Consider the following 115343-nt stretch of genomic DNA (forward strand, 5'->3'; position numbering starts at 1 on the left):
TGACCGCCTGCCGCGGCCACTTCCAATGCGCGCTTGGCATGCGCCTGACCTTTAACCTCGGCAAAGTCAGCATAGGCCTGGGTGAATGATGGCATTTCCGGCTGCTGCAATGCCAGCGGAGACTGACCAAGCAGATGGGCACATACCGCGAGCAAACTACTTGCGGGCCGTATTTGCGCATCCGTCACCAGCGCGGCCTCCGCCGCACTGGCCTCAGGCAAAATAAAAGCCCGGCCATCGCGCCAGGCTTTGTAGGTCATGGCCAGCGCCCCCTTGACTGGGCGCAGCTCTCCGGTGAGGGCAAGCTCTCCAGCCATTTCATATTGCGCCAGGCCTTCTATCGGCAATTGGCCAGAGGCCGCCAGAATCCCAATAGCGATGGGCAAATCATAGCGGCCACTTTCCTTGGGCAAATCGGCGGGCGCCAAGTTGACCGTAATACGGCGAGCAGGAAATTCGAACTGCGCCGTCTGCAAGGCAGCCCGCACTCTATCCTTGCTCTCTTTCACTTCAGCCTCGGGTAAACCGACGATAGTGAAGCTGGGTAATCCATTGGCGAGGTGCACTTCCACCTCCACAGGTGGTGCATCCATGCCACACAATGCACGACTTTTGATGACCGCAAGTGCCATAACCCGGGCCTAACTGTTGGTTTTTTGCAACAAAACTTCAAGTTCTGTCAGTTTTTGTTCCATTTTTTCCAATTTCTGCTGCGCCTCCCCTAGCTGTTGCCTTGCAACCCGCAACAAATCGGCCTGCACGTCAAATTCCTCGCGCGAAACCAGCTCCAACTTGGTGAATGCGCCCTGTAATAGTGCATTCAAGTTCTTTTCCAGATCACCCAATGGGGATGATTTTGAAATTTCCTTTATTTTCAATGACAAGTCATTCAAAAAAGTCGTATTCATGGTTCATTTACCTCCATCCGTTACGCCATATCGGCTGTTATTCAGTGCGCGTATACATATGTAAACGCACCATAGGGGTGCCGCAAATTATTGTAAACAAGGAAATACTCACATTGTTTCACCCTGCTCATTACTTTAGCATTGTAACTCAATGTTTTTCCGTGCTTTGTCTTTTTGGCACGAGTGTTGCTTTATGTTTGTTGCTCGTTTTATGTTGTTTTTTTACTCTGAAAGGAAATTCAATGCGTAAATCGCTTTTACTGGTAGCCGTCCTTGGTACCTTCGCAGCCCCTGCTGCAGTTATGGCCGCCGACGCTGCCGCCGAAGAAGCTACTTCGCCACACACTTTCTCTTACAACATTGGCCTTTACAGCCAATACATTTTCCGTGGTTTGACACAAACCGGCCGCGAGCCAGCTCTGCAAGGTGGTGTTGACTACTCTCACTCCAGCGGCTTCTACCTGGGCTCTTGGGGTTCTAACGTTAGCTGGGTAAAGGATGGCGGCTACAAGCAAGATTCCAGCCTTGAAGTTGACGTTTACGGTGGTTACAAGAATACCATTGGCGACACTGGTATTACTTATGACATCGGTGCCCTGCAATATCTGTACCCAGGTTCCAAGGAAAGCGGCTTGGGCGCTGCTGGCCTGACCGACCCTAACACCACTGAAATCTACGGTGCTTTGGGCTGGAATTGGATCACTGTAAAGAACTCTTATGTTGTTTCCAAGGGTGCTTTCGGTGTTGAAGATGGCCGTGGTTCCAACTATGTTGAAGCTAACGTTCTGTACCCATTTGCTGACACTGGCTACTCGCTGATCGCTCACGTTGGTTATCAGTACTTTGATGGCACATCCACTGCTGGTGCAACTCGCATCGACAATGACAAGGTATACACCTACACCGATTGGAAACTGGGTGCAGTTAAGACCTGGGCTAACGGCGTAAACGTTGGTGGCTACTACACTGGTACCGATGCTGGTGATGACGGCTGGAAAAACGCTGGCACCAACAACCGTAACCTGGGCCGTGATGCATTCACGTTCTTCGTTCAAAAAACCTTCTAAATTCATTTAACCCTCAAGGTTAAATTGTTTAGTTAAACTGGGATGAGGCGGCTGAGCAACCCGCCTCATCACTTTCAACACTCATCAGGAGACACGCATGAAATTCGTATCCGCGATCATCAAGCCATTCAAGCTTGACGAGGTACGGGAGGCTCTTTCCGCCATCGGCGTACAGGGGATCACCGTTACTGAAGTCAAGGGTTTTGGACGTCAAAAGGGCCACACCGAGCTGTATCGTGGTGCCGAATATGTCGTCGATTTTCTGCCAAAAGTAAAACTCGAAGTCGCCATTAAAGACGACATGCTCGATCAGGTGATTGAAGTGATTGAGAAGTCTGCCACCACCGGCAAAATCGGCGATGGCAAAATTTTCATTTTTGATCTTGAGCAGGTTTATCGCATCCGCACCGGTGAAACCGGTCCTGACGCGCTCTAATAGGGGACAGCCATGAAACGATTTTTATCTCTGATTACATTAGTTGGTATGTTGGGCCTGGGCACACTGGGCGCCAGCACCATTGGTTTTGCCGAAGACGAAGCTCCGGCAGCCACCACCACCGAGGTAGCGCCTGCGGCTGCCCCAGCTGAAGCAGCACCTGCCGCTGAAGCCGCAGCTCCTGCAGAAGCCGCACCCGCTGCTGCAGAAGAAGAACCAAAACTGGATACCGGCAGCACTGCCTGGATGATCACTGCCACTGTGCTGGTCGTGATGATGGCGGTACCTGGCCTGGCCCTGTTTTACGGCGGCCTGGTTCGCACCAAGAACATGCTGTCCGTGGGCATGCAGGTATTCGTTGCGTTCTCACTCATTTCCGTCCTGTGGGCCGTGTATGGCTACAGCATGGCCTTCTCTGAAGGAAACGCGATTGTCGGCGGCTTGAGCAAAGCCTTCCTGGCAGGTGTGACGCCTGACAGCCTCAGCGGTGTTATCCCTGAGTATGTCTTCATCACCTTCCAGCTGACCTTTGCTGCCATTACGCCAGCCCTGATCATCGGTGGTTTCTCCGAGCGTACCAAGTTCCCAGCTGTGCTGTTGTTCCTGGCACTGTGGGTGACCTTCGTTTACATCCCAATCGCCCACATGGTTTGGGGCGGTGGTCTGCTGAGCGATGCTGGCCCACTGTTTAATGGCCACGGCGCCAAGGACTTTGCTGGAGGTACTGTTGTTCACATCAACGCTGGTATTGCAGCGCTGGTAGGTGCACTGGTTATCGGCAAGCGCATTGGTTACGGCAAAGAAGCCATGCCTCCACACAATCTGGTGATGACGCTGATTGGCGCCTCCCTGCTGTGGGTGGGTTGGTTCGGTTTCAACGTAGGTAGCGAACTGGCTGTTGATGGTGTTGCTGGTCTGGTTCTGATCAACACTCAATTGGCTACTGGCGCTGCTGTTGTTGGCTGGGTATTTGCTGAATGGCTGTTCAAGGGCAAACCAAGCATGCTGGGTGCCGCTTCTGGCGCGATTGCTGGTCTGGTTGCCATCACCCCTGCTTGCGGCTTCATCGGCCCTATGGGTTCCATCATCCTCGGCTTCCTGGCCAGCTTCATCAGCCTCTGGGCCGTTACCAAGCTGAAGAATGCGCTGGGTTATGATGACTCTCTGGATGTATTCGGCGTACACGGTATTGCCGGTATCCTGGGTGCCATTGCAACGGGTGCTCTGATGTCTGCAGACTTTGGCGGTGTTGGTTATGCTGAAGGCGTGACCATGGGCCAGCAAGTGACGACCCAAGCCATCGCCGTAGGCATCACCGTGGTATGGACTGGCGTGATCAGCTACATCCTGTTCAAGATTGTTGACATCGTCATCGGCCTGCGCGCTAGCGAAGAGTCCGAGCGCGAAGGTCTGGACACCACTGAACATGGTGAACGTGCTTACCACTACTAAGCCTTGACGCTTAAGTAGCAGTTAGTCAAACGGGCGCAGTAATGCGCCCGTTTTTTTATTGCCCCTCTCACATGCCCGCTCTTATTTCCGCCCAGCATCTGATCCAGTTCCGGCTAGCGGGATGGGCAGTTGCTCGGTTTTGCACATCCATGGTGCACAAATGCACATTTTTAGCTTTCGCCATCCCTGCCACCCCTCCAAATACATGAAAAATACCGGGTTAAAAGCTGGCACAGCGTTTGCTTATGTATGACTAGGCATAAATTGCTCCACACTTCGGTGTTTCGAACATTTTATTGCTCGGTTTCCATGCATTATCTCCTCCTCTTCGGGCGCAATCTGCGCCCGTTTTTTTTAGTCAGATGGATGCAACTAAGCTAGAATCCTACGGACTTATACAATTTGATTGAATATGGTCCCTCATCTTACAACCGCCTTGACTGGCCCCTTGTTATCCCTAGAGCAACGCATGCTGGCAGCCATGCCGCAAATCGAACATTGGTTCCGCAGCCAATGGGCGGAATACAGCGTTCCTTTTTACGCTTCCGTTGATTTGCGCAATGCAGGTTTCAAACTGGCGCCCGTGGATACCAATCTTTTCCCTGGCGGATTCAATAACCTGAATCCTGAGTTTCTGTCGCTGTGTGTGCAGGCCGCCATGGGCGCGGTGGAGAAAATCTGCCCGGATGCAAGGCGCTTGCTGGTTATTCCTGAAAACCACACGCGCAATACCTTCTATCTGCGCAATGTGGCAGCGCTGACGAATATCCTGCGGCATGCCGGCCTGGAAGTGCGCATTGGAAGTATTTCGCCCGAGATTACCGAGCCCACTTACCTGGAAACGCATGATGGCGGCAGCATCCTGCTCGAGCCTGTGCAACGCAAGGGCAACCGCCTGGTGCTGGATAATTTCGACAGCTGCGCCATTCTGCTCAATAACGATTTATCGGGTGGCGTACCGGACATCCTGCAAGGACTGGAACAGAACCTGATCCCCCCTTTGCACGCTGGCTGGGCAACGCGACGCAAATCCCAGCACTTCAGCGCTTACAATGGCGTGGTTAAAGACTTCGCCAATCTGCTTGGCATTGATGAATGGTTGCTGAACCCGTATTTCGATACTTGCAGTGGCCTGGATTTTCATGCGCGCGTAGGGGAAGCCGAGCTGGCGGAAAAAGTGGATCAGTTGCTCGCCAAAATTCGCATCAAGTACGCCGAGTATGGCGTTGAGCAAGAGCCTTTTGTCATCGTAAAAGCAGATGCAGGGACTTATGGCATGGGCATCATGACGGTGAAAAGTCCGGAGGATGTCAAAGACCTCAATCGCAAGCAGCGCAATAAAATGGCCGTGGTCAAAGAAGGCATGCAGGTGTCAGAAGTGATCCTGCAAGAGGGCGTATACACGTTTGAATGTATCCATGACGCGGTGGCCGAACCCGTGGTCTACATGATGGATCACTTTGTGGTGGGCGGTTTTTACCGTGTGCATACCGGACGTGGGGTGGATGAAAACCTGAATGCCCCTGGCATGCACTTCGAACCCCTCGCCTTCGAAAAACCATGCTCCTTGCCCGATTGTGCGGGCGCGCCCGATGCGCCACCCAATCGCTTCTATGCCTACGGCGTCGTCGCCCGACTAGCCTTGCTGGCAGCAGCCATTGAGCTGCAAGAACACGACCCAGACCAATAATATGCGGCTACTCTTCATCCTGGACCCGCTGGACAAGCTGGTCAGCTACAAGGACACCAGCCTCGCCATCATGCGCGAGGCGGCGCGGCGCGGCCACGCATTGGCCGTCTGTGAGCAACAGCAAGTGCTGCTGCGCCATGACAACGTCACCGTGCAATATCGCGACTTTGCCTTTGGCGAGCATGGCTATGTGCTGGGGGATTTGCAGGAGACTGCACCTGAGAAGTTTGACGCCGTGCTTATGCGCAAAGACCCGCCCTTTGATAACGAATTTCTCTACAGCACCTATCTGCTGGAAATGGCCGAACGCCAAGGCGCGCGTATTCTGAATGCACCCCAAGCAGTAAGAGGCTGGAACGAGAAACTCTCCATCACCCGCTTCCCGCAGTTTGCACCGCCTTTTCTGGTAACACGGCAGCGTGGGCTGATCCGTGAGTTTCTGGCGGCGCATGGCGATATCGTGGTCAAGCCGCTGGATGGTATGGGCGGCAGCAGCGTGTTTCGCCTGACGCAGCAAGATCCGAATATCGGCGTGATCCTGGAAACCATCACCGACTTTGAGAAGCGCACCGTCATGGCCCAGCGCTACCTGCCAGAGATCGTCAAAGGCGATAAACGTATCCTGATTATTGACGGTGAGCCAGTGCCTTACGCTCTAGCGCGCATTCCGCAAAATGGCGAAACCCGTGGCAACCTGGCGGCTGGCGGCAAAGGCGTGGCACAACCGTTAACGGAACGTGATCGCGAAATTGCCACTACCGTCGGCAAAGTATTGAAAGCGAATGGCCTCTTCCTGGTTGGCCTGGATGTAATCGGTGACAGCCTGACCGAAGTAAATGTCACCAGCCCGACCGGCATGGTGGAGATAGCCGCGCAGACTGACTGCAATCCGGCGGCCATCATGGTGGATGCGCTGGAGAAACTCTCAGACCAGCTAGTTTGATGCTGGCGGCGGCTCTAGCGTACCAGCTGAGAAACCGCCGTCCAAACTAGCTTACTCCGTTGTAATTTCACGCCAGCTGGAGCGCGTTGGATACTCGGAGCTTGATCCGCTGATAGCCTCACCATTGCTGTTCCCGTCACCCGTCACCTTGGTGGTATCCCCACCCACGGTTGCTGTGGTGTACCGCAATGTTCCATTGGGCAGTGTGTATAGCGACAAGCCCGTTATCAACCCACCTGATGAATTATAGGTGCCCTGTGTACTTGTGCCTGCGGTAGTAAAGCGGCCAGTTTTGTAATCAAAGAAATATATCCAGCTATCGCCACCAGGGCTGCATGCATCCCCACTGGGAATACCACTGGCCACCACCAGCGTGCCCAAACCTAACTGCGGATTAACGAAGACGCGCTCCCCCGTTGTCGGCAAATCAGCATACCAGCTGCCATTGACGCCGGTGCCACTGACGGTGGCGGTATTGCCGGATTTTGAAATTGTGATGGGGTTGGTACGTGCATTACTAATGGAGGATCCCGTATCCCGCAGGGCATAAATGGTTTGCACGCCTGTCGTACTGAGATCGGTCAGCCCCAGGTAAGCCCCTGTAGCCACATATACGATATGCGCAGTACTGCCAGATATAGCTGCCAGCTCAGGCTTGGTGGTTATTGGCTGTGCCGTATTGCCATATTTGAGCTGAGCCAGGGTGGTGACATTGTAATCGCTCATATTAAAGCGCCATACATTGCCCAGAAGATCGCCGCCATAAACCTGGGTGATGGTAGCATCCGCGTTGCCATTATCCGCCCACCCATTGATTCTCGACAGCCCGCTAGGGGTAGTGGTGTCACCGACCCCGGTGGAGACTTTTTTGATCAACGCTCCGGTCAAGGCATTCAGCACATACAAATAGCCCTTGCCATCGCCTGGTGAGACATTGTTGTAGCCTGAGGTCACCATGACCACCCACGTACCATTGGGCAATTTGCCTATCACCGGATTGCCAAAGGTATACCCCAGATTTTCATCAGCAACATCGCAATAGGTACTGTCACTACAGAATTCCCACAAGCCTTTGGGTGCAGTGGGGTCTGTGACATCCAGCGCATAATAGCCACGACCGCCGCCATTCAGGCCACCGACCAGTATGGTTTTCCAGCCGCCACCGGCAAAAATATCCATGACGATCGGGGAACCATCAACATAATATTTGTGCTTCGAAGAGTAATTTTTATCTGCCAGCGCGTACATATTGGACATGACAGTACGCGGCACAAACGCCCAGCGTTCGGCACCCGTGTCCGCATTGAATGCATGCAGCATGCCATCATTGCCGCCGACATAAAGCGTAGCTGGACGATTGGTATTAGCGATCTTGAATGCGCCATAACTAGGCGATACATAGTCGCCAAAATTGTATCGTGGCGCTTTGACATAGGCCGGAATCGAGTTGGCCAGATCACCCAGCACATGTTCGCGATCACGGAAGGCCTTGCTGGCTTGTGGATTGCTGCCGACATTTTCGTGCTGGCTTTGGCCGCGCAAGAAATTAATGAGGTTGTTCGCATTGTTGGCAATCGTTTGGGTGGTCGAATTAAGTACCGGACATTGCGATAACTTGCTGCACTGGTTGGTAAACAGCAGCACCTCGGTAGAGCTCAGGTTAGCGGTATTAAACGGCACCAACGCACGGCTGGTATTCATTTTGTAGATAGTGCGCGTGTCTGCGTCAATACCACCTTTCGCATCTAGCTGAGCTTGGGCTGACCAGAGGTTAGTCGAGGTAGCGAGTCCCGTCGTCAGGTCGATAGTGCCCGCGACTATTTCGCCATCCCACTTCACCGTGCGGTAGGTAGCATTAAACGCGTAGTTATCCCCGGAGGTCAGATTAGGGCTACTGGTCGTGGCCGCCGAGGCATCCGTGGATTTGGTATTCACCGCAGCCAAGGCCGTTTGCAGCCCGGAAGTGACCGCAGAGGGGTCCGACGCACTGAAATACTGACCCCGACCATTAACGGCGGCATGCCACAGATCGTCAACCGCTGTGAGGGTATCAGCTACTGGCACAGGCCAATTTTTGACCCCATCGATAATGTCCTTGAAGTCCCCTTGCGGCGTCTGGTAATAGGGGTCATATTCCAGTTCACCATTCAGGCCCAGGCCCAAGGTGAAAGTCACCATGTGCTGCTGGTTATTATCGTCAGTGGGCGACTTCAACAGATCACTGGCCGGCATGGAAGGCCGAAGATCGGTCTGGTAATAGTACAGGGCAACATCGGCCAGGGTGTTGCTAGCATTAGCGAGACTGCCATCGTATACGCCATCGGAGCGCTTGGCATAGCCGGTGTTACTGCTGTCAGGACTGCCGATGGCACTCGTACCATCCAGCTGAACGCCGGCGTTACCGTTCCAGTACCCATCCGTCGTCAGTATCGTGAAATTCTGCTGGCAGGAATACTGCATCGGGTCATCCGTGGTCATGGAGTTGATGCCATTGGTTTTACCCCCATAGTAGCGCCCCACACGTGAAAGCGCTTCGCGCAGGGGCGTACCACCACTCGGGTCCATGCCATACAGGCGCTGGTACCAGGTTTTCTTGTTGGTAGCGTTAAAGGTATCCAGCTTGAGGAATTTGCTGGAAGCCGTATTCAGGGTGATAAACCCTACCCGATAGGCATCATCCAGTGAACTGAAAGCGCGCCCGGCCGAGCTTTTCATGTTCATCATGCGCGTGCGGTAATACGCATACCAGTTGGCAAAATTATTCATTTCTTCGGTATAGCTGCACGTGCTGCCACTGCAATCCGTGCGGTTTTCACCCTTGGTAAAAGTGGCCCCGGAAACAATATTCACACGCTTGAATTTGCCATAGCGCGCATAGCGAAAACCAGCACTCCGATTAAATGCAGCCTGGCAGCTACCATCGGCGGGATTGGCCGTCGTTCCAGCATTCGCGTTGCTGTTGCAATACCGCACGTAAGCAGGAAAACTATAGGTCGTCGTGGCGGCAGACTGCACATTGCAGGTTTTCAAATCTGCTTTTATGCAATATTCAGTAGGGGTAATCAGGTAATAATGCGGATAGGAGCTGACCGTTGAAGGATAACGGTAAGTCCCTGACGTCGAGGTGTAAGGCGTGGTTCTGTCATTATCCGGAAAGTCATAATCATCATACGAACCACTGCTGCGATAGTCGATCCCGTTGCGTTTGCAGGTCGTACCGTTGGAGTTGCAGTACACCCGCTCCGGGAACGCCGTTTGAATATTGACGGTACCTGAGGTCTGCCCGCAGCTGGTATTCATCGTATGTCCATTGGTACGCACCGCTGTCCAGGTGGTTTGGCTGGGCAGGTTGGAGGTCGGATCACACGGGTTGACCGGAGGGGTATATGTAATATTCGGGTTGTAATAGGTAGCGTTATGGTAAAAGCTGTAAAAAGGCGGATCGCCGCCTTCGGTCATGGCCGCCCCGTCATCGCGCCCACCTGCACATTCCGTGGAACCGCTGCTCATGCGGCGGCAGTTGTAGATAGTCCCCGCCGAGTTACTATTGGCCACGTTATCTGGCAGATAGTTAAAATCCATACTGCCCGAGTCATCCAGAACAAACATGACATTGGGCTTTACCACGGTCCCTGAATTGTTAGAGATGGGCGCATTAGCGATATCCGTCAGTGCGGCGCCAGCAGGTAAGGCCATGGACAAGACAAGCAAACCCAGGAAAACCGACAAGCGCATTTCTAGTTTTCTATTCAGCATTTTTCCTGGCTCCTAAGAATTCACCGTAACTGTGCTCTGGGTAATACTCACCGCATTACGAGGGCCCTTTACCCGTGAGGTAACACGGTAATACACCATATATTGCCCTTTATACGCAGAGGACCCTCCCCCTTCCAGTCCACCCGCGCCTTGAGAATTATTGGCTATCTGGCGTTTGATGCAGGATTGTCCATCTGCATCAAACGCTGTGCCTGCCACTTTGCACATCCGCTGGATAACATACTGCGTCGTGTTGCCTGCGCCATCGGCAGCCAAGGTAACGGCATTGCTCCATGCTGACTCAGCCACCCAGCTGCGGTCATTCCATACATCGGCAGTTGAGCCTGGCGAGCCCCCATTAGCAGGCAAGGATGAGAAATAGCCACTCCCGGGACTATCCGAGTTGAGTGAGCTCTGATTGGCAGAAAGCCACTGATAGGCTATCTGGATGCCACGGTCTGAGGACATCAGAGCGGATTTCTTGAATGCCACATTACCGGCGATGATATTGCCAGTATCCACTGACCGCACCAGGGCGACCCCGGCAAGCGTCATCGCCACCAGAAAAATCAGCGCGAGAAACAGCACTACGCCACGTTGGGAGTTAGGCATTGTGTTCATTTACTTGGGCATCCATATCATGTTACGCAACACATTCGTCGTCTCAAACACACGATAGCGGTAGCATTGCCAGTCGCTATTGGTGGAGACATTACTGAAGGGTTTCGTTGTCGTTCCATCAGGCCGCCAGACGGGTAACGTTGTCGTGACATTGCATGCAGACTCGCGCTTGATGCTGCGGGCCACCAGTCCATACCGAATGGCGATTACCTGCTTCCATGCCTCATTCAATGAAGAGACATTGGCACCGGTAGGGGTCACCGTATCCCAGAGGTCAACCGAGCCATCCTCATTCGTATCTTTGCCATACTCCGCCTGCAAGTCGACGATATCGGTTGCGATAATGCTTTGCGAACCGACCATATTGTTAGTTTGGACCAAATTGCTACGGCCTGAATTATCCTGAACGATGCTGTAAATATTGTTGACCGGGGCCTGGCCGAGGTTAAACAACAGACTTTGGGGGGGGTAAAGCGGGAGAGTACCGTCGTTGTATCGAAAAGACTGGGTCACGGGGCCAAGCTGGTAAGAACCCGTCTCATGCTTGATACGCGGAGTTGCCGAATCACTCCCACTGTATCCGCTATACTGGACCACATCCCCCGTACCTGTCGTGGTGTTTGCTACAACCATGACATCCCCCAACCCGAATCCAAAAAGAGTCTTCACATTGAAATCGTTTGTCCCGTTTTCAGTGGTGGTTTGCAAATATTCCGGCACACTGGTGTTTGAGGCATTGCCATAACTGATAATGATGGTATCGGGAGCATTTGCAGCCCCTTGAACAATCAATATCGGAGCAAACACAAATGGGGTAGCTGCAACCGTACGCGCGCCTGAATCGGTAATAGTAACTGTCCCCCCCATAAAACCAGACACATCGCATACTACCGAGCACGCCGTCACATTCATGCCATACCCCGCCTGCCGCAAATCCTTGTCCATCAGCAACATCGCCAACGCGCCATTTTGCTGGGCATCGCTGCCACTGGTCGTGGTCTGTTTGCTTTGCTCGGTAATGGAAAATACCTGCTCGATTACCAGGCTGCCAAGTAGGGCGATGACGATGCCGACCATCAGTTCGACTAGGCTGAAGCCCTTGGAAAAATGCCGGCTGCTCATGTCTGTGAATCCCGCGAGCTGATGTAGGACACCGAACGGAAGGTGTGCCGGCCTTCGTTCGCCGTGGCACCGGGTGCCTGCCAGAAAATGTTCACCGTCACCGTCCAGCCATTGGCAATACTGCCGGCCACGGTAATCGTTGGCGCATTGACGTTGCCCTGTACATTTACTCCGGGCAGGGTGCTGATATTGGCCAGCCAGGGTGTGAGTGCCGTTGCCGAGCCACCGGGGTAGGTATATGTCGAAATATTGGGCACGTCAGCCCACATCTGGGAAACAATACGCTCGGCATACAGACTGGCCTCAAGGCGATATTGGGCGTCGGCCACGGTTTTGATGGCCGAGGCATGCAGCCCCACAATTGCCAGTATCCCGATTGAAAAGATCAGGATGGCAATAAGCCCTTCCAGCAGAATGGAGCCTTGCTGGGCAGATCGTTGTCCATAAGAGGCGGGTATCAGCATTTACGGCCATCTCCACTCAAGGTGACATTCGGATCACAGCTGCGCACCGTGGAGCCACGGATCTGAATGCGCAATTCCTTGCTTTGCTCTGCAGTGATGTTGTCGTTATCAATCGTGATGTCGCTGATCGAGCTCGCCAATGACACCCCACCGACATCCGGATCCGGAATACGGCCAAGCCCATTAAACGTAACAGTGGCAGCGCCGCCTGGCGTGACGGTTGTCTTCACCGCGCTGGCACTTTCTGACGCATCGCGGCTCTGGATAATCGCTGGGCAATCCTGCAAGCCATCCCCATCGTTATCCGCCACCACGGTCAGGCAGCCCACACGCCAGCCTGTCTGACCTATCAGGGTAAACCGCACCTGAGCATTGCGGCGCACAGCCTCGGCGCGCGCCAGCTGCAAGCCATTCAAGATGGCTTCGGACGCTGACTTGATTTGTACATTCGCCATGAAAATGCGAAAACTGGGAATAGCCACTGCCGCCAATATGCCAACGATGCTGATCACAATCAGCATCTCAATCAGCGTAAAGCCTGCCGCCGGACGGGCTGACATCAGCAACTGCTCCCTGCCTTGGTCAACCAGCAGGTCGTCGACGTCTGGGTCGTACTTCCGAACTTGGTCTGTGAGGTTTTCGCATTGTTCTGATCTATGGTGTAGATAAAATTGGCCATGGGACCATTACCAGTGGCGGTAATCGTGTAACCCTGCCCACCATTGCTGGTGACGCACGCCACAGCGAAATGATCCACCGTCGATGCCGCGGCGCCACACCCAGCGCCATTGGCATAGGTACGGTTATCCTGGTAATAGCGCTCCATGCGATTACGCATTTGCGACAACTCACCGGTGGCCGACGGAATCTGGGCGCGTTTCACATAATCGGTATAGCTGGGATAGGCAATAGACGCCAGGATGCCGACAATGGCAACCGTGATCATCAGTTCTATCAATGTAAAGCCAGCTTGCTGGCATGATCTGAATACTTGACGCATGGCGTACCCTTTCTAGGTAACTGAATCATGCTTATCTTAGCGCGCAAACGCCAGTCTCGCCCGACGTATGGTCAAATTTGGGCGATAAGCGGCGTGCAAGCCCTCCGTCATTCGATAAAGAGGCTTTGTGCTAAAATACGCAGGCTTTTCACTTGCCCAGGCATATACCTCATGCGCATTGTTCTCATCGGCCTTTTATTCTCCATCAGCCTCGCTGCCTGCGGCACCAAGGGGCCGCTTTATATCCCTGAAAAGCAATATCCGCTGGACCCTGCCGAGCGCAAGGCAGAACAAAAATCGCCCAAACAAGATAACGATCAGGTGCCCTGAGTCCGCGTTAAACATGAGCCACAACACCGCCCCTATCCCAACATTTAATAGATCAATACCCACGTGAACGCATTTCAACTCAAGAACGGCCAACTGCACGCCGAACAAGTGCCTCTGAAGCAGTTGGCAGAGGAGTTCTCCACCCCTTGCTATGTCTACTCCCGGCAAGCCCTGGAAACCGCCTACCGCGATTTTCAGCAAGGCTTTGCAGGCGTAGACCATCTGGTGTGCTTTGCCGTCAAAGCCAACCCCAGCCTGGGCGTATTAAGTGTTTTTGCCAAACTGGGCGCCGGGTTTGATATTGTGTCTGGTGGTGAGTTGGCTCGCGTGCTGGCAGCGGGTGGCGATGCCTCCAAAGTAGTGTTTTCAGGCGTAGGTAAAACCGCCGATGAAATGCGAGCAGCCCTATCAGCAGGGATTTTCTGCTTCAATGTGGAGTCCGCAGCCGAGCTGGAACGCCTGAATGATGTGGCTGGCAGCATGGGCAAAATCGCCCCGGTATCGCTGCGCGTCAATCCTAACGTGGACGCCAAAACCCACCCTTATATTTCCACCGGCCTCAAGAACAACAAGTTCGGCGTGGCCTACGAGCAATCGCTGGCGCTTTATCAGCAAGCGGCTGCCATGCCCAACATTGACGTGCACGGTGTCGATTGCCATATCGGTTCGCAGCTGACTGAGCTGTCGCCGTTTCTGGATGCGTTTGACCGCGTATTGGCGCTGGTTGATCAGCTTGAGGCAGCAGGCATTGCGATCCGCCACATCGATGCAGGCGGTGGCATTGGCATTTGCTACAACGAAGAAACACCGCCGGATTTTGCAGCCTATGCCGCGGCCATGCTGAAGAAGCTAGGCGACCGCAAGGTCAAGCTGGTATTTGAGCCTGGCCGTGCGCTGGTGGGGAATGCCGGTGCATTGCTGACGCGTGTGGAATACCTCAAGCACACCGAGGCCAAGAATTTTGCGATTGTGGATGCTGCCATGAATGACCTCATGCGGCCTGCGCTATACGATGCCTATCACCAGATTGCCGAAGTCAGCCCAGCTGCCACGCCCAAACAGGTATATGAAATTGTGGGTCCGGTATGTGAGAGCGGCGATTTCCTCGGGCATGATCGTGAGTTGGGTCTGAAACAGGGTGATCTGCTGGCGATCTTGTCAGCAGGTGCTTATGGCATGAGCATGAGCTCCAATTACAACACTCGTCCCCGCGCAGCGGAAGTCATGGTGGATGGTGAAACCTATCAGCTCATCCGCAAGCGCGAAACCATCGCCGAGCTGTTTGCACTGGAAAATGTCGTGAAAGACTGATCTCATCCATCTGCAGACAACAAAAAAGCGAACGGTTGCGCGTTCGCTTTTTTTATTTGGCTTTACTAATGCAGCCCGCTTGGGGACATCCGCCTAATCAAAAATCACCGTCTTGTTTGCGTAGAGCAAAATACGGTTTTCAATGTGCCAGCGCACGGCGCGTGACAGCACTACGCGCTCCAGATCCCGCCCCTTCTGGATCAGGTCTTCCACCTGATCGCGATGGGAAATACGCGCAATGTCCTGCTCAATAATCGGGCCTTCATCCAGCACTTCCGTCACATAATGACTGGTCGCCCCGATCAGCTTCACGCCGCGCTCAAATGCCCGGTGATAGGGACGCGCACCAATAAAGGCCGGCAGGAAGGAATGGTGAATATTGATGATGCGCTGCGGGTAACGCTGCACAAAGGCGGGCGACAATATCTGCATGTAACGCGCCAGTACAATCAGGTCTACGCCGTATTGATCAAACAGGGCAAACTGCTGGGCCTCTGCCTCAGCCTTATTGTCGCGATTCACCTCCACATAATGGAAGGGGATGCCATGGTACTCAGCCAGCCGCTCGGTATGGCGATGATTGCTGACAATCAGCGGAATCTCGCAAGCCAGTTCGCCACTTTGATGACGGTGCAGCAAATCGACCAGGCAATGATCGTATTGCGACACCATGATCGCCATGCGGGTACGCTTCTGACCCAGCTTTAATTGCCAGGTCATGCTGAAACGCTCGGCAATCGGCGTGAAATGCTCGGAAAAGTTATCCGCATTGATGGCGGAATCACTCAGATCCCACTCAACTCGCATTAAAAACAAGCCGTTTTCCGCATCCTGATGCTGGTCAGCATGCAGGATATTGGCATTGTGGCGGTACAAAAAATCCGCAATACCCGCAACGATCCCTTTCTGGTCCGGGCAGGTCACCAGCAATGTGGCGGTATTCTTCATCATGGTCAGGTCGGCGATGCCGTCTTTTTTCGAAAAAACAGGATTATAGCAACTAAGGCCAGCACAAACGAATAGGCGCAAGCTGAATCAGTGCAAGCCGGGCAGGGTTGTGGTATCTTTTACCTTGATTATTGCTTCCCATGCCGCCACCCGCCTCAAGCACCGATACCCGTGAAAAAACAGCTACCCATTATCTTTATCGCCTTCATCCTGCCCATTACCGCCATGTTGTGGTGGTGGGGGCTGTTCAGCACGCCCAAGCTGCAAATCGAGCAGGCGGGCGATTATCACTATGCCTACCTTGAAGCGCAGGGGGTTTACTCGAAGCTGGGAGAAACGCTGGCCGAGGTCAAGCAGGAGCTGGACAGGCAAGGCATCCCCCGCGGTGCCGAGGTTACGCTGGTCATGACCGACCCCCGCAAAACCAAGCCTGCCGACCTGCTGGCGCGTACCGGCTACATGATTCCGGCAGAGGCAAAACTGCAGTCCCCACTCAAAAGCGCGACCATTCCCAAGCGTGAAGTCGTCGCTGTCAGCATCAAGGCACATCCTTTGCTGGCCTACGGCAAAACCTACGGTGCCCTATTGGACTATACGAATCAGCACCACTCTTCATTACAATTACCCACGCTGGAAATTTTCGACAACAGCGTATTACGGGTAGAAATGCCGTTATCGCATGAACCGCAGGATGCATCTCCATGAATTTCATTGTTCTGGTCAGCGCTCTCGCTCTCAGTTACTACCGCCCGCATAAAAGCCTGGATTGGCTTTTTCATGCATGCACCCCTTATGCGCAATTGCTGGAGCGCAATTTTAATGGCGGCAAGAACCGGCACGGCGTTGTCGCCTGGACACTGGGGGCACTGCTGCCATCCATCGTCATCGGCTTTCTCTATTACGGTCTGATGGAACTTAACGTCATCATTGGCATGCTGTTTGGCATTGCCGTGCTCTACCTCATACTACGCTTCAGCCGCTTCAGCCAGCGCGCCGAACGCATTGCTGCCGCCCTTGCCGACAAAAACATAGACGAAGCGCGCACCCTGCTCAGCCAATGGGAGCCCCCTTTGGAAACCAGCCACTACAATGCCGCCGAAGTCGCGCGCGTCAGCATTGAAACCACCTTGCGCCGGGCCCACCAGGGGCTCTTCGGGCCCATATTCTGGTTTGTGCTACTGGGGCCGGGTGGCGCTTTGCTTTATCGTCTATCGCATCTCCTCATGCAAAGCTGGGAGCCTCATCTGGATAACCACTTCCATCGTTTCGCCCATCGCGCCTTCGAATGGCTGGACTGGCTGCCCATTCGTATTTCGGGCGCATGTTTTGCGATTGTGGGTGACTTTGAAGATGCCGTGTATTGCTGGCGCACCCAAGCTGCAGGTTGGCCTGAGCAGTCCCTGGGTATCATACTGGCAAGTGGCGCTGGGGCCTTGGGCGTCAGGCTGGGTGAGCCCCTGCCATATCGCGGCGTGTTGCAGTTCCGTCCCGAGCTAGGCCTGGGTGATGAGGCTGATGCTGATTATCTGAAAAGCGCCGTCGGCCTGGTCTGGCGTGTACTGGTTTTACTGGTCGGCCTGTTGCTGCTGTTAACCTTTGCCCACTGGCTGGGCAACTAGGGCGGCCTTTCGCTGCCTGCCATTAAGCTGAATCGAAGACATTTATGGATATCGTACTTGCCAACCCCCGCGGCTTCTGTGCTGGCGTAGATCGCGCCATCATCATTGTGGAGCAGGCGCTGGAAAAATTTGGGGCTCCCATCTACGTGCGTCACGAAGTCGTTCACAACAAATTTGTCGTGGATGAACTCAAGCGCAAGGGCGCCGTGTTTATTGAGGAACTGGAAGAAGTCCCGCCAGGCAATACAGTAATTTTCAGCGCACACGGGGTATCGCGCGAAGTTCGTAGCGACGCCGAGGCTCGTGGCCTGCGCGTGTTCGATGCTACTTGCCCTCTGGTTACCAAGGTACACAACGAAGTCGCCAAAATGCGTCAGGATGGCAAAGAGATCGTGATGATAGGCCACAAGGGGCATCCTGAAGTAGAAGGCACCATGGGCCAGTCCGATGGCGGCATGTATCTGGTGGAAAGCCCCGAAGACGTGGATAGCCTTCAGGTGAAAGACCCGGCCAGACTCGCTTATGTGACACAGACTACGCTTTCCATTGATGATGCCGCGTCTATCGTCACCGCTCTCAAGAATAAATTCCCACTCATTAGCCCACCGAAAAGCGACTCCATCTGCTATGCCACGCAAAACCGTCAGGATGCGGTCAAGGCGATGGCCAAAGATTGCGACCTGGTGATCGTGGTAGGTTCCCCCAATAGCTCGAACTCAAACCGCTTGCGTGAAGTGGCGCAGAACCAGGGCATAGAATCCTACATGGTGGATAACGCCAGCTATCTGAATGCCGAGTGGCTGACAGGCAAAAAACGCATCGGTGTTTCCGCTGGCGCCTCCGCACCCGAGGTGTTGGTGAAAGAAGTCATTCAGCGCCTGCAGGAGATGGGGGCTGCCGACGTCACCGAGTTGCAGGGCGTCGTGGAGAATGTCGTATTCCAACTCCCGAAAAACCTCAAATCCGCCTGAAATAAATGCATAAAAAAGCCCCGCAATGCGGGGCTTTTTTATTCATGCAGACCGTTCAATCGCCAATCACTTTTTGAGATTATCCAGGCTGAACGCCGTTTTGGGATTAACTGCCAGAATGATCATGCCCCCCGCAATCGCCATGTACTGCATAAAGACGATGGGCTCATTGAACTTGAGTATGACCGCCACAAACACGGAATAAATGGCCAGGGTAATTGCCGCACCGCGGGTTTTGAATCCCAGGAATAGCAGGCTACCCGCCACGAGTTGAACCAGTATCATGATGGGAGCGAAGATGGTGCCCAGTCCGTGTTGTGCCAGAAAATCCTGATAGGCAGAATAACCATCCGGATTCTTGAAAATCAGCATCAATTGGATAATGATGGAAACCAGATAAATTTGCGCCAGCAGCAGACGACCGATCAGACTGAAAAATTTGTTCATACACACTTTCCTGAGTTGGTAACATGGCAAAACGGCATGATGCCTGCAAGCCTGACTGGCCGCAAGCCCGCAACACGGAGGAGCAAGCATGAGAATCGCCATTATCGCTGGAGCTTTATTGTTGGTCGCATGCACCCCGGAGCCCGACCACAGCACGCCCAAAGTCGCCGAGGAAGCACGGGCGACGCTGGATCAAGCCAAACAGGTGGAACAAACCCTGCAGCAATCAGAGCAGGCACAGCGCAAGCAGATTGAGCATGCCACCGAGTAATACCTGCCCAGGCTACGTCATCAAGCCAGTATGCTGGCAACAGGCAGGCGCATCCCTGATGCATGTGCGCCGTACGGTGTTCATGCAGGAACAACTGGTGCCAGAATCGCTGGAGTGGGATGGACTGGACGAAGACGCGCACCACCTATTGGCCTGCACCTTTGGGCATGAGGTGATCGGTTGCGCACGCATACTGCCGGATGGGCATATTGGCCGGATGGCGGTGATGCCGGGGTGGCGCGGCCATGGGGTCGGCCGGGCATTGCTCGACAAAGCCATCATGCATTGCAGCCATCTAGGATTGCACGAAGTAAAGCTTTCCGCGCAAACCCATGCCATTGCGTTTTATCAGAAAGCCGGCTTTGTGGTGTGCAGCGCGGTCTACATGGATGCCGGCATCCCGCATTGCGACATGATCCTCACCCTGTAACCCCCGCAACGACTGTTTGCCCCACCCTGCCCGCTTGGGTAAAATGCAGGATCAAGATTTTCTTCAACCCCCTCTTTTTCTTATCCCACAAAAGGAATTCCGCATGTCAAAAATTATCATGAAAGCTGGTGAAGCTACCGTATTCAGCGAAGGCAAAGACGTTACTGCAGCGATGCCAGAAATCGTCATTGGCGCTGTAGACGGCCCAGTGGGTACCGCATTTGCCAACATGATGGCGCAGAGCAAGGGCCACACTGCCATGTTCGCCGTACGCGACATCAACCAGCTGGTACGCCCTGCCACCATGATGGTGCCTAAAGTCACGCTGAAGGATTCCACCAACATCGAACTGTTCGGTGGCCTGGTACAAGCCGCCACCGCCGACGCGATTCTGGACTGTGTGATCGAAGGCATTATCCCCAAGGATCAGGTCAATGACCTGTGCATCATCAGCCTGGTGTGGATTGATCCGGGCTGTGCCGCACTGGCCAAGGAAGGCACACTGGACAAGGCTGACATGTACAAGAACAACTATGATGCCACCAAGCTCGCCATCAAGCGTGCACTGAACGATGAGCCAACCATTGATGAACTGATCGCCAATCGTCACAAGATCAAGCATTGCATGTGGGAAGACAGCTGGGATCAGAAGTAATCAGCCCCGCTGAGCTTTAAGAAGGGAGCCTCGGCATTATCCGCGGAGACTCCCAGCATCAAAAAACCCCGGAAGTCTATCTTTCCGGGGTTTTTTATTGGCGTTGTAGCCTGAATCCAGCAGGGCCGATTCAGGTCTTAGCCGTCAGCGCTTAATACTTCTTCACCAGCTCGGGGGAGAATGGCTCCAGCACGCAACGCAACTCCAGCACTTTTGCCTTGTTAGGGGCTTTGTCTGTCGTCGCGTCAAATTCAATCACGCTCTGGTCACGGTTGGTCCAGATGAACCCACCGCCCTTGTTCACGTTACCTGCCATGTATTGGACAGCTTCGGAGCATGCACTCACATCATCGTAAACGCCTGTTTTGATGAGGTAGTGGTTATCCAGATGGTCAAGTATTGCGACCATACTGCTCCATTGGCCCGCACGCGGTTGGGGAACACTCACATCCGCGGCCATGGCATTGCCCGCCAACATCAGAATAGCGGCGGCAGTCAGGGTTTTCATAGCTTGCATCGTCTTCTCCTTTTTTTATATCAACATTATCAATCAAGCATAGGTACGACCATGCCAGGCTTGAAAAGTTGAGATATTTATCGGGAGACCTGCCAGACGGCCTGCTGAAAAGCGTTGCCGGAGGTTATGTCAGTTGCGCCAGATCATCAATGACATTAGCGGCGCCCAGCTGCCCCAACAGCCCGGCACGTTGCAGTTTGTACCGCACATTGGCACGCATTCCGCACAACACCAGGCGCGTATCGTGTTTATTGCAGGTATCGCGCAAATCCCACAGGGCCTGCATGCCCGTCGCATCCACAAACGGCACATGCTCCAATCGCAATACCAGCACCCGCGCATGGGCATGCACATGCTCAAGCGTAGTTTCCAGCCGCTCGGCAGCAGCAAAGAAAAAAGGCCCTTCCATATCGAACACCACGGTTTGCGGCGGCAACACATAACCATGGTGAGCGGCGTGTTGCTGCACGTGCTCATCCGTCTGCTGGGTAAGCACCACGGCATCGGACATACGCTTCATGAACAGCAGAGCCGCCAGCAATACGCCAATATTGACGGCGATCACCAGATCACCAAAGACCGTCAGCAAAAAAGTAATCAGCAGCACGGCCACATCCGCACGCGGTGCTGTCGTGAGCATGTGGCGAAAGCGCCCTATTTCGCTCATGTTCCACGCCACCACAAACAGAATGGCCGACAGCGCACACAAGGGAATATGCGCGGCCAGCGGCGCCAGTATCAACACAATCAACACCAGGGTGAATGCATGCACCAGCCCGGAAAGCGGGCTGGTAGCCCCATTGCGAATATTGGTCGCCGTGCGGGCAATGGCCCCGGTAGAGGCAAAGCCGCCAAACAGTGGGGAGAAGATATTGGCAATGCCTTGGCCCACCAGCTCCTGATTCGAATTATGACGGGTTCCCGCCATGCCATCGGCCACCACGGCGGATAGCAGGGATTCAATCGCCCCCAGCAGGGCAATGGTAAAGGCGGGACCAATCAGGTGCAGGACTTCAGACAGGCTGGTCTCCGGCCAGGCAAATTGCGGCAATTGTTGCGGTATCCCGCCGAACGCACTGCCTATGGTGGCCACGCCATCCAGTCCCAGGGCGGCATGCAGCAGAGTTGCTGCCAGCATGGCAACCAAGGGGGCTGGAATACGCTTCAGCACCCGCGGCGAATACAGCAGGACGATCAGGGTGAATGCGGCCAAAAGCAACGTGGGGATATGGGTATGCGGAACGGACTGCACCAGATGCCATAGCTTCTGGTGAAAGTGCTCGGCACCCGGCTGCACAGGCAGACCGAGAAAGTCTTTCCACTGCCCGACGAAGATGATGACGGCGATGCCGCTGGTAAACCCAATGATGACGGGATCCGGGATATAGCGAATAACACCGCCCATACGCGCCAGCCCCATGCCGATGAGCATGAATCCAGCCATCAGCGTGGCAATCTGCAAGCCGGAGATGCCGTACTGCGCGGTAATCCCCGAGAGAATAACAATAAAGGCACCGGTAGGCCCGGCAATCTGCAGGCGGCTGCCACCAAAAAGTGAGGTCAATGCTCCGGCGATGATCGCGGTGTACAAGCCTTGCTCGGGTTTGGCGCCAGAAGCAATGGCAAAGGCCATGGCCAATGGCAACGCAACCACACCTACAATGACACCAGACACAATATTTGCCACCCAATGCTCCCGGGTAAGCAATCCTGCGCGTTTGGCTTCAAGTATGGCAATCATGGTAGTGCTGTCATTCTTGCACACAATACCCGTTAACTTCAAACGGGTATTACGGTGCCGGGAAAGATGTTACTCATTCGGGAGGAACGGCGCAAAAGCATCAGGACATTGCGCAGGAATGAAGACTTATAGCAGTGCGGTTTGCTGCCAGCGCAATTGCTCCAGCAGTACGCGCACAGGTGCGGGTATGCCCGCCTGTACTGCGGCTTCCAGCGTCAACCACTGGATATCGGGGGTTTGGGTTGCCATCCGCGTCGTCTCAACGGCCAGAGGCTGCGGCAGTATATGCAGCCTGAAATGGCTGAATACATGGGTCAGCGTGCCAAACGGCGGTAACTTCTGCGTCTGGAAGCCATAGCGCTCGACGGCGGCCTGCTGTGCATCCAGGTCACTATCGACTTCCGGCAGGCTCCATAAGCCGCCCCAGATGCCTGAACCGGGTCGTTTTTCCAGCATGACCTGATTGTCATGCAGCAATATCAGCATGGTGGTGGATTTTTCCGGAATCGCCTTGCGCGGTTTGGAAGCGGGCAGTTCGCGCGTGCGTCCTTCACGATACGCCAGGCAAGTTGCCTGCAAGGGACAGGCATCGCAACGTGGACGGCTGCGGGTGCACAAAGTGGCGCCCATATCCATTAGCGCCTGGGCATAGGGGCCGTGCTCTTGTGCTGGTTGCAGGCGCTCGGCCAGCGCCCACATCGTCTGCTCTACACGCGGCAAACCCGGCCAACCCTCAATCGCAAAATGCCTGGCGAACACCCGCTTTACATTACCATCCAGTATCGGATGCGGCGCCTCGAACGCGAATGAGGCGATGGCCGATGCTGTTGAGCGGCCTATGCCCGGCAAGGCCTGTATCGCCTCCAGCGTTTGCGGGAATACACCGCCATGCACTTCCATGACCTGCTGTGCTGCCTTGTGCAGATTGCGCGCCCGGGAGTAATACCCCAACCCGCTCCAGTGCTGCATGACATCATCCTGTGCCGCTGTCGCCAGGCTGGCAATGGTGGGAAAGCGCAGCATGAAGCGCTGGTAATAGCCGATCACCGCCGCCACCTGGGTTTGCTGCAACATGATTTCCGACACCCAGATCGCATAAGGATCACGCGTCTGCTGCCAGGGCAGATCGTGGCGACCATAGCGTTTCTGCCAGGCAATCAGTCGCTGAGAAAAATCGGCATCGCTTTCTGGCGCAGGCTTCTCATGAAGAGTATGCGCTAACTCAAGCATGACCCGCTCCGTGTATCGTTTGCAACCGCATCAAGACCGCAATTCCGCCTTGGCTGGCACCAGCACCAAGGCGATGTATACGCCCTGGCAGATGAGCACTGCCATTCAGGAGGATGAGCAAGTTGGCAGGCAATTGCGTCAGCACAGACTTCAAGAATTAAAACCCCAGCAACTTGTTCAGTTTTTTCTTAGCCTTGTCTTCCGCAGTCTCTTTGGACGTGGAATCCGTACTGGATGACTTCTCATCCGCAGGTGGCGTAGTGGTGGTGGCGTCTTTCTTGCCACCAAGCAAAGATTTCAGGGCATCTTCCTTGTTGCCGCCCATCAGGTTTTTGACGGTATCGCCCTTGGCACCTCCCACCCCATCCAGCAGCTTGTTCTTGGCAATGGCGGCACCCAGGCCAGCAAAGTCGATCGCATAGGCTGGCTGGGCAAAGGTGCCGCTAAGCTTGATGGGAATGGTCAGGCCATTCATCTCCGACAAATCCGCACCGCCCTGGCCCTTGAGGGTATTCACTACCGTCGGCTTGGCTACGTAATCCAGCGTTTCATTGGCGATATCAATATCGCCACTACCGGTAATGCGAAACAAGGGGGCTTTCATACTGAGGTCTTCGTTATGCGCCACGCCATTTTTGATCGTGAAGCTGGCCGACATTTCGCTGAAATCGGTCTTCTTGCTTTTGTCGCCAGTCACACTGCTCTGCCCCTTGAGCACATTGAGCTTGTCCTTCACACCGCGCAGGGTGCCCGCGACATCGATCCCCTTGACGGCACCATCGGCAAGGTTAAGCGCGGCCTTGCCGTTCAGAGCCTTTTTTAGGGCACTGACGGTCCCTCCCTGCGTCGTGATATCGAGATTAAGCGTGCCCTTGCCGCTCAGCATATCGTTATTGATGGCATCGGTGAGCAAAGGGCCAATGGCGATGCCTTTCATGTCCTGCTTGACCGCGATGCTGGGGGTAGCGCGGGCATCCACCTTCAGACTGCCATTCATGCTGCCTTCGTAGAGATTGGCCGACAGCGGCGCCAGCTCGGCCACGCCATCATCCGCCTTGAGCTTGAGGCGTACATTGGTGGATTTGATATTCGCCACCTTGAGCCAGCCTATGCGCAGCTCGCCGTTGGCATTGAACTGCTTGAGCGCGCTCAGATCGATAGGCGCATCCGTCTGTGGCTTTTTGCCCGCATCGCCAGGTTTGGCGGGGGGGGCATCTGACTTGGTGATGTATTTGTCGGCGTCCAGCTTGTCGATATCAATATCAAAGCGGTAGATGGGGTTGGCAAAGCGGCTGATACCAAGGCTGCCGGCAATCTGGCTGTCATCCAGCTTGACGCTCAGCGGCTTGATATCCAGCGTCTGTCCATCGGCTTTGACGCCAAGCTTAAGATTACTCAGCTGGTATTTGTCATACACAATACGGCCCATCTGCACATTGCCTTGCAAGCGCAAATTCGCCAGTGCAGAAAGATCTGCGGGTTTAGCGGGGGCGGCTTTATCGACGGCTACAGGCTTGCTGCTGGCTTTGCTGGCGGGGCTACCCAGCAGGGCGTTCAGGTCCAGCGCGTCGCCAATCAGATTAAAGCGAATGTCCGGCTGATCAAACTTGCTGAGAACGACATCCCCTTTGAGCCGGGTGGCATCAAGAGTCAGCGTGAAGTCACTATTCACCAACTGCTGCTTGGCATCGGCATGTAGCTTGAAAGCAAACTCGCCCTGCATTTCGCGCTTGGGCAAGGCGGGGTCATTCACGCTGATCTTGCCCACCAGCTTGGGCAGATCAAACACCTGAGTTTCAAGGTTGCCAGTGAAAGGCGAGTTGAAGGTGCTCTGCAGCTGATGTTCGCCCTGCTTCACATTCACTTCACCACTGATACCGCTACTTTGCACCGCCTTGGGCGAGCCTTTGAGATCGGCCAGCACCAGCTTGGCGCTGAGGGTGTCGCTGCCTTTTTCCTGGCTGACATGGATGCTGGCCTGCTTGCCGCTGACCGTGTCCTGCTGCACGCGGATTTGCGGGGCATCCAGCGCCACTTTCAGCTTGGCGCCATCCTGCGTGGCAGCCAAAGCAAGCTTGAGGCTATCCACCAGCAGTTCCATGTGCTCCAGACGCGCATCCACATCGCCACTCAGCGCCAAATTCGCGTCCCTCAGGGTGGCAATATCCCCCTTGATGCCTGCATCCAGACCCTTGACGGCAAAATGCTGTTGCTCGGGGTCGGCCAGCACATTGCCCTTGATGCTCACGTTTGCCTTAACGGCAGGATTATTCGCCTCCAGCTCAAAATCGCTTGCCAGGTCAAACGGCGTACCCAGCGCCACATGCCCGGTCTTCAGGTTGAATTTGCGCAATGCCAGCTGCTTGTCCGTCATCTCGTCGCGCACGTTCAAGGCGGCATTGGTAACGTTGATACCATCAATATCAAACTTGATCTGCTCGGACTCTTCCTCATCCTTGCTCATCAGATCGTCAAAGTTGGTAGTGCCATCCTTGTAGCGCACGATATTGGCACGCACGCCGTCCACATACACCGTATCCACCACCAGCTGTTTTTTCAGCAACGGCAGCAAGGCCAGCGAGACCTTGAGGCCTTCCACAGCAGCAAATTCCTTGTCACTGGCATGCTCTGATATGGAAATACGGCCGAGATCAGCCCCTATGCTGGGCCAGAAGGCCAGCTTGATATCGCCATCCAGATGCAGCGTGCGCTGCTTTTTTTCTTTCACAAGATGGATGACAGTCTGCTTGTAATCGTTAGGGTTGAATGTGGCGGCCACAATGCCCACCACCCCCAGCAAGATGACGACAATGCCTGCCAGGCCAATCAGGCCGAATTTGAGTAGTTTATTCATGCACAACGCCTCCTCGTAATTGCAGCCTGCCAAGCCGGGCGGCTACTTATTGGTCATTTGTAAATCCTGATCATGCCGTGACAACAAGCGGGTGTCTCAGCCACCCCAACCAAATCTGGACATGGCCTCCACTCCCAGATAGTACATACCAAAAAAGAAGAATCCAAAATACACCGTGGTGAATATCAGCCAGAAAAAGGCAATCATCACCATCAGGCCATCCTGCTCCAGTTGGCCTATGCAATAAAACAGTACGGCCAAGCCAGGCAACACATTATTGAGCGGCAGCACGCCAAAGGGTATTGCCATCAGCAACCCGGAAGCCATCAGGATAAAGCCTCCAGTCTTGCGACCGCGCTCACCTTCCACCAATCGGGGATACCGTTGCGGACGGCTGAAACGGCGACAGAACCCGACCACCTTGATACTGATTTTGGCCAGCATGCGCCAGCTTTTTTCGCTCATGGTCACGCCACGGATTTTTTGTGGCAGCACCGGGGATTCTGCCCCGCGCCACAGCTGCCAACCCAGCGCGGCAAAGGTCAAGCCGCCCAGCACGGTCAGCGGGCCAAGCGGCACCGGCTGCAACAGTGGCAGCACCAATATCAGCGCGATCAGCCCAAACGCAGCATGGTCCAGGCTATCCAGCGCCTCACCCAGGGCGAGCGGGCGCTGACTAGCCGTATCGGCAAAGCCACTTAGTATTTCGACAACCCGCTCGTAACTATGCATGCCTTAAGCAAACTGGAGAAAGTAAATCAGCACCACCGTACCGAACACAATGCGGTAATAGGCAAATGCGCGGAAATCATGGTTAGCCACATAGCGAATCAAGGTTTTCACTGCGATCAACGCAGCAATGAATGCCATGATAAAACCCACGGCAAACATGGGAATGTCATCGGCGCTGAATAAAGCGCGGTTTTTGAAGACATCGTAGCCACTGGCCGCCAGCATGACCGGAATCGCCAGAAAGAATGAAAACTCGGTGGCTGCCTTGCGCGACAAACCAAACAACATGCCGCCAAGGATGGTGGCACCCGAACGCGAGGTGCCTGGAATCATCGCCAGCGATTGGGCAAATCCAACCTTGAGCGCTTGCAAGGGGGTGATGTCATCCAGCGTGGCAGCCTTGTGCACGACATCCTTGCCATCAAAATGACGTTCAATCCACAAGATGAGAAAGCCGCCGACAATCAGCGCCACCGCGACATTGATGGGTGAAAACAGATGGGTTTTGATAAAGCTGTGAAAGACCAGTCCCAGCACCGCTGCTGGCAGAAAACCGATGAATACATTCAGTACAAAGCGTTGTGATTTGGCATTGCTGGTGAGACCTTGTGCCACATTGATCAGGCGGCTACGGTATTCCCAGCATACGGCCAGGATGGCACCCAGCTGGATCACGATCTCGAATACCTTGCCTTTGTCATCGTTGAAATTGAGCAGATCACCTGCCACGATCAAGTGGCCGGTACTGCTGATGGGGAGAAACTCGGTGGCGCCTTCGAGGATGCCGAGAACGGCGGCTTTGAGGAGTAACAGCAAATCCATGGATATTATTTCTCTTGTTCAGTGTGGTAATGAAAGGCACAGCGTAAGCCTGCAACATGACTCCCATATTGCGTTTAAGACCCAAGCAACTTATGGGCCTGCGTATTGAGCTGCAGATTTACATGCGTCGCCAGGCCGACAAGGCCTGCGCCATCAGATCGGACTGGGTTTGTGGCACCTTGCCATCGGGGCTGAGCCTGTCCACGACCTTGGGCAGGTAATTTGCCAATGTTTGCGCGACTTCATCCAGCGACATATGAAATTTTTGCGCGATATCGGTCAATACCGGTGTGCCAAGAGCCGCCTCTATCTGATCAGGCGCCAGCGGCAGGTTTTCACCTTTGGCCAGCCAGGAATCGACTTCCTCGGCCATGCCGGCGTCGCGGAATTTCTGCAGCACGCCAGGCGCACCACCATTGCGTTCGATAATTTCCAGGGCAACCTGGAACATGCGGCCTTGTTCGCCACCCATTTTTGCGGCCACGGAGCCCGCAATGCTACTAAATAAACCCATGATTCAGCTCCTTACTGTTCAGTCTGGCATCAACGGTGTTGACTTCGCATGCGCTTTTTCCAGTGAAAGATAAAGCCTGGTCAGCATTAAAACCGTTCGCCGGGACGCAGGTAACGCCATTGTCCGGGAGGCAACTTGCCCAAGGCCACACTGCCGATACGCACGCGCTTCAAGCCAACCACATGCAAGCCTACCAGCTCGCACATGCGGCGGATCTGACGCTTGCGACCTTCGCGCAGCACGAAGCGCAATTGGTCTTCATTCTGCCAGGAGACTTTGGCTGGCTTGAGTTGAACACCATCCAGACTCAAGCCGTGGTTAAGCTTGCGCAAGCCTTCATCTGACAAGGTACCCTCTACACGCACCAGGTATTCTTTTTCGGTTTGTGAATCCTCGCCAATCAGCTGGCGCGCCACGCGGCCATCCTGCGTCAGCACCAGCAAACCGGTAGAATCAATATCCAGGCGACCAGCCGGAGCCAGCCCTTTCAGGAATCCACGTCTAAACTCTTTTTGTACCGGGTCTTCTGCCCAGTGATTATCGGGATGTACCAGGACGACGGCGGGTTCATACCCGTCTTCTGCCTGACCCGAAACATAGCCCACCGGCTTGTGCAGCAAAATAGTGACAATCTCGGACTGATGTTTCTCGGCTTCTTTACTGACTTCGATGTTGGCGTCGGGTTCCACGCGGGAGCCCAATTCATCGACCACCTTGCCATTCACGCGCACCCAGCCATTCACAATCCACTCATCCGCTTCGCGCCGCGAGCACAGGCCCAACTCGGCCATGCGCTTTGAAAGGCGCGGTAAATCTGGCTGCGACGCCACGGGCTTGGGCGTGAACATCGGGTTCTGGGTACGATCGCGATTGAAATCGCCCGCCACAAAACCATCCCGTGCCTTGCCACCCCGGCGCGGGGTATCACGATCACTGGCAAGCCGATCAGCACGATCGGCTGCAGGACGGCGTGGGCGCTCGCTACGCTCAGCCGGACGCTCGTCACGGCTGCGGCTATCAGGTCGGGCCGTTTCCGCACGGGGGCGCGATTCGCTGGTCCGGGCAGGACGATCCGAAGCAGAGCGCTCTGGTCTTGTCCCATCTTGCCTGGCACTGGCGGATCTTGCACCAGCAGGCCGTGGACTATCCGATCTGGCAGGACCTGACGGGGAACGATCTGCTGCTACCCGGCGCGGACGATCTGTATCAGCGGGGCTATCGATCACCTGATGTTCATGCAGGGTGCCATCGTGCCGATGATTACGCTGACGTTTGGGGGCAGCACGATCAGCAGAAGGGCGCGCACTGACCGCACGTGCCGGCTTGTTGGCAGGAACACGTGCTTCTGCCTCCTTTGCGGGCACATGGGCCACCGGTTTGGACGCCGCATCGCGTGGGCGCTTGGCCGGGTCTGCGCGCCGCACCGGTTTACGACCAGAAGGTGCATTGGAATCATCGGGTGTTGCTTTGGGGGGGAGTTTTAGAGTGGTCACAGCTAGGGTCTCGTAAGACAAGGCTAGATTTTACCTTGATCGTGGGATGCATGCGCAGGGGAATCGCAAGAAATAAAAAAGCAGGCGCGAACGCCTGCTTTCCAATTCAAGGGCTTAAGCTTATCCGAAGGGTATTAAACCTTCTGATATACCTCGGAACCCTTCTTCACGAACTCAATCGCTTTTTCCTGCATGCCCTTGCTCAGCGCTTCTTTTTCATCCACGCCCAGCTTGTCGGCGTAATCGCGCACATCCTGCGTGATCTTCATCGAGCAGAAGTGCGGACCGCACATGGAGCAGAAGTGCGCCTGCTTGGCGCCTTCCTGCGGCAAGGTTTCATCGTGGAATTCCTTGGCTTTTTCCGGATCCAGACCAAGATTGAACTGGTCTTCCCAGCGGAATTCGAAACGTGCCTTGGACAAGGCGTTGTCACGAATCTGCGCGCCGGGGTGGCCTTTGGCCAGGTCGGCAGCGTGAGCGGCAATCTTGTAAGTGATGATGCCCACACGCACGTCTTCCTTGTCTGGCAGACCCAAGTGCTCCTTGGGCGTCACGTAACACAGCATGGCACAGCCGTACCAGCCTATCATGGCAGCGCCAATGCCGGAGGTGATATGGTCGTAACCAGGAGCGATATCGGTGGTCAATGGCCCCAGTGTGTAGAACGGAGCTTCACCACAGTGCTCCAGTTGCAGGTCCATGTTTTCCTTGATGAGGTGCATCGGCACGTGCCCTGGACCTTCGATCATGCACTGCACATCATGCTTCCAGGCGATCTGGGTCAACTCACCCAGGGTCTTCAGTTCAGCAAACTGGGCTTCGTCATTGGCATCGTAGATTGAACCAGGACGCAGCCCATCGCCCAGGCTGAAGGACACATCGTACTGCTTCATGATCTGGCAGATGTCTTCGAAATGCTCGTACAGGAAGCTTTCCTTGTGGTGGGCCAGACACCATTTCGCCATGATGGAGCCGCCGCGCGACACAATACCGGTCATGCGCTTGGCCGTCATCGGGATGTAAGCCAGACGAACACCCGCGTGGATGGTGAAATAGTCCACGCCTTGCTCGGCCTGCTCGATCAGCGTGTCACGGAAGATTTCCCAGGTCAGGTCTTCAGCCTTGCCGTCCACTTTTTCCAGCGCCTGGTAAATCGGCACAGTACCAATCGGCACCGGGCTGTTTCGGATGATCCACTCGCGGGTTTCGTGGATGTTTTTACCGGTGGACAGATCCATCACGGTATCGCCACCCCAACGGGTACCCCAGACCATTTTCTCGACTTCTTCCGAGATGGAAGAACCCAGCGCGGAGTTGCCGATGTTGGCATTGATCTTCACCAGGAAATTGCGGCCAATGATCATGGGCTCGATTTCAGGGTGATTGATATTGGCAGGGATAATCGCACGGCCGCGAGCCACTTCATCGCGCACAAACTCCGGCGTAATCACCTTGGGAATGCTGGCGCCAAAGTGCTGACCAGCGTGCTGGGTTTGCAGCAGCTCGCTCATGTTTTCGCGGCGCTGGTTTTCACGGATGGCGATGTATTCCATTTCCGGGGTGATGATGCCGCGACGGGCATAATGCATCTGGCTCACGTTCATGCCGGGCTTGGCACGCAAAGGCTTGCGCGTCAGGTTGAAGCGCATCTCGGCCAGCTTGGGGTCTTCCTTGCGTTGCTTGCCAAAGTCCGATGTCGGGCCATCCAGCTGCTCGGTGTCGTTACGCTCGGCAATCCAGCCAGCGCGCAGGGCTGGCAAGCCATTGCGGATGTCGATTTTCACATCAGGATCCGTGTAGGGACCGGAAGTGTCGTAGACCACGACGGGTGGATTCTTTTCTGCACCAAACGCCGATGGCGTGTCGGACAACGAGATTTCGCGGAAAGGCACGCGAATATCAGGACGGGAGCCTTCCACATAGATTTTGCGCGATTTGGCAAATGGCTGCGTTGCGCCAGCGTCTACTTCGGCGGTCTCGTTCAGGAATTTGTTCAGGTTTTTATCAGTGGCGTTCATGTGATGCTCCAAAAGATGCAGGGAGCACGAACAGGCTTCACGGGGAGATGTACAGGAGGGTACGGTGTGAGGCTTATCAGTGGCTTCCCTACGGCGGGATTATCCGCGTCAGGTTCAAAGGGTAACTCTCACTCTATAACCCTGATTAGATAAAGGATTAAGAGACCCCCAGCAATAGGCGAAACTTACGCGAAACCAGCAATAAAAGCAAGTTTGCAGGACTGGCAGTTCAAGCAGGCGAACTCCATAAAAAAGGGTAATGGCATGCAGAATTGCCTACCATTACCCAAAGACGCAAGGCGCTAAGGGGCCAGCGCTAGCGTTTCTTTTCTGCGACCTTCAACCCCTCTTCCACATCCTGGCGACGACCGGCATCGGCATCTTCACGACCGGGGCGGGCAGGCGCAGCCAGGGCTTTTTTGTAATATTCCACGGCCTTGGCATAGTCGCCCTGGCCACTCAGGAAATCAGCATAAAAATAGTTGGGGTCTATCCCCGTGGGGTTGAGTTGCAGCGCTTTTTCCAGATACTCGCGGGCTTTTTTCTTGTCGCCAAAACCAATGGGCCAGCCCGGCACCTTGTAATAGAGCGAACCCAGCGAGGTATAAATCGAGCCATTCAGCGCGTTCGGATTGATTTTCTCGGCGGCAAGCAACAAGTCGCGAGACTTTTCAGCGAGCTTGAGCGCGCCCAGACCGCCTTTGGCCTTGGCGTAAGTACTCAGAATAATGGCTTCCCAGATCATGGGTTCAGGCGCGGCAGGATTGGCTGCGCTTACCTGATGTGCTTCTTCCGAGAGCGTTTTCAACGCCGCTTCCTGCTGGGCATCGGGTATCTGGTAATTCGCATGTGCCCAGTCATGCTGCAGCTTGACGATGGCGGGATCCACCTTGTCATCCGCATATACCGGGGTGGCAAGCAGCGCTGTGCCAAGCAGGCAAAGCGCATATAAAGTACGTTTCATCGAATTTCTCCTAGGGGATGGGGTTTACGCGTCACAAATGGGGCGGCCAGGCGTGCCTGTTTTTTCATGCCGATATTGACCAGTTTGGGCAGGGCGCTATTGAGCCAGGCAAAAAAAGACTCTGGCTGACCGATGTAATACTCCTCGCACTCGCGGGCAATGGCACACACGATCTGGCGCGCGACATCTTCCGGCGCATCCAGCGCGATATTGGCGGCGCGCAGCATATGCGTGGTGGTGGCATCGTTGAGCGGAGTATCCACAGCACGTGGGGCAATGTAGGTCACCCGCACTGGCGTATCGACCAGCTCGCGCCGTAGCGATTGCGAAAATCCGCGCATGGCAAACTTGCTGGCGCAATAACTCGCGTAATGCGGAAAACCAATACTGCCGAAAATGGAACCGATGTTCACCAGCTGCCCTTGCTGCTTGGTCAAAAAGTGCGGCAGCACGGCCCGCGCCAGCAAGAGGGGGGCCGTGACATTGGTCTGGATAATCTGCGCAATGCGCTCGGGGCTCTGGTCTTCAAACTGGACAAAGTCCATCACCCCGGCATTGTTGATCAGGATATCCAAGCCGCCCAGCTGCTGAATGGCAGCATCCACTACGCCCTGTGCGGCATTGGGGTTCTCCAGATCGGCCACGATGGAAATACGTTCGCCGGGCATACCGCTCAAGGTATGCAACAGCTCCTGCAATTTACCGGAGTGGCGGCCCACCAGCGCGAGATGGGCACCCTGCGATGCCAGCTCAATGGCCAAGGCCTGGCCGATACCACCGGTGGCCCCCGTCAGCAGGATACGGGCATTCTGGATATTCATGCAGCCTCCTGATAAGCCGCGGGCAGGAAACGCTCCCCCAGCTCGCGGAAAATATTGCCATACAGCAGATAAAACACACGGGCACTGTGTATCAGTTGCGCCTTGTCATCCGCATCGTCAATGCGGTTGACCAGGCCTTCGTAAAAAGCGGTATGCCCGACATCCAGCGCGCCATGGGAAGTCAGGTAGGTAAAGCTATCCTTGCCAAGGCCCAAGCTGGACCTGATGGATTCACCCGCCTGTGTGGCCAGTGCGGTACTGGTACCTTCCAGCACCAGCACCATGCCAAAAAAGCCAATCGGGTTGACGCGCTGTATGGTGTCGTGGGCATACGCCACCATGATCTCGGTGGCAAGCCCGGGCTTGCCATGACGCACGGCTTCAGCATCGCCACCGCAGGCCTTGATGTCATTCAGAATCCACTCCTGATGCCCCAGCTCTTCTTCAATATATTCGGCCACGGCTTCACGCAGCCATTCATAACGCTCCGGCAGGCGGGCACCGCAGGCCATGAGCAGCGGCACGGTATGCTTGACGTGGTGATAAGCCTCAGTCAAAAACGCGATATACGCATCCAGGCTCACCTGACCACTGGCACCTGCCCGAATCAGGGGCAGGCTGAACAGGGCATTTCGTTGCGACTCGGTCGCAGCAAGCAATTCATCATAAAACTTCATGGTGTTCTCTTTCATACAAAGGGTTTATACGCGCAGCATATTGCTGCCAGATGGCATCGCGCCGCAGCCTGCCATTCGGGGTGAGCTGCTGGTTTTGCGGGGTAAAAGGATGTTCGGCCAGAATCCACTGCTGCACGCGGGCATAGTCCGGCAGGGTCTGGTTGGCCTGTTGCACGGCAGCTTCAATCTGCCCCGCTATATCGCCGGATACACGTGGCACAATCACGGCCACACTCCACGGACGCGCCTCGCCAAACACGGCTACCTGAGCGATTACCGGCGACAGGGCCAGTTCGCTTTCCACCCATTCCGGCGACACATTGCGTCCATAGGAGGTGATGTAGATATTCTTTTTGCGGCCCGTGATATGCAAATAGCCATCCTCATCCAGATACCCAATATCGCCGGTCGGCCAGTACGTGACATGCATGGCTGGCTGCGCGGCATAACCAAGCAGGGTGCTACCTGCCACCAGCAGTTCGCCATCACTGGCAAACGCCAGTTGCACATGCGGCAGTAACTTGCCTACGCTGCCAGGACGCTGCTGACCAGGCGGATTGAACGCCACCACGGAAGCGCATTCCGACAAGCCATAGCCCTCGCACACCGGCAGGCCCAACGCTTCTGCACGTTGCAGCAGACGGGGCGCCACGCGAGCGCCACCTACGGCAATCAGGCGCAAGCTCGCAGGGGGAACCCAGCCAGACTCGGCAGCCATGACCAGTGCACGCAATAGCTCGGGAATCAGCAGCAGGGTCGTTGGATGGGTTTCCTGTATGGTGTGCAATAACTGCGGCACATTGAGACCGGATGCACCACTCAGTCCCACGCGTGAGGATGAATACAAGGTCGTGGTCGCGCCCACCAGCAAAGGCAGGTAAAGGCCGGCGATGTTTTCCAGCAAGGTCGACAAAGGCAGGATGCTGAGATGGCTATCCTCGGCTGCGGCAGCCGTGGCATCGGCGAGGGAACGGCTGACCTGCTCCATGGCCTGCGCACTGAGGCAGACTCCCTTGGGCTGACCGGTGGTGCCGGAGGTATACGTCACCTTTGCCGTGCCCGCCGGCAAGGCTCTTGGTTCGGGGTTTTCAAACTGCAAGCGGCTGACCAGTTGCCCGCCCACCAGCTGGTGATGCTTGCGGACGATGCGATACCCCTGCGCCAGCAGCAGTTGCTCCATGACCATGGGCTGCTGGCAGAACAAGGTATCGATGCCCGCATCGTGAATGGCATGCATGATTTGCTGCGGTGAGAAAAAACCAGGCAAGGGCACGACCGGCACCTGCAGTTCAAGGCACGCCAAATCAAGCACTGCCCAAGCAGGGTCATTCTCCATGGCAATCGCTACCGCCTGCGGCCGGTCTTGTGGCAGACCGGACTGTTGAATGAACGCCGCTGCTGCATGGATTTCTGCCGGGAGCGCTTTATAGGCGATGCTGACATCGCTGCCACGCAAGGCAGGATGGTCTGGCCTGGTCTCGGCATGCTGTTGAATGGTGTTAAGAATAGACATGCCAGCTCCTACTGCATACGACGCACGGCAAGCACTTGCGGGGCATTGTCATAATAACGCCCCCAGTCAGGGCGCTCTTCGGCAGGCAAGCACTGAATATCAGCCGCGCCCAGATGCACCATCTGCATGTTCAGTTTGAGCAGGGCATTGCGCAAGGCAGGCGTTGCAGTAAATACCGCCCACTCGGCCTGGCTGCCATGCAGATACAGGCTGACACTGGCGAGCAAATGCCGAATATGCACAGGCTGGAATACCGCCAGATTGCCCACCTCAAGAATCTGGTCGCGCGTTACCTGCTTGCCGGTGGCGGCACTCAGGATCAAATCCACCGGCTGATCAAGATAGGTTTCCAGAAAGAGAGGTTGCTCGGCAGCATGTCGCACGCCACACACCGCATGCAGATTGCCCTCGTCATCGCGCAGGCTCATCAGTGTCGGCATGAAGTGACGTATGCGCGCGCCATGCACCAGGCGGAACACACTGCGCACAAACTGCTCCAGATCAACACGATCATGGGCATCCGGCCCGGCCAGCGTGGTTTGCAAGCCACCTGCCATATGCAGCGGTACAATCGCTTGCTGGCGCTTGGTCGTATATGACTGATGCGCTTGTGTTATTTTTTGAGGATCAAAGCTCGGTGCCGGCAACATGACGACTCTCCTGTAAGTGATAGTCATCTTGTTGCAATCGGCATGCCACTCCGAAAAATGATATTTAATTATTTAAAATCAATAGTTTAATAAATTTCACGGGATACGCCTAAGCGCATAAATTGTGATGACAACACCGAAGTCATACAAAAATTGCAGGGATGGCATGGCATGCGCAGGGCGAAAGCATAGTGGTTAATCGAGAAAACCGCTATGAGGCAAGCACTTAGGGAGAGCAATTCAGGGGCGGCGGGCTGGTCGTGAATGACCCATCCCCCAGTAGCCAAGCCACCGCTTTGACCCGGGCATCCACCTTGCAGGCATCCACATAGCCTATCCCTCCCGGCGTATCCGCCACGTAGCGCAATACCGCCTCCTGCGAGGAAACCACATGCGGTGGCGTGGTGCCGTGGTAATACACTTCGTTCCAGTATTCGGCTTGCGCTTCAGGCAGACTGCCAAGCACACGCTGCGAAAACTGTCGGCGCTGTGGACTATCGGTCGGCAGGTTAACTGGTTGCATGCGCACGCCTTCTGACCAGTAGAGCTTTTTGCGCCAGTAAATCAGCGAGAGATCGACCAGACTGCCAATCTTGCCGCCCTGCGTTTTGGGCACCACCACGGCCAGGGTATCGGCGGGGGCGGCCAACGGCTGGCCCATGCACAGCAGCAATGCGCAGCTGAGCGCGAACACCCCCATACGCTGACGGAGCACTCGCATCGTCAGGCGGTCTCGATATTGCAGCTTGGCAGAACGGGAGAGCATCAGAACAAAATGGCAAACGAAGTAAAGAAGCCTTTGGGAGCATCGGCGCGCTCCTCGTCGCCGCCTACATACTCAAGCTTCAATACCCGGTTAGGCTGCATCCGCCAGGCGGCCCCCACGACCCAACGTTCAGCCGAGCCTTCTGCCGGGCGCTTGAAATTTTCCAGCCGACCGACCGCAAACCAGCGGTTACCCAAGGGCGCCACCGCCTGCACATAAGCGCCGCTGCCGCCGTCGCGGTTATTGCTGTAATAGCGCTGATAGCCTTCGCCACTGAACTCCCAGTCATTGTGTTTCACCATGAAGTCAGCCCCCGCCATCCGGAATTGCGGTGTACCGGGAATATCCTCGGTAAATTCCATCAGGGTCAGCCCCAGATTCAGTTTTCCGGTAAAGGCAAAGCGCGCGCCATGGCTGTCGCGATACTGGATTTCGTCGCCGTCCAGATGCTGGTCTTCCAGCGCCTCCATGAAAAACGTGTACTCAAATGCACGGTTGTCAAAAGGCTTGGCGCCATAAAGCATGACGCCGTTGATGGACTGAGGGAACAGGCGGCTGGTCGCCAGCGGGCGGGTGGTGGTCCACACCAGCGGGGCCGCATGGATGAGGTTCCAGCGGCCAGCCGGGGTCAGGAAGCGGCCGGCGCGCAGATTGTATTGCTCGGAGATGTTGTAATCGAAGTAGAAACGTTCCAGGTCTATTTTTGCGCCATCGTTGGTCATGCCCTGGCCCGACTTCCAACTGACGGGCTTTTCCTGCTCAAGCTCGGCGAAAAACCGCCAGCGGCCTTCCCCTTCCCAGCGCAGCAAAAAGCTCAACTCCTCCAGACTGGCTTCTGATTTTCCACCAGGATGCACATTCAAATACGCACTGGAGTAGCCGCCCAGCTTGAAGCCGTCGAGAAAACCACCTGCCGTATCGTCCGCAGCAGCAGACTTGCAGAGGCTGAGGGCGACGACTACACTCAACACCCCATAGCAGCTTAATGCACGCATACATTCCCCAGCGTATGAATCATCCAAATGGCACCACCCTTTGCATCAAGTGCACCGCATGTTGCGGAGAACACCTGATGCCAATGTGCGGATTCTCGCATTGAAACCATGCTGAGCAAAGCGCTACCGATCCGCTTTATCCTGTTAGGCGCGTTTCTGCTGGCAGGTTTGCTGCCGACGCTGCTGATTACCGGCATGGCGTTTTACGAGGCCCGCAGCGCCCTCAAAACCGAAATCAAGCGCGACATGACTACGCGCGCGATCGCCACTGCCGATGAAGTGGATCGCATGATGTTTGAACGTTTGCAGAACGTGGCGTCCTGGAGCCAGCTCGAGATCATGCAGGAAATCCGCATTGATGACGTCGACAAACGCCTGTCCAAATTCCTGAGCGACCTCAAGCAAAGCTACCGCGATATTTATGTCGAACTCTATGTCGTGAATAACGAAGGTCTGATTGTCGCGTCCAGTAATATTCAGCATATCGGCCAGCGCCAAGCGCCTATCCCGGCGTGGCAGAAAGCCAGACTGCCACAAACACAGATCAGCCTGGGCGCCATTGCACATGACCAGTTGCCGATACTCGCCACCATCTACAGCACGTCTACCGAGGCCCCTGTCGGCCAGCTGGTGGCGGTATTTGACTGGCTGCAGATACAGCATGTGCTGGAAAGTGCCGTTACTGGCCGTAGTGCAGCGGCACTGTATGATGATCAGCATCAGCTCCTTAGCAGCACCAGCCGCTGGCATGCCATTCACCTGGCTAAAAAGCTGAGCAGCCACGCCAAAACCAATGGCTATCAGAATTTTGCCGGCTTTGACTGGCGCGTGGACATTCTGCAAAACCGCGCACAGGCCATGACACCCGTACGTCAGATGGCGTTTATCTTCCTGGCCCTGCTGCTGGTGACCGTGGCGCTTGCCACCTTGATTGCCGTGCCAGTCGCACGGGCCATTACCCGGCCTATCGCCAAGCTGACGGATTTTGCACTCGGTTTCATGCGAGCACCGAGCAATATGGCGCCGCCGCGTGGTGGCCCGGCAGAGATTGATGCCATGTCGCACGCCTTTGCCCGCATGATCGAAGATCTGGAGCGATCCAAGGAAAACCTGACGCGAGCTGCCAAACTCGCCGTCGTCGGCGAAATGGCGGCAGCCATGAGTCATGAAGTACGCACACCCCTGGGCATTTTGCGCTCCTCAGCCCAGGTATTGCTGCGCGAACCCACTCTCAGCGAAGAAGGCCGCGAAGTCTGCGGTTTCATCATCAGCGAAACCGAACGCCTGAACAAACTGGTCTCCACCCTCATCGACTCGGCCCGACCACGGCTGCCCAACTTCACGCCGGTAGACCTCAGCCAGCTGTGCGCACAGTCAGCTTCCATGCTGCGCATGCAGGCCGAGAAAAAACACATCGTGCTGGAGACCCAACTGGATGCAAGCCTCATTGCCACCTGTGACCCGGAACAAATGACCCAGGTGTTGCTCAACCTGTTGCTGAATGCCATTCAGGTATTGCCGGATGGCGGTCATATCGTGCTGGGCAGCAATAAGGTGGATGAGCATGCCTGCATTACCGTATCCGATAATGGCCCAGGTATACCCGAAGAGCACCGCGAGCAAGTATTTGACCCGTTCTTTACCAAGCGTAGCGGCGGCATCGGCCTGGGCTTGTCCGTCGTGCGGCAAATTGTGCAGGCGCATCATGGCAGCATACGCGCCGGCACCAGCGCGCTGGGCGGCGCTGAATTTCGTATTTTGTTACCTCTTTCCGGAGTAGAAAACTAATGTCCCCACTCAAACGCATCCTGGCACTGGACGATGAACCCAATATGCGTCGCCTGCTGGAGATCAGCTTGCGACAAGCCGGTTACCAGCCGGTGGTGGCCGAAAATGGTCGGGAGGCGCTGGATATCCTGCGTGCAGGCGGCGCCGATCTGGTGGTAAGTGATTTGCACATGCCAGTGATGGATGGCCTGCAACTGCTGCAAGCCATGCAGAAGGAAGGACTGGAAGTGCCGGTGATCATCGTGACGGCGCAGGGCGAGATCAGCACCGCCGTGGCGGCCATGAAGCTGGGCGCGTCTGATTATATTTTGCGGCCGTTTGATCTGGAAACCCTGGAAATTGCCATTGAACGCGCGCTTTCGCTCAGCCGCCTCAAGCTCGAAAACCAGTTTTTGCGCGAAGAAGCACATGGTGATGACGGCATGGTTGGCCAAAGCCCTTCCATGCAGCGCGTGCAGCAAGCCATACGGCAAGTAGCCCCGGAAAAAGCCACCACCCTGATTGTCGGCGAAACCGGCACCGGCAAGGAACTGGTGGCGCGTGGTGTGCACCAGCTGTCGCCGCGCAAGGATGCGCTGTTTGTCGCGGTAAATTGTGCGGCCATCCCCTCCGACATGCTGGAGTCGGAACTGTTTGGTCATGAGCGCGGCGCCTTTACTGGCGCCATCAAGGAGCGCATAGGCAAATTCGAACTGGCCGATGGCGGCACCTTGTTTCTGGACGAAGTGACGGAAATGCCGGTCAACCTGCAGGCCAAGTTGCTGCGCGCGTTGCAGGAAGGCGTGATCGAGCGCCTGGGCAGCAACCGCGCCACCGCGGTCGATATCCGGGTGATTGCCGCGACCAACCGCGACCCCATGCAAGCCGTCAAGGAGGGCAAGTTGCGTGAGGATCTGTATTACCGGCTCAATGTGTTCCGCATTGACTTGCCGCCATTGCGGGATCGCAGCGGCGACATCCCGCTGCTAGTGTCGCATTTTCTGCAAAAGCGCCAGGCCAGCATCAGTGAGGCCGCCTTGTTTGCGCTGCAATCGTATGCGTGGCCGGGCAATGTGCGCGAGCTGGAAAACGTGCTGGAACGCGCGTGCATCGTTTGCGGAAAATCGCCCATTGAACCGCAGCATCTGCCTGCGGACATACTGCAGTCCAGTCCGCTACCCGCCACCGCAGCAGGGGAAAATGCAGCGGCTGTGCTGTCGCTACCACTAGCCACCGAAGCACTGGAGAAAAAGCTGATTGAAGCCGCCCTGCGCCAGAGCAAAGGCAATAAAAGCCGGGCCGCCAAGCTGCTGGATATCAGCGAGCGTTCGCTGTGGTACAAGCTCAGCCGTTACAAGCTGGATGATGAGCCAGCATCTGATTCAAGTCATTGAAATCAGCCAGAGAAAACGGATTGAACCGTATTGATTGAAACTCGGAGTGCAGGCGCTATAATCAAGCACTCACTGACCATGCGACGGAAGCAAGATGATGCATAAGGATGTAGAACAAGCACGTTTTAACATGATTGAGCAGCAGATCCGCACATGGGAAGTGCTGGACGCGCGGGTACTGGACCTGTTAAGTCAGGTGCCACGCGAAGATTTTGTGCCGGAACAATATCGTGGCCTGGCGTTTGCTGATCTGGAAATTCCCATAGGTGCTGGTCAGCAGATGCTTTCACCCAAGATGGAAGGCCGCATCGTGCAGGCGCTGGAGATCAGCAAAACCGACCGCGTGCTCGAAATCGGCACGGGCAGTGGCTATCTCACGGCCTTGCTGGCAACGCTCGCCAAGGAAGTCGTCAGCCTGGAAATTCATGCTGACCTCAGCGTCGCTGCTCAACGCAAACTGCAACAGCACGGCATACACAATGTAAGTCTGGAAATTGCCGATGGTAGCCAGGGTTGGGCCACTGGTGCTCCGTATGATGTCATCGTATTCACTGGCTCGCTGCCTTTGCTACCCGTGGTTGCCGAACAGCAACTCGCCATCAATGGCCGCCTGTTTGCCGTGGTAGGCGAAGGCCCCGCCATGGAAGCCACCATGATACGTCGCGTCAGCGCTGACAGTTTTCGCCACGATGTATTGTTTGAAACCTCGTTGCCACCCCTGGAAAACGCGCCTCACCCAGCCCGTTTCGAATTCTAAGCTCTATCATGCGCTTCTCATGGTATGTACTGGTGCTGGCAGCGTGCAGCCTGTCGGCACAGGCCGCCCCCATCCAGCAGAATCTGGTGGACCTTTACCAGCTCGCCCTCAGCAGTGACCCCACCTGGGCCGCCGCCAAAAACGCCCACCTGGCCGCGCAGGAAAAACTGGAGCAAGGCAAATCCCTCTACCTGCCCACCGTTTCGGCCAGCAGCAATGCCAGCCATTCGGAAACCAACATCCGCTACATGGGCAGCGACACAGTATTTCGCAATGGCGGGCGCGAATCGTTTGATACCTTTGGTTACGGCGTCAGTGTCAGCCAGCCGATTTATCGCAAGCAGATCAGCGCTCAGTTTGCTCAGGCGAAAAGCCAGGTAACCCAGGCAGACAAAGAGCTGGTACTTGCCAGACAAACCTTGATGTTGCGAATTTCGCAGGCTTATTTCGACACCCTGCAGGCGCAAGACAGGCTGGACCTGATCAATGCCCAGAAGTCCGCCATCAGCGGCCAGCTGGAGCAGGCCCGCGCCAACTTTGAAGCAGGCACGGCCACCATTACCGATGTCAATGAAGCCCAGGCCCGCTACGATTTGCTGCAGGCACAGGAAATTGCCAGCCTGAATGACATGGAAGTGAAACGCCGCACGCTGCAAGCCATCACAGGGCAGCCGCCCGCCAAGCGACTGGCCGCTGCCATGGCCGATTTTCATCCTACATCACCCGAACCCGCCGATATGGAAGGCTGGGTCACCATGGCTGAACAGAGCAACCTGAATGTACTTATTCAGCAGCAGACGCTGGACATTGCCACGCAAGAGATTGAGCGTCAGCAGGCCGGGCATTTACCCACGCTGGATGCGGTAGGCAACTACACCGACACCCGTGCCAGCGGCGGTATTAACGGCTTTGGCACCGATCTGCAAAACGCCACCATCGGCGTGCAGCTGCAAATTCCCTTGTATCAGGGCGGGCTGGTAAATTCGCGTGTGCGGGAAGCCGTCGCCAACAAAAACAAGGCTCTCGACGACCTGGAAGCCGCACGCAGGCAGGCAGAGCTCGATACGCGCCAGGCTTATCTCACGCTGGTCAGCAGCATCGCCCAGGTGCGTGCGTACGAGCAGGCGCTAAGCTCCAGCCAAAGCCAGCTGGACTCCACCAATCTCGGCTACGAAGTCGGTGTGCGCAATAGCGTGGATGTGCTCAACGCCCAGCAACAGCTTTTCAGCGCCAAGCGGGATTTGCTGCAGGCGCGCTATAACTACCTGCTGGGCATGCTCAAACTCAAATCCGCCACAGGCCAACTTTCGGATGCCGACATGATCACCGTCAATCAGCATCTGGCATCCGGGGCATCGGTAACTCCGTGACCCAACCATCTTATCTTTCCCAGCGCCACTTGAGCCAAGTGGTCGTGATCGATGTGCAGCAAAAGCTTTGCGCCGCCATGCCTGCCGAGGAAGCAGAAAGAGTGGTTCGCAATATTGGCATATTGCTGCAGGCCGCTGCCTTGCTGGAAATCCCACGACTATATACCGAGCAATACCCGCAAGGCCTTGGGCCTACCCTGCAAGCATTGCAGCCCTGGCTGGGCGATGTGCCGCGCATTGAGAAAACCGTGTTTTCGTGCTGGCAGGCACCGGGCTTTCGCCAACACCTGACGAGTGACCGGCCACAAGTCATATTGACCGGCATGGAAGCGCATATCTGCGTGTTGCAAACCGCGCTTGACCTGCAAGCCCATGGGCATCAGGTGATTGTCGCGGCTGATGCCGTACTTTCCCGCCTGGGCTTGCACCGCGACAATGCCCTGCAACGTTTATTGCAGGCAGGCGTGATCGTCAGCAATACCGAATCCATCGTATTTGAATGGCTGGGTGCCGCTGGCAGCGATGCCTTCAAGCAGATCAGCAAGCTGATCCGTTAACTGATCATGACGTTTGCAGGCCTTTCCTGGCGACGTCTTGCATTTATCCTGCTGATTGCCTGGGGCGCATATCACCACTGGCAGCAACGTACCGAGCAACATGGGCCGGGCGTCATCGCGGCCGACAGCCCGCAGCAACAGCGCATCTCCCACGCCACCTCATTTTCGCTTAATAACTACACCATTACCCCGCTGGCAGAGTTCAGCCTGCAGGCCCGCGTACTCTCCACCCAGCGCTACCAGCTGGACCGTGCGGCGCAACTGGCGCCGGTGGATCTGGCGCTTGGCTGGGGCCGCATGTCCGATGAGACAATATTATCCAGGATCAGCATCAGCCAGAGTGGCCGCTTTTATTTCTGGCGCGTCGAGCAGTTTCCCATTCCGCGCGAAGAAATCGAAAGCCACAGCGCGAATATGCATATGGTGCCTGCCGACAACACCATTGCGCAGCAACTGAAAGCCATACGTGTGGGGCAGCGCGTCAATATTCAGGGCCAGCTGATTGAGGCCAAAGGTGCTGATGGCTGGACCTGGCGCAGCTCGCTCACGCGCACCGATACTGGCAATGGCGCATGCGAACTGGTGCTGGTGAAAGCACTCACCGTGGAGTGAGCATAAGGCCAGGCATGGAACCTATGTATAGAGAGAACTCAGGTGGGGATAGAGTCCAAAGTTGGATGGAAGCCTACACCAGAGAGTCGCCGGAGAAAGCGGATGGTCGGGATTGAATCTACCTTGATCGGCAGTAGTAAAACTGAACAGCTGGCGGTTTACATCCTCCGGAATAACTAATGGGCTTGCGGCACAAGGTAGCGCGCCACCAGATCGCACACCTTGTGTACGGCCCCACCGGCACTGCGGCTGAATTCAATCGCCGCCCACCCCATGGCCTGCCTGGCCTCAGCATCACCTAGCAAGCGCTGCATAGCCTTGGCCAGTTCGCCGGAGTCGCGCACGCGCCAAGCGGCACGGTCCGCAATGGCAAACTCGGCGGCGGCTTCAAAATTAAACGTATGTGGCCCGACCAGCACCGGCTTGCCCATGGCGCAGGCCTCAATCAGATTCTGCCCACCGTAGGGCAACAAACTGCCACCGATAAACGCCAGGTCACACGCGGCATAGTAGGTAAACATTTCCCCCATGCTGTCGCCGAGGATGACTTCAACATTCATGGCTGCGGCCTCTTCCACGGTGACATGCGCCAGCCGCGAGCGCTGCAGGTAAGAAAATCCGCGTTTTTTCAGCAACTGCCCGACTTCCGCAAACCGTTGCGGATGGCGAGGCACCAGTATGGTCAACAACTGCGGCACATCAGCGGCGCGTATGGCATCCAGAATCTGCTCTTCTTCGCCTTCCCGCGTGCTGGCCGCCAGAAACACCGGGCGGTTGCGCCCGACCAGCTCGCCCAGCCGCTCGCGCAGGACAGCACCCAGCACATCGGCATCCGCCGGTGGTTCCACATCAAACTTGAGATTGCCGCATATGGTGACGTTCTGCGCCCCTAGCGATTGCAAGCGTTGCTTGTCCTGCTCGGTCTGGGCGGCAATGGCACTCAGGCGTGCCAGGCCTTGTTCGGTGAGTCGGGCCACTTTGCCATAGCCATGGGCCGATTTGGCGGACATGCGGGCATTGACCAGCAACAGCGGAATCTGGCGTGCATCGCATGCCGCGATGAGGTTGAACCACAACTCGGTTTCCAGGATCAACCCTATCTCAGGCTTGAAGTGGCGCAGAAAACGGGCAACGGCGCCCGGCGTATCGTAAGGCAGGTAAACGCGGTCTACCTTGTCGCCAAACAGTTGCTCACTGGTCACGCGGCCGGTGGGGGTCGTATGGGTAAACAGGATGCGATGGCGGGGATAGCGCGCCTGCAAGGCCAGCACCAGCGGCGCCGCAGCACGGGTCTCGCCCACCGACACGCAGTGCAACCAGATGACAGGCTGGGCAGGCACTCCATGATAAAAACCGAAGCGCTCGCCCCAATGATGCAGATACTCCGGCTGACGCCGCAGACCACGCCACAACAGCTTGATGGGGGCGAATGGCAACAAGCCATACAGCAATAAGGTATAGAGTAAACGGGGCATAAGGCTATTTTCGCACATATCCCCATCCGGTTTCACCCTGGATCACCTGCGACCGCCTCATGACAGGACAACAGCGCTGAAACAGGCATGCAGCAATGCCTGAAAAGGTCAATATCACGGGCAGAAATTTATTTTTCCGTTCGTTAGCAAGGACTCACCTTTACGCTAACGCCTGCCCGCTGGCGTCTTGTCATTTCATGCACAAATGCAGGCACTGAAATGGCGCAGATGCACCGAAAAATCTTCTTGACCATCACAAGGAAATGACATAATTTTGCACAAAAGCACAATATATTGTGGTCTTGCCTTAAATCAGACCTAGAAGGCCAGACCTAAAATAACCAGCTTGATTACCCATCAAGCATCGCCACAAGGAAGGATCCCTACATGCTAAAAGCTGTGAAAGCTTCAGACAACGCCACGCAAGAAGTCCCCATGCAACCCGTTTCACTCGACATCTGGGACAAGAAATATCGCCTGAAGACCAAGCAAGGCGATCATATCGATGCGGACATGGATGACACCTACAAGCGTGTTGCCCGTGCACTGGCAGATGCTGAAGAAACCGATGCCAAGCGCAGCTTCTGGTACGAACGTTTTCTGTGGGCACTGCGCCGCGGTGCCATCCCCGCTGGCCGTATTACCTCCAATGCTGGTGCACAAGAGCACAAGCCCGCGACCAGCACCATCAACTGCACCGTGTCCGGCATTATTGAAGACAGCATGGATGGCATTCTGGAAAAAGTGCACGAAGCTGGCCTGACCCTGAAGGCTGGCTGCGGCATTGGCTATGAATTCTCCACGCTGCGTCCCAAGGGCGCATTCGTAGCTGGTGCAGGCGCTTACACCAGCGGCCCACTGTCGTTCATGGATATCTACGACAAGATGTGCTTCACCGTGTCCAGCGCGGGCGGACGCCGCGGCGCACAAATGGCGACCTTTGATATTTCGCACCCGGATGTCACCGACTTCATCAAGGCCAAGCGCGAGGCTGGCCGACTGCGCCAGTTCAATCTGTCGACCCTGATCACCAAAGAATTCATGGAAGCGGTGAAGGCCGATGCCGAGTGGAAGCTCGCATTCCCTGTTACCGAAAAAGAAGCCAATCAGGACAGCCTGAATCTGGAAGACCCCACCCAGGTGGTATGGCGCGAATGGCCCGTCAAGAACAAGTACCTGACCCGCGAATCTGACGGCAAGGTCGCTTGCCGCGTGTACAAGACCATCAAGGCGCAACGTCTGTGGGATGTGATCATGTCCTCCACTTACGACTTCGCCGAGCCAGGGTTTATCCTGATCGACCGCGTCAATGAAATGAACAACAACTGGTTCTGCGAAAACATTCGCGCTACCAACCCCTGCGGTGAGCAACCACTGCCACCTTACGGCGCCTGCCTGCTGGGCTCGGTCAACCTGACCAAGTTCGTGCGTGAGCCTTTCACCGACAAAGCCTGGTTTGACTGGGAAGAGTATCGTGAAGTCGTTGCCACCTTCACCCGCATGCTGGACAACGTGGTAGAAGTCAACGGCCTGCCACTGCCACAACAGCAAGCCGAAATCATGCGCAAGCGCCGCCACGGCATGGGCTACCTGGGCCTGGGCTCTACCCTGACCATGCTGAAGATGAAATACGGCGATGACGCATCGCTCACCTTCACCGAAGAAGTCACCAAGATCATGGCCGAAGTGGGCTGGCAAGTCGGTGTTGAACTGGCAGAAGAAAAAGGCGCAGCACCGATCATGGACGAAGAGTTCGTGGTCACCGCCGACCTGCTGGCCAAGCGTCCGGAAATGGTCAAAGACGGCATCAAGCTCGGCGACAAGGTCAAAGGCAAGGTATTGATGGGCCTTTACAGCCGCTACATGCAGCAGTTCCCCGAAAAGCTGCGCAAGCAGATCGCCAAGAATGGCGTGCGCTTTACGCACCACAGTTCGATTGCGCCAACCGGCACCATCTCGCTCAGCCTGGCCAACAACGCCAGCAACGGCATTGAGCCATCCTTCGCCCACCACTATGCCCGCAACGTAATCCGCGAAGGCAAGAAGTCCAAGGAAAAGGTCGACGTATTCTCGTACGAGCTGCTGGCTTACCGCGAGCTGATCAATGCCAGCGCCATGCCTTTCTCGGACAAACCCGAAGAGCAGCTGCCGGAATACTTCATGGATTCGTCCACCATCAGTGCCAAGGCTCACGTGGATATCCAGGCAGCGGCCCAGAAGTGGATCGACAGTTCCATCTCCAAAACCATCAACGTCCCCACGGACTACGACTTTGGTGATTTCAAGGATATCTACCTCTACGCCTACGAAAAAGGCCTGAAGGGCTGCACCACCTTCCGCTTCAACCCGGAAGCCTTCCAGGGTGTGCTGGTCACCGAAAAAGACCTCGAAAACACCACCTACAAATTCACGCTGGATGACGGCTCGGTAGTCGAAGTCAAAGGCAATGAAGAAATCGAATACGACGGTGAAATCCACTCAGCAGCCAATCTGTATGACGCGCTGAAAGAGGGTTACTACGGCAAGTTTTAATCGTAGCGCGTGAAGCGCTACGGTATGGGCACGGGAGATTGATCCCTGCCCAACTGACAGGAGAACAAGATGGCTATCAAAATAGAAAAAAAGATCACCGGCTACAGCGTAGTCACCGAAGAAGACAAGGCCAAGGAAGCCGCAGCCGCCGCTCAGCAAGAAGCACATGAGCAGCAAGCCGCCCAGAAAATGGCCCAGATCGTGCAACTCGGCGAGCCGCTCAGCCGCCCGGAAATGCTGGTAGGCAACACCTACAAGATCAAAACCCCGGTCACCGAGCACGCGCTCTACATCACGATTAACGACGTGATCATGAACGAAGGCACCCCGCAGGAACACCGCCGCCCATTTGAAGTCTTCATCAACTCCAAAAACATGGAGCACTTCCAGTGGATCGTCGCCCTCACCCGCGTCATGTCCGCCGTTTTCCGCAAGGGCGGCGACGTGACTTTCCTGGTCGAAGAGCTACGCAGCGTGTTTGAGCCGAGCGGCGGCTACTTCAAAAAAGGCGGCAAATTCATCCCCAGCCTGGTCGCTGAAATCGGCGAAGTGCTCGAACAACACTTCTACCAGATCGGCATGCTGAAAAAACCCGGCCTGGACGAACACCAGAAAAAACTGATCGAGGAAAAGAAAGCCGAATACCTCGAAAAACACGCCAACGAGCCAAGAAACGAAGAAGGCTTCCCACCTGGTGCGCAGCTCTGCAACAAATGCAACACCAAAGCCGCCATCGTCATGGATGGTTGCCTGACCTGCCTCAATTGCGGGGACAGCAAGTGCGGTTAATGTGAAGGGAAAAGGCCCGCGAAAGCGGGGTGTTCTGTGCACCATAAGATGCAAGTTTGACCGCATAAGCCGCAAGTTGAGACCGCATAAGTTGCAAGTTGAGACCGCATAAGTTGCAAGTAAATAGAAAGCCCGCTATTGCGGGCTTTTTTAATATCTCAGTGACATCTTAGCTTTCCGGTCCGGAAAATTCATAAACTCGGCTAAAAATCAGGTATAACGAGGCGGTACAAACTGAACAAAGCACTGGTTGAAGGTGTTCTGGAAACTAAGATGGCCGAACATCCAGGACAACGCACAAAGGTGACTTTGCGAACTGGATATCTACGTTCTTCAAGACCAAGAAGGCAGTTTCGAGCCCTAGCTCATCCCAAAATACAAAACAAGGTTACCAATTTTGATGAGCAGATTATTGCGCGCTACGCCCGACGAATGAACCCCGTCAAATCTAAATCTACCTGAAGAAACGTATGGTGCGGATGCCACACCGTTGCTCATTTCCAACGTAGGAGATTACCCGAAGAGCTCAGAGCTGAGAAGGCTGTGATTCGGGACAAACTCCCAAGAGAAATCATTTGCTTTTTGATGATGAGTTAATTAGATTGCAAGTTGTTAATTTATGTAAACATTAACCATAACAATATATACAACAGGGTGGCACATGGGGATTACGTTAGCCGTGAACGTTTCTGTATGGAATTTGAGCACGCAATGCCAGTTCAATCGCATTCCTTTTAATAACGAGTTAACAAGTAATGATTTCTTAATTCTCTAACATTTATTAAGCAGGAAAATCGATGGCACCTTGTAGGTGTCCTCCATCTGGCATTTTCAAGATATTGCCGATTTACTGCCCAACAACTCTCATGATATTTAGTCTGAATAGACTATTGCTTCATAGGCTATATGAAATATCATTCATTACCGACCTCAAGCAGCTAGTCACATTGCTCAAACACGGCCTAACAGGCTTAACTAATTCGATAAAAATATAACAAAATCAAGGCTAAACACCTCATTATGGCCATTATCAATTACACAGAATTAAGCAGCTTGAGCCTCAGTTCGCTTCACTCGAGCTTCAATCAAGTTAGCAGCCAAGTAGATGCTTTAAATGCGACGATTTTGGATTTAGATCAGGCGCCTCTCTTTGTTGACGGTGACTCAGCCACAAACACTCAAGCCACCGGCACATGGGGTCCGTATATACTGTTAATAACGGGGAGTGGATTTCTTGGAAATAGTCCAGTCTTCAAGACTATTTCTTTAACGGACTTTATTACAAATTCCAAGATTGTATTAAATGGAAATTTTACTGGCTCGGGCGGTACTCTAAGCAACATTGCCGTAACAGAGGGCAATAGCGTTATCAAATATACAGGCACATTCAGATTGAATGCTGACCTGGATTTCACAAGCGCAGTTGTTAAAACTGTCTCCATTGTCAATGATGGATATAGCATATCACTAGCTGGCAGCTTAACGATGAATCTCGATACCGATGAAATTTCTGACGGTACCGTGAATAGCTTCAAGGTTACAGACCCAGCAGGCCATACGCTTTCCCTCAGCGGCATTGAGCTTGATTATGATCTTTTCTATAGTCTGATCGATTCCGCTACGTATTCTGACTTCACCACCTTATTGACTACGGTCAATGCAGGCAATGACACCATCGTGTCCGGTATTGGAGATGACACGCTTATGGGTGGCGCGGGCAATGACAATCTAACCAGTGGCGCGGGCGATGATCACCTCGACGGTGGTGCTGGCAACGACCTCCTGAATGGCGGCGCAGGTAATGACACCTACATCGTTGACTCCATTCTGGACAAAATCACCGAAAGTCTGACACTGACTCAAGGCGGTGGCAATGATACGGTCGAATCCAGCGTGACTTATACGCTAGGCACTAACCTGGACCACCTGACGTTGACCGGGCACGCCAACATCAACGGCAGAGGCAATGCCTTTAACAATGTCATTACCGGGAATGACGGGGACAATCTCCTGGACGGCGCTACAGGCAGCGACACATTGATTGGTGGGCAAGGTAACGATTCTTACTTGGCAGACCTAATAGTGACCAAGGCTGGTACAAGCACTAGCGTCAATACCAGCCAATTTGTAGACACCATCACCGAGCAGGCAGGTGAAGGCTCCGACACCCTGAATTTGCGCGGTAGTGCCAATCTTGCTTCTGCTGCCGTTTTCTCCTTAACTGGCACTCTGGCGAATTTCGAGAACATCAACGCCAGCGCCACCGGCTCGACCAAGATCAACCTGACGGGCAATGATGAGGCCAACTATCTGACCGGTAATGCGGCCATCAATACGCTGATTGGCGGAATGGGCGATGACACACTGGATGGCGGATTGGGCAATGACGTTCTCGATGGCGGAGAAGGTAACGACACTTACATTATTAACTCACTGAGTGATGTCATCACTGACGTTAGTGGCAATGATGCTGTACAGGCGGCATTTACCCTGAGCCTGGAAAACCCAATATTCAACAATAGCATTGAGAATGCCACCCTGACTGGCGCGGCCAACCTTAATGTCACCGGCAATACTGCAGATAACAAACTGACAGGGAATGATGGCATCAACATCCTGGATGGCAAGGCCGGTGCAGACACCATGGACGGTGGTAAAGGCAATGATACATATAGCGTTGATGACGAACATGACATTGTGAGTGAAAGCCTGACCAGCGCTCAAAAAGGCGGCATCGATCTGGTCAGGTCCAGTGTAAGTTTCACGCTCGGCACGAATATCGAGAACCTGACGTTGACTGATGGATCCGCCACAGGCGGCCTAGCCAATATCAATGGCACTGGCAACGATCTCAACAACACCATCATTGGCAATGCTGGCAACAACCGCATAGACGGTGGTGCTGGCAACGACCTCCTGAATGGCGGCGCAGGTAATGATAAGTTAAATGGGGGTATTGGTACTGACACTCTCACAGGAGGCGATGGCGCTGATCAATTTACTTTCAATGCTGCACTAAATAGTGATGTAGATACTATTACCGATTTTTCACATGACTTAGATAAGCTTGTCTTGGACGCCTACATATTTCAAGGATTGGGGGGAGCAGGTTCGGAAAGCTTCGCCGCTGGCGCAGGATTAAAAACTGCCGCAGATTCAAATATCCATCTTATATACGACACTTCTAGCGGCACGCTTTATTATGATGAAGATGGCGCTGGAGGCAATTCTGCAATAGCGTTCGCAAAATTTACCCTAAAACCCGCAGGTTTCAATTTCAGCGATGTCATTATTATAAATAGCAGCGACACTGTCTACAGTAGCGTTTCTTATGTAATGAACCCATTTGATTACCGCCTGACTCTCACAGGCAGCAATCCGATCAATGGAACCGGAAATGATCTCGATAACCAAATTACTGGCAATTCAGCCTCGAATTTTCTGATTGGAAATGATGGCGATGACACGTTAATAGGGAGGGAAGGAAACGACACCATCATAGGAGGAGAAGGCTTGGACTCTCTGGATGGCGGCGAAGGTGAAGATATTTATATCTACACAGATAGTAATGACTACGAAGGTGCCGAAATTACTGATAGCGGCATCATAGGAAATGATGAGATTCGGTTCGCTTCGTCAATAAATGGTCAAACCCTAACATTGCATGCACAAGATACTGGTTTTGAAGATGTGATCATAGGGACAGGTACTGGTGCTTATGCAGATATTTCAGGCACGACAAATTTAAATATAGACGCTTCTGCAATTCTGATTAGCATCGGGATGCTAGGCAATGCTGGAAACAATGTGCTGATTGGCAGCGCTCAAGACGATTTCATCTTGGGCTATTTTGGCAAAGACACGCTCATCGGCGGCAGTGGTACTGACCATATTGATGGTGGCGAGGGTAGTGATATTTATATCATATATGCACCTTCAGACCATTCAGATTATGAAATTGTTGATAATGGCTTTACTGGGACAGACGAAATACGGTTTACCTCTACTGTAGCGGGTCAGACCTTGACGTTATTTAGTCAAGATGCCGGGATAGAAAGTGTAGTCATAGCGACCGGAACTGGAGCTGCAGGAAACTCTTCTGCGACCACAAGTCTGAATGTGAACGCGTCTGCATTGCAAAGAGGTATCACACTTACTGGTAATGAAGGCAATAACATTCTTACCGCTACGTCTTCCAGCGACCTTATCATCGGGGGCGGGGGGGACGATGAGCTAGTAGGTAACTCTGGTGACGATACTCTTAATGGAGGCAATGGTCTCGATGTTCTGAATGGCGGGATAGGCAGCGACATTTATCTTATTAACGCATCCTCAGAGCATATCTCCGCTGAAATCTCTGACACTGGCATTACAGGAAGCGATGAAGTCCGCTTTACAGCCACTGTGGGATCCCAAACTCTTACCCTGTTTGCCCAAGATAGCGGCATCGAAACTGTCGTGATCGGTACCGGCATTAACTCAATCGCAAATACCAGTGGCACCAGCAATTTAAATGTGAACGCCTCAGCCATTCTAAATGGCTTAATCATTACCGGAAACAATGGCAATAATGCCATTACCGGGACAATACAAAGTGATTTTATTTCCACGGGAGCGGGAGATGATACGGTAATAGGATCCGGTGGCAATGATACTATTATTGGCGACTCAGGCATCGACTCTATCGATGGAGGTGAGGCAAGTGATCTCTATGTCATTAATGCGGCTTCGGAACATGCAAATGCTGAATTCCATGACTCAGGAAGTAGCGGTCAAGACGAGCTTCGCTTTGCTTCAACCATCGCGGGTGACACCTTAAATTTATTTGCCAATGACTTTGGTCTTGAAAAAATTGTCATGGGGACTGGTACAGGATCCGTTGCAGACAATAGCTCTAATATCGCACTACATCTCAATGCCTCCGCTGTTACGACAGCTTTAACTATTTTAGGCAATGCTGGCAGTAATGCCATTACCGGCACTTCCGGCGATGACACATTAATCGGGGGGGCAGGCAACGATTCTTTGCGAGGTGGCGAAGGAAGTGATCTGTATGTTCTTAACGTGAGTACTGAGCATGTGGTGGCGGAAATAAACGATGCTGGCCTGAATGGCATAGATGAACTTCGCTTTGCTGCCACAAGTGTTTCCTATAGCGAACTCACTTTATTTGCTGGGGATATTGGCATTGAAAAAGTGATCATCGGCACCGGTACGGATACCGTTGCGGATACAAGTGCTGCCATTTCCTTGCAAGTGAATGCTGCCGCAGTTTTAAATGCATTAACGATTGTAGGCAATGATGGTGGCAACACTATTACCGGGACCAGTTTTAATGATTCCATTATTGGCAATGGTGGAGATGACAACTTACTTGGGGGTGGCGGTAATGACACGCTACTTGGGGGTACCGGCAGAGATGTATTGTGGAGCGGTGCTGGAATTGATGTGATGGACGGAGGTGAGGATAACGATACTTATTATGTCAATGCCGCCTCAGATCATACACAAGCAGAATTTGCCGATACCGGAACTTCCAAGGATGAGGTTCGTTTTATCTCAAATGTTTCAGGCGACACTCTTAGGTTATACGCGGGAGATACAGGTATTGAAATAGTGTCCATTGGCTTACAAACCTACGACACGGGAACAATCGCACTAAACATAGATGCTTCCAAAGCACTGAATGGTCTGACACTGATTGGCAATTATGGAGATAATTTTATTTTAGGCTCCACTCAGGATGACATTATGAGTGGGGTATATGGGAATGACACTCTTTATGGCGGCAGTGGAAACGACAGTATTTATGGCGGTTCAGGCAACGATTTTATTTATGGGGGCGCAGGCAATGATGTGCTGGATGGCAGCGCAGGCGATGATGTATACCTCATCGACTCCCCTTCAGAATATACCATATCGGAAATTCTTGATTCCGGATTCAGCGATGCTGACGTGGATGAAATACGGTTTATATCAACAACGGCGAATAGCACCTTGGTGCTTCAGCAGGGAACCTATGGCATAGAGTCGATAGTCATTGGCACTGGCGTTAACCCAACTGCCAATACCAGCGGGACGACCGCACTAAATGTTGATGCATCTGATTCATCCTGGAGCCTCTTAATTAAGGGCAATGCTGGCATTAATAACATTAAGGGAAGTGTGGCAAGCGACACCATTACTGGTGGGCTTGGCACGGACAGTTTAGATGGTGGGGATGCCGGGGATATTTACATCGTTGGGTCGAATGCAGAGCATACCTCCGCCGAGTTCAGGGATACAGGGCTCAAGGGCACTGATGAAGTAAGATATTCCTCTCTCTCAGCTGGAACACTGACATTGTTTGCGCAAGACCTTGGGATAGAAGCTGTGCAGATTGGAACTGGAACTCAGTCCATTGCCGATATTTCAGGTAATGCTGCAATTAATATCAATGCTTCCGCTGTTTTGAATGGGCTGACCATTAGCGGTAACTCCGGCACTAACATGCTGACGGGAACTGCTTTCGGAGATACGATTCAAGGCAATGCAGGTAACGATATTCTTATTGGAGGCGTAGGTGTTGATACATTAGATGGTGGCGATGGAAGTGATTTATATATCATTTCCTCAGGGGCGGAACATAGCGCTGCTGAAATTTCCGATTTCAGTTATAGTACAAATGACATAGATGAAGTCAGATTCACTTCCACCCAGGCATCTGACACATTAACTATTTTCGCCGGTGACCTTAATATCGAGCGAGTTGTTATTGGAACAGGATCATCCACTGTTGCCGACTCCTCTGGCACTACGGCTCTCAACATCGATGCCTCCGATTATTTAAGCACATTTAATCTCCCTGAATATAACTATACTGCCGGCTTAGAAATTATCGGTAATAATGGTAATAATCTCTTGAAGGGATCTTCTTCCAGAGACCTGATCAATGGGGAAGATGGCAATGATACGATCTATGGTGGCGAAATAAACCTTTCCTCTCCGCAACAAAAAGACAGGGGAATAGATACGATTATTGGGGGAGCTGGCATCGATATTTTAGATGGTGGAAATGGTAATGATATCTATGTTATTAACTCAATAAGTGAGCACACATCAGCCGAAATTAAAGACACAGGGCTTACAGATGATTACGGCTATTACTATATTGATGAGATTCGTTTTGCATCCACCATTGCCAATGAAAAATTTATTTTATATGCGGCTGAAACCGGAGTCGAAAGCATTGTAATTGGAACCGGGACTGACCTCCATGCCAAGACTGCGGGAACGACCAATCTTGATGTGGATGCATCTGCTGCAGTCAATAAGCTGAGCATTGTTGGTAACAATGGCATTAATCAGATTGTTGGAACAGATTATGCTGATACGATAGCGGGTGGCGGAGGTATTGATATCCTGACTGGGGGGCTAGGTAATGACGTTTATGATATCTCATCTTCATCAGATCACCTTGCTGCTGAAATAACGGATTCCAGTGGATATAACTATGTACGGTTCTCTTCACATACTGCTGGAGAAACGCTCATTTTATTTGCGGAGGACACGGGAATATCCAGCATCAGCCTCGGATACGGCAATGTCACAGATCAATATACAAATTTTGTTGCGTTAAACGTTAATGCATCCGCCTTACAATATGGCGTTAGTATCGAGGGTAATAGCGGCGATAACAATATCATAGGCACTTCATTTAATGATTCTATCAACGCAGGACTTGGCACCAACACAGTAAATGCAGGTGCGGGGAATGATTTCTTGTATGGTGGTTATGGTATCGATATTTTCTATGGTGGGTCCGGGAATGATTACATTACGGGCGGATATTTTGGTAATGACCAACTATTCGGGGAAGATGGAAATGACTCAATTATTGGAAGTTATAACAACGATTTTATTGATGGCGGTACCGGAGATGACACCCTAAGCGGTGGCGATAATGGAAATAACACTATTGATGGCGGAGAAGGCAATGACATTATCAGTTCTGGAGTCGGTAATGACTTGATTAACGGTGGCATGGGCGACGACACAATCTATGGAGGTGTCGACAGTGATATTCTTACTGGAGGAGAAGGCGCAGATATTTTTGTTTTTAATGCTGTTTACCAGTCTTCTAATACGGTAAGGGACTTAGCCACCATCACCGATTTCGAATCCACCGTCGATAGACTTCAGCTGGATCACAATAGATTCACGCAGCTGGGGATTGGAAATCTCACTGCCAATAATTTCATTAGTAACTCCTCCGGCACGGCTGGGGATGCGAGCGATCAGATCATTTACAATACGACTACTGGAGCTCTTTACTACGATATCGATGGATCAGGATCAGCAGTGGCAGTTGAATTCGCAAATTTAACTGGGCATCCACTCTTGACTGCTTCGGACATATTCATCACGTAAAGTGGTTATAGTGATGTCAACAGTCATCCCGTTTGTAAAAAAATAAGATATCAGCAGTACATAAACCCAGCGATTTTTTGCTGGGTTTTTTACTACCAAAATGTCGGCTCCGGGAGGTAGCAGCCAGTGAGGCTAGCGTCCAAGCTTCCTTGAGAGCTGATCCCCCTAAAGCATCACTCACATCACCCCAAGATAACGCACCGTACTTTCCAACTTGGTATGGCCGAATAGCAATTGCCATTTCTCACGTAACAAATAATGACACCCACCCAATGTCCAGCCTTAACCTTTTTGGTATAGTTAAGAATCATTCTTAATATAAAAGGGAAGCAACGTGAAGAAATTCATAATCATCCTCGCGGCCATGCTGACAACAGCATGCGCGGGCGGCCCGGGGGCAATGGGTGGTGGCGAAGATAAATTTACTGCCGCTTACGTTAACGCACACATCGTGGTGGGCAAAACCACGCAGGAAGAAGTAAAGGCCTTATATGGCGTTCCTGACAAGTCATCGCAAAGTTCCAGCAGCCGAACAAGCTGGAACTACAAAAAGCATGGTGCCTTGTATGCGATTGCCGATCTGGTAAGTGCAGCCCCTGGTTCTGTACCAGGCGTCGTGTCGGCTGACTCTGCATTGAACAGCGCGAAAAATGCGTCTGAAGGCTCCGGCAAGCTGACCAAGGTGATGGATAAATCCTCTGGCAATACCGCCGTCAAGGGCGACAACCTGTCCATCGACTTTGATAAAAACAACAAAGTCACCAACTGGTTCCTGTACTAAGCCCTGGCTTGGCTAGCTGATAGCCAGGCAGTAAAAACGCCCGATGCTGTTCGTCGGGCGTTTTTTATTCGCGATGATCCAGGCCTGATTTTCATGGCGCTTACGCTGATGTAGCATCGCCAGACTGCTACTCAACTCCTCTTACAAAGCTGCGTGAATCTATGCGATATCAAGGTCGAATTACCACATGGAAAGATGCCCAGGGCTTTGGTTTCATTACCCCCAATGGCGGGGGTGAGCCGGTCTTTCTGCATATCAGCGCATTCAGCCATCGCAAGCGGCGCCCAGAGGGCGATGAGCTGGTGACGTATGAACTGAAGCGAGACGCCAAAGGCCGCTTGCAGGCATTGAAGGTGGCATTTGTGGGTGATAGTCCACGGCCAGCGGCCACCTCTTATCAGCGTAGCCCTGTACTTCCAATGTTTGCCTTTATATTTCTCTGCGGCGTGGCAGGGGCCGTCTGGGCGGGACAACTGCCAGCTGCCGTGCTGGGCCTTTATCTGGCGGCGAGTGTCGTTACCTTTGGGGCGTATGCCATCGACAAGTCTGCAGCGCGACATCATCGCCAGCGAACAGCGGAAAACACTTTGCACTTGCTGGCGCTGCTGGGTGGCTGGCCGGGAGCGCTCGCCGGGCAACGGCTGTTCCGGCACAAAACCGCCAAGCGCTCGTTTATGATCATCTTCTGGGTCACGGTGCTGATCAATAACGGCGTGTTGCTGTGGGCATTGTCGCCTGCGGGTGCCAGCGTGCTCAAGCCTATTGGGCCAAGTCATTAGCACAAGGTTTACGCAGTTGCTTTACCCCACCAATATCTGACGCACTTTGCCATTCAGGTAAACCCAACATGCGAAAAGGGCCGGTTAAGGCCCTTGAGCTTTCATCTCGCCCGGCATATGGACAAGCTATTTATTTGGCAGTGCATCCACAGGCCGTGACAGATTGCTTGGCCGCTTTTTCACAGCAGCTCATGGCCTGTTTTGCGCTGGTTTTTGCTTTGTTGGTATCGTTTTGTGCATGGCTGTCTGCGGCCTCGTGATGGTGTTTGGCACAGGCTTCGTGGTCCATGGCCGCCGCCTTGTGGGCGGCGCTGGCGGTGGTATTGGGATCAAGCATATGGAGCTCCTTGGGAGGGGTATTCAGGGTGGCAGGGCAAGGCGTGAGGGTTAGTTAAGCGACATGTTGTCGATCACATTTTTAACGCCTGGGGCTCCCCAGGCAGAATGCCGCGCCAGGCTACGTTCGGACCAGCTGTGCACCTTGCCGCTCAGGATCACATCCTCATCCTTGATGGTGACCGTGATCTTCTGCGCATCATCAATCGCACGGCGTTTCAGGGCGTTCTCGATGTCCAGCTTGACCATCTGGCCGGAGACCTTGGGCTGGATCATGATCTGGTTGCTGACTCCCGTCACGCCGATCAGGTTGGACACACAGCTTTCAATCGCGCGTTTCTGGTAATCCTGCTCCACATCGCCGGTCAGGGTGATCCAGCCGTTTTCCACCATGACCTTGATGCCGTCTTCGGGGATGTAGGTCATCCATTCAAAAATATGCTGGGCCGAGCGGGCAATATCCGTATCCGTGCGTTGCGCGCTGCCGGGCAGGTTAACCACCATATCCACGGCCAGACCTTTAACACCAGAGACACGTTGCGTGGCTTCTTCGGCATGCCATTTCTCGCCATAACTTTCTACATGACCAGCAAGGGTCACGATGCCATCACTCACTTGCACCCCAATATGCGCAGCATTGACGGCGGGCTCCCATTGCAGCTCGGCCAACACATCCTGTTGTAGTTGCGTATCTGATTTCATGGGGTACCCCTGCTGATGAAAGAAGTCCGCAGTGTGACCTTCGCTAACCGGGGTTTCTGTGCGCTGGCTCGCTTATCACGCGCCCATGCAAAACGACTCAGGCTATGTGCAGCTGCGCACAGACCGAACCTTAATAAGCTCCTACGCTGGGGTCAGCAGTAAGAGCAAGAGCCTTCATGCCAGCTCGGCATGTTGACCATTCTTGCCCTCTGCGTTCCCGAAAGGAATCTCCATGACCAGACGCTCTCTTCTGCTATGTGCAGCCGCCTTGAGTACAACGTGCCCAATCGCCGTTGCCGCCACCGAATCACCAGACAACATCTCGCTCATGAATAGCAACGGCGACAGCATGATCTCGCACGATGAATACATGGCGTATTACGAACAGAAATTCAGCAGCATGAAGCAGACCAACGGCATGGTCAGCCTGTCCGACATGAAGGCCCAGTTGAGCAATATGACCAACCGCAGCTCCATGAACAACAAGCCCTTGGGTACCACAACGGATAGCAAGACCGTGAACCCCAGAGACGCCACCAACGGCAAGAGTTACTGAGCATGCCTCGCATGTTTCAACCCCACCTTACCCATCACACAAGGAATACCCCATGAAAGCACTAAAACTGATCGTCGCCTTCAGCATGGCATTGGCACTGATCACCTCCGTCGGCTGCGCGTCCACCTCCAAAAAAGAGGGCACGGGCGAATACATGGATGACAGCGTCATCACCACCAAGGTGAAGGCGGCCATTTTCAATGAGCCCACCCTCAAATCAGCTGAGATCAATGTCGAAACCTTCAAGGGCGTGGTGCAGCTGAGCGGCTTTGTTAATTCACAGGAAGACATCAACAAGGCGATTGCCGTCGCCGGGCGCGTCGGTGGTGTCAAGTCGGTGAAAAATGATATGCGGCTCAAGGCCAAATAGTCTTTCATCGTCCCGTATAAAGGAATCATCATGCTGGAAGCGTTTGCATTTGTTTTACTTGCCCTCTGGCTGCTTGCCATGGGGGCGTCGGTGACCATGGGCGGCCTGATCTATCTGCTGCCTGTGCTTGCACTTGGCATTCTGACGGAACGCACCGTCCATTTCTGGAGCCCGTGGCTGATGCTGAGATGGCATGCCAACCGCATTGCCCATGCAGCCTAAATCACCTACTTAATCACTCACCACCAAGGAGCACCATATGGATGACATCAAGACAACAACCGGCCGCGAACAATTGATTGCGGATTTTCAGGTCGCCGTGGCGGATGCCGAGGCCTTGCTCAAGGCTACCGCCAACCAGGGCGGGGAGCAGCTTGCGCAAATTCGCGACAAGGTGGAAAAATCGCTGGGCGTGGTCAAGGCCAACATGGCCGAAGCACAGACCGCCATCATCGCCAAAACCCGCGAAGCCGCCAAAGCCACCGATGAATATGTGCATGAAAACCCATGGGAAGCCATCGGCATAGGCGCAGCAGTGGGTGTCGCGATTGGATGGCTGATTGGGCGTCGGGCACCTTAGCCCATGGCCAACGATGCAGCCACTGCCAGCCCTGGCGTATTGGGTTCGCTGACGGCCCTCAGCGGCGCCCTGCTCGCCATCCTCTATACCCGCCTGGCCCTGTTGCGGCTGGATATAGAAGAGGAGCGGCTGCACTTTTTTTCTTTGCTGGTCACCACGCTGGCGCTGCTATTTTGTCTGGGTATCGGCGTGATACTGGCATGCATACTGCTGATCGCGGTGTTCTGGAATACTTACCCCTTCCGCGTGCTGGCCATCCTGAGTGCGGGGTTTATTACCATGGCCGTACTGCTTGGTCTGCTGGCACTGCATAAAATCAAGCACAAGCCTCAGCTGTTTTCCGCCAGCATGGATGAGCTGGGCAAAGACATTCACGCCATGAAAACGCCACCGTGACTACCCGCATGCAAGCCCTGCTAAAGCGACGTGCCCAGCTGTTGCAGCAGTCTGCGCAACAACGCGAACTGATGGGGCAGCATGCACGGGTATGGCACACCAGGCTGGCAAGACTGGACCATGGCTTGCACATATTCAAGTTCATGCACCACCATGCCTTTTTACTGGGGGCAGGGCTATGGCTACTGCTGCGCTGGCAACGCAGCCCCTCCAGTCACTGGTATTACCGGATATTTCATCTATGGCGCTATTACCAGCAATGGCGGGCCTTGCGTTCATTGGCCTCTGCCACGGCAAGCACCGACATGGATAACCGTCCCGCTGAAATGCATACCCCATTTGTGATTAACCCACCCTAGGAGTCATCATGTCCAAAGCCGGTTCAGAGTTCAGTTGCGATGCAAATACGCAGGCACTCATGCATGCATTTAACCAGGCGGTCGCCGAGGCAGAGTCTGCGATTGCCTTGACGGCGCATGAAAAAGATCCGGCCGTGGCATCGCTACATGCCAGGCTGAAAAATTCATTACAGCTGGTCAAACACAGCATGACAAAATCTGGACTGCTGGCCTCTTAAACTATCCAGCGCGCTATCGCCCTCACCTGCTAGCACACCAGCAGGCGGGCATACACCGCTTTATCCGTCTCGTAACAACTGCATGCCGCCGCCTCCAGCCCGGCGGCATCATCAATTCGCACCTCCCCGCGGCGATAGCTGATCAAATGCTGGGAATGCAGAGCACCTGCAGCCTTGGTAACCCCAACGCGCCGCACGCCCAGCATCTTCGCCAGCAGTTCGTGCGTGATGTAAAAATCCTCCGAGTGCATGCGATCGCGCGTCATCAATAGCAATCGTGCCAGGCGCTTCTCCACCACATGAAAGCGGTTGCACACGGCAATCTGCGCAAACTGCTGGCAGGAGACATGCACATAGCGTTTTAACAACTCGTGCAATTGCGGATGACGCTCCAGCTCATCCAGAAACAGCAACGCTGAGCTGCGCAAGGCGAGACCATGGCCTTGCACCGTGGCGCCGAAAGGACTCTGCGCCACGCCCAGTATCAGGGAAGCACCGACCATGCCCTCATTGCCAATCAGGGCGACCTCCATGCCCTCTCCCTCTTCCAGATTGAGGGTCAGGGCTACCATGCAGGTCAGCGGAAAATACACATACTCAATGGTGGAATCAGGCTGGTTGAGCACGTCGGTCAAGGTGAGCTCGACGGCGTCGCAAGTATTGATAAAGCTTAGTCGCTCAGGCGTCGGCAAGGCAGCAAGCAGACAGTTAAAAGGGGATGACGGGGCATGAAGCATCTGGTGAGGTACCTTGCAGAGAACCGTACGAATGGGCAACAGGCATCACCTGACACTTGCGGTAATCGTGAACTTGTACCGCGAATGCTTCGTAAGTTAGCGAATCAAGCGCGCAATATCTGTGCGTTAACACGCATACTTTACTAGGCCGTTTCATGAGGGCTTTGATGCAGACCATGACAATGCCCCTCACCAATCCAGTCTACACAAGGATGAGGGCAGGTAGTGGATTAAAGGCGGCTGAAAAACTTGTAATTGTTGCGTCCCTGCTTTTTCGCCTCGTACATGGCGCTATCCGCATGATTGATCAGGGTTTCCGCATCAAGCCCATCATGTGGGTAAAGACTGATGCCGATGCTGGCGGTCAGGTGCAAGTGCTTGCCTCCAACCGCGTGTGGCTGCTCCAGCGCGCGCAGTATCTTGGTGGCAATCAGGGCGGCATCGTCACCTTGTTTGCTTTCGTCCACCAGCATCAGAAACTCATCGCCACCTTGCCGGCTCACGGTATCCGACTTGCGTACCAGCGCAATCAGGCGTTTGGCCACCGACTGCAAAATCGCATCCCCGACGACATGGCCGAGGGTATCGTTGATCTGCTTGAAATTGTCCAGATCCATGAACAGCACGGCCAGCTGGCTGGTGCCACGCTCAGCCAGGGTGATGGCCTGCGACAGCCGGTCATTCAGCAGCATGCGGTTGGGGAGATTGGTCAGGTAATCATGCTGCGCCAGATGCGCCATTTTGCTCGCCATGGCACGCGCCGCACTCACATCGTGAAAGACAATCACGGCGCCGGTCAGCTTGCCGCTACCATCGTGAATCGGCGAGATGGAATCTTCGATCGCCACCTCGCTGCCATCACGACGTATCAATATCGTATCGGGGTTGAGCCCTTGCGGTATGTCTTCCGCCAGCACGCGGTGCACCGGGTTCTGGTCATGCTCGCGGGTAAGGCCATTAATCAGCTGGAATACATTGACGATAGGCAAGCCTTGCGCCTCTTGCCGTGACCAGCCAGTGAGCTCTTCTGCTGCGAGGTTGAGATAATTCACCTCGCCCTGTATGTCGGTACAAATCACGGCATCACTGATCGAGTTAAGAGCAGTTTCCGCCCGCTTTTGCTCCTGCTGCATAAAACGCTCGAATACACTGCGCTGCAGCACATTTTCCAGGGTCTGGATGATCTGGTCCGGCGTAAAGTGGGCATGGGTCAAATATCCTTGCGCGCCTCGCTCAGCCGCCGCTTTGATCAGGGCCGCCGCGGCAGCGGTATCTTCTGTCTGCAAGGTGACTATTGGCGTGCAGGGTGCCACGGCAAACAGGCTCTCAAACGTGGAAATGCCGGCGCTGTCAGGCAAGCCCAGATCGACGATGATGGCATCCACCTCTTTTGTCTTGAGGAAATGCAGCGCCCGTTTCAGACGACGCACCCAGGTCAGCTTGAAAGGATGCGACCGGACCCGCCCAAAGACTGTTTTTAATTGATATCCGTCCTTGGCCTTATCGGTAATCAACAGTATTTGTCTTGGCAGCACCATGGCAGCTCCTGAAAAGGCGAATGGAAGCCGTAGCGCCACGATGGCGATAGCATCGGCTGCTGTCAGCTTATTCCACTCGCAGAGGCTGCACCGTGCCCTTGCGAACATTGGCGCTACGATGGTCAGATTGAGGTCAGTCGATCACCGAGTTGTGCAGCGAAGGCAGCAAGCGGTCAAATTCGGTCTTGACCACCTGATAGCACTCGCAGACCCGCATTTCCAGGCCGGGCCGGTCCAGCACCATGATGTGACCACGACTGTATTCGATCAGGCCATCGCGCTGCAGTTTGCCTGCCGCTTCGGTCACGCCCTCGCGCCTTACCCCCAGCATGTTGGCGATCAATTCCTGCGTCATGCTCAACTCGTTGCCCGGCAGCCGATCCAGACTGAGCAATAGCCAGCGGCAGAGCTGTTTTTCCACCGAGTGGTGCCGGTTGCAGACAGCGGTTTGCGCCATCTGGGTAATCAAGGCCTGGGTGTATCGCAGCAACAGCCGCATCACCGGTCCGGCACGATTGAATTCATCCTTGAGCAGCCGCGCCTTGAGCCGGTAACCATAACCTTCACTCTGCACCACCGCCCGGCTCGGCGTGGTTTCGCCACCCATGAACAGCGCAATGCCCAATATGCCCTCATTACCCACGACCGCAATCTCGGCCGAGGCGCCATCGGCCATCACATAGAGCAGCGACACGATAGCGGTGGTAGGGAAATACACATGGTGCAGCTGCCCTCCGGATTCGTACAGGGCCAGACCGAGGGGCATTTTTACCAGTTCGAGATGCGACTGAAGACGCGCAAACTCGGCCGCTGGCAGGGCATCGAGCAAATGATTCTGGTGTGGGGTGTGCTGTATGGACATAGGCTTCCCCTTTCTGAGATGCGGCACCTCGTTCGTTAACCAAGGCGATCTTTAGCCTCTACTTTAGTACATGACAATAGCACTGATATGTTCGATACCGAACATAAGCATGCGTCGGCAATACATTGCGGGAATAAACCACCTGTCTGTTTGGTGGCGCACAGACAGGCATAAAAATACAGGCTAAAACTAACAGCTCGGAAAGCCGCCCAGGCTGATCGTTTCCTCCATGCTAACCCGGGCACTCCCCATATGGCTTTCCTTTCCCTTTAGGAGTACAGCGCATGAGCAAGGAACAGAAAAGCAATAAAGCCGACAAGAAAAAACCCGTGATGAGTGCCAAGGAAAAGCGCGCCGCCAAAAAAACCAAAAAAGATGACATCAAGCCATTTTTAACGCCCGACAAACACTGATCTCATCTGTCATGAAGCACAGGCAACCATGCCTGCTTCATGGCAATCGTTACGCACTCGTCCCTTCCGCAAGCCAGCAACACTCTGCCATTCAATAACCGCGCCGCTACCTTCGCACGGTGATTGGCCGCACTTTCACCAGGAGCAGATCATCATCAAGGAACTCGGCTTTTCGTCGCGACCCCGCCATCCCCGGCATAGTGAGCAGGATACGGAATTGTTGCGCTCCGAATTGTTCAGCATAGAACAGCTGAAACGGCATGCGGCCATGCTGGCCACCCAGCATGTGCTGACGCCTGGGCCGGGACCAGACCACCTGCTGCCCCGGTTGGCAGATAATGCCCGCGTGCTCCTGGCAGCCTATGAAGTGGTGACCACCGCGGCGACGGAGGGCCAGCATCTGGTGCCTGCTGAAAGCTGGCTGCTGGATAACTTTTACCTGATCGAGCAACAGATCAGCCTGGCTAAACGGCACTTGCCACGCGGCTACAGTCGCCAGCTGCCAAGGTTGGCGAATGGCATCTCGGCCGGGTTTCCGCGCATTTATGATCTGGCGCTGACACTGATCTCGCACATGGATGGCCGCGTGGATAACGACAACGCCAGCCAGGTAGTGGAAGCTTACCAGAGCGTGGAGGTATTGCGCCTGGGCGAGCTGTGGGCCTTCCCCATCATGCTGCAACTGGCCTTGCTGGAAAACCTGCGCCGGGTGGGCGTGCGCATTGCCCGTCGCCGCGAGGAGCGCGATGCCGCCATTGCGTGGGCAGATCGCATGCTGACGACGGCGGAGCAGGAGCCGCAGCTGTTGATTCAATTACTGGCCGAGTTTGCCAATGCCGATGTGCCGCTGACCGCGCCGTTCGTTGAGGAGTTTTACTCGCGCCTGCAAGCGCATGGCTCGGCCATGGCTTTTGTGCAAGCGTGGGTAGAGCACAAGCTGCAGGAGCAGGGCGTCACCGCCACCCAGCTTTCCGAGGCAGCCAGCCGCACCGCAGCCGCCAACCAGATTTCGATTGCCAACAGCATCAGCAGCCTGCGCTTTATCGGCACCATGGACTGGCGCAATTATGTAGAGTCGCTAAGCAAGGTCGAGGAGGTGTTGCGGCATGATCCAGCCGCCATGTATGCCTTGCAGGATTTCACCACACGCGACCGTTACCGGCATGTGATTGAAGATGTGGCGCGCCGTTGCGGCAAACCCGAGCCTGTGGTCGCCGAAGCGGCCATTACACAGGCGAAGCTGGCAGCAGCAAGCCAGGGAGCAGCGCACCGCACCGCCCATGTCGGCTATTTTCTGGTAGATCACGGCTTGCCCATGCTGGAAAAAGCCATGGGTCGCCCACCCTCCTGGAAGATACCGGCGCGCCAGTATTATCTGCGCCACCGCCTGTTGGTATATCTGGCCCCGATGGCGCTGCTGACGGCGCTGTCCGCGTTCATCGTACTGCGCCAGCTGCAACCGCTGGCGCTGGGCAGCATGTACTACTGGCTGTTTGCCGTGCTCAGCATGGTTGGCCTTTCCACCTTGTCGGTCACGCTGGTCAATCTGGTGGCGACCTGGATGCTCAGGCCGCGTGTATTGCCGCGACTGGATTTTTCGCAAGGCATTCCGCCCGAGCATTGCACCATGGTCATCGTGCCCACGCTGCTCACCTCGATGGCCGCGATTGATGCCTACATGGAAGCGCTGGAAATACGCTACCTGGGGAATCGCGATGCCCAGCTTTACTTTGCCCTGCTCACCGACTTTCCCGATGCACTGACCGACAGCCTGCCAACGGATGCGGCCTTGCTGGCCCATGCGCATCAGGCGATTGCCACGCTCAATGCGACCTACCGCGATGATCGCCCCTGCATCTTTTATCTGCTGCATCGCCCCCGCACCTGGAACCCGGTGGAGCGGCTATGGATGGGCTATGAACGCAAACGCGGCAAGCTGGAGCAGTTCAACGCGCTGTTGCGCGGCAGCGGGCAGGCCGCGTTTCCGGATATTGTCGGCGATACCCAACTGTTTCCGCGCGTACGTTATGTGATCACCCTGGACACGGACACCCAGCTACCGCGTGATACCGCGCGCACCCTGGTCGGTAACATGGCCCATCCGCTAAACCGGCCGGTGTACGACGCCAGAGTAGGCCGTATCGTGGAAGGCTATGCGATTCTGCAACCGCGCGCCGCCACCAGCCTGACCAGTGCCACGCGCTCTTGGTTTACGCGCCTGTTTGCCGGGGAGTCCGGCATAGACCCTTATACACGCGAGATATCGGATGTGTATCAGGATCTGTTTGGTGAGGGCTCGTTCATCGGCAAGGGCATCTACGATGTGGATGCCTTTCGGCAAGTGGTGGACCAGCAGTTCCCCGACAACCTGATCCTGAGCCACGACCTCCTTGAGAGTGGCTATGCCCGCTCGGCCCTGGTAAGCGATGTCGTGCTGATAGAGGATTACCCGGCCAGTTATCTGGCTGATGTGAGCCGCCGACACCGCTGGATACGTGGCGACTGGCAGCTGATCGGCTGGCTGTTTCCACGCGTGCCTGGCCCAGAGGGAACCACAGGCCAGCGTGGGCGGCGTGCGCCCAATCCGATCAATGCGCTTTCGATATGGAAAATCTTCGATAATCTGCGGCGTAGCCTGGTCGCCCCAGCCTTGCTCATGTTGCTGGCAAGCAGCTGGTTACTGGGGGTAGGTTCTGTCACTTTCTGGGCTGGCCTCATCCTGATCGTGCTGTTTGCGCCCATGCTGCTGACCAGCCTGGTCGATGTGGTGCGCAAGCCTGCGGATCGTGCCTGGCTGGTACATCTGACGCAGACTGGCAAGTCCGCCATACCGCCCTTGTCGATGGGCTTGCTCACCCTGGTTTTTCTTCCCTATGAAGCCTTGATCGCGGTGGATGCCATCCTGCGCTCCGCCTTGCGCATGCTGTTTACCCGCCGCGGGCTTTTGCTGTGGCATACCCGCGCTTATACCGTGCGCAATGCCAAACGCACCCTGGGCGACTTTGTGCTGGAAATGTGGATAGCGCCATTCCTCGCCATCGCGCTGTTTGCCAGCCTGCTTGGCCTCATGCAGCAAGAGCAGGTGATTGCCTGGCAAGTCATCCTGCCGATTTTATGCGTATGGCTTGTGGCGCCGGTGATCGCCTGGCGCATCAGCCTGCCTCTGCCCAAAACCACAGCCGAACTGACTACAGAACAACGTCTGTTCCTGCGCAAACAGGCACGGCGCACCTGGCAATATTTCGTGTCGCTGGTCGGTCCGGATGATCACTGGCTGCCGCCGGATAATTTCCAGGAATTCCCCGCGGGCATGATCGCGAGCCGCACTTCACCCACCAACATCGGCATGGCCCTGACGTCCAATCTGGCGGCCTATGACCTGGGCTACCTCTCGGCCGGAGAGCTGATCGCGCGTAGCGAGCACACGCTATCCACCATGGGCTTGCTGGAGCGCTATCGCGGCCACTTTTACAACTGGTATGACACCCGCACGCTGGAAGTACTGCGCCCGCACTATGTCTCGTCCGTGGATAGCGGCAATCTGGCAGGCTGCCTGTTGACCCTGCAAATGGGCCTGCTGGAGTTGAAAAAGCAGGCCACGCTACCGTCGCAGACATTCCACGGGTTGCAGGATACCTTTCAGGTGCTGGAGGAGCATGTGCCCGGGACCGCCGGCGCTGATGCCAAATCGCACCTCAGCTGGCTACGCAAGGAGCTGAACGCATTGTGCGCGCCTGGCGTTGCCTTCCCCAGTCCGACTGCGGCCTTCACGATACTGGAGCAACTGCACGACAGCGCCGCCGCGCTGGCGATATCACTGGCTAACGAAGGAAACACCGATGCGCAACTCGGCACCTGGCTAGACGCACTGGACAAGCAATGCCTGGCGGCCTATCAGGAGTTATCGCTACTGTCTTCCAGCCCTCATCATGTGCCGGATGACGGGAACGCACCCCACGAAAGCCAGTCGCGCCATGCGCGTATTGATGATCTGATGGCGCAATGTGCCCAATTGGCGGTCATGGATGCCGACTTCTTGTATGACGCTGAGAGTGGTTTGTTGAGCATAGGTTACGACGTGCGCGAGCGCAGGCGCGACCCCTCCTGCTACGATCTGCTGGCATCGGAAGCGCGCCTTGCCAGCTTTCTGTTCATCGCCGAAGACAAACTCCCGCAAAAACACTGGTTTACCCTGGGCCGCCTGCTGACCAGTCAGGGCGGCGAACTGAGCCTGATCTCATGGAGCGGCTCCATGTTTGAATACCTGATGCCGCAGCTGATGATGCCCAGCTACGACAACACCCTGCTGGACCAGACCTGCAAGGCGGTCGTACTGCGCCAGATTGAATACGGGCGGCAGCGTGGCATACCCTGGGGTATTTCCGAATCCTGCTATAACGCGACCGACGCCAGCCATATCTACCAGTACCGGGCATTTGGCGTACCGGGACTGGGCTTCAAGCGTGGTCTGGCCGATGACCTGGTGATTGCCCCTTATGCCACGGCGCTGGCGCTGATCGTCATGCCGCGCGAAGCCTGCCGCAACCTGCAAGCCATGGCGGGCCTGGGCTTTACCGGGCAGTTCGGCTTTTACGAAGCAATCGACTATACCCCGTCACGCGTGCCGCGCGGCAAAACCCATGCGGTGGTGAAGTCTTACATGGTGCACCATCAGGGCATGAGTTTGCTGGCGTTTGACCATGTGCTGCACGATGCGCCCATGCAGCGCCGTTTCATGGCAGCCCCTGCCGTACAGGCCACCGCCTTGCTGCTGCAGGAGCGCGTGCCCAAGAAGGGCGATACCCTGCATCCGCATGCTGCAGAAGTAAGTGCCGCCGCCAGGCCACCGGTGGCAGACCGAGGTTCGCTCATGCGAGTGCTTACCAACCCGCACACCACCCTGCCAGAAGTGCATTTACTCTCCAATGGCCATTACCATGTCATGGTCACCAACTCCGGTGGCGGCTACAGCCGCTGGCGTGATCTGGCGATTACCCGCTGGCGTGAAGATGCCACCATGGATGGCTTTGGTACCTTCATCTACCTGCGCGACCGCGATACCGGCTATTACTGGTCAAGTGCTTACCAGCCCACCCATGGCAAAACCGATAGTTTTGAGGCGATTTTCGTGCAGGGGCGGGCGGAGTACCGCCTGCGCGATCAGGCCATTGAAACCCACACCGAGATCAGCGTCTCACCGGAAGATGATGTCGAGATCCGCCGCGTGACGCTGGCGAATCTGTCCTCACGGCACAGGCGCATTGAAATCACCACCTATGCCGAAGTGGTGCTGGCCCCGCTGAATGCCGATCTGGCGCACCGGGCGTTCAGTAATCTGTTTGTGCAAACCGAGATTCTGGCGGATCGCCAGGCCATCCTCTGCACGCGCCGCCCGCGCACGCCAGAGGAACAGGTGCCATGGATGTTCCATCTGCTGGCAGCCCCCGGGACCGTGTCTGGTGCCTTGTCCTTTGAAACAGACCGCGCCCAGTTTATCGGCCGCGGGCGCACGGCCAGCCACCCCGTGGTCATGGATAGCCGCGCTGGACCAGCACTGCTTTCCAATAGTGAGGGCTCCGTACTGGACCCTATCGTCGCCATCCGGTGCAACATCAGCCTGCAAGCCGATACCTCGGCTGTCATCCAGATTATTTCCGGCGTGGCAGATACGCGTGAGCAGGCACTTGCACTGCTGGATAAATACTGTGACCGCCATTTTGTGGATCGCGCATTCGAGATGGCCTGGTTTCATAGCCAGGAAGTCCTCCGACTGATCAATGCCAGTGAAGCCGATGCCCAGACTTATGCGCGTCTGGCCGCCTCAATCCTTTATGCCAGCGCTCTACGCCGCGCCCCGCCCGCCGTGATCCTGCGCAATCAGCAAGGGCAATCCGGCCTGTGGCGTTTTGGTATTTCTGGTGATCTGCCGATTGTGCTGCTGCGGGTGGGCGATATCAGCCGTCTTAACCTGGTGAAGCAGGCGCTGCAAGCCCATGCCTATTGGCGCATGAAAGGGCTGGTGGTCGACCTGGTGATTATCAATGAGGATTTCTCCGGCTACCGTGCCCTGCTGCATGACCAGATCATGGGCCTGATCAATGCAGGCTCAGAGGCCCAGGTCATGGATAAACCCGGCGGCATATTCATCCGCCGGGCGGAGGAGCTGTCGGAAGATGCCCGCGTGTTGCTGCTCTCGGTCGCCCGTGTGGTGCTACATGATACGGCGGATACGCTGATCGAACAGATTGATCGCCGCGTGTCTACCGAGCGCGTATCCGACATGCTGCAACCGGTATTGCCGCATGAAAGTACCCCCAACGTGCCGCTGCAGGCGCCACCCCGCCAGTTCTTCAACGGCCTGGGCGGCTTTTCGGAAGATGGGCGCGAATACATCATCACCTTGCCGCCCGGCGCGACGACCCCTGCACCTTGGTCAAATGTGATCGCCAGCCCGTATATCGGCATGGTGATCAGCGAAAGCGGCAGCAGCTATACCTGGGTAGAAAACGCCCACGAGTTCCGCCTCACCACCTGGCATAACGACCCGATCAGCGATAGCAGCGGCGAGGCTTTTTATGTGCGCGATGAAGAGTCCGGCGCTTTCTGGTCGCCGACGCCCTTGCCGGCACGCGGCCTGTCGGGCTATATCTGCCGTCATGGTTTCGGCTATAGCGTATTCGAGCATGAAGAAGCGGGCCTACGCTCCGAGCTGACCACCTTTGTCGCCATGGACGCGCCCGTCAAATTTGTGGTGATCAAACTGAGCAATCACTCGGGCCGCGCGCGCAAGCTTTCGCTCACGGGCTACTGGGAGCTGGTGCTGGGGCAGTGGCGCCATGCCAACATGATGCATGTGGTGACCGAAATCGACCCTCACAACCACGCCTTATTGGCACGCAACCAGTATGGCCAGGAATGTGCGAATCGCGTGGTATTTGCCCAGGTTAACCTGAGTGAGCGCTCCATGTCGGGCAACCGCGCCGAGTTTATCGGGCGCAATGGCACACTCGCCAGGCCCGCCGCCATGCAACGCAAGCGCCTGTCAGGCCGCACCGGGGCCTGTCTGGACCCCTGTGCCGCCATTCAGGCGCCCCTGGAACTGGCCGAAGGGCAGACACGCGAAGTCGTTTTTGTATTCGGCGCGGGCGCCAATACCGACGAAGTGCACCACCATATTCAGCAATATTGCGGACCTGCCGGTGCCGATGCGGCCCTGGAAAAGGTAAAGGCTTACTGGGAAGTAACCCTGGGCGCGGTGCAGGTGACGACGCCCGACCGCGCCATGGATATCCTCACCAATGGCTGGCTGCTTTACCAGACGCTGGCCTGCCGCCTATGGGCACGCAGTGGTTACTACCAATCCGGTGGGGCTTATGGTTTCCGCGACCAGCTGCAAGATACCATGGCGCTGGTGCATACCACCCCGAGTCTGGCACGTCAGCAACTCATTACCTGTGCCGAACGGCAGTTCAGCGAGGGGGATGTGCAACACTGGTGGCATCCACCCGCCGGGCAAGGCGTACGCACCCACTTCTCGGATGATTACCTGTGGCTGCCCTATGCCACCTGCCGCTATGTGCAGACCACGGGCGATGTCGCCGTGCTGGATAGCCGTATTGCCTTTCTGGAAGGGCGCCTGCTGAATCAGGAAGAAGAGTCTTATTACGACCAGCCGCAGCGCTCGGCCGAAGAAGCCACGCTATACGAGCATTGCGTGCGGGCCATCCGCCATGGCTTGCGCTTTGGCGTGCACCAGTTGCCGCTCATGGGCTGTGGCGACTGGAACGATGGCATGAACCTGGTCGGCCGGGCCGGTCAGGGCGAGAGCGTGTGGCTGGCCTGGTTCCTGTTTGACAACCTGACCCAGTTTGCCAGCCTGGCACAAAGCCGCCACGATACCGCCTTTGCCGAATTCTGTACCGGGCAGGCCGCCCTGTTGCGCCAGCATATTGAAGCCCATGCCTGGGATGGCAACTGGTACCGCCGCGCCTATTTTGACGATGGCACACCACTGGGCTCCAGCAGCAATAGCGAATGCCAGATCGACTCCATCAGCCAGAGCTGGGCCATCCTCTCCGGCGGCGGCAATCCCATGCGCGCGCGCATGGCGATGAAAGCGGTGAATGAACGCCTGGTCATGCCTGATGAAAAACTCATTCGCCTGCTGACGCCGGCATTTGACACCTCCAGCCTGCAACCTGGCTATATCAAGGGTTATGTGCCCGGCATCCGCGAAAATGGTGGGCAATATACCCATGCCGGCGTGTGGGCCAGCATGGCCTACGCCATGCAGGGCGACACCGAGCAGGCATGGGCGCTATATGGCATGCTGAACCCCATCCATCATGGCAGCCACCCGCAAGACATGCTGCGCTACAAGGTGGAACCCTATGTGATGAGTGCGGATATTTATACGGCAGAAGCGCATATGGGCCGTGGCGGCTGGAGCTGGTACACCGGCGCGGCAGGCTGGATGTATCGCCTGGGGCTGGAAACCCTGCTGGGGCTGGAGTTACGCCAGGATCGCCTGCTCATCCATCCACGCATTCCTGCTGACTGGACCACCTATCAGATCCGCTATCGCTATCAGCAAACGCATTACCAGCTCAACTTCAGCTGCACCGGTACCCACCGCAACGTCATCAAGCAGGTGTGGCTGGACGGGCAGCTGATGGAGGCCTGGCCGCCCAATACCTTGCTACTGGTCAATGACGGAGTGGATCATGTAATGAATATTGCACTGGAGGGGTGAATCATGCCGGCGGCAGCGCAGTGATCCAGCGATATGGATCCTGCCCGGGTATTGGCTTGAAACACCGTGTAAAGGGTTAAGTCCACCCCGATGGCGTCGGTTTTATCGCCCCACCGCCGCCAGCAAGGGGCGGGCAGCGATGGCGTTACCCGCCTCGACCTTGTATCGTGCGACGGTTTCCATCAGGATATTCGCCTGATCCGCCAGCGACATGGCGGCCGCAGCGGCCTCCTCGACCAGCGCCGCATTCTGCTGTGTTACGCCGTCCATATTGCTGATGGCGACATTCACCTGGGCGATGCCCGCACTTTGCTCACTGGAGGCCTTGGTAATTTCTGCCATGATATTGGTCACGCTCTGCACGGAGGCCACAATATCACTCATTGTCGCGCCGGCCTCCCCCACCAGTTTTGAGCCATCCTTCACTTTCTCTACAGAGACAGTGATCAGCTGAGTGATCTCCTTGGCAGCCGAGGCCGAGCGCTGGGCCAGATTGCGGACTTCACTTGCCACCACGGCAAAACCTCTTCCGTGCTCGCCCGCACGCGCGGCCTCTACCGCCGCGTTGAGCGCCAGAATATTCGTCTGGAACGCAATGCCATCAATGACGCTGATGATGTCGACGATTTTTCTCGAACTCTCACTGATGCCGGACATGGTCTGGATAACCTCATTCACCACATCGCCGCCTTTGATCGCAATTTCGGAAGCACTGTGTACGAGCTGATGGGCTTGCTTGGCGCTATTGGCATTCTGTTGCACGGTCGACGCCAGGTCATCCATGCTGGAAGCGGTTTCCTGCAGCATGGATGCCTGCTTTTCCGTACGCTGCGACAAGTCGTTATTCCCTGTCGCAATTTCATTGGCAGAGGTAGAAATGGTATCGCTGGAGCGCTTGATCTGGGTAATGATGCCCGCCATGTTATCGATCAACGCATTGACGCCCTCACACAGAATGCGCAACTCGGCGGTTTTATCATCCAGCATGATGCGACTGGTCAGATCGCCCGTCTTGGCGGCCGCGACTATCGCCTGGGTTTCCTCGACAGCACGATTCATCACCTGGGTGCTTAACACCTGCGCGGTAATATCCGTTGCATACTTGACGACTTTGTATGGCTTGCCATTCAAATCAAAGATGGGGTTGTAGGAGGCCTGCAGCCAGACTTCCTTGCCACCCTTGCCCATGCGTTTGTATATACCGGCATCGTATTGCCCGGAACGCAGGCGCTCCCAGAATTGGGCGTAATCAAGACTGTTACGGTATGCGGCATCCACAAACAGGCTGTGCGGCTTGCCTGCAGCCTCTTGCAATGAGTAACCGAGAATATCGAGAAACTTCTGGTTGGCCGTGAGCACCGTGCCATCCAGGTTGAACTCGATCACGCCTTGCGATTTACCAATTGCCGCCAGCTGGCCCGAAAAATCGGCATTTCTTAATTCCTGCTCGGTGATGTCAGTGGCGTATTTGACGACTTTGTATGGTTTGCCATTCAAGTCAAAAATGGGATTGTAAGAAGCTTGCAGCCAGACTTCCCTGCCACCCTTAGCAATGCGCTTATAAATCCCTGCATCGTACTCACCTGCACGCAGGCGCTCCCAAAGTTGCTGATAGTCACGACTGTTGCGGGTTGCTTCATCCACAAACGTGCCATGTGGCTTGCCAGCGGCTTCTTCCAGCGAATATCCCATGATATCCAGAAACTTCTGGTTGGCCGTAATGATGGTGCTGTCCAGATTGAACTCGATAACGCCTTGCGACTTGCCAATTGCCGCCAGTTGTCCCGAAAAGTCCGCATTTCTTAATGCCTGCTCGGTGATGTCAGTGGCGTATTTGACGACTTTGAATGGTTTGCCATTCAGATCAAAGATGGGGTTGTAGGATGCCTGCAGCCAGACCTCCTTGCCACCTTTGGCAATACGTTTATAAATCCCTGCATCGTATTGGCCCGCACGCAACCGTTCCCAAAGCTGTTGATAGTCACGACTGTTACGGGTTTCCACATCCACAAACGTGCTATGCGGCTTGCCAGCGGCTTCTTCCAGCGAGTACCCGAAGATATCCAGAAACTTCTGGTTAGCGGTGATCACCGTGCTATCGAGATTGAACTCAATCACGCCTTGCGATTTGCCAATCGCCGCCAGCTGACCATCGGCATCAAGCGCCTTTCGCTGCTGGGCTGTAATATCCGTCGCATATTTAATGACTTTGCATGGTTTGCCATCCATATCCAGTACAGGAGTGTAGGAGGCTTGCAGCCAGATTTCCTTGCCGCCCTTGCCCATGCGTCTGTATACACCGGCATCGTATTGCCCGGCACGCAGACGCTCCCATAATTGCCGATACTCGCTGCTATTACGGGTTTCTGCATCCACAAACGTGCTATGCGGCTGGCCAACAGCTTCATCCAGCGAGTAGCCGAGGATATCCAGAAATCTCTGGTTGGCCGTGATCAACTGCCCATCCAGGCTAAATTCGACGACGCCTTGAGCATTACCTATTGCTGCCAGCTGACGCTGCAGATTTGATAACTCAAGGTCATGTACTGTTTTTGTTGAGAATAGGCGCGATAGCAACATGGATAACTTTAGAAGAGTGAACTCAAGACATATCTACGTCGCCTTTCTCACACTCTTTAAAGTGAATCGATATTCGCCATATTCGCCGCACACCTTTCCGTGTTATTGAAGCAACCGGGTCGCTACTGCAGCCTGGCGATACTGTCTACCCACTCCTGGGCAACGGCATCCAGTTCGTGACGCGCACGCTTCAAGGCCTCTTCACGGGCCACCTGATCCGAAAACTGCAGCGGCTGCGCGTCAACAAACCAGGGATTTTCCACCCCGAGAAAGGCGAAGGGAGATCTCAGTGCCAGCGTAAGGGCATCCATGTGTGACCAGGGGCTGAGGCCTGGCCTGAGGTCGGCGCCTCTGGCGGTAATGAACAGGGTTTTCTGGCGGGTAAGGTTACCTGTTGTGGTGCCGTCTTCATGAAAGTTGTAGGTGAGGTTGGTACGCACCAGATTATCAATAAACGCCTTAAAGCTGGATGGCATGGAGAAGTTGTACATGGGCATGGCGAATACCAGCAAATCGGACATCAGTACCCGCGCACAGAGATTGTCCGAATATTCCAGGGTCTTTTTCATGGCGTCGGTGCGCTCTGCGGCAGGCGTGTAGGTTGCCTTGGCAAAATCACCACTCACATGCGGCGGTGTCTCAACTGACAAATCAAGATAATCGACTGTCAGTCCGGGAATCCGCTTTTTCAGCGTTTCCACAAAATACGCGGACAACATTTTTGAGTTGGAAAGCTGGCGCTTGGGGCTGGCGTCTACATGCATCAGTCTCATTTCAGTCACTGCCTTTTCGTCATGATTAAACATGACGACCATGGTAGGCAGTACCATCCTCCGGATACAGGGCCAAAAATTGCATATACGACTGGGCCATGAATGGCGTCGGGTAGTAACCGCGGCACCTGGAAAGGAAACCATCTGGCGGACAACAAGCTCCGGCGTCAGGTGAAGAAGCCTTGCAACTGCCGCGCCGCATGCTCGGCTGTTTTTTCATTGGCAATATTGGTAAAGCCGATGATAAGGCCATTATGTGAGGAATGGGCTCTGGATGACTGAGCGCCGTTGGCCGTCCAGCGGGATAAGGCATGTATGCCATAACCCAGCTGGTTGAAGCCACTGACAATGGCCTGGTCAGTGTGCGGGCTGATGATCTTCGCCGCGAAATGCGTGCCATTTTTGTGCGCGTTGATCTCGAGATGGTTGCCCAGCACATCCCTCAGCACCTTGCGCGTCATTTCCCGGCGCTCAGCATAGAGCGACCGCATTTTCTTAAGATGTCGCGAAAAATGCCCCTCGGCAATAAAATCATTCACCACCAGCTGAGGGCCTATCGAGCTACCCAGTTGATAAAGTCTCGCTTTCTCGGTGCAGGTATCCACCAGGCTCTGCGGCAACACCAGGTAGCCCAGGCGCAAGGCAGGGAACAGCGTTTTACTGAAGGTGCCCGCATAGATGACACGATCATACTGATCCAGGCTTTTAAGCGAGGGCAAGGGGTAACCGGAATAGCGAAACTCGCCGTCGTAGTCGTCTTCAATGACCCAGGCGCCAGCGCTGCCTGCCCAATCGAGCAATTGCATACGCCGGGACCAGGACAAGGCCATGGCAAGTGGACTCTGATGCGACGGCGTGACAATCGCCAGACTGGCGTGGGGAGACATGCGTATGCCTTCAGACACCATCATGCCTTCCTGGTCCACCGGCACGCGTACCAGATGGGCGCCCACATCCTGCAGCATGCTGGTCGCCAGAATATATCCGGGGTCTTCCATCCAGACATCCTTCCCCTGCAGACCCAGGCAACGCGAGAGAAAGTCCAGCGCGCCCTGATAACCCACCGTGATAAATACTTGCTGCGGCTCGCACGCCACCCCGCGCGACAAGCGAAGGTAAGTGGCTATCGATTGCCGCAGGGGCAAATAGCCCAAGGGATCGCGATAGGAGAAATCACCGGCCGACAGGCTGCGCATTCGTCTTGAAGCCAGTCGGGACCACACTTTTCTGGGGAAGGCATCATACGCCGGACTGCCGGGCAGAAAGACATGCGAAGGCCCGCCTGCAACCAGGCCAGGTTCTGGATGTGCCATGGAAGAAGTCTTGCGTGGACGGGGGGTGCGGGCTGGTGTGGCTTGCCCGACAGGCCGGAACGGCGCATGCACAAAAGAGCCCGCCTGCCCTTTCGAGACAAAAATGCCCTCGCCCAGCAGCATGGAATACGCACTTTCGACCGTGCCGCGTGCCACGCCAAGCTCGCTGGCGAGTACACGGGTAGAAGGCACCCGGTCGCCATCATTCAATAAGCCACCTTCCACCGCCTCTTTAAAGCGGGTATATATCTGGAGATGGATGGGCTCAGACGCCGCCTTGTTCAGGGTGATTATCGTTGCAGACTTTTTCACCATGGCCCAGTGCAATTCGCAAATAATGATTTTTTCATTATGCCTTGCAGGGAGGTGACTTGGCGATGTCGTGCAGTTTCAGAATGAACTACTAACAGCATCGAAGGATTTCAAGCCGAGGAGCAATGCTTTCAATATTCGCCATTTAGGCAACACTCATGAGGCAAGCCTGTGGTCACCTTCGCACCACATGACCACAGACTGCCTCGGCAATGTCAGCTAAACAATCAGAATGCCCCTCCACCCAGCACCTTGTACAGGGTGACCTGGTTGGAAACATCCGACAGACGCACAGTGATGAGATTCTGCTGTGCGGAATAATAGCTGCGTTGCGCATCCAGCACGGTCAGGTAATTATCCAGGCCTTTTTCGAAGCGCAGACGGGAGAGCGTGAAGCTTCGTTCAGTTGCATTTACCAGCGCAGTCTGAGCGGACAACTGCTCTTCCAGCGTAGCGCGTTGGGCAAGCGAGTCAGACACTTCCTTGAAAGCGGTCTGGATGGCCTTCTCGTACTGCGCCACGCTGATATCGCGATTCACTTCCGCTACCTTGAGGTTGGCCTTGTTCAAGCCAGCATTGAAGATGGGCAACACGATCTGCGGTGCAAAACTCCATGCACGATTGCTCCCGTTGAACAGACTTCCCAGCTCATTGCTGGCAACACCAGCGCTGGCAGTAAGGGAAATCGTGGGGAAAAACGCAGCCCGGGCAGCGCCAATATTGGCGTTATAGCCTTGAAGATCCCGTTCTGCTTCCAGCACATCGGGGCGGTTTTGCAACACGGTGGAAGGCAGGCCATCAGGAAGGGTCGCGGTTTGAGAAACGGCCTTCAATGACCTCGTCTCATCAAGATTGACCTCTGGCGCAGTCCCCACCAACAGTACCAGGGCATTCCTGTCCTGATCTACCTGCGTCATGTATTTGGCTACATCCGCCCGTGCAGACTCCACACTGGTTTCTGCTTGCCGCAAGGTGAGCTCGGTGACGCTGCCAAATTCCAGCTGGCGCTTGGTCATGTCGTAGGATTCCCGCTGCGTGCGCAAGGTTTCCCTGGCCAACTCCAGGCTTTCCATATCCGCCACCATGGTGAGGTAGGCGTTCGCCACCTCGGCCACCAGCGTGATTTGAGCGCTACGCTTGGCTTCTTCGGTCGATAGGTACTGGTATACCGCCTGATCACGCAAACTGCGGACGCGGCCAAAGAAATCCAGCTCATAAGACGAGAAGCCCAGGTTTGCCGAATACTGATGGGTCAGCAATGTTGAGCCGGTCGTGGATGCGGCGGCGGGCGTACGTTGATTGGTGCCACTGCCCGTCGCATTGATCTTGGGGAAAAGGTCTGCGCGCTGGATCTGATACTGGGCACGCGCCTTTTCAATGTTCAAGGTGCTCACACGCAGATCACGATTGTTTTCCAGCGCCTGCCGGATCAGCTTTTTCAGGTCAGGGTCAGTAAAAAACTGTTCCCAGCCCAATACTGCAGGGGCGGTGGCCTGTTTCTGCACGGCATCTGCCGTGGCTGGCCACTGGGCAGGAATCGGCGCTGCGGGCCTTTCGTATTTGGGCTGCATGTTCATGCAGCCAGCCAGCATGAGGGCGACGATTCCAAGAGGATAACTATGCTTGTTCATTTTCATTGTTCCTTTTTGCTGCGCTCGCTTATCCATTCAACACTCCTGCGCACCGCCACAAAGAACAGCGGTACAAACAGAATTGCCAGCACGGTGGCGGTAATCATGCCGCCTATCACACCGGTACCCAGCGCGTTCTGTGCACCGGAACCTGCTCCGCTTGATATCGCCAATGGCAATACCCCGAGGATGAATGCAAGCGAGGTCATCACAATCGGCCGGAAGCGAAGTCTCAAGGCTTCCAGCGTGGCTTCCACCATCTCCTTGCCTTGCTCCATCTGCTCCTTGGCAAACTCCACAATCAGGATGGCATTCTTGGCAGACAAGCCTATGGTCAACAACAAGCCGACCTGAAAATACACATCATTGGAAAGCCCTCTCAAGGAAGCGGCGATCAAGGCACCGACAACCCCCAGCGGCACCACCAGCATGACCGCAAACGGAATTGACCAGCTCTCATACAAGGCGGCAAGACACAAGAACACGATAAGCAGTGACAAAGCATACAGTGCGGGTGCCTGCGAACCGGTCATGCGCTCCTGATAGGAAAGGCCAGTCCACTCATAGCCAATGCCTGGAGGCAATTTGCTTGCCAGGGACTCCATGATCGCCATCGCCTCGCCTGTACTGTGCCCAGGGGCAGGGGATCCCATGATTTCTGTGGAAGACAAGCCGTTATAGCGCTCCAGCCGAGGTGATCCGTACGCCCAGTGCGCCGTGGCGAAGGAGGAGAATGGCACCATCTCGCCATTGGCATTCCTGACGAACCATTTCTCAAAGTCCTTGGGATCCATGCGGGCAGACGCATCTCCTTGCAGGTAAACCCGCTTGATGCGACCACGGTCAATGAAGTCGTTGACATAAGAGCTGCCCCAGGCGGTCGACAGCAAGGAGTTGATATCCGCCAGCGAGATGCCCAGCGCATTGGCTTTGGCCCGGTCAATATCCAGTTTGTATTGTGGAGAATCCTCCTGCCCATTTGGTCGAACGCCCACAAGCGCAGGGTTGGCCGAGGCCATCCCCAGCATCTGGTTGCGTGCCTGCATGAGCACGTCATGGCCTACGCCAGCCCGGTCTTGAAGTTGCAAGTCAAACCCTGTGGCATTGCCGAGTTCAACCACCGCCGGTGGAATAAACGCGAACACCATCGCCTCGCGGATTTGCGAAAAGTAACCCATGGCTTTACCGACTACGGCGGTTATTTTCAGATCGGGGCGCTTGCGTTCAGACCAGTCCTTCATGCTGACAAAAGCAATGCCGTTATTTTGCCCGCTACCGGCGAAACTGAAGCCGGAGACGGTAAACACCGATTTGACGGCTTCTTTCTGATCTTCCAGAAAATGCCGTTCGACTTGCTTCAATACGGCCTGTGTGCGCTCAGTGGTTCCTCCCGCAGGCAGTATCACCTGGGTAAACAGAATGCCTTGATCCTCATCGGGCAGGAAGGAGGACGGTAAGCGCATGAAGAGTACGGCCATGGCAACAACGATCAAGCCATACACAATGCCATATCGCCCAAGACGGCTCAGCATGCGCTTCACCAGTGACTGATTCAACTTCGTGGTACGGTCAACGCCACGATTAAATCGGCCAAACATGCTGCTGAAGAGGCTGCGCCTTGCGCCTGCATGGGCATGCGTATGAGGCTTGAGCAAAGTTGCACACAAGGCAGGGGTCAGAATCAGCGCAACCAATACCGAAAGCGCCATGGCGGAGACAATGGTGATGGAGAACTGCCGATAGATCACGCCCGTAGAGCCACCGAAGAATGCCATGGGAACAAACACGGCAGAAAGTACGAGCGCAATGCCGATCAGCGCCCCGGTAATCTGCTCCATGGAGCGGCGTGTCGCCTCTTTGGGTGACAGGCCTTCTTCCTGCATCACCCGCTCCACATTTTCGACGACGACAATCGCATCATCAACCAGCAGACCAATCGCCAGCACCATGGCAAACATGGTCAGTGTGTTGATGGAGTATCCGGCCGCCGCCAGCACACCGAACGTGCCGAGCAGTACCACGGGAACAGCAATGGTCGGGATGAGGGTGGCACGAAAATTCTGCAAGAACACATACATCACGATGAACACGAGAATGATGGCCTCAACCAGTGTTTTCACCACCTCTTCTATCGAAATCTTGACAAAAGGTGTGGTGTCATACGGCAGCACGGCTTTCATGCCCTGCGGAAACAAGGGCTCCAATTCGGCCAGCTTTGCCTTCACTGCCTCTGCCGTATCCAGCGCATTGGCCCCGGTCGCGAGCTTGATCGCCAGACCTGTGGCAGGTTTGCCGTTGTAGCGTGCCACCACATCGTAGCTCTCACCGCCAAGCTCGATGCGAGCAACATCCCGCAATCTGACGGCAGCGCCATCGGTCGTGCTTTTCAGCAGTATGTCGCCGAATTGTTCTGGTGTTTGCAAGCGGCTTTGCGCTGTCACCGTGGCATTAAGTTGTTGCCCCTGACTGGCTGGCATGCCACCAATCTGGCCTGCCGATACCTGGGCATTCTGTGCCGTGATGGCCGTGCTGATGTCCGCCGGAGTCAGCCCATAGTTGTGGAGCTTGGCAGGATCCAGCCAGATACGCATGGCATATTTGCTACCAAACAGCTGCGTATCGCCCACACCGTTAATCCGGCTGAGTACGTCTTGAATATTCGACCCGACATAATCGCCCAGGTCGATATTCGACATGCTGTTGTCTTCTGAAATAAAGCCCACCACCATCAGGAAGTTACTGGATGCCTTGGCTACCTGCACCCCCTGCCGCTGTACATCTTCGGGCAATAGTGGCGTCGCCAGAGCCAGTTTGTTCTGCACCTGTACCTGGGCAATATCGGGGTTCGTGCCCGCATCGAAGGTCAGGGTAATCGTCACACTGCCGGATGAATCACTGGTGGAAGACATGTAAGTCAGGTGATCGATACCTTTCATCTTCTGCTCGATCACCTGCGTGACGCTATCTTCCACCGCTTTTGCCGAGGCACCAGGATAGGTGGCGGTAATGGAGATGGCGGGTGGTGCAATAAGCGGGTATTGGGCAATCGGCAACGAGCGGATGGCGAGGATGCCAGCCAGCATGATGACAATAGCGATCACCCACGCAAAAATAGGACGATCAATAAAGAATTTGGACATCATCGCTCCTAGATTTGCTTGCTTGCAGGGTTTTTATCAGGCGAAACCACCTGCGCCGGCATACCTGGACGTATCTTTTGCAAACCGCTCACAATCACCTGATCGCCAGCATTCAGGCCTTTATGCACCAACCATTGATCGCCATGGGTCTGGTCTGCCTCGATATTGCGGATTTCCACCTTGCCATCCCGGCTCAGCACAAATACCGTGGGGTTTCCTTTGGAATCACGGCTCACGCTACGTTGTGGCACGAGGATAGCGCGGTCATCCACGCCTTGCTCCAGCACAGCACGCACGTACATACCCGGCAACAGCACACCCTTGGGGTTAGGGAAGACGGCGCGCAGGGTGACGGTGCCCGTGGTCTGGCTCACGGTAATATCGGTAAAGGCAAGCTTGCCGTTCAAGGCATAGGTGCTGCCATCTTCGAGTACCAGTTTGACCTCCGCCTGGTTTTCCCCGGCCTTTTTCAGCATGCCGCTTTCCCATTGGCGACGCAGCCTTAACAGTTCGGCACTGGATTGGGTGACATCGACATATATGGGATCAAGCTGCTGAATGGTAGTAAGAGCCGTCTCCTGACTGGCGGTCACCAACGCCCCGGGCGTCACATTCGACTTGGCCACCCGTCCGGAAATGGGGGCGATGACGCTGGTGAATCCCAGATTGATTCTCGCTGTCTGCAAGGCGGCCTTGGCAACATCCACATCCGCCTGCCCCTGGCCCAGCGAAGATTGCGCGTCTTCCAGATCCTGTTTGCTCACGGCCTGTATCGTTGACAATTCGCCATAGCGCGTGGCCTTGCTCTTTGCTGCCACCAGATTGGCCTCGGCCTTGTTCAGGCTGGCCTGTGCGCTATCAAACGTCGCTTTATAGGTAGAAGGATCGATTTGATACAAAGGCTGACCTGCTTTCACGTCAGCCCCTTCAACAAACAAGCGTTTCTGCAGAATGCCACCGACTTGCGGACGTACCTCCGACACCAGAAAAGGCGAGGTGCGGCCTGCCAGTTCGGTCGTGAGATTGACCGACTGCGGCTGTACAGTCAGGACTTCAACCTGTGCCGCGCCTGGCGTGGCTTGTGCGGGCGCGCCTCCTTGATGACATCCGGCCAGGAGCGCATCCCCAGCGATCAATATCAGCAAAATGGCTGACAGGCGCATATGTTTTACATTGGATTTCATTTGGCTTTCCTTTAACCCCGTGAAGGCACAATTTGCACAGAACATTTAAATTTAGATCAATCATTCTAGATTGAGCGATCATTCTAATATAAACTAAGTAAAAAGCAACTTTTTTACATTTTTTGATGTTAGGAGATACGATGTCCACTTCACAGCCCCCCATCAGCCGGGCCGACCTCAGGCGCAACCAGGTGCTGACGGCCGCCACGGAATGCTTCAGAGCGCATGGTTTTCACGGCACCAGCATGTCCCAGTTATCAAAAGCTTCCGGCATGAGTGTGGGTCACATCTATCATTATTTTGAAAATAAAGAAGCCATCATTGAAGCCATTGTAGAAAATGATCTGCTGAAAATATTGAACATCCCGGAACGTATTGAGCAAAGCCGTGGCGATAGCGATATTTTTGACGCCTTGGTTGAAGATGTGAAACAGAGCGCTGCCGATGCGTTTTACGACCCCGATGCCGCGCTGTTGCTGGAGATCGTGGCAGAGGCCGCGCGTAACCCTCGCATCGCCAGCATCATCCGACGGGCAGAGGTCTTGGCGATGGAAAGCATCAAGAATTACATCCGGAAAGGGCTGCATCAACGCAACGCGCGTTTTTCAGAAGCGTCACTGGATACCGTCTGCAACATGCTTGCATCCTTGTTCGAAGGGCTGACCATCCGCCTGATCAGAAATCCTGACCTATCTTTGCAAAGCAGCATCCCCATGATGCGCAGGATCATCCAATATATGCTTGAACATGAGCTTCCCAGCGCAGAAGATACCAACTAAGCAGGGGGAAGCAAGAACACACCCAGGGGCCGCAAGGCCCTTTTTTATTGCCCCCAGGCCGCTAAAGTGGCTTTAAGAAATGCAAAAAAATGCCGATACGCTTACAGCAAGCCAGCATCTAGGCTAAAGTTTATAAAAACCGTAGTCTCTCCAGCTTCTGAAAGCGGCCCCATGATGCACACTATCGCTCAAGGCAGCGGAATGCCTCGCGCAGGCGGGACCAGCAGCCTGATGAAGAGCTTCATCACCTTTGGCATTTCATCCTTGCTTATTCTGATCAGCCTGGCCACTTTTTTAATCACCGTGGAGTGGCAGGAATTCAGGCGAGCCAGTGCTGCCCATCAGTCCACCATCAAACTCAAGCTATTGTTGCTCTATGCAGAAAAACTCTCGCGTGAGCGTGGGCCGACCAATGCCATTCTCGGAAACACGGATGCTGATGACAGCCAATTACGACAGACCCTGGAGCTTGCAAGAAAAGAAACGGATAACGCTTATGCACGCCTCTGCGCCACCGTAGGCTGCAACACGATATCGAACAACCTGACCAGCGAGCTTAACGTACTGGCGCATGAACTCGCGCAAGAGCGGGAAAACATAAATGACCTCGCAACCATGCCACTGAACGAGCGCGGCAATGAAAGGATAAGTGCGCAAATTGATCGCATGATTGGCTTTATAGACAAAATAAGGCCTTTGATCACCGCCCTCAGCAACGATGTCATCACCGCCCTCAGCAACGATGTCATCACCTCCTCATCGGCGATCAGCCTGCTGATTACCGAAGCTCGGCTGGCTGCAACATTGCGCGAATATGCAGGGCAATTAGGATCGGCACTTACCCCCTCACTCAGCTTCAAGCGCGAAAGAACCCTGAAAGAACAGCTTAAGCTGGAGCGCCTGAAGGGACATATTGAAGAATTGCATATGCGTCTTTCTGCCCACTTGGCGGTGGGAGCGCTGCCGGCAGAAATTGCCAACGCAAAAACCAACATGGAGCAGGAATACTTTGTACATGCCACGGCCTATCTTGCCAGTATCGAAGCATCAAAAAGTCTGCAGACACTCCCCAGTCCAGACACATTTTATAAAACCTATGTGCCGCTGATGGATTCGATTCTGACCCTGCGGGATGCGCTGCTGACGGAAGCCGAAGCCACTACGACCAAGGCCAAGGAAGATTCGTTGCTTGCGCTGAGTGTGGTGAGCATCCTGATGCTTGTCTTCCTGGCATTGACCATCAAGAAACTGCGCATCATTCATCAACAGGTCGTGGTTCCGATGATGCAGGCCTCTCACGCACTCAGAGCGATCAGTGCTGGCCATTATCAGGAAATTACCCATTCGAACAATCTGCCGGAAGAAATTGCCGAGGTCATGGAAGGTATCAACACATTAAATCGTCAGATCAATGCGCGTATCCGCCTGGAACATGAGCGGGATGAACTCGTTAAAACCCTGACCCTGCAGTCGTCCACCGACTTCCTGACGGGCTTGAAAAATCGCCGCGGCTTTTATGAGGCCGCCAATATCGAATACGCCCGCGCGCAACGCCATGCCTGCGAATGCTGCGTCATGATCATCGATATTGATCACTTCAAGATAGTGAACGATACCTACGGACATTCCGCAGGTGACTGGGCACTGACCTTCATTGGCGGCATTCTGCAAGATAATTCGCGCATACACGATATCTCCGCACGGCATGGCGGTGAAGAATTCATCTGCATGCTGGGCAACAGCAACCTGAAGGAAGGCTGCATGTTTGCTGAAAAAATCCGCACGCTGATAGAGGCCGCCATGGTCGACATCGGACCAGACTTAACGCCGATCAAACTTACAGTCAGCATAGGCATCACCAGCACCCACGATCAGCACCCGCCACTGGAGCAGCTGATCGAGCAGGCAGACCGCGCCCTGTATATGGCCAAAAATCTCGGTCGCAACCGCGTGCAGCGCTTTGACCACACCGCGCTTGCCGCGACGGCGCAATATTCGCTGCTTTGAGGGTGCGCCGCAGTCCTGTATTCAAATCATGCTAAATTAGTGTTCCGGGTAAGGCAAATGCATTGGAGGTAGATAGACCATGGGTATGTTAGACAACTTCGTTCCGGTAGGCTGCAAGGCCTGCAGAGATAAATCCAAACTCGGTATCGACTTCACGATGGCTTTTCAGCCGATTGTGGATATCTCGAATAACAGCATATTCGGCTATGAAGCGCTGGTACGCGGTATCAACAATGAAGGGGCTGCCAGCATCCTCTCTCAGTTGACCGATGAAAACCGCTACCTGTTTGACCAATCCATACGCGTCAAAGCCATCGACCTGGCACAACAGCTGAATTTGCAGGGCATGCTCAGCATCAACTTTCTACCCAATGCCGTGTACAAGCCGGAAACCTGCATACGCGCCACGCTGGAAGCCGCCGCGGAAGTCAACTTCCCCACCGACAGGATCATGTTTGAAGTCACCGAAGGCGAGCGCGTCATCGACAACGAGCACTTGCGCAAGATCTTCATCGAGTACAAAAAACACAACTTCACCACCGCCATCGATGACTTTGGCGCAGGCTACGCCGGGCTCAACCTGCTCGCCGACTGGCAACCGGACATCATCAAGCTGGATATGGCGATGACGCGCAATATCCACCAGGACCGCGTTCGCCGCGCACTGGTATTCGGCATTCTGTCGATTTGCCGCGAGCTGTCTATCAAGGTCATTGCAGAGGGCATTGAAGCCAGAGAAGAATGTCTTACCCTGGCCGACGAAGGCGTTACCTTATTCCAAGGGTATTTTTTTGCAAAACCGGGCTTTGAATGCCTGCCTACGATTCCTGACGAGGTCTGGCCCTTGGTCAAATCACGCCGGGTTCGGGATAGCAGGAAATAAGACATCCATCGTAAATCACCTGGCTGCGTTTTACTTTCCAAATGGACTGATCAAATAAACAAAATTGATCAATCTGCCAGATCGCGCAATACTCATGCTCAGCAATACCCTGCATGACCACCCGGGGTGTCAGGCAAGGCTGGAGGACGAGCCGCCATTGCGTTAGCAAGGTAGAGCACAGTCAATTTTATTCAATACATTTGACTTGGTAGCCTCTACCCTTTGTGAAAATAAATATCATTGGGAGCTTCCATGAACTTTGCCTTAAAACCTTTGCTTTTAGTCCTGCTGGCGGGCTTATCCAGCAGCGCATTAGCCGACGAGACTAGCAAGCCCGTGACCGAACAACTGGTCGATACCCTGACCCAGCTGGCAGGCGGGCCACATGCCAAGTTTCGCGCCAACCACGCCAAGGGCATCGTCGCCGAGGGGGTATTCACGCCAGCCGCCAGTGCCGCCGAGATTACCAAGGCCAGCATTTTCACGACGTCCAATCCTGTCACCGTGCGTTATTCGGATGCCACAGGCGTACCGAATATTCCGGATGCCGATGGCAATGCCTTCCCCAAAGGCATCGCTATTCGTTTCAACCTGCCCGACCAAAGCCTGGCCGACCTGGTGTGCATTTCAGTGAATGGCTTTCCTTCGGCGACCCCGGAAGATTTTCTGGGCCTGCTGAATGCCGTGGCCGCCTCTGGCAAGGAAACCACCAAGCCCACCACCATTGAAAAATATCTGGGCAGCCATCCCGCCGCGCTGAAGTTTGTCACCACGCCCAAGCTACCGCCCGAGAGCTTTGCCACCCAGGCGTTTTTTGGCGTGAATGCCTTCAAGTTCACCAATGCCAAGGGTGAAACACACTATGGTCGCTATCGTATCGAGCCGGTGAATGGTCAGAAATTTCTCTCGCCAGAAGCTGCCAAGGCGGCTGATGCCAATTACCTGATGAACGAGCTGCCTGTCAGACTAAAGTCTGCGCCGTATAGCTACAAGATTTCGGTGCAGATTGCTGACGCGGGCGATACGCTGAACGACCCCACGGTGACTTGGCCAGAGACGCGCCGCGTGGTGGAGCTGGGCACGCTACAGATCAAAAACATCAAGGCAGACGGAGCGAGCTATGAACGCCAGGTGATGTTCAGCCCGCTCAATCTGGTCGATGGTATTGAACCTAGCGATGATCCTATCCTGCTGGCACGGCCAAGTGCTTATGCTGTGAGTTTTGGTCGGCGCTTGCAGTAATTTTGCCAATGTCCGGGCGCGCTGCCCGGACATGTTTATTCGGAGTACAGTCTGCTCTGGCATGACTAACATGCCCTATGTACCTATCCCACCTCTCGACCATGAGGCTAGCAGAGGCTATCCGCCCATAGCCGATCAACAATATCAGGCGCGCCTTTCATGCGGGCTATCCACCATTTGAGGCCTTCGCCTGCTTCTGCCGTGCGCCATGCCAGGCAGACCGGCTCTGGCGGACGCGGCTCCTGCACTTCCTTGACGACCAGCAGCCCTTTTTCTATCGCGGGCTGCGCCAAGGGAACCGGTAGAAAACCAAAGCCTAGCCCGGCAATCTGGTAGTCCAGCTTGGCCCGCATATTGGGTACGGACAAGGTATCCTGCCCCAGAAGCAAGCCCACGGTTCTTGGCGCAAGTCGCCTTACCGAATCGCTCACCACCACTGCCCGATAAGGTGCCAGATCATTCTTGCCCAAGGGTTGATCCACCGCAGCAAGAGGGTGGGTGGGCGAGATGCAAAACACAAACTCCGTCATCCCCAGTATCTCCCTGGCATAGCCGCCACCCGACGGCCCTTCGCCCGCCGCACCAATCAGAATATCCACGCGCCCTTCCAGCAGCGCCTCCCAAGTACCCGAGAGCGACTCCTGCACCAGCTTGATGCGTGTGCCGGCCATGGCGCAAAAGGCAGCAATGTCCGTCACCAGCGTGCGCATGGCGAACATGGTATCCATGCCGATATTAAGCTCGGTCTCCCAGCCGGACGCCACGCGCTTGACCCGTTGCTCCAGCTCTTCCGCCGCGCGGATCAGGTGGCGCCCCTCGGTGAGCAACTCCAGTCCGACCTTGGTAAGCGTAACCTTGGGTCCTTGACGCTCATAAATTTGCACGCCCAGATCCTGTTCCAGTTTGCTGATCGTGTAAGAAATCGTCGACGGCACTTTGAACAAGGCGCCACCAGCGGCAGCAAACGATCCAAGGCGATCTACCGCATCCAGTACCAGCAAGGCATCCAGGCTAATTCTAAACATTCGAAAATTTCGATCCTATCTCGGCAATTTTTCCGTTTTTCTTCTTTTTTAAGCAGGTGCATACTAGCTCTAATGCTAAACAATATAGAAATATCAGGCAATTGAAGATATTCGAAAAAACTGCACTCACTATCAACCGTTATCAAAGGAGCACACCATGTTAGAGCTACTGAAGAATTCCCAACGCGGCGCAGCGGATCACGGTTGGCTGCAATCGAATCACTCTTTTTCGTTCGGGCAATACTGGAATCCAGAGCAAATGGGCTTTGGCCCCCTGGTCGTGATCAATGAAGACCGCGTACAGCCAGCCCAGGGCTTTGGCACTCATGGCCATCGCGACATGGAAATCGTCAGCTATGTATTGAGCGGTGCGCTTGAGCATAAAGACAGCATGGGCAATGGCTCGGTGATTCGTTACGGCGATGTGCAACGCATGAGCGCAGGCACCGGGGTAAGGCACAGCGAGTTCAACCACTCGAAAACCGAGCGCGTGCATTTCTTGCAAATCTGGATAGAGCCTGGCACCAATGGCATAGAGCCTGGCTACGAGGAGAAGCACTTTCCTGTGGAAACCAAGCAAGGACAATTGCGCCTGATTGCATCGCCAGATGGCCGGGATGGCTCCGTCGTGATCCATCAGGATGCGCTGATGTTCGCCAGCATTCTGGATGCGAATGACGCGGTGACGTATCAGATTCAGCCAGGCCGCACCGCTTACCTGCACCTGATACGCGGCGCACTGGAAGTGAACGGCCAGAAACTGACCACGGGCGATGCGCTGAAAATCAAGGACATTGCCGCGCTAGATATTGGTCAGGCCAGCAACGCTGAGTTGCTGTTGTTTGATCTGCCTTATTGAGCCCCAGGCAAGCGCAGCATGGCTGCTGAGGGCATCCATGAGTCACCCCGAAAACACTTGGGGTGACTCCTGTTTTTTTTTACCCATACCTTAAAAAAATCATCACCTCCTGATGACATATATACAGACCTGTATATATACTAGCTTCTCCATTCACACCACAAGGGAGAAGATAATGAATGTTTTACTCATAGGATCAGTTGCTTGCATCACCGCATTGATTTCATCCGCCTGGTTGATGACCTTTGCCAAATGGTTTCCATTACCAGGCGTGGATGCTTTCGTGGTCGATTACAAAACCATGATACGCGCGCACGTGGACTATGCATTGATGGCTTTATTCGGCCTGGGATTTTACGGCTCGGGCGTCGAGCTTCCCGTCATTGCCTGCTGGTGTCTGGCGATTGGCGGTTTCACCAACCCCACCATTTTTACCATTGCAGCGTTTGATCCAGATTTCTGGAGCAAGAAAAAGTGGAAAGTATTTACTGCGCTCAGCTTTGTCGTCTCCTCCATAGGCTTTATGTGGATTGCATGGACGTTGCTGATGCATGCGCTCGCCTGATTGGTTTAAGCGCGTCAATGCACTGGATTGGAAGGGTTGCCCGAAAGCGCCCTTCCAACATTTGACCAATAAACCGTACCAAAGTCTTCCATCCCGACTGCCGTCACAAGGCATCCCAATAAGGCTCTGGGCTGAATCTGGCCAGCAAGAAATCAATAAACGTGCGCGCCTTGAGCGGCAAATGCCGATTGGGCAGATACATGGCGTAGACGTGCTGTTCAACCGGGATGTACTCCGATAACACCGACTGCAGATGGCCGGACTGCAAATGATTGCCGATGATGAAGGTCGGCAGCAAGGCAAGCCCGAAGCCACCCAGCACGACTTGTGAAAGAGCCTCATCATCATTGATACGCACCCGCCCCGACACTGGAACGGCGATATCGCCCTCCGGTCCCTTGAAGCGCCACCAGCCCTTATCACCTGAGTGTATGTAGTCGAGGCAGTTGTGCGCTGTCAGCGCCATGGGCGATGTCGGCAAGCCATGCTGGGCAAAATAAGCTGGGGTGCCGCATATCTGCCGACGAACCGCGGCCAGTTTTCTGGCCACCAGCGCGGACGGCGGTTCCTGGGTAACTTTGACGATGACATCGTAACCTTCTTCCGCCATATCAATCTGGCGGTCAGTAATCGTCATGTCCAGTTCGACTTCGGGATACTGCTGCAAAAAGTCCGCCATGGCAGGCGCCACATGCAGAGTGCCAAAGGCCACAGAAGCGGCGACGCGCAAGGTCCCGCTCGGCTTGCTGTTGAGATTTTCCACCACCTGACTGGCACGCTCCGACTCGGTGACGATGCGCGCGCAATGCTCCAGCATGGCGGTGCCCACCTCAGTCAGGCTAAGGTGGCGCGTACTTCGGTTCAGCAAACGCGCACCGAGCGAGCTTTCCAGCTTGGCAACAGCCTTGCTGACGGCAGAGCGCGACATCCCCAGCTTTCGGGCGGCGTTAGAAAAGCTTTGCTCCTGGGCCACATGGGCAAAAACGGCCATCAGATTCAGATCATGCATCTTTATTGTATCCATATTGGAAACTTACCTTTTCCAGTATAGCGGCTTATGGCCGGTCTGATATCCCCTTATGATGTGATGACATGCCCCTGCCACTTGGCGGGGGCTTTCGTTTTTAAAAGGATATTTAACATGCAGGACAGATACTTATACATATCAGAGCCCGATTATGCCGTACTTCACAGCCTTACCCGGCATCATGCCTTGAGCGATGAGCTGGATCGCGCCATTGTTGTGCCAATTGAAAAAATGCCGGCTGATATTGTCGGCCTGAATTCCCGCGTCACCTATGTAGATGAAAGCAACGGCGTTAGTCGCACCATTGAACTAGTACTGCCGGAACAAGCCAATATGGAACAAGGCAAGATATCGGTATTGGCACCTGTGGGCACGGCGCTACTGGGACTGAAGGCGGGGCACAGCATTGAGTGGCCTTTCCCCAATGGCATGCCACGACGCCTGCGTGTAGTCAGCGCCATCGCGCCGTGAGATAAGCCGGATCATGCAACCTGATTCATTGCCATGATCCATGATCGGGAAAATTTCCCGTTTACAATATACAGACCAGTATATAAGATGAGGTACGAACTCCCTTTATAACGATTTTTAAGGACGCAGAATGACTCCCGGATTGGACACGCAGCTCGCCGATTGGCGCGACAAAGCCCTCAAGCTTGAAAACAGCGTCAAACAGGTCATTGTTGGCCAGGATCACGCCATCCGCCTGATGAACCTGGCGATCTTCGCCCGTGGCCATGTGCTGCTGGAAGGCGGCGTCGGCGTCGGCAAGACGACCCTGCTGCAGGCGATCACCCGGGCGATTGGCGGCGCTTATGAACGGATTGAAGGCACCGTCGACCTGATGCCGAATGATCTGGTGTATCACACCTTTCTCGGGCCGGATGGCCGTCCGCAGATCGACGAAGGCCCGCTCTTGCGGGCGGGGGAAAACCTCTCAGTATTTTTCTTCAACGAAATCAACCGGGCCCGGCCGCAAGTGCACGCGCTGATGCTGCGGGTGATGGCGGAGCGCAGCGTGCATGCTTTCAAGCGTGAATACAAGCTGCCGCATATGCTGGTGTTTGCCGACCGTAACCAGGTGGAGAAAAACGAAACCTTCGAAATCCCCTCCGCCGCGCGTGACCGCTTCATGATGGAAATCCCGATCGAGATTCCTGAAGATCGCCAGCTCCGCAAATCACTGGTGTTTGATACGCGTTTTCAGCACACCGACCGCCTGACCGCCGGAGTGCAGGCTGACATGCTGCATTTTGATCAGATGAATGATTTTTCTGACTTGCTGCAAAACCATATCCGCTCCAGCGAAGCCATTGAAGATTATGTGCTGGATTTGTGGGATGCGACGCGCGACCCTGCCAGGTTTGGCATACACCTCGATAGTGTGGATGTGGCGCGTCTGGTGCAGGCTGGTGCCAGCCCGCGCGGCATGGGCATGCTGCTGAAAGCCGCCCGTGTGCATGCCTGGCTGCAGGAGCGCGACAGCCTGTATCCGGAAGACATACATGCCGTATTCCACGAGATCATCTCCCACCGCCTGGTGTTCAACCCCATGTATGAAATGCGGCGCACCGTGCTCGCACGCGAGTTGAGCTCGGCCATTCTCAGGACCGTTGAAGTCGCCGCCAAGGCCTGAGCGGATGGCACACGATCACGAAAAAGCGTTCCGCTACCGTATCCCGTGGCGCACAAAAAGCATGCACCTCGGCGACCATCGCGGCACCGAGCGCGGCCTGGGGTTTGAGTACCGCGGCAACCTGCCGTTTGTCGAATACCCGGATGCCCGCCGCATGGACTTCCGGCAATCGGTGCGCGACCCTTACGAGCAGGTACAGGTCAAGCTGTTCAATCAGGACAACACCACGCCGGTGTATGCCGTGTGCGATTTATCCAGCTCCATGCAATACGGGACCCATCCGCGCAAGCTGGATAGCGCGATTGCCGTGGCAGAGAGCGTGGCGTATTCCGCCTGGCAGGCGGGTGATGTCTTCAGCCTGGTGAGTTATCACGACCAGGTGGACGAAGCCTACAGCCAGCCACTCTCGCATCACCTGGCATCGTCGCTCGACCTGCTGGCCGAGCTGCGTCAGTTCCGCCGCATGCAGATGGGCGCGCGCGGTGCGCTGGAGGTTTCGCAATACCTCAGCCAGCAACGCGGGCTGGTGTTCTGGATCTCGGACTTCCACATGCCGCTGCACCTGATTGAAGAAACCCTCAACTCGCTATCACGCCATCAACTGGTGCCCGTTGTGCTGTGGGATGAGGCTGAATTCAGCAAGCTGCCCAAATTCGGCATCGGCAATATGCTGGACCCGGAAACCGGCGTCATGCGCACCGTCTTCTTTCGCGATTATGTACGCAAGCAATTCATGGCGGCCTTCGCCCAGCGCAAAACCGCGCTGGAGCAACTGTTTCTGCAGTTCGACAGCCAACCGCTTTTTCTCTCTGAAAGCTTTACGCCGGATGTCATGACCCGGTACTTTGACCAATACGTGAGCTTATGAAAAATCGATTCCTTGTTTCCCTGCTACGCGGCCTTCTGTTGCTAGCGCTGGCGACGCCCATGTGGGCAGCAGCGTCAGCGCCAATCCCCATCAATGCCCGTGACATCCGCATCGAAAATCCATCCCGCAATGTCGGGCTCACTATCGGCGATGTGCTGACACGCACCGTGTCCGTGGATCTGCCACCTGGCTTTCGCATTGCCAAAAGTGCGCTGCCGCAAAAGGGCAGCCAGCAGCAAGGCATAGAGCTGGTAGACGTGACGCTGGACGAAAAATCTGCAGGCAAGGGCATGCATTACACGCTGACCCTGCGTTACCAGATATTTGCCCATCGCACCCAACCTAGCGTACTGCAACTCCCTGAAGAAACCATCGCCGCCACTGGCGACAAGCAGGCCGTCACCATCCCCGTGCCCGCCTGGCGTTTCTGGCTATCGCCCCTCGCAGTCAGCACCATGGCTTCGGCCAAGGCCAATGTCATGTCCGAACTGCCGCCCGCGCCCATCGCCACTCAGGAGCACAAACTGCGCCTGTATGCATGCCTCGGCCTGCTGGTGGTAGGCGTGATGGGATTGCTGTATATCAACGCCGAGCGCGCCTGGCTACCGCTGATGGGCGGGCCATTTGCCCAGGCTTATCGCCGCCTGAAACGCCTGCCTGCAGCATCAACGCAACCCGCCTACCTGCTGCTGCATCAAGCATTTAATCGCACCTATGGCAGCAGCCTGTTCGCCGCAGATATCCCTGACTTCATTGCGCAACATCCGCGGTTTGCGCCGCTGCAGGCAGATATCGAAGCTTTCTTCCAGGCATCGGCTGCCAGCCTGTTTGCCGGGCGACAAAGCGAGACCGAGAACAAGGTCAAGGCTGACTTGCTCCACCTGTGCCGCCAGTTGCGCGACTGCGAGCGGAGGGCAAGATGACGTTTTTGCATCCCTGGAGCCTGCTCCTGCTGCCGCTGGCCTTGATCCCGTTCTGGCTCAAAAGCAGTCAGGGACAGATGTATTCTTGGCTGGATATCGCGCCTAAAGACACCCTGTCGGATATCGTGGACTGGACCATCAAGGCCGCGACCGCACTGCTGATCGTCTGCATCATCCTGGCCATTGCCGCACCGCAAGGCTCCGAACGCCAGGTCGTGCGGGTGGGCAAGGGCGCCCAGACCGTGCTGGTGATTGACCGTAGTGTCAGCATGGATCACCCGTTTGCGGGTGATTCCACCAGTGGCCGCGTCGCCGAGATCAAATCTGCCGCCGCCCGCCGCCTGATCACCGGCTTTATCGATGCCCGGCCGGACGACATGATGGGCGTGGTGGCCTTCACCAACTCGGCCTTGTATGGCACCAAGATCACCGCCAATCGCCAGGCCATCCATGCCGCGATTGCAGCCGCCACCAGCGCCGGCATCAACCAGACCAACATCGGCGCAGGGGTGACCGAGGCGGTAGCCCTGTTTGACCAGATCCAGAGTTCAGGATCGCGCGCCATTATTCTGTTGTCGGATGGGGCAGGCAAACTGAGCCCGCGCATCAAGAACAAAATCCGCGAGCAGGTCACGGCACGTGGCCTGAATCTCTACTGGATCGTGCTGCGCGAGCCGGACGACATCAGTATTTTTGCTTCGGACCGGGTGTATGAAGAAGGCAATGAGCCACCCGCCATCGCCCTCGATCTGTTTTTCAAATCGCTGAAAATCAAATACAAGGCATACGAGGCGCACAACCCCACCACCTTGCAGTCAGCCATTCAGGACATTGATGCGCGCGAGAAAAACATCATCCAGTATTCAGTCACCATCGCGGGCCGCGATTATTCCCGCATCTTTATTCTGGTAGCGCTGGTTCTGGGACTAGCCCTGCTCATCACCAAACATTTGAGGGTTCCCGCATGGCAATCGGCTTGAAAACAAAAAACGCCCTGCTTTCCGTACTCGTGCTGGCAGGCATGGCAGGCGGTGGTTACGAGGCATACACGCTATGGAAAATCGAGCATTTCAATGCGGCCTTGCGAGATAACACGGTGCTCCCCCTGGACCAGTATCCGCTCACCGAAAAATTCGCCGCGGCTTATAGGCAAGGCAATGCCGGGGAGTACAAGCATGCCATCCAGACCTATGGGCAATTGCTGGAAATGGCACCGGATAACGAGATGCAAGCCAGGGTGCATTACAACGTCGGCAACAACCTGCTGCGGTTTGGCTTGAGCCGCCGAGTCAACGACGACGGCAGCCTGATTGAAGATGCGCGTTACGCCTTGATGCAGGCACGCGCCTCCTATGAGCAGGCATTGCGACTTGATCCCGCATTACTGCCTGCCAGCTTCAATCTGGATCTGCTGCTGTCCATTTTGCCGGCCAACTTGCAACAGGTGGAAAAAGAACAATCCGGCGTGCAACTCAGCAACCTGCCGATAGGCTTGCCATGATGCGCCTGGTCCATGCCCTGAAAGCCAACTATGCCACCGTGCTGTATGTGCTGGCGCTGGCCCTCATGCTGCTTGCCCTGTTCAAGCCGCAGATTCAGCTCAAGCAGGATGTGCACAACTACCTGCTGATTGCCGATGTGTCGCAGAGCATGAATGCGGAAGATGCCATGCTGGCTGGCAAGCCGGTGAGCCGCATGGCTTACACCCGACACCTCATGAAGCGTGTAGTGGAAACTTCGCCGTGCGGCACCTATTTCAGTGTGGGCGTATTTGCTGCCGAGAACGTCGGCCTGCTCTTCATGCCGCTGGAAGTATGCGCTAACTACGACATCATTACCGACACCATCAACCATCTGGACTGGCGCATGGCCTGGCGCGGCAACAGCCGCCTGAGCTTTGGCGTGAAGTCAGGTGAGACCGTGCTGGACTCATTGAATGCGCCTGCGCAGCTGGTGTTCTTTACCGATGGCGACGAAGCCCCCAAGGTCAATGCCATCAACAAGCTGGATCTGGGTGCGATGGATGGCAGCCACTGGTTATTTGTCGGCGTGGGCGGCCATGAGCCGGTGCCTATTCCCCGCTTTAATAGCGATAACAAATGGGTAGGCTTCTGGCCGTCAGACGCCAAGGAATTCTCCGCGGGTGCGGTCGGGGTCACCTACAACGACACTTCCAAGGACGAACCTGATCCTATTGTGGCTTATGCCGAGTTTGACCGTTATCTCTCGCAACTGGAAGACGGCTATCTCAAGGAGCTGGCGGGCGAAATCAAGGCGAAATACATTGAAGGTAAAGATGAAGCCGGATTTTATGACTATATCCAGCAGCAGAAACCGGCTGCCGTTTTCGTCACCGATTACAACATCCGCTGGCTGTATCTGGGCCTCGCCTTGCTGCTGATCCTTGGCGTGTATAGCCCTGATCTAATCAAGACCTGGCAGCGCTACCGTCAACGGTCATCCCGCCAAGCCTCCTGACCCGCCGACCAGGGGCTGGCTGACCAGACAGGCGTCTGGATTTTCTCAAGCGCCTGCGAACCTTAAAACCCTTCCAGCACGATCTTGCCGCGCGCCTGCCCGGACTCAAGCAGTGCATGGGCGCGCCGCAGATTTTCCGCCGTAATGCGGCCGAAATTCTCCGCCACCGTGGGGCGCAGCACGCCGCTATCCACCAGCGAGGCCACTTCGGTCAGGATATGATGTTGCGCTTGCATATCCGCGGTGGCATACAGCGCGCGCGTAAACATCAGCTCCCAGTGCAGTGAAACGCTCTTGCGCTTGAGCTTGATTACATCAAGCGGTGCGGCCGGATCATCAATCAGCCCGAACTTGCCCTGCGGCGCAATCACTTCGGCAATCTGATCAAAGTAAGACTCGGTATGGGTAAGGCTTACCACGTAATCGGGAGCAGGCAGGCCGATCTCCGCCAGTTGGGGAGCCAGCGGCGCATGATGGTCAATCACATGATGCGCGCCCAGATTGCGTATCCAGGCCTGGCTTTCCGGACGCGAGGCGGTCGCCATCACCGTCAGACCGGTCAACCGGCGAGCCAGCTGCACCAGGATAGAACCCACGCCGCCGGCTGCGCCTATGACCAATAGCGATTGGCCGTAGCCCTGGCCGCCACGTTCAATTTGCAAGCGATCAAATAACAGCTCCCATGCCGTGATACTCGTCAACGGCAACGAGGCCGCCGCCGCGAAATCGAGCGTTGCCGGCATATGGCCAACGATGCGCTCATCCACCAGCTGTAGCTCGCTGTTGCTCCCGGGGCGATTAATCGCCCCGGCATACCAGACACGATCTCCGGGCTTGAACAGACTCACCGCCGGCCCCACGGCACGCACCACCCCTGCAGCATCCCATCCCAACACTTTCCATTCACCTGCAGACGGCTGCTGGCCACGGCGTATCTTGGTGTCTACCGGATTCACTGCAATCGCCTTTACTTCGACCAGCAGATCACGGCCACTGGCAACAGGATCCGCCAGGGTTACATCCACCAGTGACTCGGGCTGACTGATGGGCATGGAGTGTTGGTAAGCAATGGCTTTCATGGCAAATCTCTTTCAAAAAATGAATAACGAGGCCAGTTTCATTGATTTGATTCAATTGATAAACTGGCTAATATTTGTTTTAGATTCAATATTATTTTGAAAATAAAAAATCTGGCAGACCTTGAGCTTTTCATTTCCACAGCCCAGTATGGCAGCCTTTCTGCGGCGGCGCGCAGCCTGGAGATTTCCCCCGCTGTTGCCAGTGCAGCGCTCAAGCGGCTGGAGCGCGAACTGGGGCTGTTGCTATTCGTACGCACGACACGCAGCCTGCGACTCACCGCGGAAGGTGAGCGCTTGCTCGCGCGCAGCCAGCCACTGATCAATGAACTGCGCGACTTGGCCGATGAGCTGGTCGCCGGGCATAGCCTGATACGCGGTGAGCTCAGCCTGTCCTTGCCTTCCGACCTGGGGCGCAATGTCATCCTGCCCTGGCTGGATGCATTTCAAGAGCAACATCCTGAGCTTCACTTGCGCGTGCAATTGTCAGACCGCATTGCCGATGTCATGCGCGAGTCGGTAGATGTTGCCATCCGTTATGGGCAGCCGCCGGATTCCAGCCAGGTGGCCTTGCCCCTGGTTAGCGACAACCGGCGCGTGCTCTGCGCTGCGCCACACTATCTGGCCACCCACGGCACCCCCGGCAGCCCTGCCGAGCTGAGCCAGCACAACTGCCTGTGCTTTCGGGTGGGTGATGCGCTTTATAACCGCTGGCATTTCACTCGCGACGGCGAAGTACTGGACATTGATGTCAGCGGCAATCGCTCGGCAGATGATGCGGATGCCGTGCGTCACTGGACGGTATCCGGCCATGGCATCTGCTACCGCTCATGGCTGGATGTCGGGCGCGATGTCACAGCCGGGCGACTCACCGTCATCTGCCCGCAATGGCAGGGAGAATCCTTGCCACTCAATCTCATCTGCCCCGATCGGCGTCAACTATCACCCACCATACGCCTGTTGCGCGAACATTTGCTGCATCGCTTTGAGGCCTATGCCATGCAGGGGAGCTGATTTCGGGAAGCCCACCCAGCAGCAGCAAGTGCCTCACGGATCTTCATTGGCCACATCCATTCCCGCAATACTTCGCATAGATGGGCGCATTTCATACGTTTTCTGCAGGGAATCTTCCTGCAGGAATTCCTTAAAAAATACAAATAAACCTTAAAATACATATTGTTAGAAATGGCCTGCATAAACCCCAATATCGGGCCCTTAACTTGCAAATGCATCACATCAGGAATTTGTAAGCTTGCGTCGCTACCATCACGCAACTCCTCTACGCATTTGTTAAATGTTGACCGGGTTTATGCACAATCGTCGTTTTTCTTCCACGCATCTACTCATGATGCTGATCGTGGCAGGCCTGCTGATCAAACTGATCAGCCTGGGCCTGTTTCCCTTGTTTGACTCCACGGAATCTCGCTACGCCGAAATCGGCCGCAAGATGTATGAGCTGAATGACTGGATCACTCCCTGGTATGACTACGGGATTCCGTTCTGGGCCAAGCCTCCACTCGCCTTCTGGCTGACTGCCGCCAGTTACCACGTATTTGGTGTGAACGCCTTTGCCGCACGCGTGCCACATTTTCTGCTGGGCGTGGCGATACTATGGGTCATCTGGGGCTGGCTCGGGTCACGCCGGCCAGCAGAACGTTTGTATGCCTGCGTCATACTCAGTGTATCGGTGTTGTTTTTCATTTCCATGGGCGCCGTTATGACTGACATGGCGCTGGCGCTGAGTTGTATCCTGATGATGCGGGGCTTCTGGCTAGGCATGCACGGCACAGAGCAACGCCGCGCAAGAGAGCGCTGGCTGCTGTTTATTGGCGCGGGCATAGGCCTGCTGGCAAAAGGGCCGATTGCCTGTATTTTGACCGGGGTACCCATAGTGCTGTGGTGCCTGCTGGCGGGACGCCTGCGCGACGCCATACGCAGTTTTCCCTGGCTGCGCGGCAGCCTGCTGGCACTCGCCATCGCCCTACCGTGGTATGTGGCCGCCGAGCTGAAAACACCGGGATTTCTGGATTACTTCATGGTAGGCGAACACTGGCATCGCTTTCTCACCCCCCACTGGCAGGGTGATCGTTACGGTCATGCCCATGCGTTTCCGCATGGCGCCATCTGGATTTTCATATTGATGGGCACTCTGCCATGGTCTTTGTTGCTGCCACTCTTTATCGGCTGGAAGAAACCGCTGGCGTTACGGGACATCCATAACAAAGCCCGACTGCGCCAGTGGTATTTTTTGATCTGGGGCATAAGTCCAGGCATTTTCTTCACAGCCGCCGCCAACATCATCTGGACCTATGCTCTGCCTGGCCTGGCAGGCCTTGCCATGCTGGCGGCGAGCTGGCTTGCGCGGCGCGGCCCGGCGCGGCACGTGGTGCGCGTGCTGGCAGCGGGCATGCTGATTGTGGTGGTTGGCTGGTCAGCCTATCTGGCCCACGAATATGAGGATGGCTGGGGCAGCCTCAGCACCACGCGCAATCTGGTCTGGCAATATCAGAAAGAAAAACAGCCCGGCGAACCGCTCATCGGCTACCCCTTCCTGGATTATTCCACCGAGTTTTACACCGAAGGCAAAGCCATCAAGGCGTCAACCGAAGTCGAGCTGGAAGCCGCCATGCAACAAGGCCAGGCCTATGTGGCGATGCACAAAACGCCTTATAAAAACCTGCCAGAGTCCTTCAAGCAACGTCTGCGCGTGGTGGCCGAACATGGGGATTATCTGCTGCTAAAGAATTAACCGGCGGCCTCTGCCAATTGAAGTGCCGACAGACTGTTTGCCAACCACACCACAAAATCGTGCTGCGGCAAGGGGCGCGAAATCAAATACCCCTGCCCCAGATCGCAGCCCATTTCAGCCAGCAGATTCAGCTGCTGCTCGGTCTCTATGCCTTCGGCGATCACCTGATAGCCCAGCTCGTGCGCCATGGTAATAATGGCCTTGCATAGCGCCTGGTTTTTGCCTGAAGTGGTCAGATTGGTGATGAATGAGCGATCTATCTTCAGGTAGTCAATTTCATACGAACTCAAATAGGACAGGGAAGAATACCCTGTCCCAAAATCATCCAGCGAAATACTCATCCCGGTATCGCGGATTTTCTTGATGCGCGCGTGAACCTCCTGGCTTTGCTGCAAAAGCAGGCCTTCGGTAATCTCGACGGAAATCGCATTGCCGGGCAGCCCCAGGGTCTGCATAAAGGCCGCCCAATCCAGTTTGCCCACCGTGAGAAACTGGATGGGCGATTTATTCACGCTGATCTGAAAGTCGGGCACGTAACTATCCCGCAATGCCTTGGCAAACGCGGCGGCCTCTTTGAACACCCAGTCGCCAATCGCATTGATCAAGCCGGTAGACTCCGCCAGCGGAATAAACTCAGCCGGACTGACATAGCCACGCTCAGGATGTTTCCAGCGCACCAGGGCTTCTGCCTTGACAGTTGCCCGGGTATCCAGCCTGAAAATGGGCTGGTAAAACACCTCGAACGCCTGTTGCTCAACGGCAAATCGCAGCTCGGTCGTCAGCTTGGAACGCTTGAGTGCTTCTTCCTCCAGTTCATGGGAGTAAAACGCATATTGTCCGCGCGCCGTGCTCTTGGCGAGATATAGCGCCTGATCGGCATATTTCATCAATACATTGGGCGAGAGTGTGTGCTGCGGATATAAGGCGATGCCGATACTGGCGGCACAAAACACCACCTCGGACAGCAGCTCGTAACTCTGGCCGAGCACCCGCAGCACATTGGTCGCCGTGTTCTCAAGCTCAGCAAGGCTGGCCGCCGTGGTGACGATAATGAATTCATCGCCTCCCTCACGCGCCACGATATCCGCAGGCAACACTGCGGCCTGAATGCGGCTCGCCGCCTCCATCAGCAGCATATCGCCATAGATATGCCCCAGAGCGTCGTTCACATCCTTGAAGTTATCAAGATCCACAATCATCAGCGCGACCATGTTGTTGGCGCCATGATCGCCATGAATGCGCTCGCTCAACAGCTGATTCAGGAGGTGTTTGTTCGGCAGGCCGGTAAGCGCATCAAAATTGGCTTGTTGCCAGATCAGGCGCTCGCTCTGTTTGCGGGCAGTGATATCGGTATTGGTGCCTATCATGCGGCGGGGACCTTCGCGGTCCTTGCCTGCCATGATCATGCCTTTGGAGAGTATCCAGCACCACTCATTGGTCTTGGTCAGCAAGCGGTATTCGCAGATCAGGCTTTGCGCTTCCCCTGTTTTCACGGCATCGATCAGGGTCTGAAAATGCGCAAGGTCGGCCGGATGCACGCGCGACAGCCACTCCTGGCAATCGTCGCCGATGTCCTGGTCGTCGTATCCCAGCATGGTTTTCCATTGCGTGCTGAAGGTCACCCGGTTACTACTCAGATCCCAATCCCACACGCCATGACCCGCACCATCCAGCGCAAATTTCCAGCGGGCATTGCTTGCCGCCAGCGCCTGATTCTGCAGCGCCATGGTCAACCAGCGAGCGGCGGTATCCGCCATTGCCCGCAGGCTGGTTTGCTGGTGCAGGGCCAGTTGCCTGGGTTCGGGATGCAACAGGAACAACCAGCCCAGGCAGGCCTGGTTTGCATCCCGCAAGTGGCAGGCGGCAAAAAACCGGATAGATGGGTTTGCCTGCGCAGCGAATACCGGCGCAAACGCCGGGTTAAGCTGTGTATCTTCCACCAGCATATGGTCCGGTAGCTGCTGAGCCAGCTGGCAAAAAAGCGAAGCCTGCTCCCGCAAGTGCGCGCTGACATGCGCGGGCGCATGCACCACGACATGTCCCTGCCCGGTCACCAGCACGGCCGCCATCATCTCCAGTTGAAGGCAAAGCGCGTTCAGCAGGCTGCCTATGCCTTGCTCCAGCGGCGCTTGTGCTTCAATCTCGTTAGGGGGCAGTGTCATGCTGATGCGTCTTCATTCCTGTCAAAAGTTAACGATGCATGGCCCCATAGTTCTGGATTTCGGCGGCAATCGCATCCAGCGCGATGCTTTTGTTCACGCCACCCAGTTTCACGGCTTCCTTGGGCATGCCATACACCACACAGCTGCGCTCATCCTGGGCCACGGTCGTGGCCCCCACCTCATGCATCTCTTTCATGCCCTGGGCGCCATCATCGCCCATGCCGGTCATGATGATGCCGAGAGCGTTTTTACCGGCAGACTGCGCCACCGAACGGAACAGCACATTGACCGAGGGTTTATGACGACTAACGGGCGGCCCATCAATCACGTCGACAAAATACTGCGCGCCACTGCGTTTCAGCACCATATGCTTGCCGCCTGGGGCAATCAGTGCGCGACCCATCACCACCCGATCGCCTTTTGCCGCCTCTTTTACCTCGATGGCACAGAGCTGGTTAAGGCGGGCGGCAAACGCCGCTGTAAAATTTTCCGGCATATGCTGCACAATCACGATACCCGGACATACCCGGGGCAGCGCGGTCAGCACGCGCTCCAGCGCTTGTGTACCTCCGGTGGAGGTGCCGATGGCGACAATCTTTTCCGTCGTCTGCGCCATGGCAGCGGGCTTGGGTGCCAGCACCGCATCCGCTGTCAATTTGGCCGGTGTTTTCAACACAGGCTGCGGGTCATGATGCAGAATTTTGCGCACATTGGCCTTGGCCGCAGCCTTGATATGCTGCACCAGATCATCCGCCGATTCGGTCATAAAGGATTTCAAGCCGGCCTTGGGCTTGGTAATGATGCTGACCGCCCCGGCTGCCAGGGCCTCCATGGTGGTCTCAGCCCCTTTTTCGGTCAGCGTCGAACAGATAATGACCGGGGTGGGGCGTTGCGCCATGATCTTTTTCAGGAAAGTAATGCCATCCATGCGCGGCATTTCCACATCCAGAATGATCACATCCGGCCATTCCTTCTGCATTTTCTCAATGGCAAAAATGGGGTCGGAAGCCGCCCCGATAATCTCCACCTCTTTTGACGCTTCGAGATAGCTCGTCAGCACTTGCCGCACGACGGCCGAATCATCCACGATCATGACTTTTATTTTATTCATTATTGAATCCTGGTTAAGGATGTACTCCTACATTTTCACGTGTCGCATCCAGACGTGTCCGCTCCACACATCGAATGAGATATTGCGGTGACCCGAGCCTCCAAGATGGCTGGCCTTGCAGCGGAAACCATGTTTTTTAAGTATGCTTTCCACCGCCTCGATGTTTTTGCAACCGATGGTCTTGCTGAACTCCTTGGCCGTTTTCGGGAACATATTGCCGCCGCCAAAAATCTTGACGTGGTAGTTCTTGTCGAACGCCTTGAATTTCTTCATTTCCTCGAACATCATCGCGATCGCATCATCCGCATACCGTCCATCGAGTTTATGCCCTGCCGGTGTATCCAGCTTGGGCGGCATCATGATATGCGTCATGCCCCCCAACAGCTTTTCCGGGTGCCAGAACACCACCGAGACGCAGGAACCCAGCACCGTGCGAATCCGCGTGTGGCGATCACCAAAATACAATTCGCCTGGCTGCAAAAAAATATCAATGACAAAGGGTGGCTTTTCCGGCTTTACCACCATCGTTATAACGGCCTTTGATAAATTGAGGGCTGAACAATCTGAAACTTTTCACTGATGCCATTCAGGCTTTCCGAATGGCTGATGAACAGGTAGCCACCTGGTTTCAGCAAACTGTACATGCGGTCCAGCAAGGCCCGCTTGGTGTCGTTATCAAAATAAATCATCACATTGCGCAGAAAAATCATGTCGAGCTCCCCCAGTTTGGGCAGCGGATGCATGAGGTTGATATGTTGAAAGCGCATCTGGCGCCGTAATTCCTTGGAAATCAGCACCACGCCATCCTGACTGCCTGTCCCTTTCAGACAATATTTCAGCAGGTAGTTTCGCGGAATATCTTCGATGACATCCAGAGGATAGCGGCCACGGGTCGCCGTTTCGAGTACGCGCGTGCTGACATCGGAGGCTATGATCTCCCACAGCTTGCTCTGCAGATGCTCGGCCAACACCATGGCCAGCGTGTAGGGCTCCTCACCACTGGAGCAGGCTGCGCTCCACACGCGGAATATCTTGGTTTTATTGTGCTTGGGCAGCACCTTGTCCCGGATAAAATCAAAGTGCTTGGGCTCGCGGAAAAAGTAAGTCTCGTTGGTGGTCAGAAAGTCGACCACCACTTGCTGCTCTGCTTCATTGCCTTTTTGGTGGATGAACTCGTAATACTGCTTGAACGTATTGAAGTTGTAATACTTGAGACGTTTCGCCAGGCGACCGCTCACCAGCGACTGCTTGTTATCGCTGAGACTGATGCCCACCTGCCCGTAAATAAACTTTTTGAAAAGCTGAAATTCCGGCTGCGTAATGGAGCGAATATCCATCATTACCTCCATTTGATCGATGTGAGCCAGACAGACATCAAGATCATGTCTGGCCTCCTATCGAAGATACTTAATTCAACACCAGCTCCGCCATCTCGTTGGCGGACAAGAGCTGGTTCACATTCAGGATAATCACAAACTTCTGATCGACCTTGCCCATGCCATCAATAAAATCGGTACGCACACTTGTCCCGAACGACGGCACAGGCTCAATCTGGTCACTGGCGATTTCCAGCACTTCATTCACGGCATCCACCATCACGCCAATCACCCGCTCTGCCTGCGCATACCCCACTTCGAGAATCACAATGCAGGTTTTACGTGAAATGGCCGCGTCCGCCCTGTCAAAACGTGCTGCCAGATCAATCACCGGCACCGCCGCCCCGCGCAGGTTGATCACCCCGCGGATAAAGGAGGGCATCTGCGGCACCATCGTGAGATGGCCGTATTCGATAATCTCCTTGATGCGGAGAATATTGATGGCAAACACCTCAACGCCCAGCATGAAGGTAAGGTACTGTCGCCCATCTCGCTTATCATCCAGCGTCTGTTGTGGCAGAGCCCGCCCCCCCGTGACCTGACGCGGCCCTCTTGTCGCTTCCTGTTCTATTGTCTGCATCATGATGGCCCCTAGAACTTCACAAACTCGGCGTCCTCAGCTTCATCGAATGAAAATGATGCTTCAGCGTTAGTCGCTTTTTTAAATGATGATGGCTTTGTTACTTTTTTTACCACTGTCCGGCTACCCGAGTCGGACTGGCCGATATTGAAAAACCCGATCAGCTCCTGCATCTGCTCGGCCTGACCACTCATCTCTTCTGCGGTCGCGGCCAGCTCTTCACTGCCGCTGGCGTTCTGCTGGGTGATCTGGCTCATCTGGTTCATTGCCACATTAATCTGTGCCGCCCCCGTGCTTTGCTCTTCGCTGGCAGCGGTGATTTCCTGCACCAGATCACTGGTCTTGTTGATGTTGGGCACCATTTCTTCCAGCAACTTGCCTGCCTTTTCCGCCGTACCGACACTCTTTTCGGCCAGCTCACCGATCTCCTGCGCCGCTACCTGGCTACGCTCGGCCAGCTTGCGCACTTCCGCCGCGACCACAGCAAAGCCCTTACCATGCTCCCCAGCACGCGCCGCTTCGATCGCCGCATTCAGCGCCAGCAGATTGGTCTGGTAAGCGATGTCATCAATAATGCTGATCTTGTTGGCGATGCTCTTCATGGCCGCCACGGTCTGCACCACGGCCGCACCACCTTCATTGGCATCGGAAGCCGCCTTGGCCGAAATGCTCTCGGTCACTTTGGCATTTTCGGTATTCTGGTTGATCGAAGCACTCATCTGCTCAATCGAGGCACTGGTTTCTTCAACACTCGCCGCCTGCTCATTGGTCGCCTGTGACAGGCTCTGCGCTGTCGAGCTCACCTGATCCGCTGCACTGGCAATGCCATCTGCCGAGTTGCGCACTTCCGCCACCACCTGCGAGATCTTCTCGATGGTGTTGTTGACGGTTTGCTTGAAGTCTTCCAGCTGGCCTTTGTACTGGCCATGCACCTTGACCGTCAGGTCGCCCTGCTCCATCGCCTGCAATACGGCCACAGCTTCGTTCACTGGCAGAATGATGTTGTCCAGCGTGGTATTGATGCCCTGCACGATGGTGTTGTATTCGCCTTTGTGCTTGGAAGCATCAGCACGATAATCCAGCTGGCCCTCGGCGGCAGCGGCTATCAATTCCCGGGTATCCGCTGATACGGCTTTCAGATTACGGCGCACTTGCTCAATGGTGTCGTTGATAAAGGCTTTCTTGCCTGGCAGTTGCTCCATGGGGGCTTCAAAGTTGCCTTCACCGAACTCGCGGATCACGGCCATGGCTTTTTTCTTCACCGCAATATGCCCGCTTACCATGGTATTCACACCCGCCGCCATGGTCTTGAAGTCGCCCTGTAGCTTGTCGACACTCATCATCACGTCGATATCGCCCGCGTCATGCTCCTGCGACATGTGATTCATGTCGGCAATAAAGCCTTTCAAATTACCGCGCATCTTTTCGATGGTCTCGTTGATAAAGGCTTTCTTACCTGGCAGCTGCTCCATCGGCGCCTCAAAATTGCCTTCGCCAAAGGCATTGATCACCGCCATGGCTTTTTTCTTCACCGCAATATGCCCGCCCACCATGCTATTGACGCCTGCCGCCATGGTCTTGAAGTCGCCCTGAAATTTTTCCGTATTCATCATGACGTCAATGTCACCGGCGTCGTGCTCTTTCGACATATTGCTCATGTCGGCAATAAAGCCCTTCAAATTACCGCGCATCTTTTCGATGGTCTCGTTGATAAAGGCTTTCTTGCCTGGCAGTTGCTCCATCGGGGCATCAAAATCACCTTCACCAAAGGCTTTGATCACCGCCATGGCTTTTTTCTTCACCGCGATATGCCCGCCCACCATGCTGTTGACACCCGCCGCCATGGTGCGGAAATCCCCCTGGAATTTTTCGGTATTCATCATGACGTCAATGTCACCGGCGTCGTGCTCTTTCGACATGTGGCTCATGTCGGCAATAAAGCCCTTCAAATTACCGCGCATCTTTTCGATGGTCTCATTGATAAAGGCTTTCTTGCCAGGCAGCTGTTCCATCGGCGCGTCAAAATTACCTTCACCAAAGGCTTTGATCACGGCCATGGCTTTTTTCTTGACGGCGATATGCCCGCCCACCATGGTGTTGACCCCGGCCGCCATGATCCTGAAGTCGCCCTGGAAGCGATCAGTATTCATCATGACGTCAATGTCACCCGCATCATGCTCTCTGGACATATGGTTCATGTCCTGCACAAAAGAGGCGAGATCCTTTTTCTGCTGGTCCAGACTGGCCTGCAGTCTCTTCAGGCTCTCCATTACCGGGCTCAGCGCGTCTCGCTCAGCGTCATGGATTTGTATTACGGTATTGCCCTGCTGCAATTGATTCAGTGCATGCACCACTTCATCAATGCGCTCTTGTTTTACTCGCACACCTAAAAAGCTCATGATCTCCACCTCTAATATTTAATTATGACTGCGAAATTTCACTCCATAGTTAGTTACAAGCTTATGCAAACACGCAAGACGAAGCCTGCTGCTACCTAATGCCAAACCTTAAATCTGTACCAGTTCGGCCATCTCATCCACCGACAGCACCTGGTTCACATTCAGAATAATCACAAACTTCTGGTCCACCTTGCCCATGCCATCAATGAAGTCGGTGCGGACTTTGGCTCCGAACGATGGCACTGGCTCTATCTGGTCGCTGGCAATTTCCAGCACTTCATTCACGGCATCCACCAGCACGCCTATCACCTGCTGGGCTTCGGCATGCTCCACCTCCAGAATCACGATGCAGGTCTTGCGCGAGATCGTGGCTTCATCCTTGTCAAAGCGCGCGGCCAGATCAATCACCGGCACCACGGCCCCGCGCAGGTTGATCACCCCACGGATAAACGACGGCATCTTGGGCACCACAGTCAGATTGCCGTATTCGATAATCTCCTTGATGCGCAGGATATTGATGGCGAATATCTCCGCCCCCAGCATGAAGGTCAGGTATTGCCTGTCGTCGCTGCTCTGCTCCAGCGGCCGTTTCGAGCCGCGCCCACTCGGGACCAGGCCCGGCCCGCTCGCCGTTTCACGCGTCATTGTCTGCGTCATGATGGCCCCTAGAACTTCACAAATTCGGCATCTTCAGCATCATCCAGGCTGGATGACACTTGCGCGGCAGGCGGTGTGTAAACCGTCTTGGATTTGGCCGCTTTCTTGGAGGCCGTACGCTGCGAGGATGAACCACCACTATTCTTGATCGTGAAAAAACCGATCAGCTCCTGCAACTGCTCGGCCTGACCACTCATCTCCTCTGCCGTCGCGGCCAACTCTTCACTGCCGCTGGCGTTCTGCTGGGTAATCTGGCTCATCTGGTTCATTGCCACATTGATCTGCGAGGCACCGCTGCTTTGCTCCTGGCTGGCCGCCGTGATTTCCTGCACCAGATCGCTGGTCTTGTTGATGTTAGGCACCATTTCTTCCAGCAGCTTGCCGGCTTTTTCCGCCATGCCCACGCTGCTCTCGGCCAGCTCACCGATTTCCTGCGCCGCTACCTGGCTGCGCTCGGCCAGCTTGCGTACTTCCGCCGCGACCACCGCAAAACCCTTGCCGTGCTCACCAGCACGCGCCGCTTCAATCGCGGCATTCAGCGCCAGCAGATTGGTCTGGTAGGCAATGTCGTCAATAATGCTGATCTTGTTGGCGATGCTCTTCATGGCCGCCACGGTTTGCACCACGGCCGCCCCACCTTCATTGGCATCGGTCGCCGCTTTGGCCGAGATGCCTTCGGTGACTTTGGAGTTTTCGGTATTCTGGTTGATGGAAGCGCTCATCTGCTCGATCGAGGCACTTGTCTCCTCCACACTGGCGGCCTGCTCATTCGTCGCCTGCGACAGGCTCTGCGCAGTCGAGCTCACCTGCTCACTTGCACTGGCAATGCCATCCGCCGAATTGCGAACCTCGGCGACAACTTGCGAGATTTTTTCGATGGTGTTGTTGACCGTTTGCTTGAAGTCATCCAGCTGGCCTTTGTAATGGCCATCCACCGTCTTGGTCAGGTCGCCCTGTTCCATGGCCTGCAATACGGCAACGGCTTCGTTCACCGGCAGAATGATGTTGTCCAGCGTGGTATTGATGCCTTGCACGATGGTGTTGTATTCGCCCTTGTGCTTGGACGCATCGGCACGGTAATCCAGCTTGCCTTCGGCAGCGGCGCCTATCAGCTGACGGGTATCGGCAGAGACGGCTTTCAGGTTGCGGCGCACCTGCTCAATGGTTTCGTTGATAAAGGCTTTCTTGCCTGGCAGCTGTTCCATCGGCGCTTCAAAGTTGCCTTCACCGAACTCCTTGAACACCGCCATGGCTTTTTTGTTCATGGCAATGTGCCCACCCACCATGGTATTGACGCCAACCGCCATGGTCTTGAAATCCCCCTGGAATTTATCCGCCCCCATCGTTACGTCGATATCGCCTGCGTCATGCTCTTTCGACATATTGTTCATGTCGGCAATAAAGCCTTTCAGGTTTTCCAGCATTTTCTTCATGGCCTGCTGCAATTGGCCGATTTCATCCTGGCTGGTCACCACGATCTCACTGCTGAGATCCCCACGGGCAATCCCCTCGGCTACCGCCACTGATTTGTTCAAACCCGTCAATATGCCTTTGGTAATCAAGAAGCCGATCACCACCATCAGTACCAGAATGCTGCCAGCCACGATATTGGATATGGTTTCAGCACTGTTCTTGGCAGACACGGCGGCCTCTGCGCCCTTGTTCGCAAGCTGAATGTTGTATTCCATTTGCGCGATCAGGCTGGTTGATACCTTCTCGGCATTGGCCACGTTGGCATTCATCGCTTCACGGGCAGCCTGCTCATTGTGCTGGCGAGAAAACTCAACGGCTTTTTCGAGTCCGGGAGTATATTCATTGAATGCCTTGATATTGTCTTCCAGCATTTCCCGGTCTTTATCATCGGCAATCATGCCGTCCTTCTCGTACTTATTTAATTCTTTCAGAACGTTATCGCGGGCTTCCTTGATCTTGGCTTCAATCTCTGCCATTTTGACATCGTCGGTCATCAGGGCATGGCGGTAAGCGCGAGCCCGCAGGTAGCCAAAGTTTTCGTTGGCGCGGCTCAGCGTCACAATACTGGGGATACTATTGGTATTGGATACATTGGTGGCCTCGAACACATAATCCATCCGGTTCTGGCCCAGCCATGCCAGGCTGATGAGACCAATCAGTGCAAGCACCACCAATAAAATCATTTTTTTCGCAACCGTCATTACCATTTTCTGCTCCCAAGCCATAAAGTTAACTTCATTAAACTC

General features: G+C 55.0%; 97 protein-coding genes and 1 riboswitch (1 of these 98 cut by a window edge). Of the genes, 48 read left to right on the top strand and 49 right to left on the bottom strand.

Annotation, left to right across the window (positions count from 1 at the left end):
- Nucleotides 1–632: the start of a YifB family Mg chelatase-like AAA ATPase gene (locus tag LG203_RS12845; RefSeq protein ID WP_230346122.1), read on the bottom strand. It extends 859 nt beyond the left edge of the window; 632 of the gene's 1491 nt are visible here — the first part of the coding sequence; the start codon lies at nt 630–632; the stop codon falls past the left edge of the window.
- Nucleotides 633–641: 9 nt separating this feature from the next.
- Entirely contained in the window at nt 642–908 is a 267-nt protein-coding gene (locus tag LG203_RS12850) for an accessory factor UbiK family protein (protein WP_230346123.1), read from the bottom strand.
- A 242-nt stretch (nt 909–1150) separates the two neighbouring features.
- Here LG203_RS12850 and LG203_RS12855 point away from each other — a divergent pair, with 242 nt between their 5' ends.
- From LG203_RS12855 to gshB, 5 genes are all read left to right on the top strand, one after another.
- Nucleotides 1151–1975: a TorF family putative porin gene (locus tag LG203_RS12855; RefSeq protein ID WP_230346124.1), complete on the top strand. Its 825-nt coding sequence runs from the start codon at nt 1151–1153 to the stop codon at nt 1973–1975.
- 97 nt (nt 1976–2072) lie between these two features.
- Nucleotides 2073–2411: a P-II family nitrogen regulator gene (gene glnK / locus LG203_RS12860; protein ID WP_013443291.1), complete on the top strand. Its 339-nt coding sequence runs from the start codon at nt 2073–2075 to the stop codon at nt 2409–2411.
- Nucleotides 2412–2423: 12 nt separating this feature from the next.
- Entirely contained in the window at nt 2424–3863 is a 1440-nt protein-coding gene (locus tag LG203_RS12865; RefSeq protein WP_230346125.1) for an ammonium transporter, read from the top strand.
- Nucleotides 3864–4275: 412 nt separating this feature from the next.
- The gene (gshA, locus tag LG203_RS12870; protein ID WP_230346126.1) at nt 4276–5553 is read left to right on the top strand and encodes a glutamate--cysteine ligase; all 1278 of its coding nucleotides are present in this window, start codon (nt 4276–4278) and stop codon (nt 5551–5553) included.
- Between the two features lies 1 nt (nt 5554).
- A complete protein-coding gene (gene gshB, locus LG203_RS12875; protein ID WP_230346127.1) occupies nt 5555–6496 on the top strand; it encodes a glutathione synthase in 942 nt (313 codons plus the stop codon).
- Nucleotides 6497–6547: 51 nt separating this feature from the next.
- On the opposite strand, the gene LG203_RS12880 is transcribed toward gshB, so the two are convergent.
- Genes LG203_RS12880 through LG203_RS12905 form a run of 6 tightly spaced genes read right to left on the bottom strand, consistent with a single transcriptional unit; the run spans nt 6548 to nt 13459 of the window.
- On the bottom strand, nt 6548–10252 hold the full coding sequence (locus LG203_RS12880; protein WP_230346128.1) for a pilus assembly protein: 3705 nt from the start codon (nt 10250–10252) through the stop codon (nt 6548–6550).
- Between the two features lie 12 nt (nt 10253–10264).
- A complete protein-coding gene (locus LG203_RS12885; protein WP_230346129.1) occupies nt 10265–10873 on the bottom strand; it encodes a pilus assembly PilX family protein in 609 nt (202 codons plus the stop codon).
- Nucleotides 10874–11995, bottom strand: coding sequence for a PilW family protein (locus tag LG203_RS12890; RefSeq protein WP_230346130.1), 1122 nt, complete (start codon nt 11993–11995; stop codon nt 10874–10876).
- Nucleotides 11992–12459: a type IV pilus modification PilV family protein gene (locus tag LG203_RS12895; RefSeq protein WP_230346131.1), complete on the bottom strand. Its 468-nt coding sequence runs from the start codon at nt 12457–12459 to the stop codon at nt 11992–11994. Before LG203_RS12895 ends, LG203_RS12890 begins: the two co-directional genes overlap by 4 nt.
- Nucleotides 12453–13019 (bottom strand): GspH/FimT family pseudopilin, encoded by a 567-nt coding sequence (locus LG203_RS12900; protein WP_230346132.1) that lies wholly within the window; start codon nt 13017–13019, stop codon nt 12453–12455. Before LG203_RS12900 ends, LG203_RS12895 begins: the two co-directional genes overlap by 7 nt.
- Nucleotides 13019–13459, bottom strand: coding sequence for a type IV pilin protein (locus LG203_RS12905; protein ID WP_230346133.1), 441 nt, complete (start codon nt 13457–13459; stop codon nt 13019–13021). The genes LG203_RS12900 and LG203_RS12905 overlap by 1 nt, the downstream gene beginning before the upstream one ends.
- A gap of 171 nt (nt 13460–13630) precedes the next feature.
- Between LG203_RS12905 and lptM the strand changes: the two genes are divergently transcribed.
- Together lptM and lysA are read left to right on the top strand one after the other, a co-directional pair.
- Nucleotides 13631–13789: an LPS translocon maturation chaperone LptM gene (gene lptM / locus LG203_RS12910; protein WP_230346134.1), complete on the top strand. Its 159-nt coding sequence runs from the start codon at nt 13631–13633 to the stop codon at nt 13787–13789.
- A 63-nt stretch (nt 13790–13852) separates the two neighbouring features.
- Complete coding sequence (gene lysA / locus LG203_RS12915) at nt 13853–15100, top strand: diaminopimelate decarboxylase (protein ID WP_230346135.1); 1248 nt, start codon at nt 13853–13855, stop codon at nt 15098–15100.
- A 93-nt stretch (nt 15101–15193) separates the two neighbouring features.
- Here the strand turns inward: lysA and purU are convergent, their stop codons facing one another.
- Nucleotides 15194–16048 carry a formyltetrahydrofolate deformylase gene (gene purU / locus LG203_RS12920; RefSeq protein WP_230346380.1) on the bottom strand — a complete coding sequence of 285 codons (855 nt, stop codon included), beginning with the start codon at nt 16046–16048 and terminating at the stop codon, nt 15194–15196.
- A 171-nt stretch (nt 16049–16219) separates the two neighbouring features.
- Here purU and LG203_RS12925 point away from each other — a divergent pair, with 171 nt between their 5' ends.
- From LG203_RS12925 to ispH, 3 genes are read left to right on the top strand one after another with little or no spacing between them, the layout of a single operon-like run.
- A complete protein-coding gene (locus tag LG203_RS12925; RefSeq protein WP_230346136.1) occupies nt 16220–16753 on the top strand; it encodes a GyrI-like domain-containing protein in 534 nt (177 codons plus the stop codon).
- Nucleotides 16750–17667, top strand: a complete 918-nt coding sequence (locus LG203_RS12930) for a CobD/CbiB family protein (protein ID WP_230346137.1) — start codon at nt 16750–16752, stop codon at nt 17665–17667. The genes LG203_RS12925 and LG203_RS12930 overlap by 4 nt, the downstream gene beginning before the upstream one ends.
- Nucleotides 17668–17711: 44 nt before the next feature.
- Complete coding sequence (gene ispH, locus LG203_RS12935) at nt 17712–18638, top strand: 4-hydroxy-3-methylbut-2-enyl diphosphate reductase (protein ID WP_230346138.1); 927 nt, start codon at nt 17712–17714, stop codon at nt 18636–18638.
- Nucleotides 18639–18704: 66 nt separating this feature from the next.
- Here ispH and LG203_RS12940 read toward each other — a convergent pair whose 3' ends face one another.
- Nucleotides 18705–19085 carry a DoxX family protein gene (locus LG203_RS12940; RefSeq protein WP_015831078.1) on the bottom strand — a complete coding sequence of 127 codons (381 nt, stop codon included), beginning with the start codon at nt 19083–19085 and terminating at the stop codon, nt 18705–18707.
- Between the two features lie 88 nt (nt 19086–19173).
- On the opposite strand from LG203_RS12940, the gene LG203_RS12945 reads away from it, so the two are divergent.
- The 3 genes from LG203_RS12945 (at nt 19174) to fae (ending at nt 20441) form a co-directional block, all read left to right on the top strand.
- Nucleotides 19174–19356: a hypothetical protein gene (locus LG203_RS12945; protein ID WP_230346139.1), complete on the top strand. Its 183-nt coding sequence runs from the start codon at nt 19174–19176 to the stop codon at nt 19354–19356.
- Nucleotides 19343–19786 (top strand): GNAT family N-acetyltransferase, encoded by a 444-nt coding sequence (locus tag LG203_RS12950; RefSeq protein WP_230346140.1) that lies wholly within the window; start codon nt 19343–19345, stop codon nt 19784–19786. The genes LG203_RS12945 and LG203_RS12950 overlap by 14 nt, the downstream gene beginning before the upstream one ends.
- Before the next feature lie 103 nt (nt 19787–19889).
- Entirely contained in the window at nt 19890–20441 is a 552-nt protein-coding gene (fae, locus tag LG203_RS12955; protein ID WP_013443310.1) for a formaldehyde-activating enzyme, read from the top strand.
- A gap of 151 nt (nt 20442–20592) precedes the next feature.
- Here the strand turns inward: fae and LG203_RS12960 are convergent, their stop codons facing one another.
- The 16 genes from LG203_RS12960 to LG203_RS13035 form a co-directional block, all read right to left on the bottom strand.
- Nucleotides 20593–20958, bottom strand: coding sequence for a hypothetical protein (locus LG203_RS12960; RefSeq protein ID WP_230346141.1), 366 nt, complete (start codon nt 20956–20958; stop codon nt 20593–20595).
- A 124-nt stretch (nt 20959–21082) separates the two neighbouring features.
- On the bottom strand, nt 21083–22699 hold the full coding sequence (locus tag LG203_RS12965; RefSeq protein WP_230346142.1) for a SulP family inorganic anion transporter: 1617 nt from the start codon (nt 22697–22699) through the stop codon (nt 21083–21085).
- A gap of 126 nt (nt 22700–22825) precedes the next feature.
- The gene (gene mutY / locus LG203_RS12970; protein ID WP_230346143.1) at nt 22826–23929 is read right to left on the bottom strand and encodes an A/G-specific adenine glycosylase; all 1104 of its coding nucleotides are present in this window, start codon (nt 23927–23929) and stop codon (nt 22826–22828) included.
- Between the two features lie 157 nt (nt 23930–24086).
- Entirely contained in the window at nt 24087–26783 is a 2697-nt protein-coding gene (locus LG203_RS12975; RefSeq protein WP_230346144.1) for an AsmA family protein, read from the bottom strand.
- A gap of 96 nt (nt 26784–26879) precedes the next feature.
- Complete coding sequence (locus LG203_RS12980; protein WP_230346145.1) at nt 26880–27515, bottom strand: exopolysaccharide biosynthesis protein; 636 nt, start codon at nt 27513–27515, stop codon at nt 26880–26882.
- A gap of 3 nt (nt 27516–27518) precedes the next feature.
- Nucleotides 27519–28337, bottom strand: a complete 819-nt coding sequence (locus tag LG203_RS12985) for an undecaprenyl-diphosphate phosphatase (protein ID WP_230346146.1) — start codon at nt 28335–28337, stop codon at nt 27519–27521.
- A gap of 118 nt (nt 28338–28455) precedes the next feature.
- Entirely contained in the window at nt 28456–28851 is a 396-nt protein-coding gene (locus LG203_RS12990; protein ID WP_230346147.1) for a YidB family protein, read from the bottom strand.
- An 86-nt stretch (nt 28852–28937) separates the two neighbouring features.
- Nucleotides 28938–30344, bottom strand: a complete 1407-nt coding sequence (locus LG203_RS12995; RefSeq protein ID WP_230346148.1) for a pseudouridine synthase — start codon at nt 30342–30344, stop codon at nt 28938–28940.
- A 134-nt stretch (nt 30345–30478) separates the two neighbouring features.
- A complete protein-coding gene (gene thiC, locus LG203_RS13000; RefSeq protein ID WP_013443319.1) occupies nt 30479–32362 on the bottom strand; it encodes a phosphomethylpyrimidine synthase ThiC in 1884 nt (627 codons plus the stop codon).
- Nucleotides 32363–32430: 68 nt separating this feature from the next.
- A riboswitch (TPP riboswitch) is annotated at nt 32431–32542 on the bottom strand.
- 136 nt (nt 32543–32678) lie between these two features.
- On the bottom strand, nt 32679–33326 hold the full coding sequence (locus tag LG203_RS13005; protein WP_230346149.1) for a tetratricopeptide repeat protein: 648 nt from the start codon (nt 33324–33326) through the stop codon (nt 32679–32681).
- Nucleotides 33323–34147 carry an SDR family oxidoreductase gene (locus LG203_RS13010; RefSeq protein ID WP_230346150.1) on the bottom strand — a complete coding sequence of 275 codons (825 nt, stop codon included), beginning with the start codon at nt 34145–34147 and terminating at the stop codon, nt 33323–33325. Before LG203_RS13010 ends, LG203_RS13005 begins: the two co-directional genes overlap by 4 nt.
- Nucleotides 34144–34824, bottom strand: coding sequence for a TenA family transcriptional regulator (locus LG203_RS13015; protein ID WP_230346151.1), 681 nt, complete (start codon nt 34822–34824; stop codon nt 34144–34146). Before LG203_RS13015 ends, LG203_RS13010 begins: the two co-directional genes overlap by 4 nt.
- A complete protein-coding gene (locus LG203_RS13020; protein ID WP_230346152.1) occupies nt 34811–36337 on the bottom strand; it encodes an AMP-binding protein in 1527 nt (508 codons plus the stop codon). The genes LG203_RS13015 and LG203_RS13020 overlap by 14 nt, the downstream gene beginning before the upstream one ends.
- Nucleotides 36338–36345: 8 nt before the next feature.
- The gene (locus LG203_RS13025; protein WP_230346153.1) at nt 36346–36987 is read right to left on the bottom strand and encodes a thermostable hemolysin; all 642 of its coding nucleotides are present in this window, start codon (nt 36985–36987) and stop codon (nt 36346–36348) included.
- A 226-nt stretch (nt 36988–37213) separates the two neighbouring features.
- Complete coding sequence (locus LG203_RS13030) at nt 37214–37708, bottom strand: type 2 periplasmic-binding domain-containing protein (RefSeq protein ID WP_230346154.1); 495 nt, start codon at nt 37706–37708, stop codon at nt 37214–37216.
- A 44-nt stretch (nt 37709–37752) separates the two neighbouring features.
- Nucleotides 37753–38748, bottom strand: coding sequence for a hypothetical protein (locus tag LG203_RS13035; protein ID WP_230346155.1), 996 nt, complete (start codon nt 38746–38748; stop codon nt 37753–37755).
- A gap of 108 nt (nt 38749–38856) precedes the next feature.
- On the opposite strand from LG203_RS13035, the gene LG203_RS13040 reads away from it, so the two are divergent.
- From LG203_RS13040 to LG203_RS13065, 6 genes are all read left to right on the top strand, one after another.
- Nucleotides 38857–40536 carry a sensor histidine kinase gene (locus LG203_RS13040; RefSeq protein WP_230346156.1) on the top strand — a complete coding sequence of 560 codons (1680 nt, stop codon included), beginning with the start codon at nt 38857–38859 and terminating at the stop codon, nt 40534–40536.
- Nucleotides 40536–41909, top strand: coding sequence for a sigma-54-dependent transcriptional regulator (locus tag LG203_RS13045; RefSeq protein ID WP_230346157.1), 1374 nt, complete (start codon nt 40536–40538; stop codon nt 41907–41909). Before LG203_RS13040 ends, LG203_RS13045 begins: the two co-directional genes overlap by 1 nt.
- Nucleotides 41910–42003: 94 nt before the next feature.
- A complete protein-coding gene (locus LG203_RS13050; RefSeq protein WP_230346158.1) occupies nt 42004–42666 on the top strand; it encodes a protein-L-isoaspartate O-methyltransferase family protein in 663 nt (220 codons plus the stop codon).
- A gap of 8 nt (nt 42667–42674) precedes the next feature.
- Entirely contained in the window at nt 42675–44036 is a 1362-nt protein-coding gene (locus tag LG203_RS13055; RefSeq protein WP_230346159.1) for a TolC family outer membrane protein, read from the top strand.
- Nucleotides 44033–44593 (top strand): isochorismatase family protein, encoded by a 561-nt coding sequence (locus LG203_RS13060; RefSeq protein ID WP_230346160.1) that lies wholly within the window; start codon nt 44033–44035, stop codon nt 44591–44593. Before LG203_RS13055 ends, LG203_RS13060 begins: the two co-directional genes overlap by 4 nt.
- A 6-nt stretch (nt 44594–44599) precedes the next feature.
- The gene (locus LG203_RS13065) at nt 44600–45205 is read left to right on the top strand and encodes a hypothetical protein (RefSeq protein ID WP_230346161.1); all 606 of its coding nucleotides are present in this window, start codon (nt 44600–44602) and stop codon (nt 45203–45205) included.
- A 176-nt stretch (nt 45206–45381) separates the two neighbouring features.
- Here the strand turns inward: LG203_RS13065 and waaA are convergent, their stop codons facing one another.
- Nucleotides 45382–46680 (bottom strand): lipid IV(A) 3-deoxy-D-manno-octulosonic acid transferase, encoded by a 1299-nt coding sequence (gene waaA, locus LG203_RS13070; protein WP_230346162.1) that lies wholly within the window; start codon nt 46678–46680, stop codon nt 45382–45384.
- 387 nt (nt 46681–47067) lie between these two features.
- Here waaA and LG203_RS13075 point away from each other — a divergent pair, with 387 nt between their 5' ends.
- The 5 genes from LG203_RS13075 to LG203_RS13095 all read left to right on the top strand — a co-directional run bounded on the left by LG203_RS13075 (nt 47068) and on the right by LG203_RS13095 (nt 59970).
- On the top strand, nt 47068–49212 hold the full coding sequence (locus LG203_RS13075) for an adenosylcobalamin-dependent ribonucleoside-diphosphate reductase (RefSeq protein ID WP_230346163.1): 2145 nt from the start codon (nt 47068–47070) through the stop codon (nt 49210–49212).
- A gap of 69 nt (nt 49213–49281) precedes the next feature.
- On the top strand, nt 49282–50001 hold the full coding sequence (locus tag LG203_RS13080) for a TSCPD domain-containing protein (protein ID WP_230346164.1): 720 nt from the start codon (nt 49282–49284) through the stop codon (nt 49999–50001).
- 1020 nt (nt 50002–51021) lie between these two features.
- The gene (locus LG203_RS13085) at nt 51022–58410 is read left to right on the top strand and encodes a calcium-binding protein (RefSeq protein ID WP_230346165.1); all 7389 of its coding nucleotides are present in this window, start codon (nt 51022–51024) and stop codon (nt 58408–58410) included.
- Between the two features lie 334 nt (nt 58411–58744).
- Nucleotides 58745–59191 (top strand): hypothetical protein, encoded by a 447-nt coding sequence (locus tag LG203_RS13090; protein WP_230346166.1) that lies wholly within the window; start codon nt 58745–58747, stop codon nt 59189–59191.
- A gap of 161 nt (nt 59192–59352) precedes the next feature.
- Nucleotides 59353–59970 carry a DUF1294 domain-containing protein gene (locus LG203_RS13095; protein WP_230346167.1) on the top strand — a complete coding sequence of 206 codons (618 nt, stop codon included), beginning with the start codon at nt 59353–59355 and terminating at the stop codon, nt 59968–59970.
- 130 nt (nt 59971–60100) lie between these two features.
- Here the strand turns inward: LG203_RS13095 and LG203_RS13100 are convergent, their stop codons facing one another.
- Together LG203_RS13100 and LG203_RS13105 are read right to left on the bottom strand one after the other, a co-directional pair.
- The gene (locus LG203_RS13100; RefSeq protein WP_230346168.1) at nt 60101–60307 is read right to left on the bottom strand and encodes a hypothetical protein; all 207 of its coding nucleotides are present in this window, start codon (nt 60305–60307) and stop codon (nt 60101–60103) included.
- A gap of 50 nt (nt 60308–60357) precedes the next feature.
- A complete protein-coding gene (locus tag LG203_RS13105; RefSeq protein ID WP_230346169.1) occupies nt 60358–61008 on the bottom strand; it encodes a BON domain-containing protein in 651 nt (216 codons plus the stop codon).
- Nucleotides 61009–61240: 232 nt separating this feature from the next.
- Here LG203_RS13105 and LG203_RS13110 point away from each other — a divergent pair, with 232 nt between their 5' ends.
- Genes LG203_RS13110 through LG203_RS13140 form a run of 7 tightly spaced genes read left to right on the top strand, consistent with a single transcriptional unit; the run spans nt 61241 to nt 63487 of the window.
- A complete protein-coding gene (locus LG203_RS13110) occupies nt 61241–61564 on the top strand; it encodes a hypothetical protein (protein WP_230346170.1) in 324 nt (107 codons plus the stop codon).
- A gap of 52 nt (nt 61565–61616) precedes the next feature.
- Complete coding sequence (locus tag LG203_RS13115; protein ID WP_013443355.1) at nt 61617–61934, top strand: BON domain-containing protein; 318 nt, start codon at nt 61617–61619, stop codon at nt 61932–61934.
- Nucleotides 61935–61964: 30 nt separating this feature from the next.
- Nucleotides 61965–62156, top strand: coding sequence for a hypothetical protein (locus LG203_RS13120; RefSeq protein WP_230346171.1), 192 nt, complete (start codon nt 61965–61967; stop codon nt 62154–62156).
- A 37-nt stretch (nt 62157–62193) separates the two neighbouring features.
- Nucleotides 62194–62514 carry a DUF883 family protein gene (locus LG203_RS13125; protein ID WP_230346172.1) on the top strand — a complete coding sequence of 107 codons (321 nt, stop codon included), beginning with the start codon at nt 62194–62196 and terminating at the stop codon, nt 62512–62514.
- A 3-nt stretch (nt 62515–62517) separates the two neighbouring features.
- A complete protein-coding gene (locus LG203_RS13130) occupies nt 62518–62910 on the top strand; it encodes a phage holin family protein (protein ID WP_230346173.1) in 393 nt (130 codons plus the stop codon).
- Nucleotides 62907–63269, top strand: a complete 363-nt coding sequence (locus LG203_RS13135) for a YqjK family protein (protein WP_230346174.1) — start codon at nt 62907–62909, stop codon at nt 63267–63269. Before LG203_RS13130 ends, LG203_RS13135 begins: the two co-directional genes overlap by 4 nt.
- An 8-nt stretch (nt 63270–63277) precedes the next feature.
- Nucleotides 63278–63487, top strand: a complete 210-nt coding sequence (locus LG203_RS13140) for a hypothetical protein (protein WP_230346175.1) — start codon at nt 63278–63280, stop codon at nt 63485–63487.
- A gap of 29 nt (nt 63488–63516) precedes the next feature.
- Here LG203_RS13140 and LG203_RS13145 read toward each other — a convergent pair whose 3' ends face one another.
- From LG203_RS13145 to LG203_RS13155, 3 genes are all read right to left on the bottom strand, one after another.
- The gene (locus LG203_RS13145) at nt 63517–64224 is read right to left on the bottom strand and encodes a Crp/Fnr family transcriptional regulator (protein ID WP_230346176.1); all 708 of its coding nucleotides are present in this window, start codon (nt 64222–64224) and stop codon (nt 63517–63519) included.
- 230 nt (nt 64225–64454) lie between these two features.
- Nucleotides 64455–65762, bottom strand: coding sequence for a diguanylate cyclase domain-containing protein (locus LG203_RS13150; protein WP_230346177.1), 1308 nt, complete (start codon nt 65760–65762; stop codon nt 64455–64457).
- Nucleotides 65763–65895: 133 nt separating this feature from the next.
- Nucleotides 65896–66624 carry a Crp/Fnr family transcriptional regulator gene (locus tag LG203_RS13155; RefSeq protein WP_230346178.1) on the bottom strand — a complete coding sequence of 243 codons (729 nt, stop codon included), beginning with the start codon at nt 66622–66624 and terminating at the stop codon, nt 65896–65898.
- A gap of 284 nt (nt 66625–66908) precedes the next feature.
- On the opposite strand from LG203_RS13155, the gene LG203_RS14385 reads away from it, so the two are divergent.
- Together LG203_RS14385 and LG203_RS13160 are read left to right on the top strand one after the other, a co-directional pair.
- A complete protein-coding gene (locus LG203_RS14385) occupies nt 66909–67037 on the top strand; it encodes a hypothetical protein (protein WP_013443364.1) in 129 nt (42 codons plus the stop codon).
- A gap of 28 nt (nt 67038–67065) precedes the next feature.
- On the top strand, nt 67066–75789 hold the full coding sequence (locus tag LG203_RS13160; protein WP_456085641.1) for a GH36-type glycosyl hydrolase domain-containing protein: 8724 nt from the start codon (nt 67066–67068) through the stop codon (nt 75787–75789).
- Nucleotides 75790–75891: 102 nt separating this feature from the next.
- On the opposite strand, the gene LG203_RS14445 is transcribed toward LG203_RS13160, so the two are convergent.
- The 6 genes from LG203_RS14445 to LG203_RS13195 all read right to left on the bottom strand — a co-directional run bounded on the left by LG203_RS14445 (nt 75892) and on the right by LG203_RS13195 (nt 86722).
- A complete protein-coding gene (locus LG203_RS14445; RefSeq protein ID WP_328487157.1) occupies nt 75892–78369 on the bottom strand; it encodes a PAS domain S-box protein in 2478 nt (825 codons plus the stop codon).
- A 122-nt stretch (nt 78370–78491) separates the two neighbouring features.
- A complete protein-coding gene (locus LG203_RS13175) occupies nt 78492–79142 on the bottom strand; it encodes an FMN-dependent NADH-azoreductase (RefSeq protein ID WP_230346180.1) in 651 nt (216 codons plus the stop codon).
- Between the two features lie 167 nt (nt 79143–79309).
- Nucleotides 79310–80770: a MocR-like pyridoxine biosynthesis transcription factor PdxR gene (gene pdxR / locus LG203_RS13180; RefSeq protein ID WP_230346181.1), complete on the bottom strand. Its 1461-nt coding sequence runs from the start codon at nt 80768–80770 to the stop codon at nt 79310–79312.
- A gap of 224 nt (nt 80771–80994) precedes the next feature.
- On the bottom strand, nt 80995–82398 hold the full coding sequence (locus LG203_RS13185; protein WP_328487160.1) for an efflux transporter outer membrane subunit: 1404 nt from the start codon (nt 82396–82398) through the stop codon (nt 80995–80997).
- Between the two features lie 2 nt (nt 82399–82400).
- Nucleotides 82401–85538, bottom strand: a complete 3138-nt coding sequence (locus LG203_RS13190) for an efflux RND transporter permease subunit (protein ID WP_230346182.1) — start codon at nt 85536–85538, stop codon at nt 82401–82403.
- Nucleotides 85539–85546: 8 nt separating this feature from the next.
- A complete protein-coding gene (locus LG203_RS13195; RefSeq protein WP_328487162.1) occupies nt 85547–86722 on the bottom strand; it encodes an efflux RND transporter periplasmic adaptor subunit in 1176 nt (391 codons plus the stop codon).
- A 140-nt stretch (nt 86723–86862) separates the two neighbouring features.
- Here LG203_RS13195 and LG203_RS13200 point away from each other — a divergent pair, with 140 nt between their 5' ends.
- The 4 genes from LG203_RS13200 (at nt 86863) to LG203_RS13215 (ending at nt 91633) form a co-directional block, all read left to right on the top strand.
- Nucleotides 86863–87501, top strand: a complete 639-nt coding sequence (locus LG203_RS13200; RefSeq protein WP_230346183.1) for a TetR/AcrR family transcriptional regulator — start codon at nt 86863–86865, stop codon at nt 87499–87501.
- Nucleotides 87502–87672: 171 nt separating this feature from the next.
- Entirely contained in the window at nt 87673–89508 is a 1836-nt protein-coding gene (locus LG203_RS13205; RefSeq protein ID WP_230346184.1) for a GGDEF domain-containing protein, read from the top strand.
- An 85-nt stretch (nt 89509–89593) separates the two neighbouring features.
- Complete coding sequence (locus tag LG203_RS13210; protein ID WP_230346185.1) at nt 89594–90391, top strand: EAL domain-containing protein; 798 nt, start codon at nt 89594–89596, stop codon at nt 90389–90391.
- 252 nt (nt 90392–90643) lie between these two features.
- Complete coding sequence (locus LG203_RS13215; protein WP_230346186.1) at nt 90644–91633, top strand: catalase family peroxidase; 990 nt, start codon at nt 90644–90646, stop codon at nt 91631–91633.
- Nucleotides 91634–91740: 107 nt separating this feature from the next.
- Here the strand turns inward: LG203_RS13215 and LG203_RS13220 are convergent, their stop codons facing one another.
- Nucleotides 91741–92658 (bottom strand): LysR family transcriptional regulator, encoded by a 918-nt coding sequence (locus LG203_RS13220; RefSeq protein WP_230346187.1) that lies wholly within the window; start codon nt 92656–92658, stop codon nt 91741–91743.
- A gap of 157 nt (nt 92659–92815) precedes the next feature.
- On the opposite strand from LG203_RS13220, the gene LG203_RS13225 reads away from it, so the two are divergent.
- Together LG203_RS13225 and LG203_RS13230 are read left to right on the top strand one after the other, a co-directional pair.
- On the top strand, nt 92816–93517 hold the full coding sequence (locus LG203_RS13225; RefSeq protein WP_230346188.1) for a pirin family protein: 702 nt from the start codon (nt 92816–92818) through the stop codon (nt 93515–93517).
- Nucleotides 93518–93692: 175 nt separating this feature from the next.
- Nucleotides 93693–94082 (top strand): hypothetical protein, encoded by a 390-nt coding sequence (locus LG203_RS13230; protein ID WP_230346189.1) that lies wholly within the window; start codon nt 93693–93695, stop codon nt 94080–94082.
- Between the two features lie 103 nt (nt 94083–94185).
- On the opposite strand, the gene LG203_RS13235 is transcribed toward LG203_RS13230, so the two are convergent.
- The gene (locus LG203_RS13235) at nt 94186–95091 is read right to left on the bottom strand and encodes a LysR family transcriptional regulator (protein ID WP_230346190.1); all 906 of its coding nucleotides are present in this window, start codon (nt 95089–95091) and stop codon (nt 94186–94188) included.
- A gap of 132 nt (nt 95092–95223) precedes the next feature.
- Between LG203_RS13235 and rnk the strand changes: the two genes are divergently transcribed.
- The 7 genes from rnk (at nt 95224) to LG203_RS13270 (ending at nt 101014) form a co-directional block, all read left to right on the top strand.
- Nucleotides 95224–95580: a nucleoside diphosphate kinase regulator gene (rnk, locus tag LG203_RS13240; RefSeq protein WP_230346191.1), complete on the top strand. Its 357-nt coding sequence runs from the start codon at nt 95224–95226 to the stop codon at nt 95578–95580.
- A 130-nt stretch (nt 95581–95710) separates the two neighbouring features.
- Nucleotides 95711–96745, top strand: a complete 1035-nt coding sequence (locus LG203_RS13245; RefSeq protein WP_230346192.1) for an AAA family ATPase — start codon at nt 95711–95713, stop codon at nt 96743–96745.
- A 4-nt stretch (nt 96746–96749) separates the two neighbouring features.
- Nucleotides 96750–97613 (top strand): DUF58 domain-containing protein, encoded by an 864-nt coding sequence (locus LG203_RS13250; protein WP_230346193.1) that lies wholly within the window; start codon nt 96750–96752, stop codon nt 97611–97613.
- Entirely contained in the window at nt 97610–98536 is a 927-nt protein-coding gene (locus tag LG203_RS13255; RefSeq protein WP_230346194.1) for a nonribosomal peptide synthetase MxaA, read from the top strand. The genes LG203_RS13250 and LG203_RS13255 overlap by 4 nt, the downstream gene beginning before the upstream one ends.
- Nucleotides 98533–99516 carry a VWA domain-containing protein gene (locus LG203_RS13260; RefSeq protein WP_230346195.1) on the top strand — a complete coding sequence of 328 codons (984 nt, stop codon included), beginning with the start codon at nt 98533–98535 and terminating at the stop codon, nt 99514–99516. Before LG203_RS13255 ends, LG203_RS13260 begins: the two co-directional genes overlap by 4 nt.
- Nucleotides 99513–100037: a hypothetical protein gene (locus LG203_RS13265; protein WP_230346196.1), complete on the top strand. Its 525-nt coding sequence runs from the start codon at nt 99513–99515 to the stop codon at nt 100035–100037. The genes LG203_RS13260 and LG203_RS13265 overlap by 4 nt, the downstream gene beginning before the upstream one ends.
- Entirely contained in the window at nt 100034–101014 is a 981-nt protein-coding gene (locus tag LG203_RS13270; protein WP_230346197.1) for a vWA domain-containing protein, read from the top strand. The genes LG203_RS13265 and LG203_RS13270 overlap by 4 nt, the downstream gene beginning before the upstream one ends.
- 62 nt (nt 101015–101076) lie before the next feature.
- On the opposite strand, the gene LG203_RS13275 is transcribed toward LG203_RS13270, so the two are convergent.
- A complete protein-coding gene (locus LG203_RS13275; RefSeq protein ID WP_230346198.1) occupies nt 101077–102093 on the bottom strand; it encodes a zinc-binding alcohol dehydrogenase family protein in 1017 nt (338 codons plus the stop codon).
- Between the two features lie 96 nt (nt 102094–102189).
- Between LG203_RS13275 and LG203_RS13280 the strand changes: the two genes are divergently transcribed.
- Together LG203_RS13280 and LG203_RS13285 are read left to right on the top strand one after the other, a co-directional pair.
- On the top strand, nt 102190–103104 hold the full coding sequence (locus LG203_RS13280; RefSeq protein ID WP_230346199.1) for a LysR family transcriptional regulator: 915 nt from the start codon (nt 102190–102192) through the stop codon (nt 103102–103104).
- 280 nt (nt 103105–103384) lie between these two features.
- Nucleotides 103385–104839 (top strand): ArnT family glycosyltransferase, encoded by a 1455-nt coding sequence (locus LG203_RS13285; protein WP_230346200.1) that lies wholly within the window; start codon nt 103385–103387, stop codon nt 104837–104839.
- On the opposite strand, the gene LG203_RS13290 is transcribed toward LG203_RS13285, so the two are convergent.
- The 8 genes from LG203_RS13290 to LG203_RS13325 form a co-directional block, all read right to left on the bottom strand.
- Nucleotides 104836–107001 carry a putative bifunctional diguanylate cyclase/phosphodiesterase gene (locus LG203_RS13290; RefSeq protein ID WP_230346201.1) on the bottom strand — a complete coding sequence of 722 codons (2166 nt, stop codon included), beginning with the start codon at nt 106999–107001 and terminating at the stop codon, nt 104836–104838. The genes LG203_RS13285 and LG203_RS13290 overlap by 4 nt on opposite strands.
- Before the next feature lie 28 nt (nt 107002–107029).
- Nucleotides 107030–108112 (bottom strand): protein-glutamate methylesterase/protein-glutamine glutaminase, encoded by a 1083-nt coding sequence (locus tag LG203_RS13295; RefSeq protein WP_159354822.1) that lies wholly within the window; start codon nt 108110–108112, stop codon nt 107030–107032.
- A gap of 27 nt (nt 108113–108139) precedes the next feature.
- Nucleotides 108140–108637, bottom strand: coding sequence for a chemotaxis protein CheD (locus LG203_RS13300; protein WP_230346202.1), 498 nt, complete (start codon nt 108635–108637; stop codon nt 108140–108142).
- A gap of 2 nt (nt 108638–108639) precedes the next feature.
- Entirely contained in the window at nt 108640–109452 is an 813-nt protein-coding gene (locus tag LG203_RS13305) for a CheR family methyltransferase (RefSeq protein ID WP_230346203.1), read from the bottom strand.
- Between the two features lie 67 nt (nt 109453–109519).
- A complete protein-coding gene (locus LG203_RS13310; RefSeq protein ID WP_268867402.1) occupies nt 109520–110071 on the bottom strand; it encodes a chemotaxis protein CheW in 552 nt (183 codons plus the stop codon).
- A gap of 8 nt (nt 110072–110079) precedes the next feature.
- Nucleotides 110080–112467 carry a methyl-accepting chemotaxis protein gene (locus tag LG203_RS13315; protein ID WP_230346204.1) on the bottom strand — a complete coding sequence of 796 codons (2388 nt, stop codon included), beginning with the start codon at nt 112465–112467 and terminating at the stop codon, nt 110080–110082.
- A gap of 108 nt (nt 112468–112575) precedes the next feature.
- Nucleotides 112576–113124, bottom strand: a complete 549-nt coding sequence (locus LG203_RS13320) for a chemotaxis protein CheW (RefSeq protein ID WP_230346205.1) — start codon at nt 113122–113124, stop codon at nt 112576–112578.
- 8 nt (nt 113125–113132) lie between these two features.
- Nucleotides 113133–115304, bottom strand: coding sequence for a HAMP domain-containing methyl-accepting chemotaxis protein (locus tag LG203_RS13325; RefSeq protein WP_230346206.1), 2172 nt, complete (start codon nt 115302–115304; stop codon nt 113133–113135).
- Between the last annotated feature and the right edge of the window lie 39 nt (nt 115305–115343).

The organism is Methylovorus mays (assembly GCF_020531915.1).
GTDB lineage: Bacteria > Pseudomonadota > Gammaproteobacteria > Burkholderiales > Methylophilaceae > Methylovorus > Methylovorus mays.

Excerpts from the sequence above, each read along its gene's own strand:
- glnK (WP_013443291.1), top strand. The coding sequence starts at position 2,073 with ATGAAATTCGTATCCGCGATCATCAAGCCATTCAAGCTTGACGAGGTA.
- LG203_RS13195 (WP_328487162.1), bottom strand. The coding sequence starts at position 86,722 with ATGAAATCCAATGTAAAACATATGCGCCTGTCAGCCATTTTGCTGATA.
- LG203_RS13315 (WP_230346204.1), bottom strand. The coding sequence starts at position 112,467 with ATGAGCTTTTTAGGTGTGCGAGTAAAACAAGAGCGCATTGATGAAGTG.
- LG203_RS12855 (WP_230346124.1), top strand. The coding sequence starts at position 1,151 with ATGCGTAAATCGCTTTTACTGGTAGCCGTCCTTGGTACCTTCGCAGCC.
- LG203_RS13120 (WP_230346171.1), top strand. The coding sequence starts at position 61,965 with ATGCTGGAAGCGTTTGCATTTGTTTTACTTGCCCTCTGGCTGCTTGCC.
- LG203_RS13100 (WP_230346168.1), bottom strand. The coding sequence starts at position 60,307 with ATGCTTGATCCCAATACCACCGCCAGCGCCGCCCACAAGGCGGCGGCC.
- LG203_RS12975 (WP_230346144.1), bottom strand. The coding sequence starts at position 26,783 with ATGAATAAACTACTCAAATTCGGCCTGATTGGCCTGGCAGGCATTGTC.
- fae (WP_013443310.1), top strand. The coding sequence starts at position 19,890 with ATGTCAAAAATTATCATGAAAGCTGGTGAAGCTACCGTATTCAGCGAA.
- LG203_RS13105 (WP_230346169.1), bottom strand. The coding sequence starts at position 61,008 with ATGAAATCAGATACGCAACTACAACAGGATGTGTTGGCCGAGCTGCAA.
- LG203_RS14445 (WP_328487157.1), bottom strand. The coding sequence starts at position 78,369 with ATGTTGCTATCGCGCCTATTCTCAACAAAAACAGTACATGACCTTGAG.
- LG203_RS13245 (WP_230346192.1), top strand. The coding sequence starts at position 95,711 with ATGACTCCCGGATTGGACACGCAGCTCGCCGATTGGCGCGACAAAGCC.
- LG203_RS12850 (WP_230346123.1), bottom strand. The coding sequence starts at position 908 with ATGAATACGACTTTTTTGAATGACTTGTCATTGAAAATAAAGGAAATT.
- LG203_RS13160 (WP_456085641.1), top strand. The coding sequence starts at position 67,066 with ATGCCTGCTTCATGGCAATCGTTACGCACTCGTCCCTTCCGCAAGCCA.
- LG203_RS12960 (WP_230346141.1), bottom strand. The coding sequence starts at position 20,958 with ATGCAAGCTATGAAAACCCTGACTGCCGCCGCTATTCTGATGTTGGCG.
- LG203_RS13325 (WP_230346206.1), bottom strand. The coding sequence starts at position 115,304 with ATGGTAATGACGGTTGCGAAAAAAATGATTTTATTGGTGGTGCTTGCA.
- LG203_RS13115 (WP_013443355.1), top strand. The coding sequence starts at position 61,617 with ATGAAAGCACTAAAACTGATCGTCGCCTTCAGCATGGCATTGGCACTG.
- LG203_RS13175 (WP_230346180.1), bottom strand. The coding sequence starts at position 79,142 with ATGAGACTGATGCATGTAGACGCCAGCCCCAAGCGCCAGCTTTCCAAC.
- LG203_RS12930 (WP_230346137.1), top strand. The coding sequence starts at position 16,750 with ATGAATTTCATTGTTCTGGTCAGCGCTCTCGCTCTCAGTTACTACCGC.
- LG203_RS14385 (WP_013443364.1), top strand. The coding sequence starts at position 66,909 with ATGAGCAAGGAACAGAAAAGCAATAAAGCCGACAAGAAAAAACCCGTG.
- LG203_RS12900 (WP_230346132.1), bottom strand. The coding sequence starts at position 13,019 with ATGTCAGCCCGTCCGGCGGCAGGCTTTACGCTGATTGAGATGCTGATT.
- LG203_RS13080 (WP_230346164.1), top strand. The coding sequence starts at position 49,282 with ATGGCTATCAAAATAGAAAAAAAGATCACCGGCTACAGCGTAGTCACC.
- LG203_RS13255 (WP_230346194.1), top strand. The coding sequence starts at position 97,610 with ATGAAAAATCGATTCCTTGTTTCCCTGCTACGCGGCCTTCTGTTGCTA.
- LG203_RS13020 (WP_230346152.1), bottom strand. The coding sequence starts at position 36,337 with ATGTCTATTCTTAACACCATTCAACAGCATGCCGAGACCAGGCCAGAC.
- LG203_RS12885 (WP_230346129.1), bottom strand. The coding sequence starts at position 10,873 with ATGAACACAATGCCTAACTCCCAACGTGGCGTAGTGCTGTTTCTCGCG.
- LG203_RS13125 (WP_230346172.1), top strand. The coding sequence starts at position 62,194 with ATGGATGACATCAAGACAACAACCGGCCGCGAACAATTGATTGCGGAT.
- LG203_RS13215 (WP_230346186.1), top strand. The coding sequence starts at position 90,644 with ATGAACTTTGCCTTAAAACCTTTGCTTTTAGTCCTGCTGGCGGGCTTA.
- LG203_RS12940 (WP_015831078.1), bottom strand. The coding sequence starts at position 19,085 with ATGAACAAATTTTTCAGTCTGATCGGTCGTCTGCTGCTGGCGCAAATT.
- LG203_RS13260 (WP_230346195.1), top strand. The coding sequence starts at position 98,533 with ATGACGTTTTTGCATCCCTGGAGCCTGCTCCTGCTGCCGCTGGCCTTG.
- thiC (WP_013443319.1), bottom strand. The coding sequence starts at position 32,362 with ATGAACGCCACTGATAAAAACCTGAACAAATTCCTGAACGAGACCGCC.
- LG203_RS13305 (WP_230346203.1), bottom strand. The coding sequence starts at position 109,452 with ATGATGGATATTCGCTCCATTACGCAGCCGGAATTTCAGCTTTTCAAA.
- LG203_RS13275 (WP_230346198.1), bottom strand. The coding sequence starts at position 102,093 with ATGAAAGCCATTGCTTACCAACACTCCATGCCCATCAGTCAGCCCGAG.
- LG203_RS13290 (WP_230346201.1), bottom strand. The coding sequence starts at position 107,001 with ATGACACTGCCCCCTAACGAGATTGAAGCACAAGCGCCGCTGGAGCAA.
- LG203_RS13045 (WP_230346157.1), top strand. The coding sequence starts at position 40,536 with ATGTCCCCACTCAAACGCATCCTGGCACTGGACGATGAACCCAATATG.
- LG203_RS12965 (WP_230346142.1), bottom strand. The coding sequence starts at position 22,699 with ATGATTGCCATACTTGAAGCCAAACGCGCAGGATTGCTTACCCGGGAG.
- LG203_RS12865 (WP_230346125.1), top strand. The coding sequence starts at position 2,424 with ATGAAACGATTTTTATCTCTGATTACATTAGTTGGTATGTTGGGCCTG.
- LG203_RS12980 (WP_230346145.1), bottom strand. The coding sequence starts at position 27,515 with ATGCATAGTTACGAGCGGGTTGTCGAAATACTAAGTGGCTTTGCCGAT.
- LG203_RS13130 (WP_230346173.1), top strand. The coding sequence starts at position 62,518 with ATGGCCAACGATGCAGCCACTGCCAGCCCTGGCGTATTGGGTTCGCTG.
- LG203_RS13050 (WP_230346158.1), top strand. The coding sequence starts at position 42,004 with ATGATGCATAAGGATGTAGAACAAGCACGTTTTAACATGATTGAGCAG.
- LG203_RS13225 (WP_230346188.1), top strand. The coding sequence starts at position 92,816 with ATGTTAGAGCTACTGAAGAATTCCCAACGCGGCGCAGCGGATCACGGT.
- LG203_RS13075 (WP_230346163.1), top strand. The coding sequence starts at position 47,068 with ATGCTAAAAGCTGTGAAAGCTTCAGACAACGCCACGCAAGAAGTCCCC.
- gshA (WP_230346126.1), top strand. The coding sequence starts at position 4,276 with ATGGTCCCTCATCTTACAACCGCCTTGACTGGCCCCTTGTTATCCCTA.
- LG203_RS13145 (WP_230346176.1), bottom strand. The coding sequence starts at position 64,224 with ATGCTTCATGCCCCGTCATCCCCTTTTAACTGTCTGCTTGCTGCCTTG.
- LG203_RS13320 (WP_230346205.1), bottom strand. The coding sequence starts at position 113,124 with ATGACGCAGACAATGACGCGTGAAACGGCGAGCGGGCCGGGCCTGGTC.
- mutY (WP_230346143.1), bottom strand. The coding sequence starts at position 23,929 with ATGCTTGAGTTAGCGCATACTCTTCATGAGAAGCCTGCGCCAGAAAGC.
- LG203_RS13200 (WP_230346183.1), top strand. The coding sequence starts at position 86,863 with ATGTCCACTTCACAGCCCCCCATCAGCCGGGCCGACCTCAGGCGCAAC.
- LG203_RS13055 (WP_230346159.1), top strand. The coding sequence starts at position 42,675 with ATGCGCTTCTCATGGTATGTACTGGTGCTGGCAGCGTGCAGCCTGTCG.
- rnk (WP_230346191.1), top strand. The coding sequence starts at position 95,224 with ATGCAGGACAGATACTTATACATATCAGAGCCCGATTATGCCGTACTT.
- LG203_RS12905 (WP_230346133.1), bottom strand. The coding sequence starts at position 13,459 with ATGCGTCAAGTATTCAGATCATGCCAGCAAGCTGGCTTTACATTGATA.
- gshB (WP_230346127.1), top strand. The coding sequence starts at position 5,555 with ATGCGGCTACTCTTCATCCTGGACCCGCTGGACAAGCTGGTCAGCTAC.
- LG203_RS13210 (WP_230346185.1), top strand. The coding sequence starts at position 89,594 with ATGTTAGACAACTTCGTTCCGGTAGGCTGCAAGGCCTGCAGAGATAAA.
- LG203_RS12950 (WP_230346140.1), top strand. The coding sequence starts at position 19,343 with ATGCCACCGAGTAATACCTGCCCAGGCTACGTCATCAAGCCAGTATGC.
- LG203_RS12895 (WP_230346131.1), bottom strand. The coding sequence starts at position 12,459 with ATGCTGATACCCGCCTCTTATGGACAACGATCTGCCCAGCAAGGCTCC.
- LG203_RS13230 (WP_230346189.1), top strand. The coding sequence starts at position 93,693 with ATGAATGTTTTACTCATAGGATCAGTTGCTTGCATCACCGCATTGATT.
- LG203_RS13035 (WP_230346155.1), bottom strand. The coding sequence starts at position 38,748 with ATGCGTGCATTAAGCTGCTATGGGGTGTTGAGTGTAGTCGTCGCCCTC.
- waaA (WP_230346162.1), bottom strand. The coding sequence starts at position 46,680 with ATGCCCCGTTTACTCTATACCTTATTGCTGTATGGCTTGTTGCCATTC.
- ispH (WP_230346138.1), top strand. The coding sequence starts at position 17,712 with ATGGATATCGTACTTGCCAACCCCCGCGGCTTCTGTGCTGGCGTAGAT.
- LG203_RS13185 (WP_328487160.1), bottom strand. The coding sequence starts at position 82,398 with ATGAACAAGCATAGTTATCCTCTTGGAATCGTCGCCCTCATGCTGGCT.
- LG203_RS13235 (WP_230346190.1), bottom strand. The coding sequence starts at position 95,091 with ATGCATGATCTGAATCTGATGGCCGTTTTTGCCCATGTGGCCCAGGAG.
- LG203_RS12945 (WP_230346139.1), top strand. The coding sequence starts at position 19,174 with ATGAGAATCGCCATTATCGCTGGAGCTTTATTGTTGGTCGCATGCACC.
- LG203_RS12890 (WP_230346130.1), bottom strand. The coding sequence starts at position 11,995 with ATGAGCAGCCGGCATTTTTCCAAGGGCTTCAGCCTAGTCGAACTGATG.
- pdxR (WP_230346181.1), bottom strand. The coding sequence starts at position 80,770 with ATGGTGAAAAAGTCTGCAACGATAATCACCCTGAACAAGGCGGCGTCT.
- LG203_RS13085 (WP_230346165.1), top strand. The coding sequence starts at position 51,022 with ATGGCCATTATCAATTACACAGAATTAAGCAGCTTGAGCCTCAGTTCG.
- purU (WP_230346380.1), bottom strand. The coding sequence starts at position 16,048 with ATGAAGAATACCGCCACATTGCTGGTGACCTGCCCGGACCAGAAAGGG.
- LG203_RS12985 (WP_230346146.1), bottom strand. The coding sequence starts at position 28,337 with ATGGATTTGCTGTTACTCCTCAAAGCCGCCGTTCTCGGCATCCTCGAA.
- LG203_RS13030 (WP_230346154.1), bottom strand. The coding sequence starts at position 37,708 with ATGCGAGTGCTCCGTCAGCGTATGGGGGTGTTCGCGCTCAGCTGCGCA.
- LG203_RS13095 (WP_230346167.1), top strand. The coding sequence starts at position 59,353 with ATGCGATATCAAGGTCGAATTACCACATGGAAAGATGCCCAGGGCTTT.
- LG203_RS13285 (WP_230346200.1), top strand. The coding sequence starts at position 103,385 with ATGTTGACCGGGTTTATGCACAATCGTCGTTTTTCTTCCACGCATCTA.
- LG203_RS13065 (WP_230346161.1), top strand. The coding sequence starts at position 44,600 with ATGACGTTTGCAGGCCTTTCCTGGCGACGTCTTGCATTTATCCTGCTG.
- LG203_RS13300 (WP_230346202.1), bottom strand. The coding sequence starts at position 108,637 with ATGGTGGTAAAGCCGGAAAAGCCACCCTTTGTCATTGATATTTTTTTG.
- LG203_RS13190 (WP_230346182.1), bottom strand. The coding sequence starts at position 85,538 with ATGTCCAAATTCTTTATTGATCGTCCTATTTTTGCGTGGGTGATCGCT.
- LG203_RS13295 (WP_159354822.1), bottom strand. The coding sequence starts at position 108,112 with ATGAATAAAATAAAAGTCATGATCGTGGATGATTCGGCCGTCGTGCGG.
- LG203_RS13140 (WP_230346175.1), top strand. The coding sequence starts at position 63,278 with ATGTCCAAAGCCGGTTCAGAGTTCAGTTGCGATGCAAATACGCAGGCA.
- LG203_RS12880 (WP_230346128.1), bottom strand. The coding sequence starts at position 10,252 with ATGCTGAATAGAAAACTAGAAATGCGCTTGTCGGTTTTCCTGGGTTTG.
- LG203_RS13220 (WP_230346187.1), bottom strand. The coding sequence starts at position 92,658 with ATGTTTAGAATTAGCCTGGATGCCTTGCTGGTACTGGATGCGGTAGAT.
- LG203_RS13110 (WP_230346170.1), top strand. The coding sequence starts at position 61,241 with ATGACCAGACGCTCTCTTCTGCTATGTGCAGCCGCCTTGAGTACAACG.
- LG203_RS13205 (WP_230346184.1), top strand. The coding sequence starts at position 87,673 with ATGATGCACACTATCGCTCAAGGCAGCGGAATGCCTCGCGCAGGCGGG.
- LG203_RS13015 (WP_230346151.1), bottom strand. The coding sequence starts at position 34,824 with ATGAAGTTTTATGATGAATTGCTTGCTGCGACCGAGTCGCAACGAAAT.
- LG203_RS13310 (WP_268867402.1), bottom strand. The coding sequence starts at position 110,071 with ATGATGCAGACAATAGAACAGGAAGCGACAAGAGGGCCGCGTCAGGTC.
- lptM (WP_230346134.1), top strand. The coding sequence starts at position 13,631 with ATGCGCATTGTTCTCATCGGCCTTTTATTCTCCATCAGCCTCGCTGCC.
- LG203_RS13155 (WP_230346178.1), bottom strand. The coding sequence starts at position 66,624 with ATGTCCATACAGCACACCCCACACCAGAATCATTTGCTCGATGCCCTG.
- LG203_RS12990 (WP_230346147.1), bottom strand. The coding sequence starts at position 28,851 with ATGGGTTTATTTAGTAGCATTGCGGGCTCCGTGGCCGCAAAAATGGGT.
- LG203_RS13025 (WP_230346153.1), bottom strand. The coding sequence starts at position 36,987 with ATGTTGCCGGCACCGAGCTTTGATCCTCAAAAAATAACACAAGCGCAT.
- LG203_RS13040 (WP_230346156.1), top strand. The coding sequence starts at position 38,857 with ATGCTGAGCAAAGCGCTACCGATCCGCTTTATCCTGTTAGGCGCGTTT.
- LG203_RS13250 (WP_230346193.1), top strand. The coding sequence starts at position 96,750 with ATGGCACACGATCACGAAAAAGCGTTCCGCTACCGTATCCCGTGGCGC.
- LG203_RS13270 (WP_230346197.1), top strand. The coding sequence starts at position 100,034 with ATGATGCGCCTGGTCCATGCCCTGAAAGCCAACTATGCCACCGTGCTG.
- LG203_RS13150 (WP_230346177.1), bottom strand. The coding sequence starts at position 65,762 with ATGGTGCTGCCAAGACAAATACTGTTGATTACCGATAAGGCCAAGGAC.
- LG203_RS13005 (WP_230346149.1), bottom strand. The coding sequence starts at position 33,326 with ATGAAACGTACTTTATATGCGCTTTGCCTGCTTGGCACAGCGCTGCTT.
- LG203_RS13010 (WP_230346150.1), bottom strand. The coding sequence starts at position 34,147 with ATGAATATCCAGAATGCCCGTATCCTGCTGACGGGGGCCACCGGTGGT.